The following is a 115343-nucleotide window of genomic DNA, read 5'->3' on the forward strand; positions in this document are numbered from 1 at the left end:
CAATAAATATATTGTATTTAAATATAATAAATTACGCAATTAATTTAATTCTTTCAAACATCAGAATTTTTATTTTTATAAATTTAATCTAGATCAAAAATTTTGGATTTATATAATAAAAAAATAGGCATAAATTTAGATATTTTAAAAAATAAAAAATCTATCTTTTAGTATTGTTAATATATTATTTAGTCATCATAAAAAAAGGAACTCATTTGAGTTCCTTTTTCTTTATAAACCTAGCGTTTTTTCAATATATTCTAGGTTCGGTATATGGTAGCGTCGATCTTGCATTCGCACATATTTAAATACTGTTGGGTGCTGTTCAGCTTCCTGATGCTCATCTATTTCATCGACAATTTCAGAAATACGTAGACGAACCGAGATCGGCATTGTTTTACACATTAATGCGAAACGTTGGCTGATATCTTCCCCTTCAATAACCAATGCTACAGCATATTGATCAGTTTCGTTATGGACTGAGTAGATAGGGAGCTTTACATCATGCCACTCAATATGTTTTACGCCATTTCTTACGTCCATAGCGGATAACACAATATTTTGGGGCAATAGCATAGGTACCTGATCATTACATTCAATGATATAGGCATCAATAAAACCAGTTGAAACCGTAATAAGATGCTGTAGCTCTTGTTGGTCCATATTACCGATCAAAGATGTATTTACACTACCTTTCATGATTTGACCTCGCTTTCAAAAGCTACAAGTAAAGCATCGATATTCTCTAGTAACTCTTCCTCTTGGAAAGGTTTACCCATATATTGACTTACACCTAACGAGAATGCTCGTTCACGATGTTTTTCACCTGTTCTGGATGTAATCATAATAATTGGCATGTATTGATGCATATCATGATGTCGTACAAGATTAAGTACTTCGAAACCATCCATACGAGGCATTTCAATATCAAGTAGCATTAGATCTGGCTTAATATTTTCTAGCTGCTCTATGGCATCCACACCATCTTTAGCCGTAACAACATCGTAGCCTTGGCGTTCAAGTAGTCGAGACGTTACTTTACGTACAGTTACCGAGTCATCGACAATCATAACGAGACGGTGTTCGTCTGATTCACGTTGTCTATATACTGCTTCATTAAGCTGCTTATGACGCGGCGTAGACTGAATTTGTCGCGCAATATTTTGTCCATCTAAAATTAAGCAAACCTGTCCATCACCTAAAATCGTGGCACCTGCAATTGCCCCAATGCTAGCGAACTGTTGACCAATTGGTTTCACTACAATTTGTGCTCGAGAACCAATTAACTGGTCAACAAGCAAAGCCACAGTTTGGCCATTGTTGGCTTTAATCATTAAGACAGGTAATGAATACATCATGCCATTTAGTCGTGGCATTGGTTGATTACCAACAAATTCTGAAAGATAACGTAATGGATAACGTTTATTTTCATATTCAAATAGTTCTTTAGGACTTTCAAAATACTGCTCTAAAGAAGCTGGCGAAACTCGAACAATTCGATCGATTTGAGCAAGTGGAATCGCAAATTGCTGATCTGCTACTTTCACCATTAAGGCATCACTTACAGCTACAGTGGTCGGTACACGAATAGTAAATGTGGTTCCCTTACCGTAAACAGAGTCAACGCTAACATGTCCACCTAAAGCCTTAATATCGCTTTGTACGACATCGAGTCCAACACCACGTCCAGAAATTTGAGTAATCTGTTCTGCAGTACTTAAACCTGGATGGAAGATCAGCTGTAGAATGTCTTGCTGTTCCAAGTCCTGTTCAGGCTTGATCAGACCCGCGAGTAGTGCTTTCTGGCGCACTTTTTCAACATCAATACCTTGTCCATCATCGCTAAAGACAACGACAACATCTGTACCTTGACGTTGAATGTTAAGTTCAATACGCCCTGCTTCCGGTTTATTTGCTTGTTGACGCTGTGCTCGGTCTTCTAAACCATGGTCAATTGCGTTTCTAAGCATATGCTCAAGCGGCGTCACTAAGCGTTCTAAAATGTTACGGTCTAACTCACCTTCTGTATTATTTACAAAAAGCTCAGCAGGTCTGTTCAATGCGGTAGATGTCTGACGCACAATTCGCTGCAAACGCGGTAACAAACGCGAAAATGGAACCAGTCGTGTTCGCATCAAACCTTCTTGAATTTCTGCCTGAATTCGTGACTGTTGTAAGAGCAGACTTTCTGTATCTCTGATCTTATGAGATAACGTATTTTTAAAGTCGACTAAGTCCGATGCAGATTCAGCAAGAGATTTCGATAACTGATTTAAAGATGAATATTGGTCCATCTCTAAAGGGTCAAAGTCGGTATAACGAGAGTGCTCAATACCATGTTTGGCAATAATTTGTGTTTCTAACTCGCCTTCCATTCGACGTAACTGATCGGCAAGTCGTTGAATAGCCAATTCCATTTCAACCAAGGTATGACCAAACTGGCTCAAGTCCATTTCAATTCGTGAACGGTTAATCGAGTTCTCACCAGACAAATCAATCATCTTCTCGATCAAGTCTGCTGAAACACGGATCATTTCATTGTTCTGATCCAGACGTTCTGTTTGCTCCCATACGCCCATCATTGGCGGCGGTTCTGTACCATCACCTTGTATAAAGGTCATCACAGGTTCTGAGCTAAACAAATCAGTTTTCGTTAACTTAGCCGGGATTTGGATATTCGTTTCAAAGAATTGAATATTTTCTAAACTTTGCTGTAATCCATCGAAATGCTGATAGTTGTGCTTGAAAATAGCATCTTTTAGCCATGCAACTGCACTTTCGAGCAAATGGTCATAAATATTTGAGTTGAAGTGATGCAGTGCAAATTGTTCAAATGTATTTTCGAGTTGATAGGCAATGGCGTAGACGGCTTCTAAACCGACCATTCGTGCGCCACCCTTCAAACTATGCACAGCTCTTTGTAATTGAAGCAAGATACTACGGTTTGTACGCTGCTCAAACCATTGTTTCAATAGCACATCAGCCATTTCTAACAATTCAGCAGCTTCTTCTAGGAATGTCTGCTCAACAACTGCAGTAATATCCTGTTCTTCAACTACAGCTTCATTTTCTTGCAATGATGTAACGGATGTTATTGCTTCAACTGGCGTAGCTAGCTCAGTAACAACAGTATCAAATACCTGGTCATGATGAGCTTCTAATTCTGCAAGAACAGGCTCAATTTCTGCTGGCACCTCATCTATTAATACTTCAGATATCAGCTCTTGTTCAGAGAATATCTCACTTTCAGTATCAAGTGCTTCAACCATTGGTACAGGTTGGAAGTTAGAGTTTTTACCCGCTTGTTTTAACGCGTTAATGGTGTAAGGAGCTGCATAATCTAGCTGTTGTTCACGCATGATTTGCAGACGGTCAGCCAAGTCATCTTGGACCAAACGAATAAAATCAATTAGAGGTGAAGTTGCAACTAACTGCTTTTGAATTAAACGCTCATATACACTTTCTAATTCATGGGTAATTGAACCAAGATAAGTCGCCTGAACCATATTTGCTCCCCCTTTCAAGGTATGCAAATAGCGCATTAGATTATTCAGGGCTGCAAAGTTTTCTTGCTCACCGACCCAAATATTGAGATCGGTATCAATTCCCTCAAGTAGCTCATCAGCTTCTTCAAGAAAGATATCTAAAAGGTCAGCATCAAAGTTTCGATTTACCTGTGTAGAGGAAATATACTGGCGATCTTGCTGTACACTCTGGCTTAATACAGTCCAATCAGCAGAGTCTGGTAGACTCTCTACAGTAACAACAGCTTCTAGCTCTGGTTCAATATTAAATAATGGCTCAACAGAAATCGAGTTTTGCTGAGACAGATCATTTTGAATGCTCGGAGTATGTAGCGTATAAAGTTTTAATTCTTCTAGAATACTTTGATGTTGCTTAACAATACCGACTCGCTGACCAGCAGCCAAGGCATCGAACAATTGAATAAGCTGTTGATGCGCTTTTTGATAAATTTCAAAAATATAGTCTGATTGCAATAACACAGGTTTATCAAGCAATACATCATAGCTTTCTTTCAGTTGGCTGGTATATTCATGCAAACCAAGCATGGCTTGAGAGTGTGTATGTTGTAGCAACAGGTCAGCCTGTTCACTTAGACGTTCAAGATAGCTTGGAAATTCATTGCGAATTCCCTTCTCAAAATCTAATTCTGCATCTAGTAGCTCAGAAACATCTAACAGCAATAATTGTGATACCAAACCATGAGACGGCGTTAATGGATCTGTACGATCACCATGTTGCTCAACGTAAGCATCCCATGATTGATTAAACTGCTGTAATCTCGCTTCAAGCTGTTCACTTGAACTACGGTTAGATAGTAGTTCTAAGCTATCTCTAATAAACTCACGATATTGTTGTAATAATAAAATTTCATCTGAGTTAGAAGAAAGCTCTTCTTGCAATAGTATTTTAAATAATTGCTCAACTTTGGTACTGGCGTCAAAAATTGTTTCGACCTGTGCCATTGCAGAACTACCACGTAAAGTATGCAGCGCGCGTATTAAAGCATTATAGCTCTCATACTGGTGTAGCTCTTGATCTAAGAACTGGTGAATTGTAGCTAAATGCTCCTCCGCCTCTTCCATAAACAAGGTCAAAGTTTCATCTAGATTTATTTCAATTCCAGTATGCGCATCTTGAGCGATTGACTCAACTAATGAATCTTGCTCAATATAATCTAGCTCAAGTCCAGTTACTGTTTCAGCAGTAAGCGTATTTGAAAGTTGTAAAAGCTCTTCTAAAGCAGGTTCTAAACTTTGCTGTTGTTGTAGTTGTTGGCCTAATAAAATAAGCGGTCTAAAATCTACTGCATGTGCTCTTTTTTGCTTAAAGTTATCTACTAATTTAAGGAAATAGAACTTAAACACTAACTGAACATAGCTCTGGATAGCTGGAGTCAACTTAATGCTTTGATTGATTACTCGATTGAGCGTATCTTCAACTGTCCAAGCAAGCTCAGCTGAAGATTTAGCACCAATCATTCTTCCAGAACCTTTTAAGGTATGAAAATGGCGGCGAATTTCAGTGAGCGTAGCAGTATTCTCAGACTGCATCCATTCATTTAGCAATGGTTGCAAATCAACAAAAATTTCTTCAATTTCTTCGACGAAAATGTCAAGAAACTCAGCATCTTGTTCAGAATAGCTATCTTCAGGTAGCGTCATTGCTTCAGTTAAAGTTTTTAATATTTCTTTCATAGCAAAGGCTTCTTTTGCTTACCCCCTGAGTGGGGAAAACTACAGAGTCAACACCAGAAAAATAGCTATTTCCCCAATATTTGTCTGGCGCTGCTCATACTTTTAAAAGAATAGCTATTATGAGAATAGCTATTCTCATCCCCCAATTTAGTCAGGTAATTTAAAGTCCGTTACTGACTCACGTAATGACTCCGACATGTTCGCCAATTCAGATACAGAACGAGCAGTATCGAAGGTTGCCGTTGTTGTTTGTGAAGTAATTTCTTGTACAACCGTCATGGTTGCAGCAATGTGACTCGCAGAAGCTGATTGAAGTTTTGCTGCATCAGAAATGCTCGCAATTAAGTTTGCCAAGTCACCCGATACTTTTTGAATTTCGTCGAGTGCAATACCCGCATCTTTCGCCAAGTTAGCACCACGTACAACCTCAGTTGTCGTTTGTTCCATTGAGATAACGGCTTCGTTAGTATCCGTTTGAATCGTTTTAACGAGCGTTTCAATCTGTTTAGTTGCTGAAGCAGAACGTTCCGCAAGACGCTGGACTTCGTCGGCAACCACGGCGAAACCACGACCCGCTTCACCGGCCATAGATGCTTGAATTGCTGCATTTAATGCAAGGATGTTTGTTTGGTCTGCAATATCGTTAATGAGCGATACGATGTTACCAATTTCTTGTGAAGACTCACCCAAACGTTTAATACGTTTTGAGGTTTCCTGAATCTGTTCACGAATGGTATCCATACCCTCAATAGAACGGTTTACGACTTGTGCACCATTAGATGCAATAGATACCGAACGTTGTGCTACGTGGGCAGATTCAGAAGCATTCGCAGATACTTGGTCAATAGACAATGCCATTTCGTTCATTGCTGTTGATGCACCTGCAATTTCTTGTGCTTGGTGCTCAGATGCCTCTGCTAACTGGTTGGTAATATTTTGAGTATCTTGCGTATAGCGAGCAACTTCTTGTGATGTTTCATGAATTCGAGATACCAAGTCTCGTAATTGGTCAATCGCAAAGTTAATCGAGTCGGCAATCGCACCAGTAAAGTCTTCCGATACTGTTGCATATGAACGTAAGTCACCATCTGCAAGATCGGCAATTTCGTCAAGTAAACGTAAAATCGCATTCTGGTTACGATCATATTCTTCTTGTAATGTAGCTACACGTTGTTTATCTGCTTGACTACGAAGAGATAAAAGCTTTAAGACAGCACCAATTAAGCCAAGAAGCGATAATGTAAGTAATGCAACTAACGCAAAAGCCTTCCAACCGTACTGGGTTTGATCTGAAAGATCACCTAATGCAGTTAACATTGCATCAGATTGAGAGAAGATCTCACCAGATGATTGACGTACGTTTACAATCTGGTTGGTATGTTTAAGAACTGAAGTCGCGGCAGATTTTAAAACTTTATCATACTCAGTTTTAATACCTTCTAAAGATTCACGCACTTCAGGGGATTCAACTTTAGCTACGCCTAATTCAGCATTTCCGTTTAGCTGTGCCTCTAAGTACACACCAAAAGTCTCAATATCGACACTAAAGTCATGCGCTGAGTTTTCAGAGTTCTCTGTACCAACGAAAACGGAGTTAATAGAACGCAAAATACGTTCCGCAATAAATACCTGGTTCTTAGCAATTACGACCTGATTACTTGATACTTTTTCGCGAACCATCTTATCAACCATCAAGTTATATTCAGCTTGAATCTCAGGAATAGAATCACTAATCGAGATATTCATATTATATAACTGGTTAATTACGTCCTGTTGCGATGAGATCAAGTCAATGTCATAAGACAAAGATTTCCACAGGCTAGCTACTTTTTTATATTCTTTTGAGGATGTGCCATAAATATTTTCGACATTTTTGATATTTTTGGCGAAAACTTGACGCGATTCAACTAAGTCTTTCATCGCTTGAGGCGAACCAGAAGCTGTTGCTTCCGTAGCCTGTCTAGAAATCGTTTGTGATAATAAACGTAACTCACCCATACTACGGGTTAATTCGTTATGTCGAGGTACACTATAAAATAAATAAGCGAGCGAAGTTGAAGCTAATACTAAACATACAGACGCTACATAAAGGATAGGCTTGGACTTTTTACTTTCCCCAAATAAACTGGCATATTGGTCAATTTGTGACTGGATTTTCGCAACAAAGTTGACATTCGATTTTTCGTTTACACCACGATTGCCACTTTTCTTTTTAAGTTTAAAGCCCATACAGCTTCTCCCCAGAAAAATACGCTGTTTATTAACAGCATAAAAATTAGTTTATAAATTTTGTCGATGCATTCATATAATGTGGGTTTTGCAATAATCGACTAAATAAAAAGACATGCCAGTGCTGATTGTGCTGGTGAAAATAACCTTGGCAATATTCTTTTAAATTTTCCTCCAAGTTTAAACTTTGAGAAAAAAAGCTTTTTTTATTAAAGTGTTGGATCCCCAAGACCTGATCAACAACCAACCCCACATATTGGTCGTGATGGCTAATACATAACACTTTTTGGGCAGCCGAAAATGAACTTCGTTGCCCTGAAATAAAATGTGCCAAGTCTGAAACTGAAAGTAATCTTCCCCGAATATTTGCCAATCCCTTTACCCAACTTTGGGTATTTGGAACAGGTGTATATTTTGGTGGATATATTACTTCTGACACTTCCCCAAGTGGTGCGACGAAGTATTGCCCTCTCATTTCAAAAGCAATTCCTGACCATCGCTCTGCTTCATTTTGGACTGAAGCGTAATTCTTGTTACCTCGTTTAGACAAACGAAGTAACTCGATAAATCCGTTCGCGGCCATACTCGATCCTATAAGACGGGTCTAGATCCCGCCATTTATGTTTTTATGAATGGATGAGTTAATTTAGAAATTGTTTAATTACATCGATCAATTGCTTTTCTTCAATTGGCTTAATCAAGTAATCAAGTGCACCCTGACGTTTGCCCCATACTCGGTCAGTTGCCTGATCTTTAGTACTCACAATAACCACTGGAATATGCTTAGTGTCTTCATCACGAGTAATCTGACGTGTTGCCTGAAAGCCATTTACACCAGGCATTACTACATCCATTAACACTAAGTCAGGCTGTTCTGCTTTTGCCAAAGTTACACCATCTGCACCATTCGATGCTTCAAGTACATCATAGCCATGCTTGGTTAGAATTTCTCTAAAACGATAAGTTTCTGTTGGTGAGTCATCAACAATAAGAATACGTGCCATTTCTTTGCCCTTAAATTACTTAATTATGAACTTACATGATTACGAATCGCATTTAGCAATTCATCTTTGCTAAATGGTTTCGTCAAGTATTCATCTGAACCTACCACACGCCCTTTTGCCTGATCAAATAGACCATCTTTACTAGAGAGCATGATAACGGGAATGTTCTGATAACTTTGAGAGTTCTTAATCAGAGCACAAGTTTGATAACCGTCTAAACGAGGCATCATGATATCTACAAAAACGATATCTGGATTAGCTTCAGCAATTTTAGATAAAGCTTCAAATCCATCGACAGCAGTAATCACTTCACAACCTTCACGTTGCAATAATGTTTCTGCTGTACGGCGAATAGTTTTTGAGTCATCAATAACCATTACTTTCAGATTTTGGAACGCATCTTCCATTTAATCTTCCATCCCCATAACATAAAATATAAATGCAATTTAACTTAAATTTGTTTTTACAGATTTATACGCATTTTTAACATATCTATACTTCTATTTTCAATGAAAGGTTTTTGTCTACTTTCTCATTTATAAACAATAACTTTTAACCTCATCACACTTTCGAAAAAATTATCATTTTTTTTATAATATTAATATTTTTATTCAGTTAAATAATAACTAATATATTTAAGATTAACTATTTAAAAATAAGTGGCTTAGCTTTCTTTTTTGGGGAATTTTATGAATAAGCGGGTGAAATACGCCTTTTATAGGAACTGCTTGTCTGTATTTATAGGCATTGCCTCCTGCGGGGCACTGTTTTTATCTTCCCCAACTTTAGCTGCAAATGATGCTCCTAAAGCTGTCTGGTATCGCTATTATGATCAACATGGCATTGCCAATATCAGCACATCTGTAACCCCAGCTCATATCCGCTATGGATATGAAGCACTCGATCAAAATATGCAGGTCATTAAAAGAAATCATCCCTATAATTCAGAGGCTGATTTAAACCAATCCTCTCAGCGTGCATTATCAGCTCGATACAGAGAAGAAGATAACAAGTTAAAAAAAGCATATAGCAATAGTAAAACTGCGGTGATTAAAAGAGACCAAGCTTTATTGGCCATAAAAAAACAAATGAATTATCAGCAAGAACAACTCAATCAGTTACAACAAGACAAAATTTTATTTAAACGACAGGAAATGGAATATTTTCGTAAAGGTGAAAAAGTTCCTGAAAGGCATAAAACTTTGATTGAAAATAATCTAGTTAACATTTTAAAAGTTAAACAAACACTTGAAATACTTTCAAAAAATTATAACCGCACTAACAAAGAGTATGAAAATATTATCGAACGTTTAAAAAAGCTTGAATAAGCGCACAGCTTTATCAAGAATAGGGGCAAAATAAAATTTGAATTACAGGATGATGCTGTATGCGCACAACGCATCTCACCCCTTCTACTTTTTTTAAATTAAGCTTGATCAGCCTGAGTTTGATTTTGGCTGCATGTCATCAGCAAGAAGCACCAAAAACAACAGCATCTGAACCTAAAAAAATTGAACTCATTCCTCAAGATTTAATTTCTGTAAAACAAGGTTCGCTTGCTGCTCAAACTGCTTTTACAGGAACTATTCGCGCAGTACAGCAAAGTTCTATTCAAGCTCAAGTCAGTGCGACAGCAACATCCGTTAATGCAAATGTAGGTCAAAAAGTACAAAAAGGCCAAGTATTAGTCAGGTTAAATAATCAAGACAATGCTGCACGTTTAGCTCAGGCAGAAGCTAATCTTGCTTCTGCTCAGGCACAAGCAGAGCTCGCACGTAATTTAATGAATCGAAAACAAAGATTACTCAATCAAGGCTTTATTGCCCGTGTGGATTTTGAACAGAGTCAAGTAGATTATAAGGGTCAACTTGAAAGTGTTAGAGCGCAACAAGCCAATGTTGATATTGCTAAAAAAGCTGATCGGGACGGTATCATTACGAGTCCTATTTCAGGTGTGATTACTAAACGACAAGTTGAACCGGGACAGACTGTATCTGTTGGGCAAACACTATTTGAAATCGTTAATCCTGATCAATTAGAAATACAGGCAAAGTTGCCTATTGAGCAACAATCTGCACTAAAAGTCGGTAGTTCTATTCAATATCAGATTCAGGGTAATTCAAAACAATTACATGCCATACTGACTCGAGTCTCACCTGTAGCAGACCAAGATAGTCGTCAAATTGAATTCTTTGCGGCTCCTAAAGAAGCGATTGATTCATTAAGTATCGGTGCATTCATTAATGGCATTATTTTGCAAAGTGATCGCAATCAAGGACAAACCATTCCTTTAGATAGTATTCAAAACCTGCAACAAGATCCTTTCGTATGGGTAATACGCAATCAGACTATTCAAAAGGTCAAGATTCGGGTAATTGAGCAACGTTACAATGAAAACATTGCTTTGGTACAAGGTTTACAAAATACAGATCAGGTAAGTCGTATCCAGTTTGAAGATACTGATATCTATAAAAAAGTGACGCTTACAGCCGAAAAAAATAAATAAGGTAGCAAATAGCTTATGTGGTTTACCCGAATCAGTGTGAAGTACCCCGTTTTTACCATTATGATGATGCTGTGCTTAATGGTACTCGGGTTAGCCTCTTGGAAACGCATGACGGTTGAAGAGTTTCCTAATGTAGATTTCCCATTTGTAGTGGTCACTACGCAATATGCCGGTGCTTCACCTGAAGCGGTTGAGTCTGATATTACCAAAAAACTCGAAGACCAAATCAATACGATTTCGGGCATTAAACAAATTACTTCACGTTCAAGTGAAGGGTCTTCGATGGTGATTGCCGAATTTAATCTTGATACCTCTTCCGCCATTGCTGCCCAAGATGTCCGCGACAAAATTGCTCCAGTTATCGCTCAATTTCGTGATGAAATTGATACGCCGATTGTGCAACGCTACGATCCTTCATCTAGCCCAATTATGTCGGTGGTATTTGAATCGAATACGATGAGTTTGGCTCAATTAAGTTCATATGTAGATAAAAAAATTGTACCTCAGCTTAAAACCGTTTCTGGTGTAGGTAATGTCAATTTACTAGGTGACGCTAAACGTCAAATTCGGATTAAAGTTCATCCTGAACAATTGCAAAGCTACGGTATTGGCATTGATCAGGTTATTAACACGCTAAAAAATGAAAACATAGAAGTCCCTGCGGGAACCTTACAGCAAAAAAATTCTGAACTCGTGGTACAGATTCAATCAAAAGTTATTCATCCTTTTGGCTTTGGTGATTTGGTCATTGCCAATAAAAATGGCTCCCCTATTTTTCTAAAACAAGTGGCAACTGTTGAAGATACTCAAGCCGAACTACAATCCAGTGCTTTTTATAATGGAAGAACAGCCGTCTCTATCGATATTTTGAAAAGTTCAGATGCCAATGTAATTCAAGTCGTCGATAAAACTTACCAAACTTTAGAGAAGCTAAAAGCTCAAATGCCTGCGGGATTAAATTATAAAGTCGTGGCAGACAGCTCCAAAGGGATTCGCGCTTCAATTAAAGATGTAGTTCGTACCATTCTTGAAGGGGCAGGCTTAGCAGTTTTAATTGTTTTACTCTTTTTAGGTTCTTTCCGTTCTACCGTCATTACAGGTTTAACTTTACCCATTACCCTGCTTGGAACATTAACGTTCATTTGGGCTTTTGGTTTTAGTATTAACATGATGACGCTGTTAGCCCTGTCACTGAGTATCGGCCTGTTAATTGATGACGCGATTGTAGTTCGAGAAAATATTGTTAGACATACAGAGCTCGGCAAAGATCATGTCACCGCAGCTTTAGAAGGCACCAAAGAAATTGGGCTAGCAGTACTTGCAACCACGCTTACCATTGTGGCGGTATTTTTACCTGTTGCTTTCATGGGTGGTTTAATTGGCCGTTTCTTCTACCAGTTTGGCGTAACTGTAAGTATAGCTGTTCTCATTTCCATGTTTATCAGTTTTACACTCGACCCAATGCTTTCAGCACACTGGAAAGACCCAGTAAAGAAAAAAGAAAGTCGACTACAACGTTTCTTTAATCATATTTCTAAATTATTAGATGGCCTTACCCATATTTATGAAAAGCTGTTGAAGCTTGCCCTACGCTTTCGTTTCATTACAGTCATTATCGCGATTGCTTCACTCATCGCTGCCTTAGGTTTATCTAAATTGATTGGAACCGAATTTGTACCAGTCCCAGATAAAGGCGAAATTCGTATTCAGTTCGAAACGCCCGTCGATGCTTCTTTAGAATATACCCAAGCCAAACTACATCAAGTCGACCAAATTATTAGGCAATTCCCCGATGTTGTTTCTACCTACGGGGTTGTAAATAGCACAATAGACGCTGGTAAAAACCATGCTGGTTTAGGGGTAACTTTAAAACCAAAACAAGAACGTAGTTCAGACTTAACAACACTCAACAATGAGTTCCGTGATCGTTTGCAAACAGTAGCAGGTATTCATGTTACCTCCGTTGCTGCTGCTCAAGATTCAGTTTCTGGTGGTCAAAAGCCAATCATGATTTCGATTAAAGGGACTGATCTAAATGAGCTACAGAAAATTTCAAATCGTTTTATTGCTGAAATGGGTAAAATTAAAGGTGTGGTCGATTTAGAAAGCTCATTAAAAGAACCGAAACCAACTTTAGGTGTTCATATTAATCGTGTACTGGCAAGTGACTTAGGCTTGTCTGTTTCTCAAGTTGCCAATGCGATTCGTCCATTAATCGCGGGTGATAATGTTACAACATGGGAAGATCGTGACGGCGAAACCTATGATGTTAATATTCGATTAAATGAAAACAAACGCATGCTTCCTCAAGACGTGCAAAACCTATATCTCAACTCAAACAAAACTGGTGCAAATGGACAACCGATATTAGTTCCATTGAGTGCGGTAGCAACAACTGAAGAAAAACTTGGTGCATCACAAATTAATCGACGTGATCTTGAACGAGAAGTACTCATTCAAGCCAATACGTCGGGACGCCCAAGCGGAGATATCGGCAAAGACATCGATAAAATGCAAAAAGCATTTAAGTTGCCTGCCGGTTATACCTTCAATACCCAAGGGGCTAATGCCGATATGGCCGAGTCTGCGGGTTATGCATTAACTGCTATTACGCTTTCCATTGTGTTTATTTATATTGTGTTGGGTTCTCAGTTTAATAGTTTTATTCACCCAGCTGCGATTATGGCATCTTTACCCTTGTCACTGATTGGGGTATTTCTTGCCCTCTTCTTGTTTAGAAGTACCCTAAATCTATTTTCAATTATTGGCATTATTATGCTCATGGGGCTGGTAACCAAAAACGCGATTTTACTTATCGACTTTATTAAAAAGTCTATGGAACATGGGGAAAGTCGTTATGATGCTATTTTACAAGCAGGTAAAACCCGTTTACGCCCAATCTTAATGACCACAAGTGCAATGGTCATGGGTATGGTTCCATTAGCTTTAGGTTTAGGTGAAGGCGGAGAACAAAGTGCACCAATGGCCCATGCTGTTATTGGTGGCGTAATAACCTCTACCCTGTTGACTCTTGTAGTAGTACCCGTCATTTTCACTTATCTGGATGACTTGAAAAACTTTATGCTGCGTCAAACTCGACGATTCATGTCATAATGCAGCAACTATCGTATAATCTGCGTTTTTATAACGCTTAACTTTTTAGGACTTTTTCCATGCGCGCAAGCCGCTTTTTATTTGCAACGTTGAGAGAAACCCCAAACGATGCTGAAGTGATTTCACATCAGCTCATGTTACGTGCGGGGATGATTCGTAAATTGGCATCTGGTTTATATACATGGCTGCCGATGGGAACACGTGTGCTTAAAAAAGTTGATGCGATTGTTCGTGAAGAAATGAATCGCTCAGGTGCTATGGAAGTGTTCATGCCCGTGACTCAACCCGCTAGCTTGTGGGAAGAATCAGGTCGTTATGAACAATACGGCCCTGAATTATTACGCTTCAAAGACCGTCACGACAACCCGTTTGTGCTTGGTCCTACACATGAAGAAGTAATCACGGATTTAGCACGTAACGAGCTAAAAAGTTATAAACAGCTTCCTGTAAATTTCTATCAAATTCAAACCAAATTCCGTGATGAAATTCGTCCACGTTTTGGTGTAATGCGTTCACGCGAGTTCATTATGAAAGATGCATATTCTTTCCATGCAACTCAAGAATCATTACAAGAAACTTATGACGTGATGTACGACACTTATAGCCGTATTTTTACTCGCTTAGGTTTAGATTTCCGCCCAGTACAAGCGGATACTGGCTCGATTGGTGGTTCAGCTTCACATGAGTTCCACGTATTGGCTTCAAGTGGTGAAGATGATATCGCATTTTCAACTGAATCTGATTATGCAGCAAACGTTGAAATGGCTGAGGCTGTTTTAGTAGGTGAACGCGCAGCGCCTACACAAGAATTTAAATTGGTTGAAACGCCAAACCAAAAAACAATTGATGATGTTTGCCAATTCCTAAATGCTGATCCGAAACAATCAGTAAAAGCGTTATTGGTTCAAGGCGTTGCGGATGAAAAAGGTAATGTTCCTGTTGTTGCCCTATTCTTACGTGGCGATCACGAACTGAATGAAATTAAAGCTGAGAAACATCCTTTAGTTGCCGCTCCTCTTACATTTGCAACTGAAGAGCAACTTCAAGCATTTGGTTTAACGGCTGGCTTTACAGGTCCACAAGGTTTAGTCGAAAAAGGTATCACTGTAATTGTTGACCGTGCTGCTTCTGTTCTTTCTGACTTTGTTGCTGGTGCAAATGAAGCTGACAAACACGCTGTCGGCGTAAACTGGGAACGTGATGCCCAAATTACTGAAGTTTTTGATTTGCGTAATGTGGTTGAAGGCGACCCATCTCCAGATGGTAAAGGTACACTACAAATTAAACGCGGTATTGAAGTTGGTCATATTTTCCAGCTTGGTACTAAGTACTCTGAAGCTTTAGGCTGTAAAGTTTTGGGTGAAGATGGCAAACCATTTACAGTAACAATGGGTTGTTACGGTATTGGTGTAACACGTGTAGTTGCAGCTGCAATTGAACAAAACTACGATGACAAAGGTATTATTTGGCCTCAAGCGATTGCACCTTTTGAAATCGCAATTGTTCCAATGAATGCACACAAATCACCTCGTACTCTTGAAGCAGCCGAAGCACTTTATGCTGAACTTCAAGCTCAAGGTTTTGACGTATTACTTGATGATCGTAACGAACGTCCGGGCGTTAAATTCTCTGACCTTGAGTTAATGGGTATTCCACACCGTATCGTGATTGGTGAAAAAGGTCTTGATGCTGGTACTTTTGAATATAAAGGTCGCCGCGATGCTGAAGCGAGCAATTTAACTAAAGAAGAACTTTTAGCTAAATTAGCGCGTTAATAAATACATAAATAAAAAAGCAGCTTTTAGAAGCTGCTTTTTTTACATTTAATTTTACGCCTCAACCGTTAAGTCTTTAATGGTTGCCGAAGATCCATTGGTTTTCACCGATTCAATTCCTTTATCACGTGATGCTTCACTGGCATAGAACTGACTCGTACCAATAATTTGATGATTTGCAGCTTTTAAATTGAAGTAAGGTTTCCCATTTTTTGCAGTTAAACGATCGTATCGCCCATCGTCACCACTATTTTTTTGAACTGACTCAATACCATTGACTGCCGATGCTTTCGCTTTATATAGCTCACTATTTAAAATAATTTCGCCATTACCAGCCTTGAGTACAAAGCGATATTGTCCATCACTCGCTTGTGAAATCTCGTACCATCCTGCCATAAGAACCTCGTTTTTTTGTTGGTGTGGGTATGACTTTCGTTATTATTCTGGACGAAAGTTATTTGTTATTGATGACAATATAAATGAGCTGTGCAACTTTGGGTAGTCTATTTTTTATACATTATCGTAATAAAATTATAAGGATGTTGAAAGTTAAAAAAGGTAGAGGTCTGATAGGCACCTCTACCGAAATGTAATTAAAATTAACAAATTAAGCTTTTTTTACAAATTCAGATTTTAATTTCATCTGACCAATACCATCAATTTTGCAATCAATATTATGGCCATCACTTGCATCTGGAACTAAACGAATTGTTTTTACTTTTGTTCCCACTTTAACAACCGAAGATGAACCTTTAATTTTTAAGTCTTTAATCACAGTGACACTATCGCCATCTGCCAAGACATTACCATTTGCATCTTTAATCACTTCTTGTTCATCAGCAATTGAAGTTTCCCCTTCCTTCCACTCATGTGAGCATTCAGGGCAAATTAATAAGTCGCCGTCTTGATAGGTATATTCTGATTGGCATTTTGGGCAATTTGGTAAAGACATAAAAAAATCTCAAAAAGTATATTATGCGAGATATGACTCATTTTTTAAAGTTTTAAATAAAAGACTTTTACCAAAAAAAAATTTATATATTCATTTCTTCTCTTTCTCTAATAAATAGTCTCTTAAAATAATCGCATGGTTATGCTCCACATCTTTTGCCGAATATAAAAGCGTGACTCTATGCTTGGACACAATGTCTTGTAACTCTTTAACTGCTGGGTTTGTTTCTAGTTCTTTTAAATAGCCCTGTTTGAACTCACTCCAATGCTCTAAGGACTCTGCATGAAACCACTTACGCAGTTCAGTTGAGGGGGCTATTTCTTTTAACCATAAATCTAAATGGGCATTTTCTTTACTTATCCCTCGACTCCATAGCCGATCAACTAATATTCGTTTTCCATCATTGGCACTTACATGTTCATAAATTCTTTTAATGTGTATTTCCATCTCTTTTTCTCACTAGATAGCCTTATTGTTTAGGCCTCATCAACACATTTAATATTTTGTTCTCTTTTAATCGTAATTAAAAAGAAAAAAGTGAGTAGTTCTCTACTCACTTTTTTCTTTAGGATGCCCAAATTTAAAAAGACGATTACTGATCTGGGATTTCGGCTTCTACTAACAGTGTTAATAACGACAAAGACTCCTGCCATCCTAAATAACACGCCTCTACAGGAATAACTTCCGGTATTCCTTCTTGGGTAATATGCACCTCTGTACCTACTAATACACTTTTTAAAGTAATAGTCACCTGCATAGTGCCAGGTAAATTTGAATCATCAAATTGGTCGTTATAACGAATTAATTCATTTGGAATGAGTTCGACATAAGTTCCCCCAAATGAATGTGTTGATCCTGTCGAAAAGTTGGTAAAACTCATTTTGTATGAGCCACCTACATTTGAATCAAAACTATGAACTTTCGCAGTAAAACCGTGGGGCGCCATCCACTTTACTAAAGCATCTGGGTCTAGAAAAGCACGATAAACCCGTTCAGCGGGTGCTTTAAATACACGATGTAATTTTACTGTACCTGTTGCCATTATGTTCTCCTTGTTTTAAGTCCATTTAGGTTATAAAAATTGTGCTTAATAGCTTAAACCGTAGAATTTCTTTTAACGTATATTTTTGGTGTTTTTCCATTTATACCATCAGTTTCTGACAAAACTAAATTACGAAAACTAAGGCTGATTTTTTGATAAAAATGGAGCAAAATAGTCAGCAATCATAAAGAAACATATTGAATTTGAGATTAATCATGAGTCTGCTCGCTTTCTCCTCATATGCATTAAACGGTGTAGATGCACAGAAGTTTTTACAAGGCCAAGTGACTGTAGATACTGAGCGTTTAGCTGAAAATGAAACACGCTATACAGCCATTTGTGATCTTAAAGGCCGTATTCACTTTGGCCTGTGGCTAAAAAAGATTAACGCTGAAAGTTTTGAGATTGTTGTTACTCAAGATCAAGCTGAAGAGTTCGCTAAGCATATTAAAAAATATGGTGCATTTTCAAAAATGACCTTGAATGAACAAGGCACTGTTTTTCCAAAAGTTGTAAATGGACACACTGAGTTCAGTTCTACAGAAACTGATGTTTCCGAATGGCAAAAACAAGCCATCATGACGGGGCAAGCATGGATTGCTCAAGCAACTGAACATGAGTTCCAACCACAAGAATTACGTTTACACCAACGTGAAGGCGTCAATTACGATAAAGGCTGTTATTTAGGTCAGGAAATTGTGGCGCGCCTTTGGTTTAAAGCAAAACCAAAACACTGGTTACATTTAATTCAAGGCACAGGTGAAGCACCTGCTCCAGCAACTCAATTAAATAACGATATTGAAGTGGTAAATAGTACTCAAACCACTGACGGATATATTGCATTGGTTGTTGCGAAACCAGCCGCTTTAGCAGAACTCGGCCTTCAAGTTCTCGATTTGCCGGAAGCTTTAAGTGGTGATGTTGCTAGACCACAATAATTATATTTAGCAAATAAAAAGCCCGTGGATACCCCTACGGGCTTTTTCATAGATACAAAATTCTAATAAATTCATTTAATTAGGGCATCAATTTTTTAATTTTTCTGTGCCATCATAATCGAGGTTGAAATCTAAGAGAAAAAATATGAAAACTAAACTTGCCACACTCATGTTAAGTTTGGCTTTTTTCGGTTCTGCTCATGCTGATGTGAAAACACTTGAACAAAATCTGAAGACAAATTATCCAGATTTACCTGTAAAGGGTGTTTATCAATCACCTGTGCAAGGTATTTATGAAGTATATACAAGCGGTCGTATTGTTTATACCAATCAAGATGCTAAATACTTCTTTGTAGGCAATTTAGTTGATATCAAACAACAAAAGAATATGACAGAAGAACGAATTGCCGAATTGGGTAAAATTGATGTTAAAAGCCTACCACTAAATCAGGCGATTAAATATGTAAAAGGTAAAGGGGAACGTACTCTTTATATTTTCAGTGATCCTGATTGCCCTTACTGCCAACGTCTAGAACAAAACATGGTTGGGGTAGATAACGTAACGGTATATGTATTCTTATACCCACTTACCAGTTTGCACCCAAATGCTGAAAAAGTTTCAAACCAAATCTGGTGTTCAAAGAACCCATCTGAAGCTTGGACCAATTATATGCTTAACCGCAAATTGCCGACTAATAGCAAAAGTTGCTCAAGCCCAATTCAAAAAAATATAGCTTTAGGTCAAAAATTAAATATCGATGGAACACCAACATTGTTCTTGCAAGATGGACAAAGAATCTCAGGTGTACCAAGTGATGCAAAACAAATTGAAGCATTACTTAAGTCAGTAAAATAAGTCTATATGCCACTCTCTTAGCCAGAGTGGCATATCATTTTTCTCCACAGTTTGCTTTATAGACATCGTTTTATATACAAATCGGCTGTTTACTTTCATCCACCACTATTTATGATGAGAAGTTGAGTTGATTCAATACATCGACGGAATGATGTAGCTACGAAGTAAAAGGTTAAAAAGAAATGAAAAAATTACTCATCGCCAGCCTAATCGCCATTTCAAGTTCATCAATCTTTGCGGTAGACAGTACGGCATCTGCGGCAAAAAATGATGTCTTTAAACAGGCAGAACAACTTTATGCAGCAAAAAATTATCCCGCTGCCTTTCAAGAAGTCCAACGCCTTGCACAGACAGGAAATGCTCAAGCGATCTATAACTTAGGCTATATGACGCAAATGGGACAAGGCACTGCCAAAGATAATGCCAAAGCTCTGAAATATTATGAAGATGCCTCGAACAAAGGCTATGCTCAGGCCAGTTATAGACTTGCGCAAATTTATGAAACTGGTGAATTAGGCCTCGCAAAAGATAGTAATAAATTTAGCCAATATGTGCAGAAGGCTTCGAACCAAGGCTCTGATGATGCAACGGTAAAAATTGCGACTATTTTATTTGCCCAGAAAAAGCCTCAGTCTCATCAAATTGCTTTACAAAAGCTAGCGCCTTTGATTAGAAAAGGAAACTACCCTGCTATTCAGGTCAAAGCACTTTATGATATTAGCCAAGGGGTTGAAAATAAAAACCCTCTCATGAAACGCCAAGGCATTGAAGCATTACAAGCGATCGCCCAAAAAGGTTATGCGCCAGCATCTATGGCTTTAGCGACCATGATGGCAAATGGGAATATCATTCCTCAGAACTTGCCTCAAGCAAAACAGATTTTTACTGAACTTGCTAACCAAAATGTTCCTAACGCTAGAGAGTCTTTAGCTTCGGTCGAAAAGATTATTGCTGAGAAGAATAAACAAGCTGCCGCTGCCCCTACACAGCCAGCACCTAAAAAATAGTAAAGAAACAATAGCCCCACATGGGGCTTTTCTTTTACCACCACAAAGCAATAAGCCCACTTACTCCAATAAAACCAATAATGGTGCTTATCATTAAAGGCGTTAATGCCCTTTCATTTAAACCGTATGCTTGCCCAAAAATACCAAAAGCAATTGGCATCGGCAGTGCCGCAATTAATGTTCCAGCATAGAGCATTTCTCGGCTCACATTTGGAGTCACTAAAAAAAGTGAAAATATTACAGTTGGCATGAAAACGACTTTAAACATGGCCAGCAATATACTTTGTAAATTCACGGCGGTAATACCTATACCAACCAAGCTGCCGCCAATAGCAAATAGTGCTAAAGGTGAGGCTGTCCTTCCTAAAAGTTCTAAAGCTTGCCCAAGTTTTGAAGGTAGATGAATGCTGAGCAAAATACAGCTCATTCCAACCAAAATTGCAATAATTACAGGGTTTTTAAGTAAGTTAATAAAAGTCTTTTTAAGAAGCGGTAAAAGTTTCTGTTGTTGATGCAACCCAGCTTCAGCCAAAATGAGCATTAAAGCGACGATTAACAAGTTTTCAATAATTAAAGTTAAAGATATATAGATTGCAGCGTGGCTACCAATGAGCATGGTCAAAATAGCCGTACCCATAAAGCCTGTATTCGACATAGAAGCCCCCATAGAAATGACGGCGCTATGGGTTAGGCTATTTTTAAAAAACTTTCGATAAATGATAAAAGCCAGAGTAAACAAGATTAAAGAGCCGCCACCATAAGCAATAAAATAAGCGGGGTGCCAAATCTCTTGTAAGTTTTTATTGGCTAAAGACTGAATTAAAAATGCAGGAAGAGCAATTTTAATAACAAATGCGCTCAGGGCCCTAATCTGCTCAGGTGTTACCAATTTAATGAGGACACTACAGTACCCCATCAACAACAAAAGTAAGATTGGTAAAATTACCTGAAAAACCACAGAATGTTCCCTCACTCATCTCAAAATAAAAAAACGGGCAAATCTTAATTTGCCCGCTGATAAACTAAAAAGAATCAAAAAGCTGTTTTAAGCCATGTGGCTGACAACGCAAGTACTGAGGGGCAATTTTAACTTTTGCTCCTAGTGTAGCGGCTGCATGCCACGGCCAACGCGGGTCATATAACATAGCACGAGCAAGGCCAATTGCATCCGCTTGCTGATTTTCTAAAATTTGTTCAGCATGTTCTGGCTCGGTAATCAGTCCTACTGCAATCACAGGAATAGACACATGCTTCTTAACCTGTTCTGCAAATGGAACTTGGTAGCCCGCTCCAATGGTAATATTTTGATGTTCATGTAAACCACCGCTAGACACATGAATATAAGCTGCTCCTAGCTGCTCTAAAGCTTTTGATAAACCAACCGTAGATTCAATATCCCACTGTTCGTTACCATCCATCCAGTCAGTTGCAGATAGACGTACTCCTACTGGATAGCCTTCAGGAACCGCGAGTTTAATTGCTTGAAGTACTTCAAGTGTCATACGCATACGGTTTTCTAAAGAACCGCCATATTCGTCAGTACGTTGATTCGCAATTGGCGATAAGAATTGATGTAGCAAGTAACCATGCGCTGCATGTACTTCGATTAGCTCAAAGCCCGCTTCAACTGCACGTTTTGCCGCAGCTGCAAAGTCTTGTTGAACTTGTTTAATTTCATCGATTGTTAATGCATGTGGCGCAGCATCGTGAACTGAAAAAGTACTTGTACTTGGGGCAACTGTTTGCCAACCATGTGGCTGATTTTTTGCAATTTGTCCTTTACCCAACCAAGGCTTTTCAGTCGATGCTTTACGACCAGCATGTGCTAACTGAATTCCAAATGGCATAGGAGAAAGTGTTTTAACTTTCCCCAATAAAGTTTTGATCTGGTCACGTTGCTGGTCATTCCAAAGTCCAAGATCTGCATAACTAATTCGACCTTCCGCTTGTACAGCAGTAGCTTCCACAATACATAGACCAGCTCCAGACAAAGCATAATTTGCCCATTGCTGCTCATGCCAATAAGTAATTTCGCCTTCATCCGTTGCCGAATATTGGCACATTGGGGCAATTACAATTCTATTGACCAGTTGTAGCGAATCAAAATTAACCGTTTCAAATAATTTTGCCATTTTAAATTCCTAGAATTGTTTAATTACACGTAAACCTGCGCTCCAGTTACGCCCATCAGCGGGTTCAAAGTAACGGTCATTACCGTCATTCACAATCACTGAACCTGCATAATTTTTATCAAACAAGTTATCTACACGAGCAAAGCTTTTGACTTTCCAATCGCCTAAATCCCATGCATAACCAATATTTGCTGAAGTTACACTGTAGCTCGGTGCTGCGTCACTGTTGGTATCATTCACGTATACTTTGTCCATATACTGTACTTCTACACCACCATATAGACCGTGCGATGGCTGCCATGCCAAAGAGGCATAAGCTTGGTTTTTAGCAATACCCGGAATCGCATTTCCTGATGGAATTTGAGCAATATTTCCTAAAGCTGGAATATCAGCATCAAAAGTTGCATCTAAATAGGCATAGCTTGCAGTCGCTATTAAATCTCGCCACAACTTTTTGTTCCACGCAAACTCTACCCCTTCACGTAAAGTTTTATCTGCGTTACGGAAGGTAGTACGTCCGTTTGAGCTTCCTGCTGAAACAATGTCATTTTTGGTTTTAGTTTGAAAAACTGCCAAAGTAAAATCACCTAATTGGTTTTGTGATTTTAAACCAGCTTCATAGGTATCACTGGTCGATGGTTTTAAGTCAAAATTAAAACTTGCTTTTGTCGTATCAGTTTGATAAGCCATTTCAGTAAAGGTCGGTGTTTCAAATCCTTTGGCATAACTTACATAGGCCATGAGTTCAGGTAAAATTTGCCAGCTTAAAGCAGCAGAAGGTAAAACTTTATCGTAATCGGTCTTCCCACTATCGTCGCCATTACTTAAATAGTTATCTTTAGATTTGTAATGCACATTGCTATAGCGGACACCCGTATCTAAACGCCATGTGGGTAAGAACTGCCACGAAGCTTGCAAATATGGGTCGATATTCCACAAAGTATTGTCTTCATCACGGCGTAATTTACCTTTGACGCCATAAGAAGGTTGACCATTTACTAAGTTAAAATTTTCATAACCTTTACGGTCTTCATCCATCGCATCGAGTGCAACACCAACACTTACAGTAGTATTTGGAAGTAACTCTTTACCCGTCCAACGGAAATCAGCACCATAATAATTACGTTCGAAATCAATCACGCCACCAGCATGATTAATACTGGCATCTTGTGTCGATTTAGGTATAGATTGATACTGAGTGACTTGTCGATTACCTAAATATGCCATGGCATAGAGTTCATTTTTATCATTAATTGGCTTAGACCATGTCACCCCTGTTTGGGTTTGCTCAATGTCTTTACGGACATTAAATTGCTTTAAAAAAGGCACTTGTTGCTTTGGGTTCGCATTCCACTGGTCATGTGTTAAACCCTGTGGATCATCTGCATTGATTTTGACATAGTTAGTCACCCAGTTGATTTTGCTACCATCATCAAGGTTCCAACTGAGCTTGGCGTTATTTAAGATTTTATCTGCACCGCTATGTTCCCGATAACCATCAGTATCGAAGTAAGATGAACTAATAATATAACTTGGTTCATTCGCACCCTTTGCACCACCTTGTAGTACTAACCCTGCTCGGCTTTTATTGTGGCTACCTCCCGAATAGCTCAGCTCAATTGAGTCTTTGCCTTGTCCTTCTTTAGTAGAAGTTAAAATTGTCCCACCTGATGAGTTTCCATAAAGTGAAGAAAAAGGTCCCGTTAGAACTTCAACATGGTCTAGACTACTTAAATCAATATTAGAGGTTTGGCCTTGCCCATCTGGCATTGTTGCGGGAATACCATCCACATATAGACGAATACCTCGGACACCAAAAGTAGAACGTGCACCAAAACCACGCATAGATAGCTGCAAATCTTGCGCATAATTTTCACGATTACGAATCTGTAAGCTCGGTATACCTTTCACAACTTCAGTTAAATTGACTTGCGAAGAAGTATCAGCTTGAGGTGCATCTATTCGAAAAACCGAAGCAGGTGTTTGTAAGTAAGTCGTATCGGTACGCGTTGCTTCCACATGTAAAGTAGGCAATTTGGCAACGTCTTGGGTTAAGTCTTCTGCCCAAACGAGTGGACTCGAAATGCAGCCCATACTCATCAAAATACAGTAATGAAGTCGGTCTAAGCGTAATAAGGACATGCTTATTTCCTTTATTTATATTGTAGTTATCATAACAAAAAGCGGTGTCTTGTCTGGATATTGAATTTGACCCACATAGTTGTAAATTTAGAACACTATTTCGTTATTTAAAAATTAATTTCTAAATTTTAATTATCGACTTAACGAAGGATGATCTTTCCAGCAATATCGTTCAGGCCAGTCTTTTGCTTCTTCAGCGTAATCAATTCCAATGCGTGGCGTTAAAACAACTTCTGGTTGTGTAGTGGCCGCTTCAATCCATAGCCCAGATTCTTCACCTAGAGTCTGGCCTTTTAAACTACGGTCAATACCCAAATAACGTGTCAGTTTGCCCGGTCCAGCTAAAAGCTTATATTCTTTTTTTGTTGAAGCATTACTTAAAAATACAGACCGAATCATCACTCCTTCAGGCACACCCTCTGTTTGAGTAATAATATTAAGCATTTCATACATGCCATAAATTAAGTAGACGTAAATCGTACCACCATGGCTATACATTACCTCAGTTCGAGCTGTGCGTTTATCATTGTAACTATGGCAAGCTTTATCTTGAATGCCCAAATAAGCTTCTGTTTCACTAATTGTGCAGCGGATGACTTGACCATCAGGCTGTCGCTTACACAATACGCAGCCGATTAAATCATATGCTACTTCCGAAGTTTCTCGTTGAAACCAGCTTAATGGTAAAATATCTGACATAGTATTCTCTGAAATATTACATACCACACGTTATACTTGATTAATCCAGTATATCTGTTAATTCTGCGAGTTGGCATGCCTGAGTTACCCGAAGTCGAAACCACCAAAACCAGTTTATTTCCTCTATTGAATCAAAAAGTTCTAAGTGTTGAAGTACGTAATCCGAGCTTACGCTGGCCTATACCAGACAACATTCAAAAACTTGTTGGGCAACGTCTCATTGGTTTAAATCGACGTTCAAAATATATTTTGGCAGAGTTTGAACAAGATCAAATGCTCTGGCATTTAGGCATGTCAGGAAGCTTTCGTCTGACTGAGCCAAATGATGAACTAAGAAAACATGACCACCTGATTATTCAATTTGAAGATCAGCAGTTACGTTACCATGACCCACGTCGTTTCGGTTGCATCCTTTGGCTTAATCCTGAGACTCAAGGCAAACTCATAGATACTTTGGGGCCTGAACCTCTAAGTACTGACTTTCATGCAGAATATTTAGCTTCTAAGCTCAAGAACAAGTCTGTCGGCATAAAAATTGCACTTATGGATAATCATGTAGTGGTCGGTGTAGGCAATATTTATGCAACTGAAAGCTTATTTAATGTTGGCATTCACCCAGCACAGCCTGCTGGCGATTTAACCATGCAACAAATTGAAAAACTCGTTGTCGAGATTAAACGCATTTTGAAATCGGCAATTGATTTAGGTGGCTCAACGTTACGCGATTACAGTAATGCTATGGGTGAAAATGGTTATTTCCAGCAAACACTTCTTGCTTATGGTCGTGCTGGAGAAATGTGTGTTAACTGTGAAACCACATTAGAAAACTTAAAACTCGGTCAGCGTGCCAGTGTATTTTGCCCACAGTGCCAACCACTTAAAAAGCTGAGAAAGCCTTAATTTTTTGGAGGAAGACAACATGCAAACAGCAATTGTCCGACATATTTTAGTCAAAGATAAAGACTTAGCTGAACAGCTAAAAAAGAAGCTACAAAGTGGTGCAGACTTTGCCAAACTAGCCAAGCAATATTCCACCTGCAATTCAGCTAAACGTGGCGGTGAACTTGGCGAAGTTAAAAAAGGTCAATTAGTACCCGTCATCGACAAAGTTGTCTTTACAGCTGCTGAATGCGTGTTGCAAGGTCCTATTAAAAGCCAGTTTGGCTATCATCTTTTAGAAGTTAAATTCCGAATGGGCAGCTTACGCTGATTCCATTAATTTAATTATGGTTTTCAGAAGCTTGAGCCTGTTCATTCATTTGATATGTCCAGGCTTTAATATATTCACCCGACTCTAGTTTTACATCTGCGATGACACGCTGGTATTGAAAACCTTCGAAGTCATCCAGCATCTGCCAGTTTTCAGCAAGTTTTTCTGTGCTAAACACATAACCATCTATCCAATCGGCTTGCGAATCTAACTCAAGTGCTTTTAAACCCTTGTCTGGACCCCAATCTAGAATATGAATCACGCCTCGTACGCTGGCTTTTATCCAGTGACCATCGATTTGTTCTAAAATATGAGCATTAGCTTGATTCGGACATAAAGTGCCATATACAAATAGCTGATTCATTAATTCTCACCCCTTTAACAATATGCCCAGTTAAAACGAATTGTAAGTTTATCAATATATAGGGCCATACTTAAAATTAAAAAAAAATAATTGATCAATAAAAAACGGCACTCTAGGTACCGTTTTTTATTTCAAATCTGATTAAGCTTGCTTTTTCAACTCATCACGAATTTCACGCAATAGTTGCACGTCTTCAGGAGTTGCAGCTGGAGCTTCTGGCTCATTCTTATCACGGCGAAGTCTATTTAATAATTTCACCATTAAGAACACAACCCAAGCCAAAATAAGGAAGTTAATTAAAATGGTTAGGAAGTTACCGTAGGTCAATACGTTGATACCTGCTTTTTGTAAGGCATCCAAAGATTGTAAATTATTAGGGTTTGCACCTAACACAATAAACTTTTGAGAGAAATCAACACCACCACCAGTAATTACAGTGATAAGCGGCATGATGATATCTTTTACTAAAGAGTCTACGATTTTGCCAAAAGCACCACCAATAATTACACCAATGGCTAAATCCATCATATTGCCTTTAATGGCAAATTCTTTAAATTCTTGAATAATACTCATCTAAACATCTCCAGATGTTGGGGGGAGGAACACATCATATTTTTCTTTTTCAATGGCCTCTTATCCATTTAGATAGTACTCGCCATGATATTGATAATTTAATATTTTTTTCAGAAAAAGAAAGCTATTTCACACTTTGACAACATATTTGTTTACAAGAAAAATATGAATTTAAGCTTATTTTCAGCTTTGTTTGATTTCAATAAAAAACCGCTAAAATTAATTTAGCGGTTTTTCTTTTCATTTAAGAAAAATTATTTATCACGGTTACGTTTACGTTCGTTTTCAGTCAGGTAACGCTTACGGATACGGATTGATTTTGGAGTAACTTCTACTAACTCGTCATCTTCAATGAATTCAAGCGCTTGTTCAAGCGTATATTCAATTGCAGGTACTAAAGTTAAAGCATCATCTGTACCAGATGCACGAACGTTAGTTAATTGTTTCGCTTTAGTTGGGTTTACAACCATATCATCTGAACGAGAGTTAATACCCACGATCATACCTTCGTAAACTTCTAACTGTGGTTTAGCAAACAAACGACCACGGTCTTGTAAGCTGAACAATGCATAGCCCAAGCAAGTACCTTGAACCATAGAAATCAACACACCGTTTTGACGTTTCGCAACAGTACCTTGTTTAACAGGGCCATAATGCGAGAAGCTTGAAGTCATGATCCCTGTACCAGAAGTCATGGTCAAGAATTCAGAACGGAAACCGATAAGACCACGTGAAGGAACAGTCGCTTCAATACGGATACGGCCTTTACCGTCAACTTCCATATTAGTCATTTCGCCTTTACGGTGACCCATTTGTTCCATTACAGCACCTTGATGCTGTTCTTCAACGTCAAACGTTACGTTTTCGTAAGGTTCTTGTCTTTCACCATCAATTTCTTTGATGATTACTTGTGGACGTGATACGCCCATTTCAAAACCTTCACGACGCATGTTTTCAATTAAAACTGAAAGATGAAGTTCACCACGGCCAGATACTTTGAAACGGTCTGGACTGTCAGTATCTTCAACACGTAAAGCTACGTTATGAATTAATTCGCGATCAAGACGTTCACGGATGTTACGTGAAGTTACGAATTTACCTTCTTTACCAGCAAACGGAGAGTTGTTTACTTGGAAAGTCATAGATACTGTAGGTTCATCTACAGATAAAGCTGGTAATGCTTCAACATTTTTCGGATCACAAATCGTGTCAGAAATGTTAAGTGCATCAATACCAGTAATACATACGATGTCACCAGCAGATGCTGAATCTACATCAATACGCTCTAAACCATGGTAACCCATGATTTTTAAAATACGACCGTTACGTGTATTGCCATCTTTGTCAATTACAGTAACAGGAGTGTTTAATTTTACTGAACCACGTTGAATACGACCAACACCGATAACACCTACGAAGCTATTATAGTCAAGTGATGAAATCTGCATTTGGAATGGACCATCAACGTCAACTGCTGGTGGCTCAACGATGTCTACAATCGTTTCGAACAACGGAGTCATGTCTTCTGCAAGTTCTTCAGGAGCTGGACCCGCTACACCACGTAAACCTGATGCATAAACGATTGGGAAATCTAATTGCTCATCAGTTGCACCAAGGTTATCAAACAAATCAAATACTTGATCGATTACCCAGTCTGGACGCGCACTTGGTTTATCAACTTTGTTGATAATAACGATTGGTTTTAAACCACGAGCAAAGGCTTTTTGTGTCACAAAACGAGTTTGTGGCATTGGGCCTTCTTGAGAGTCAACAAGAAGCAATACGCAGTCAACCATCGACATAACACGTTCTACTTCACCACCGAAGTCGGCGTGTCCCGGGGTGTCCACGATGTTGATACGGTAAGTTGTATCAGTACGCTTATCCAACCAAGTAATAGAAGTGTTTTTCGCTAAGATGGTAATACCACGTTCACTTTCAAGCGCATTCGAGTCCATGACACGCTCAATCTCGCCTGCTCGGTCACCGAGAGCACCTGATTGCTGAAGTAGTTTATCGACAAGTGTGGTTTTCCCGTGGTCGACGTGCGCAATAATTGCGATATTACGGAGATTTTTGATATCTGACATGAAAATTAGAAACGCCTGAAATTTGAGGGCAAATTATACAGAAAAACACTACTCTTGAGTAGTGACAGTTTATTGACATTGACAAAAAAATTTCCCAATAGCCTGTATTTCGTTTTGTAAAGATAGGTATCTCGATTAGAATAGCGCCAATTTGCGAAATTGCGGCGTACTTACCCCCATGTCCAATCAACCATCACAAGACCATCTTGACCTCGTTTATGGACTAGATGACCGACCAAAACCCTTCGTGGCTTTTTTGGCAGCTTTTCAACATTTGCTTGCAATTATTGTCCCGATTGTTACACCTGGACTTCTCATTTGTTTAGCTTTAGGCGTTTCACGTACTGAAACTAACATGATTTTATCGATGTCTTTGGTCATTTCAGGAATTGCAACTTTCTTACAATGTAAAAAAGTTGGTCCTTTTGGTGCTGGTCTACTGATTGTCCAAGGTACTAGTTTTAACTTTATTGGTCCGATTATTGGTATTGGTAGTGCAATGGTTGCCGCAGGTACGCCAGTAAATCAGGTTATGGCTGCTATTTTTGGTGTGGTGATTGCAGGTTCATTTATTGAAATGGGTGTTTCACAAATCCTGCCATGGGTAAAAAGACTTATTACTCCCCTCGTGACTGGTATTGTTGTACTTCTGATTGGTTTAACACTTATTAAGGAAGGTCTTATTAGCATGGGTGGTGGTTATCAAGCCATGCATGATCATACTTTTGCAAGTGCAGACAACCTTATTATGTCATGTACCGTACTTGCGATTATTATCGTTCTAAACCGTATTCGTGTAGTTTGGATTAAAAGCTCGGCTATTTTGATTGCTTTGGTTATTGGCTACATTCTTGCTGGTTTCATGGGGTACCTAGATTTTTCTGGTCTAAAAGACGCACCTGTTATTCAAATTCCGACACCAATGCACTTTGGCTTAAGCTTCTCATGGGGCTTATTTATTCCAATGGCATTCATTTATTTGGTGACTTCATTAGAAGCAATTGGTGATGTCACAGCAACCAGTAAACTTTCAAACCAACCTGTAGATGGTCCTCAGTGGATGCAACGCATCAAAGGTGGTGTGTTAGTGAATGGTGCAAACTCTTTACTTGCAGGATTATTTAACACTTTCCCTAGTTCTGTTTTTGCTCAAAATAATGGCGTTATTCAACTCACTGGTGTGGCGAGTCGTTACGTGGGGATCTGGATTGCTGCTTTACTCATTATATTAGGTCTATTCCCTGCTGTAGCTGGTGTTATACAAGCTGTACCACAAGCAGTATTAGGCGGAGCAGTTATGGTGATGTTTGGTGCGGTTGCTGCCTCAGGCATTAACATTCTTTCATCTATTCACTTAGACCGTCGTGCCCTTTTAATTATCGCGATTTCACTTGCACTAGGTTTAGGTGTTGCTCAAGTTCCACAAATTTTGGAACACTTACCAGAATTATTTAAAAATATTTTTAGTTCTGGTGTAGCAACAGGCGGTATTGCGGCATTAATTTTAAATGTTGTACTTCCTGAAACACATAAATAACCCATTTTTAATTTTTTGATTACTGCCCAGTTTCCACTGGGCATTCTTCTTCATGAGAGATGTACATGGATCCTAGAAGTGAAGTGGTATTAAGACAGCAAGACTATTTAAAAGGTAGACTCTTGTTAATTAATGCTCCCAATGATGCTTTGGTAAGTCAATTACCTACTGAGATTGATGCATCAGTCTGGACATGGAATTATTCAGATTACCAAGGTTTTATTAATACAGGCACGACAGCACATTTCTCGGTTGAGTTTCCATCACAAGAATTCGATCAGGCTTTAATTTTTGTTCCAAAATCAAAAGAACTTTTAAACTATATATTACATGTGGTGATGAGCCATCTAAAAACTGACCAATCAGTTTTTTTAGTAGGTGAAAAGAAAGGTGGTATTGAAAGAGCTGCTAAACAACTACAAAGCTTTGGCAAAATACTTAAACTTGATAGCGCTCGACATTGTCAATTATGGCATTTAAAAATTGAGAAAACTGAAAAGATCAAACCTCTTGAGAGTTGGTTAAAAACCTATACAGTTCAAGCAAATGAACAAGAGCTTACCATTTGTGCCCTTCCTGGCGTTTTCAGTCAAAATCACTTAGATATCGGAACCGCTGTTTTACTCCCTTATCTAAATCAAGTGAAATCAGGTAGAATTGCCGACTTCGGGTGTGGCGCGGGAATTATCAGTTGCTATTTGGCAAAAGTAAATTCAAGTAATATTATCCATGCCCTAGATATTGATGCCTTCGCTTTACGGTCAACGGAAATGACTTTTAGTCGAAATGGAATAGGTTCAGACCAGTTGAGATTGCAGCCCGTTACAGGAATTGCAGACGCCCCAACAGAACTTGATGCCATTGTCAGTAACCCTCCCTTTCATCAAGGTATTCATACCAATTACGATGCAAGTGAAGGACTCTGCCAGAACGCTAAAAAACATTTAAAGGCATCAGGTGAGCTATGGATTGTAGCAAACCGTTTTTTAAACTATCCGATCTTAATTGAGAAGCACTTTGGTCAGTGTGAGATTAAAACTGATCTACAAGGCTTTAAGGTGTTATATGCCTGTGCATAACAAACTATGTAAGGAATCTCCATGAGCGAAACACATGCTCCTGAAAAACTCCAGCGAAAGCTTGGGGCTCGTCATCTGAATATGATCGCCATTGGTGGTTCCATTGGTACAGGTCTCTTCCTTGCTTCTGGGTCGACCATTGCAAATGCAGGTCCAGGCGGGGCGTTACTCGCCTACTCTCTCATTGGTATTATGATTTACTTCTTAATGACCAGCTTGGGTGAACTTGCAACTCATACACCGACATCTGGCGCATTCTTCACCTACGGCAGTCGCTATGTGGAAGATGGCTTTGGTTTCGCACTAGGTTGGAACTATTGGTACAACTGGGCAATCACGGTTGCGTTTGAGCTCGTTGCAGTACAGTTTATTATGAAATTCTGGTTTCCAGATATTCCTGGATTTTACTGGAGTGCGCTCTTCCTCGTCATTATTTTTATGATTAATGCGATGAGTGTAAAAGGATTTGGTGAAAGCGAATTCTGGTTCTCAATGGTTAAAGTTATCGCTATTGTTGCCTTCATTATCATTGGTATTGCCATGATTATTAAGGTAATGTTGACACCAGGAGTGGCGACATTCGGCAACTGGACCTACAAAGATGCACCATTTGTAGGTGGTTTACAGGCCATGATTGGGGTTGCCATGATTGCAGGATTCTCATTTCAAGGAACTGAAATGGTGGGTGTTGCTGCGGGTGAATCAAAAGATCCCAAGAAAACAATTCCACTGGCAATTAAACAGATTTTCTGGCGAATTTTATTATTCTATGTGTTGTGTATTTTCATTATCGGCACACTCATTGCCTATGATGATCCAAACCTATTGCAAGCCGCAACAACAGAAAATGTTGCCCTTTCTCCTTTTACCTTACTTTATGAAAAGGTAGGCTTTGCTTTCGCTGCGAGCTTAATGAATGCAGTTATTTTGACTGCTATTTTGTCGGCAGGTAACTCGGGCATGTATTCTTCTACCCGTATGTTATTTGATATGGCTCAGCAAGGTCGTGCACCGAAATGGTTTGCTAAACTCGACAATCGTGGTGTTCCAATGAATGCCTTATATGCGACCACATTTATTGCTGCATTCTGCTTCTTAACAACTTTTATTGGTGAAAAACAAGTCTTTAACTGGCTACTCAATATGTCAGGGATGTGTGGCTTTATTGTCTGGTTAGGTATTGCAATTTCACATTATCGTTTCCGTAAAGGCTATATTGCTCAAGGCTATAAATTAGAAGATTTAGCTTACCGCGCTAAGTTTTTCCCATTTGCACCTTGGTTTGCCTTTATTCTCTGTTCTATCATTATTCTTGGACAAAACTATCAAGCTGTTTTGGGCGGAAAAATTGACTGGATGGGCTTACTTTCCACCTATATCAGCATACCGTTATTCTTAGTAATTTGGCTCGGATATAAATGGAAAAATAAAACTAAATTAATCCCTTACGATCAAATGGATGTAAAACCAGAGCAAGATTAATAGTAAGTTTAAAGAGTCAATTAAAACTATCTAAACGTCAAAAACTTGATCTTTAGTTAAAAACAGGTAAAATGCCGTTCAGATTTTCAACGGCACTTTTTAAAAAAGGAGGACATCATGCCAACACTACAAGGTAAAACACAGTAACGATTTGGCACGATGTCAGCTCACGGACAAGTGTACAAATTTAATTCACTTGTCCGAATGCTCGAATTTAAGACCTAGCATTCGCTAGGTTTTTTTATGCCTATTCGGACAGAAAAATAAGAGAAAAATTATGGGCATACAAAAAATATTAAACGAAGAGGCACTCTATGGTGTCCCTGTTAAAATTTTCACTCAAGATATAGATAGTGAAAGTATCGAACAACTCAAGAACATGGCACAGCTGCAATTTATATATTCACATATTGCTGTTATGCCAGATGTTCACGTAGGAAAAGGTGCGACTGTAGGAAGTGTTATCCCGACTAAACATGCCATTATTCCAGCTGCAGTCGGTGTAGATATTGGCTGTGGAATGAATGCAATTCGTTTGAGCCTAAAAGCTTCACAACTTCCTGATAACTTAAGTCGATTACGTGATGCAATCGAACGAAAAGTACCTGTCGGTTTTGCTTTGCATAAACAGGTCAAAGCTAAAGCGTCGAGTATTATTCCGCTCGAAAAGCGTTTACAACCGATTGTAAAAAAACATCCAGGTCTAGTTCGCATGCTTCGGCAGTTTGATGCAACTTGGCAAAAACAATTAGGCACATTAGGAGGTGGTAATCACTTTATAGAGTTATGTATTGATGAAAATCAAGATGTCTGGATTATGCTGCATTCAGGTAGCCGAGGTCTGGGTAACGTCATTGGTACTTATTTTATTGAGCTCGCCAAGAAAGAAGCACAACATCGCTTTGGACATGTACCTGATAAAGACTTAAGTTATTTTGCTGAAGGCTCAAACAGTTTTAATGATTATGTAGAAGCGGTGGAATGGGCACAAGAATATGCTTTTGAAAATCGCAAAGAAATGATGCGATTAGTTTTAGAGGCAATTCGACCTCTTCTACCTTCGTTTCAAATGACAAAAGAAGCAATTAATTGTCATCATAATTATGTGAGTCGAGAAACCCATTTTGGTGAAAATCTTTTAGTTACCAGAAAAGGAGCGATTAGAGCAGGTTTAGATGAGTTAGGAATTATTCCAGGTTCTATGGGAGCACGTTCTTATATTGTTAGAGGAAAAGCTAACCCTGAATCTTTTTGCTCTTGTTCTCACGGCGCTGGACGTAAAATGAGCCGAAGCAAAGCTAAGATTCTGTTTAACCAACAAGACTTAATTGAGCAAACGCAAGGTATTGAATGTCGCAAAGACAGTGGCGTTGTCGATGAGATCCCAAGTGCTTATAAAGACATAGATGAGGTTATGGCAAATCAATCAGATCTTATTGAAGTCGTCCATACACTTAAACAAGTTTTATGTATTAAAGGTTAAAACATGAAAATTAAAGAAATGCCAAAAATTAAGGTTCGTAATCACGTAGCCCTGTCACCTTTACTTCAAAAAGGTGGTATGCATGAGACAGAAAAGCCTCGTGCACAACATCGTAGAGAACGACAAGACACCAAACAACAGTTAAGAAAAGGTGTTTGGTAAAAACTTATCTATAAATAATTAACTGAATAAATGTCATCAAGGAGATATACAAATGAAAAAATATTTTAAAAATCCCAATAAAAAAAGCGACTCTAACGAGTCGCTTTTTTACTGTTCAGAAACTCAAATTATTGAGCTTGTTGACCAGGTTGAACTACTACAGTACGGCTACCAGTGATTGTCGCAAATACACGACGGTTCATAGCACGACCTTCTTTAGTTTTGTTGTCAGCAATCGGTTGATCCCAAGCGAAACCTTGAGTAGACAAACGAGAAGCGTCAACGTTGTATTCGTTTACAAGAGCTGATTTAACAGAGTTAGCACGAGCTAAAGATAAACGTTCGTTCAACTTACGTGGACCAGTGTTATCTGTGTGACCTTCAATACGTGCAGTAGCGTTAGGGTATTCAGTTAACTTCTCAGCAACTTTAGCGATTTCTGGCTTGTATTGGTCTTTGATGTTTGACTTGTTAGTATCAAAGAACACACGAAGTTCCATGTTAAGGTCTTCAGTTAACTCTTGTGGTTGTGGAGCAACTGGAGTTGGTTCAACTGGAGCAACTTCTACTACAGGAGCAGCAGGCTTCAAGTGACCACCAAGAACTACGTTTAAACCAGCAAGAGCTGTATAGTTCCAGAATTGTTCGTCAAAGTTATAAGTACCACGAGCTTCTGTACGAAGAGATAAAGCATCGTTTAAGCGATAGAAAGCACCGATACCAGCGTTACCTAAAGTACCTTCTTCACTAGTATGGTAACCAAGATCAGGAATATCGTATTTGTAGTGACCAGCACCTAACAATACGTATGGCTTGAATTTGCTGTCATAGTTTTTAGTAATTAAATCAGAAGTAACATAGAAGTTACCATTGATTTGTTTTTGTTTGTATTCAGCATTTGGAGCACCAGCAATACCGTTTACATCACCTTTAACTTGGTTATATTCAGCTTCAAAACCTAACCATGGTGTTAACTCAATACCTAAAGCTGCTCCAACGAATAAATCGTCTTGTAGCTCAGGACTGTTTGTTAAACTACCTTTGTCACCACCGTTATTGTGTTGGCTGTCTTGGAAAGTGTAACCAAGCAATAATGGAGTAACAGTTACGCCAGCATTAGCAGCAGCTAATGGAGCAGCAACCAGCATAGTAGCAAGTGCAATACGACTCAATTTCATGGATATCCTCCAGAGATAACAATTGTTGTTCAAGCTCAGCCTAAATTTATTGGCCCCTGAGATATTTTTACCCCAGTATTATTTTTAAGCTATTCACATTTGAATCATACAAACACTTGATAAACTTTCCAAGTGCTTGATAATTTTAATCAAGTAAATTATTGACAAAATTACTTACAATTTCCGTTGTAATTCGGTAATTTTTTACTCAACTAGCAAATATGAACGACTTCTTTGTTTCGCTTGCGGTGATTTTACCAGTATTCTAGTCAACTGATAACCCTTATTTAATTTTGTGTTTCCTTATTATAAAAAATAATATAAATCATTGTCAGAAAACATAAAATTGCTCTATTTATACATATATTAAGGTTTCTTAATGTTTAGATCTCCTGGTTTTACTATAGTTGAGCTCTCTATAACCCTCGTAATTCTTGTGATTATGTCAGTTATAGCCATTCCTTTATACCATCAATTTATGGCATCTGCAGAATTAAAAAATACGCCGCGTGTACTCACAATTCACATACAAAAAGCCAAGTCTGACGCAATTACTAAGCATAAGAACATTGTTATTTGCCCAAGTTCCGATCAATTGGTTTGTAATACGAACTGGAATAACCGCCTAATCAGCTTTGTAGATAACAACCGCAACCTACAACATGATTTAAATGAAGAATTATTAACTTCTATAGATCTTAACCATACTTATGGCTCTATGAAATTACAACGTTTTGGTAAAAAACAAAATAGTATTGTTTTTCAAGGTAGCTCGGGACTACCAATCGAGTCTAATGGTAGTTTTATTTATTGTTCTTATGATCAGCTTAAAAATTTTAAATTAGTTCTTAGCAAAATGGGACATGTACGCTTAGAAGAACTTCAAAATTGTTAGAACTCTACAGTCTAATACAGAATCCAAGCCATCCCCCATTTTGCAATATACTGCTTAAGTTTTAATGTTTTCTTAATTTGAGATAAAGAACAATCGGAGATTACAACAATGACTGACATCGTAATTGTTAATGGTGCTCGTACTGCTATGGGTGGTTTTCAAGGATCACTATCTGGTCTCACTGCTCCAGAATTAGGTGCAGTAACAATTAAAGAAGCAATCGCACGAGCAGGTTTGCAGCCTACTGATGTCGAAGAAGTCATTATGGGTTGTGTACTACCTGCTGGTCTAAAGCAAGGTCCAGCACGTCAAGCGATGCGTAAAGCCGGCTTACCAGATTCTACAGGTGCAGTAACAATTAATAAGCTTTGTGGTTCAGGCATGAAAGCTGTTATGCAAGCCGCTGATATGATCAAAGCAGGTAGTGCTGAAGTTGTCGTTGCTGGCGGTATGGAGTCAATGACAAACGCACCTTATGTTTTACCAAAAGCACGTGCCGGATACCGTATGGGTCATGGCGAAATTAAAGACCATATGTTTTTTGATGGTTTGGAAGATGCTGAAACCGGTCGTTTAATGGGTTCTTTTGCTCAAGATATGGCAAATACTCGTGGCTATACTCGTGAGCAAATGGATGACTTTGCAATTCGCTCTTTAAAACGTGCTCAAACTGCAATTACTGAAGGCTATTTCAAAGATGAAATCGTCCCAGTTACCGTGTCTACACGTAAAGGTGATGTCATTGTTGACCAAGATGAACAACCTTTAAACGCAAAAATTGATAAGATTCCTTCGCTTAAACCAGCCTTTGCAAAAGATGGAACAATCACCGCAGCAAATGCGAGTTCTATTTCTGACGGTGCTTCTGCACTGGTGTTAACATCAAGTGAAGTTGCAGCGCAACGTGGCTTACAACCACTTGCTAAAATTGTCGCGACAGCTTCAAACTCTCAGCACCCTTCAGAATTTACCATCGCTCCTGTTGGCGCTATTGAAAAAGTACTTAAAAAAGCTGGATGGAATGCTCAGGACGTTGACCTTTGGGAAATTAATGAAGCATTTGCTATGGTTACCATGTGCCCAATTGATGATTTCAAACTTGATGCAGAGAAAGTCAATATTCACGGTGGTGCATGTGCACTTGGCCATCCAGTAGGTTCTACGGGTTCACGTATTATTCTTACGCTTATTCATGCACTCAAACGTACTGGCGGTAAAAAAGGTGTTGCTGCACTTTGTATTGGTGGCGGTGAAGCAACAGCTGTTGCCATTGAACTTATTTAATTCAATTGCCCTATTTAGGAATCCCACTTCGGTGGGATTTTTTATGAAAAATTTACAAAAAAAGACCCACAAAATCACTTTTAAGTTTTAACTTATTCCTTTAAACGAAAACAACAATGGACAATAACAATGCAACTCAATCACTATCTCAATTTCCAAGGTCAGGCAGAGCAAGCCTTTAATTTTTATAAATCGGTCTTTGGTGGTGAATTTGCTATGCTGAGCCGTTATAGCGATATGCCACCTAACGAGGGTGTGACCTTATCGGAAGCCGAAAAAAATTTAGTGCTGCATGTTTCTTTACCGATTAATGAATACACAGTACTCATGGCATCAGATACTATCGATCAGTTCTGCACGCCAAATAGTGTATTTACTAAAGGTAATAATCATTACATCGCAATCAACCTTGAAAAAGATGAGCAAGAAAAAGCGAAACAGCTGTTTGATGCTCTATCTGTAAATGGTCAAATCGAAATGCCGTTAGAAAAAACGTTCTGGGGCGCATTGTACGGTGCATTTACTGATCAATTTGGCATAAAGTGGATGGTTAACTGCCAGCTTGATACATAATATTTTTAATATCTGGCCCTTATAGAGATACTTATTATTTCTATAAGGGTTTTAAACATTAATATTAGAATATTTCGTAATAATCATTAAACCAACTGTAATAAAACCTATCCCTACCCATCCAGCCACATCAATATTCTGCCCAAGAAAAATCTTTGCTAGAAAGGCAGTCGCCAACACGCCCACTCCGGACCACAATACATATAAAATTCCCGCCTGCATATATTTCAAAGCAATAGCAGCACATGCAAAAGACACAATATATAAAATCAGCGCAATCGCCTGAGCAGTTTTATTAACTAATCCATTGCCTTTAGCAGAATAAAATGTTGAGAGCACATCTGTCGCAATAGCAAATATTAACCACCAAGCACCGGGATTTATTTTTGAAATTAAGCCTAACATTCTTATTCTTCATTTATTAAAAGGTATTTATAAAAAAAGCTGAACCTGAGTTCAGCCTTTATATTTAAAACGATTTAAGCACCAGTTTGATAACTTGCTTGCGGTACAGCTGTTGAAGCTTGATACGGGTTGGTAAAATCTTGCAAACCTGCCGCAGCTTCTTGTACATCTTTGCCTTCTTTCACGACAAAACTGTCAAAACCAGAACGTTTTAAGTAGTTTAAAACATCCTTAAACACATCACCTGTTGCACGTAGTTCACCTTGGAAACCTTGACGGCGTAATAGTGCAGCGAATGAATAACCACGACCATCACCAAAGCCTGCAAACTCAATGAAGATTGCATCAAGTTCATTTAATGGAAATGTATGATCTTCAGGTGAATCATTTACAGTTACATACAAAGCTTTTTTGCCTTGAACGTTAGCTAACTGGTCTAGTTGAGCTGTTGTTACCACAACATCACCTTGGGGAACCACACCATCTTCAGCAATGATTTGATAAGTATTGTCTGCAATCGTGCCGTCTTTATAAAGCACAGGTAGAGCTGTATTAAGCATATGCACGCTCCTTAAATGGTTGAATTCCTACACGGCGATATGTATCTACAAAACGCTCACCTTCTGTACGTAAATCAAGATAAGTATTCAATACTTCTTCGATAACATCTGGCACAGCATCTGCTGCAAATGATGGCCCTAAGATGTCACCGATCGATGCATCATGGTCTGAATTACCACCTAATGTAATTTGGTAGAACTCAGCGCCTTTTTTATCTACACCTAAAATACCGATGTTACCTACATGGTGGTGACCACAAGCATTCATACAACCAGAAATATTTAGATCTAAATGACCAAGATCATAAACTTTGTCTAAATCATCAAAACGACGTGTAATCGCTTCAGCAATAGGAATTGATTTCGCATTTGCAAGTGAGCAGAAATCACCGCCCGGGCAACTAATGATATCGGTAATAAAACCAATATGTGCACGCGCCATATTTTGTTGTTCAAGCGCTTGCCACACATCAAACAAATCTTTTTGAGGCACATCTGCCAAGGCAATGTTTTGTTCGTGAGTGGTACGAAGTTCACCGAATGTATATTTATCTGCAAGATCTGCAATAAAGTTCATTTCTTCAGTGGTCATATCACCTGGTGCAATACCTGCACGTTTTAGAGAAATCGTAACAATCCGATAGCCCTTCACTTTATGCGCATGCGTGTTGATATTGAACCATTGTTTGAATTTTGGATGCTCAGCAAATAAAGCGGTAAAGTCTTCATCTGCCAAATCTTGATAATCAAATGGAGTGAACTCTTCATCCAGTTTTTTCAAGATTTCTGGCTGAATTTTCAATGCTTCACGTGTATGTTCAAATTCAGCTTCAACTTTCTGAGCAAATACTTCAGGTGTTAATGCTTTAACTAGAATTTTAATACGCGCTTTGTATTTATTGTCACGACGGCCATGCAAGTTATAAACACGTAAAACCGCTTCTAAGTAAGCAATTAAATCTTCACGTGGTAAAAACTCACGAATAACGCTACCAATGATTGGGGTACGGCCTAAACCACCACCAGCCATAATTTTATAGCCAATTTCACCCGCTTCATTACGCACGATATAAACACCAATATCGTGGAATGCAGTTGCTGCACGGTCTTTTTCTTCAAGCGCAGAAACTGCGATTTTGAATTTACGTGGCAAGAATGCAAATTCAGGGTGGAATGTACTCCACTGACGAATCAATTCACATGTTGGGCGTGGGTCTGCAATTTCACCAGCAACCACACCCGCATATTGGTCAGTTGTCGTGTTACGAATACAGTTACCACTGGTTTGAATAGCATGCATTTGTACAGTTGCAAGTTCTGCCAAAATATCTGGCACATCTTCAAGTGCAGGCCAGTTCAACTGGATGTTTTGACGTGTAGATACGTGTGCATAACCACGGTCATACTTTGTTGAAACTTCAGCAACTTTACGTAATTGTTTAGAATTCATTAAGCCATACGGCACGGCAATACGCAGCATAGGCGCATAACGTTGCACATATAAACCATTTTGCAAACGTAATGGACGATATTCATCTTCAGAAAGTTTGCCAGCTAAATAGCGTTCAGTCTGATCACGGAACTGAGCAACTCGTTCATTAACCAGCTGCTGGTCGAAATCGGTATATAAATACATGGCGTATGGCTAGTAGATTCATTATTAAGGCGGATAGCATAGCGAGCTTTTATTCATCAATAAAATGCTTTTTTTGCATATTTAATAACGATTTTATTGATAAGCTTATATAAATCGACATAAAAAAAGCCCAGATCAATCTGGGCTTTTTTTATAGCAAAAGTTTATTTGTTATCTGGCAATGCATAAGCCACTAAATAGTCGCCCATTTTTGTACCAAATGAACCATGACCACCGGCCATGATCACAACATATTGCTTACCATTGATTTCATAAGTCATTGGTGTTGCTTGTCCACCTGCTGGTAAACGCGCTTCCCAAAGTTTCTTACCATTCGTAACGTTAAAGGCACGGATGTAGTTATCTTGAGTTGCGCCAACAAACATGACATTACCTGCGGTTGAAATTGAACCACCTAAACCAGGAACACCAATTTTCACAGCTGGTAATTGGAACAGTTTTGGCAAGCTATCACGGATAGTACCAATACGTTTTTTCCATACAACCTGATGCGTTTTCAAATCTACGCCAGCAACATAACCCCAAGCTGGTTGTTTACAAGGTAAACCAAGCGGAGATAAGAATGCGCTGATTTCGACACCATAAGGTACACCATACATTGGTTGTACACCCTGCTCAGTTCCCGCACCTTTTGCAGTTTCTGCACGGTTTGGATCAGCAGGAATTAAACGGCTTACGAATGGCAGACCAATCGGGTTCATTACAGCAACTTGACGGTCAGGGTTAACCGACATGCCGCCCCATTCAAACACACCTAAGTTACCAGGGAAAACTAAAGTACCGTTTTCAGATGGTGGTGTATAAATACCATCGTAATTTAGACGTTTGAAAGATACACGACACATGAGCTGATCAAGCATTGTGGCACCCCACATGTCTTTATCAGTCAATTTGTCTTGTGGCGCCAAGTTCAAGTCAGAGAATGGCTGAGTTTTTGAATAATGCTCGCCTTTGGTTTGTGGTCCGCGTTTCACTGTTTGTGGAACTGGTTTTTCAGTTACAGGAACAATTGGCTGACCATTACGACGGTCAAGAACAAAGGCATTACCTGTTTTAGTCAATACATAGATTGCCGGAACAGTTTTACCTGTTTTGTCTTTAATATCTGCCAAAGATGGTTGAGAGGGTACGTCCATATCCCACAAATCGTGATGAGTGGTCTGGAAGTTCCATATTAATTTACCAGTTGAAGCATTAATCGCTAACATTGAGTTCGCATAACGTTCTTTCAACTCAGTACGGTCACCACCCCAGATATCTGGAGTACCTACACCTGTTGGAACATAAACAATATCAAGTTTGGCATCGTATGCTAAAGGTGCCCAAGCATTTGGCGAGTTATGAACAAAGGTCGTACCTTCGCCTGGCATTGCATTTGGATCTGCTGCACCCGTATCGAATGCCCAAAGAAGCTTACCAGTGTTAACATCGTAGCCACGAATTACACCTGATGGCTCTTTACTTGAATAGTTGTCTGTTACAGAACCTGCAATTACGACAGTTGAACCTGTCACAACACCAGGAGATGTTGGGTTATAACCACCTGGATAAGCATATGGCATGAATTTTTGTAAATTCACCTCACCATTTTCACCAAAGTCAGTACATGCTTTACCAGTATCAGCATTCACAGCAACTAAACGTCCATCGTTGACTGGTACAAATACCTTACGTGGACATTGTGTAGAGCTAGATTTCTTGCTTTGAAGACTCGTTGCAAACTCAGTTGTATTGTTTGCATCGTAGTACATTACACCACGACAAGTTAAATGCTGGAACGATTTATCCGTCTTAAGCTTCGGATCAAAACGCCATTTTTCTTTACCAGTCGCTGGATCAATCGCAATTAACTGTTGATGAGCCGTACAGATAAACATGTTATTACCAATTTTAATTGGCGTAACCTGATTGGTTGTTTCACCCGAATCATTATCTGTTTTGAAATCACCAGTACGTAATGTCCAAGCCACTTTCAAGTCTTTGACGTTTTTGTCATTAATCTGTTTGAGTGGAGAATAACGCTCACCAGCTTGAGTACGACCATAAGCCGGCCAGTCACTCTCTGCTACACCAGGAACGGCTTGAGCAGTTTCTGGTTGAGGTGTTTTGATCTCACCATTAATTTCTTGCGGATCGTTGAAGATAGAATAAACCATCAACACGATTGCAATCGCTAAAGTTGAAGATAAGGCAACTTTACTTGATCCAAGGTTGTTGATTCCACGAGTCACAGCCGGAACCAATAACCATAAACCAAGAATACCTAAAATATCTAAACGTGGTGCAAGCGCCCAAAAGTCTGTTCCAACTTCCCAGACACTCCAGATAATGGTACCTAGCATTAATGCGGCATACACCCACAAAGCAGTTGAAGCGCGCTTGTAGAGTTGCCATGTAACAATGAGAAGCAAGACTCCAGCTACAATGTAGTAAATTGAACCGCCTAGTGTAGCGAGCCAAATACCTCCAATTAGCAGGAATAACGCCAATAACCCAATAATGATTACGGTAAAAGTCGTTAAACCTGATCTTGAAGAAGGTTGATTCATAAACCACCTCTTATCAATCATCATTTTTATCGGAAAGATGTGCCAAAAACCTTATAGAGAAATGGCATCACCAATACATCTAAAACAAAATTCAGGCATAAAGAAAAAAACGGAAGGTCTGGATACTTCAATCAATGATTTAGCCCTCGACAATCCGTTTTTCGGAATAATTACTTAGAATACGGTTGAGAATTTAATACCGCCTACCCAAGTGTTATCACCATTTTTTAATGCACCAACATGACGAACATATTGCACATTTGGACGAATAGTTAGCCAGTTAGTGGCATGAATACCGTAGTAAAGCTCGGTATTGTATTCAGTGTCATATTCTTTGGCTTGAATATCGCTCCAGTCATCATTGATATGAATACGAGCAACGCCAAGTGCCAACTCATCTTGAGGACGTTGATTGAGCAAACCTTTATAGACCAAGCCTACATTTTGCATGTTGTCGACTTTGTTGGTATCTGAGTCATGGAAAGTCAGGTTCACAAAACCTGTTAAACCACGATCAGTTTGATCAGCTGGCTGGAATAATTTTTGTTTTGCAGTTACCCAAACACCCTGCTTATGAGATGTTTTGGTTGGATTAGTAATTTCTTCTGCATCAGCGGTGCTGTAGTAATAACCTAGACGGTATTCACCAGCCATGCTTTGCGCACCCAATTTAGGTGACCAAACTACTTCTGCTGGAATAATTGCACCGTGAGAACCGTCTGTGCTTAGGTTAAAACCTTTGCCTCGTTCCAAGTTTTCTGGGTTATATTCATATACACCCACTTGCGTATATAAATCAGGTTGCAAGTTATATTTAACACGCATTGCCCATTGGCTAACTGGCCAGTTATACCATTGGTCACCAACCCAGTTACCCACTTGTGAACCACAAAGCGCCAAGTTCTGGAAATCACAGTCAAAACTATTAAAGTCTTCACCTTCACCAAAACGACCAACTTTAACGTCTAACTTCTGATCAAGGAATTTTTTCTTAATCCACAAGTCTGTTAAACGCCAAGTTTGCTCACGCCCCCACACTTCTTGCACAGAACTAATGTGCCCAGCTAAAGCTGGAGAATGTTCAGAAAGCGATTGCCCATCACGATAAGTTAATGTGATTTGAGCTTCTGTATCTTGCCACCCTAAAATTTTACCTAGGTCCAAATGCGAACCTAAAGCGAGTTGCCCTGTATAAGCACTACCATGCGAAGATGTATTCTTTGAATCTAAAATACCGGCATATTCACCGGTATATCCAAAAGAAAAATCATAACCTTGTGCTTGCAACGCTGTGCGTTGCCCGTTCCAATCACCCAACATCCAAGAACTATTTGGGTCAAATGCAGCAGCAGCTTGTGCATGCTGAACAAAAAGAGTAATTGATAAAACGGATAAACAGGAAACCATCAAAGATTTATGCGTTTTCATGTTTACGTACCTTTTATGTCTTTGTTTATAAAGGTTACGCTAATTTTATGTAAAGAAATTATTCAAAATGTTAATCAATTGATTAATCAGATAATAATCTTAATACACACTGTATAAGAAATAGCCCCAAGACATTACCACTGTCCCTCGCCAAGCTTTTGACCTACAAAGGAATATCGCATTTGTGAACGTGAAAACTTTATTGGGCATGCTATCTGCGGTTCTGTATCAGCCGTATTATTTTGCAAAGGAACATTCACAATCCATCCACGTTGTTGTGCTAACGGCGAGTTTAAAGCCTCACTCAAACTCAATACTGGCTCTACACAAACATCGAGATTTGCAAAAATTTCATGCCATTCTTTAAATGTTTTGCTTTTAATTTTTTCTTGAATAGCTTGCTTAACTTCTTGTCGATCTTCGGCATCTAATGACGCGCCTTTTTGCAACAGCACGGGTAAATCTAATGCAGCAGACAACCCAGCCATAAATTGTGGCTCAAGACTACCAATAGAAAGATAACGACCATCTTGAGTCATATAATAGTCATAGAAAATACCGCCATTGAGCATACCCTGCTCTGGTGCCTGTTCAACTTGACCTGCAAGTGTGGCTGATGCTGCCATGCTATTTAGACTTGCAACGCAGTCGGTCATGGAAATATCAATGTACTGCCCCATTCCGCTACGCCCGCGTTCGACCACTGCAGCTAAAATCGAAATGACCGCATGAAGTGAACCACCTGCGATATCGGCAACCTGAATGCCAAGCGGTGGTGGACCACTATCTTGTCGGCCACTATATCCAGCAATACCCGCTAAAGCTAAATAGTTAATGTCGTGTCCTGCTCGATCTTTATAGTTTCCAGTTTGTCCATAACCAGTAATTGAGCAATAAATTAAACGTGGGTTAATTTCTGCAAGCGTTGCATAGTCCAATCCTAAACGGCGCATAACATCTGGCCGAAACTGTTCTATGACAATATCAAACTCGGAAATCTTAGCTTTAATCAGATCAATACTTGCAGCATCTTTTAAGTCGAGAACAATCGACTGTTTATTTCGATTTAGATAACTATGTGCAGTTGCTTGTCCATTGGCATAGGGCGGCATAATCCGGATGAGATCTGGACGTGATGAAGATTCGATATGGATCACTTCTGCTCCCATATCAGCTAAGTACATTGTGGCAAAAGGTCCAGGTAAGAGTGTCGAGAAATCGAGAACTTTAAGTCCATTTAATGCTGTCATCATCGTATTTTTAACCACTATTATTCGAATTTTCTTTTATATTAGTTAAGCAAATATTCTAAAACAATGTCATGTTCAGCCATTTACCTTGATCATTTCGGCAATTTAACATGTAAAAAGTGCTTTTACACTGTTGTAAATCGCCAATTTATTTTTTTAGACGGTCATTTAGGTCAATTTAAAGTGAACATCAAAGAGACTGAAGGATTCAATATGAGTCGCGATACGATTAGCATCCACTTCGTGAATGCGGCTTTGACAGGCGTAAAACGCCTTGGCATGGATGTCGAGACGTTACTTTCACATGTGGGTATCGAAGCGGAACTATTACGTCAACCTAAAGCTCGAATCTCACCAGAACAATATACCCGTTTTATAAAAATGCTATGGATGGTCACCCAAGACGAACACGTCGGTTTTGATGTGCAACCACGCCGTTTGGGCACTTTTGCCATTATGTGTCAGTTGATTATTCATGCAAAAACTTTGGGACAAGCCCTCGAACTTTCATCTCAATTTTACAAGTTATTTGGTGATGAATGGTCGGTAACTCTAGAACGTGACAAACACGAAGCGCGTTTGGTTCCTCTCATTCCAAAAACATTAGATCCAGATCATTTCATTACTGAAAGTATGCTCATGATTTGGCACGGTTTGGCGTCGTGGCTTATTGAACGTCGTTTACCGTTAGAACGTGTTCATTTTAGCTATCCGCGTCCTGCTCATGCAGATGAATATGATGCATTATTTTTTGCACCAGTCATGCAGTTTGATGCACCTCGCACCGAAATAACTTTTGCAGCTGATTATCTTGACTTACCAATCCGCCAAGATGAAAAAACGCTTGAAGAGTTCCTAAAAGCAGCGCCTGCTCAACTTTTAGTAAAATTCAAAAACACCAACTCATTGACTTCTCGTATTCGTGACGTGCTTAAGAGTCAAATTGGTGAAGAAATGCCAACGCTTAATGACGTTGCATCAATGCTGTATTTATCTCCGCAAACCTTACGTCGCCGTTTGGCTGCTGAAGGTAAAAGTTATCAAGGCGTAAAAGACGCTTTACGTCGAGATGCTGCAATTCACTTGTTGCTCAACCCTGAATTAACACTTGAAGATGTTGCTCAACAAGTAGGCTTTAGCGAAACGAGTACCTTCCACCGTGCATTTAAAAAGTGGACTGGTGTAACTCCAGGTTTATATCGTCAGCTACACGGTTACCACTAATTCTTAAATCTCTTTAGTTTCACATTTAGCCCAAGTTCAACTTGGGCTTTTTTGTATCTCTATTGGCAAAAATCATCACCTGACTGGTGTGCTTATCGTCATTGCACTCGCTCTTAAAACTAGTACACTCAAAACACAAATAAATTTTAAGTAATAAAAAAGGAACTGTTATGAGCGAGGCTTATATTATTGATGCCATTCGCACACCACGCGGAAAAGGAAAAAAAGACGGCTCTCTTTACGAAGTAAAACCAATCACATTGCTCACCACCCTATTAAATGAATTACAGCAACGCCATCAGCTTGATACATCTAAAGTGGACGACATTGTTCTAGGTTGCGTAACACCAATTGGCGATCAAGGTGGTGACATTGCCAAAACCGCAGCAATTGCAGCAGGTTGGAATGATGATGTTGCTGGTGTACAAATTAACCGCTTTTGTGCATCAGGTTTAGAAGCAGTCAACATGGCAGCCATGAAAGTCCGCTCTGGTTGGGAAGATTTAGTGGTTGCTGGCGGTGTTGAATCAATGTCGCGCATTCCAATGGGTTCTGATGGCGGACCATGGGCTTTAGACCCAGAAACAAACCTTAAATCATCATTTGTTCCGCAAGGTATTGGGGCTGACCTTATTGCAACTTTAGATGGCTATAGCCGTGAAGATGTCGATAACTTTGCAGTGAAGTCACAACAAAAAGCAGCAGCAGCTCAAGCAAATGGTTATTTTGACCAATCAGTTGTGCCAATCAAAGATCATTCAGGTGTGGTGATTTTAGAGAAAGATGAATTCATCAAAGGCAATACCACACTAGAAGGTCTTGCAAAGCTCAACCCAAGTTTTGAAATGATGGGGCAAATGGGCTTTGATGCAGTTGCTTTACAAAAATATCCAGAAGCACAAAAAATCAATCATGTTCATCACGCAGGTAACTCATCAGGTATTGTCGATGGAGCAGCGGTAGTTTTATTAGCTTCAGAAAAAGCAGTAAAAGAACAAAATTTAAAACCACGCGCTAAAGTTTTGGCGACTGCATTAGTTGGTACTGACCCAACCATTATGCTGACTGGCCCTGCGCCAGCCGCACGTAAAGCCTTGGAAAAAGCTGGTCTAACAATTGATGATATTGACCTATTTGAAGTCAATGAAGCATTCGCGGCAGTTGTTATGCGTTTTATTAATGAGCTCAACGTCCCCGCTGAAAAAGTCAACGTAAATGGCGGTGCGATTGCTTTAGGCCATCCGTTAGGAGCAACAGGTGCCATGATTTTAGGCACACTACTTGATGAGCTTGAACGACAAGATAAAAAGCGCGGTTTAGCGACGCTCTGTGTTGGCGGTGGGATGGGTATTGCCACCATTATTGAACGCGTATAAAAATTAGGGATATAAAAGATGAGTGCAATTCAATACGAAAAAAATGCCGACAATATTGTCATTTTAACGCTTGATTCAACAGGTCAATCTGCGAACACCATGAATGCCGAGTTTCGTGACTCGCTCGATGAGACAACTCAGAAACTTAAAGCAGAAACAGAACTTTCAGGTGTTATTTTCCGCTCGGCTAAAAAAACTTTCTTTGCAGGCGGTGATCTAGATGAACTAATTCAAGTTCAACCTGAGCATGCAACTGACTTTTTCAATATGGTTGAGAAGTTAAAAGGTCATTTACGTACAATTGAAACGCTTGGTGTTCCAGTTGTTGCAGCATTGAATGGAACGGCACTGGGCGGTGGATGGGAAATTGCATTAAGTTGCCATCACCGTATTGCAATCAATGACTCGAAAAGTAAATTTGGCCTACCAGAAGTTACTTTAGGTTTATTACCGGGCGGCGGTGGAATTGTACGTATGGTACGTCTGCTAGGGCTTCAAAATGCATTTCCTTTCTTAATGGAAGGCAAACAGTTCGGTGTTGATAAAGCAAAATCTTTAGGCTTAATTCACGATACTGCTGAAAATGAACAAGAGCTTTTAGATAAAGCAATTTCTTGGATCAAAGCAAATCCAAAATCTCAGCAGCCTTTTGATGTGAAGGGTTATAAAATTCCGGGTGGCGATCCAAAAACTCCAGCAGTTGCACAAGTTCTTGCCATTGCGCCAGCCATGTTAAGAGACAAAACCAAAGGTTGCTACCCTGCTCCTGAAGCGATTATGGCTGCCGCAGTTGAAGGCGCTCAAGTCGATGTAGATACTGCTTTACGTATTGAGTCTCGCTACTTTACTCAGCTTACAACAGGCCAAATTTCTAAAAATATGATCGGCACTTTCTGGCATGGCCTAAATGCAATTAAGTCTGGTGCGAGCCGCCCTGCCGACGTTGCAAAATGGCAAGCCACTAAAGTGGGTGTGTTGGGTGCAGGCATGATGGGTGCGGGCATTGCCTATTCAACAGCCATTAAAGGCATTCCTGTTATCCTTAAAGATGTATCTGTTGAAAATGCTGAGAAAGGTAAAGCCTATTCACAAAAACTCCTAGACAAGCGTGTTTCACAAGGCCGCATGACGGCAGAAAAACGTGATCAGGTTTTATCGCTCATTACAGCTACAGCTTCAGCTCAAGACTTACAAGGCTGTGATTTAATTATTGAGGCAGTGTTTGAAAACCAAGAACTCAAAGCGAAAGTCACTCAAGAAGCCGAGCAATATCTAGCGTCTAATGGCGTAATGGCATCGAATACATCGACCCTGCCAATTACAGGCTTAGCGCAAGCAAGTAAAGATGATAAAGCGTTTATTGGTCTGCATTTCTTTAGCCCTGTCGACAAAATGCAGTTGGTTGAGATTATTAAAGGTAAAAACACCTCCGCAGAGACACTTGCTAAAGCCTACGACTTTGTACAGCAAATTGGAAAAACACCAATTGTTGTCAATGATAGCCGTGGCTTCTTTACCAGTCGTGTATTTGGTACTTTTATTCAAGAAGGTATGCGCTTGCTTGCCGAAGGCGTCCACCCAGCACGTATTGAAATGGCAGCACTGAAAGCTGGCATGCCTGTGGGACCACTTGCGATTCAAGATGAAGTGTCTTTAACTTTAACCGAGCATGTTGCTAGCGAAGCACGTAAAGCCCTACTAGCCGAAGGCAAAGAGCTACCGAAAACACCAGTAGATGAAGTGATTCATACCATGATTCATGAATTAAACCGTAAAGGTAAAGCTGCTGGCGCAGGTTTCTATGACTATCCTGAAAATGGTAAAAAACACCTATGGGAAGGCTTAAACCGCTGGCAGAAAGATCACGATATTTCCGAGCAAGATATGATTGATCGTATTTTGTTTGTACAAGCCTTAGATACCTTACGTTGTTACGAAGAAGGTGTATTGGAATCGGTTATTGATGCCAATGTCGGTTCTATTTTTGGAATTGGTTATGCCCCTTGGACTGGTGGAGCGATTCAATTCCTCAATCAATATGGTATTGAGAAAGCAGAAAAACGCGCAGAAGAGTTAGCTACCAAATATGGTGAGAGATTCACACCACCAGCATTACTAAAAACCAAAGCTGAGCAGAAGCAAAATATTCAATAACTTAGACGTAACGAATATTTAAAAACTGCATAAACCTTACCCATATAAATATATTTTATTTATATGGGTTTTTCTTTATGTTCTTTATGCCTTTTAAGATTTCTGCCTACAGCCTAAATATGCTATAAATAGACTTCATTTTTGTGCTTCTACAGCACATTCGAGAAATCCTTATGTCCGATAAAAATTCTTCCGAATCAGCAGTTTTAGGCTGGAAATTTGTTCTGATCGTTGGTGTTTTAAGTGCGATTTTCCTTGGCTTTTTCTATTTAGCAATGAGTAATGAACCTGACTATATGCCAGGTGCTCAGCGCAAAGCTCAACAGCACGAAATGCAACAAAAAGCTGAAAAATCGACAGATCAACAAAGTCAGCATGACAACATGCCTGGAATGGACATGCAAGAACATCAGCATTCACATCAGTAATCAGATATTTTTCAAATGACAGATTTTTCCCGCAATGCACTGGTTGTAGAAGGTGGAGGCATGCGTGGTGCCTTTACCAGTGGTGTACTTGATGCTTTTCTACAACAGCAGTTCAATCCTTTTGACTTATATGTTGGTGTATCTTCTGGTTCGACCAATGTAGCTAACTACTTAGCAGGTCAACAAGGCCGAACTTTAACATTCTATGTTGACCATTCATTACGTCCTGAATTTATCGATTATAAGCGCTTCTTTAAAGGTGGCGATTTACTCGATTTAAAATGGATGTGGGAAATTGGTGAAAAAGAACATCCTCTTGATCAACAGAGCCTTTTTGCCAAAAATCCAGATTTTTATATGGTGTTGACGCATGCTAAAACAGGTCATGCTGAATACCTTCGTGCTGGTAAAGATAATCTGTTAAATGCACTGCGTGCTTCTAGCTCAATTCCGGTTTTAACGCGTCATCCCGTCGATATTATGGGTGAACCATACTTTGATGGCGGCGTTGCAGATGCCCTACCCGTTCGCTGGACAGCACAGCAAAGTGGCGTTAAAAAGCTGTTAGTTTTACGTACTCGTCCTAAAAATTACTTTAAGGGTAGTAGCCGAGGGGATCAATTCCTCGCAAAATACGCGTTTAAACACCACTATGGTTTTGCAAGCAGTTTACGAAACCGTTGTGCCCGTTATAACGCTTCGGTAGATTTTGTTCGTAGCAGTAACCCAGAACAGCAAATTTTAGAAGTATGTCCACCACCTCTTAAAAATATGGCAGGGCGTTTAACAACAAATCCGAAAAAGCTTCGTTACAGTTATGAAGTTGGTTTAGAAACAGGCTTACAAGCCATCGAAAACTGGAATGCGATGAAGTAATTCAAAGTTGAGATTTCTAAAAAGGAATCTCAACTTAATGCTAAAGTCATATCGATATGGGGAATACCACAATCTTGGTAAACCTCACCCTGCACTTTAAAACCTAAAGCTTCGTAAAAAGCCGTCACATAAGTTTGTGCCGAAAGCTTTAAATAAGGCAGTTTTTGGTTACGCGCATATTCAATAATATGCTGCATTAAAATTTTACCTATACCCTGCTTTCGATAAGGCATTAAAACAGCAACACGCCCTACGCTATGCTGCGGTAACAAACGTGCTGTAGCGATAGGCTGCTCTTTGTCATACACCATAAAGTGCACAGCAGTAGCATCAAAATCATCCCATTCATCTTCGGATGCAATGCCTTGCTCTTGAATAAAGACTTGCTCACGGATGTATTTCGCATCTTTCTCAAGTTGTTCCCAACCACCCGCTATAATTTTATACATCCACTCACCGTCCTAGCACTTACAGCCAATATTTTCGATCGGCAACTGATCTTGTAACAACAATTCTAAGGTCTGTTTTTTAATTCCGTACATTTCTTTCAATGCTTGAATTTGAGCCATAATTTTCGCATCAGGTTGAGAAATGTTTTTGCGTTTTGTTGCCAAAATCATTTTATTTTTGCTGGTATGTTCAAGCGATACAAATTCAAAAACTTTGGTTTCATAACCATATGCTTTTAAAAGTAACGCACGCAAAGTATCGGTCAACATCTCAGCTTGTTGCCCCGCATGAATACCAAACTGTAGCATCGGTTGTAAAACTTCAGGGCTATGTAGCTGTGGACGTAATTCTTTGTGACAGCACGGCGCGCACATAATCATTGAAGCGTTTAAACGAATTCCCGTATGAATAGCGAAATCAGTCGCAATATCACACGCATGCAAAGCAATCATAACGTCCAGTTTTTCTGGCTGATAACTACGTACATCGCCTTCAAAAAAGTCTAAATGATTAAAATGCACTTTGTCTGCCACTTTCTGGCAAAATTCCACTAAGTTACATCGCAGCTCTACACCTGTAATTAAAGGAATTTTCTGTTGTTCTTGTAAATAATCATACAAAGCAAAAGTTAAATAACCTTTTCCTGAACCAAAGTCGACAATGCGTAACTCTTTTTGCTCTGCATCAATCTGCTCATACGCACTCGCAAAAATTTCGATAAATTTATTAATCTGCTTCCATTTACGAGCCATACTTGGAATGATTTGAGCTTTCTCATCGGTAATGCCAAGCTCTTTTAAAAATGCACTACTCTGGTGTACATAACGCTGTTTCTCACGATCATGCGCTTGTACAGTTGGAGCTGTATTCGTACTTTGTTTTTTACCCATATTAAGCATGGCTTTTTTCTTATTTTTTTTAAGCTGAATTTCTTGAAGAGTTGAAAATAAATTTGCTTGTTTACATTGAACAATCAACGTTGCAATCTGTTCCAAACCCTCTTCAAAGGTATAGTTTTTGGTCACATCTTGAGTAGTGTAATGATATAAAGCTGAAAGCTGCTTTTTCCCATTTAGCTCTACAATGCGGAAAGTGATTTTTTCTAGCTGTGCCAACTCTCCTTTATATTGGCTCAAAATCAAACGCTCAAAACTTTGCTCATCAAGCATTTGTTTGATTTCATGAAAGAATTGCTGTTCTTGCTCAAAGGAGAAAACCGACACAGATATACCTAAAGAATGGTGACTCATATAAACTGAAAGTTTAAAGGGTATAGGATTAAAAATAAAATAACTTTACGACTGTTTTGCATTTCTATACATTTGTATTTTTAATCAAAAAATAAACTTATGAGCAAATCGGTGTTAGAAACTTACGATCCTAAAGAAGAACTTTTTAATGCCTACAGCCATGGTGCTGGCGTTGTTATGGCCGTGGTTGCCTCTATCCTTTTAATTATGAAAGGATCTTATCTTTCCACCGGGCAGTGGATCGGTTTATGGGTATACTCATTTAGTCTGATTCTCGTTTTTACCAGCTCGACTCTGTATCATTTTGCGCAGACCCAAAACTTACGTTACTGGTATAAGAAACTCGACCACACCGCTATTTATTATTTAATTGCCGGTACATATACCCCATTCTTAAGCATTGCGATACCTACACAAAAAGCCCATGTTTTACTTATTGCTCTCTGGAGCATTGCTGCAATTGGTACACTTTTCAAGTTAGTTTTTATTCACCGTTTTCAGAAAATTTCATTACTTGCTTATGTTCTTATGGGGTGGCTTGCCGTTTTTGTAATGGATGATATGCGTACCTATTTAAGTAAAGACGCTTTGATGTTATTGATTACTGGAGGTTTAGCTTACACTGTTGGAGCATTGTTTTACGCGTTAAAAAAGGTAAGATATACCCATGCGATATGGCATATTTTTGTACTTTTAGGTGCAGGTGCACACTTTCTTGCAATCTATTGGTACGTTGTTTAATCCATTTTTCACTCATATTCAGTGATCCTGAAAGAGTCATGGATGATGTTCTTTCACACTATTCTTTTGAGAAAAATATGCCTTTAAAGAGAATAGTAAACTAAAAATAAATTTTAACTTATATAAGGACTTATATGGAGTCAACCTCTGCGACAGCTGCTCCTGTAGTAGCCACCAATTCGAAAACACGAGTTTTATTTGCAAGCTTAGTCGGTACAACCATTGAGTTCTTCGACTTTTACATCTATGCAACTGCTGCCGTGATTATTTTTCCTCACCTATTTTTCCCTGCCAGCAGTGGCAGTGCTGCCGTTTTACAATCACTCGCAACATTCGCAATTGCCTTTATTGCCCGCCCTATTGGTGCAGCACTATTTGGTCACTTAGGGGATCGAATCGGTCGTAAAGCAACACTAGTGGCAGCTTTGCTGACTATGGGTATATCAACGGTATGTATTGGCTTACTTCCGACTTATGCTCAAATCGGGATTGTGGCTCCATTATTATTAGCAGCCTGCCGTCTAGGACAAGGCTTAGGTCTAGGGGGTGAATGGAGTGGCGCTGTACTACTTGCAACTGAAAATGCACCAGAAGGTAAGCGTGCATGGTATGGCATGTTCCCACAGCTTGGTGCGCCTATTGGTTTTATTTTAGCAACGGGTTCATTCTTACTTTTAAGTGCAGCTATTCCTGAACAAGCATTCATGCAATGGGGCTGGCGCATTCCTTTTATCGCAAGTGCGATTTTAGTTATTGTGGGTCTATATATCCGTTTAAAACTCCATGAAACTCCAGCGTTCCAAAAAGTTTTAGATAAACAAAAAGAAGTTAATATTCCATTTAAAGAAGTCGTTACCAAACATACAGGTAAACTTATTCTCGGCACGATTGCCGCAATCTGTACCTTCGTTGTGTTTTATCTAACTACAGTGTTTGCGCTTAACTGGGGAACGACAAAACTGGGTTATGCACGTGGTGAGTTTTTAGAACTTCAACTTTTTGCGACACTTTGTTTTGCAGCTTTCATTCCTTTATCTGCTATTTTTGCAGAGAAATTTGGACGTAAAGCAACTTCAGTTGGCGTATGTATCGCTGCTGCGATCTTCGGATTATTCTTCTCTAGCATGTTAGAGTCTGGAAATACGCTCATCGTCTTTCTTTTCTTATGTACTGGCCTATCAATTATGGGTTTGACCTATGGCCCGATTGGTACAGTTCTTTCTGAAATTTTCCCAACTTCAGTTCGTTATACAGGTTCAGCATTAACCTTTAACTTGGCTGGTATTTTTGGCGCATCGTTTGCCCCACTCATTGCTACAAAACTTGCTGAAACTTATGGTTTATATGCGGTTGGATATTATCTGACAGCAGCATCACTTTTATCATTAGTCGCATTTTTATTGATACGTGAAACAAAGAACGTAGATGTGAATAATCAGATTTAAGTATTTTCAAACATCCTCATATAAAAAAAGCCGGTTCAAAATTGACCGGCTTTTTTTATATATGAAAATTAATTCATTGAAGCAGGGTTTGCTGGCGCAACACTGTTTGTTGGTGCTGGAGCCGTTACATTACTTGCTGCTACAGCTGCTGCACCCGCAACTGCTGCTTCACCAATTAAAGCAATTTTTGCTTTTTCTTGGCTTTTTGCAGATAAGGCTGGGTTAGTTGCCACAATACGATTAATGTTTGCAGAGTTTGCTGGAGCAATCGCAGCAGTTTGTAAAATGATTGGGCGATTACCTGTATTACCCAATGTATAACGAATACCTGTACGAGGGCTAATTACCGTCGTATTCTCTTGTTTCACTACAGCCTGAGCCGAAGTTGGGCCTTTTGCGGCAAGAACCTTATCAACCGTTGTGGTTTGAGGGGCTGAAGCTGTTTCTGCTGCGAAAACAAAACTTGGTACAGCAAGAACAGTTAAAAATAAAGGTTGTAATACTTTTTTCATTGTCTTTCCAACATACACTCTGGATGAGAAGTAAATAGCATTTAATACTTAAAACTGCAAACATTATTCACAGGCTTACTACAAACATAAAAAAAGCAGAACAATTGTTCTGCTTTTTTTATCAAGCAAATTAAATTTTGCCGTGACACTGCTTATATTTTAAACCAGAACCACATGGACATGGTGCATTACGGCTTTCTGGTACTGGGAACATTTGTTGTTCATCAGTCGACTCGTTGAGTGCTTCTTGAGAAGCAGTCACTGCACCTGTTAAGCCATCCACATCATCATGTTCAAAAGAAAGCTTCATCGACTCAGCTTGCTGCTGCTGTTGAGCTTCCATTTCTGCAAGTTCTTCTGGTGTTGGAATATGTACACGAGACAAATCAGTCACAACATCAGTTTTAATGACGCCTAACATGTTCACAAACAAGTTAAATGCTTCTTTTTTGTATTCCTGTTCTGGGTTCTTTTGCGCATAGCCACGTAAGTGGATACCTTGACGCAAATAATCCATTGCAGCCAAATGATCTTTCCAGTGGCGATCAAGAGAGTTTAGAACGAAATGACGTTCAAGCATTGCTGCTGACTCATCACCCATTTGCGCACGGCGTTGACGATAACGTTCAAGCACTTCGTCACTAATACGCTCAACCAGACCTTCTTCATCAAGACGACGATCTTGTTCTAACCATTCTTGAACTGGAAGCTCAATACCTAAATCAATACGTAAAGCATTTTCCAAACCTTCAATATCCCATTGGTCATGAATTGACTCAGGTGGAATAAAGTTGGCAATCATGGCTTGCATGACTTCACGATGCATTTCTTCGACGTAATCTTGTAAAGTATTTTCAGCTAACACTTCATCACGTTGTGAATAAATGATCTTACGTTGTTCATTATTCACGTCATCGTATTTCAATAAGTTCTTACGAATATCGAAGTTACGTGCTTCAACTTTACGCTGAGCATTTTCGATAGAACGACTTACCATTTTGTGTTCAATCGCTTCATTTTCTTGTAAGCCCATTGCACGCATCATGGCAACAACACGGTCACCTGCGAAAATACGCATGAGGTCATCTTCAAGAGATAAATAGAAACGAGAAACACCAGGGTCACCTTGACGGCCCGCACGACCACGTAACTGGTTGTCAATACGGCGTGATTCATGGCGTTCAGAACCAATAATGTGCAAACCACCTGCTTGCAATACATCTTCGTGGTCCTGTTCCCACTGTGCTTTCAGACGTGCTTCATCTTCTGCTGTCGGGTTTTCAAGCTTGGCAAGTTTCGCTTTCCAGTTACCACCCAAGATAATATCTGTACCACGACCAGCCATGTTGGTTGCAATTGTTACTGCATTCGGGCTACCCGCCTGAGCAATAATGTCTGCTTCACGCTCGTGCTGTTTAGCGTTCAACACTTCATGGTGAATACCAGCTTGCATCAACTTAGAAGATAGAATTTCACTGGCTTCAATGGTTGCCGTACCAATTAGAATCGGCGCAACACCTTGTTCGCGAATATTCATAATTTCTTGAATAATCGCATTATATTTGCCATTACGGTTTAAATAGATTAAATCGTTTTGGTCGTTACGAATCATTGGACGGTGAGTTGGAATAATCACAACATCAAGACCGTAAATTTCTTTCATTTCCGCTGCTTCAGTATCAGCAGTACCTGTCATACCTGAAAGCTTTTTATAAAGACGGAAATAGTTCTGGAATGTAGTCGTTGCTAAAGTCTGGTTTTCAGGCTGAATTTCCAAACCTTCTTTTGCTTCAACTGCTTGGTGTAAACCTTCTGACCAACGACGACCCGGCATTGTACGGCCAGTATGCTCATCAACAATGATGACTTCACCATCATGAATAATATAATGAACGTCACGTTGGAATAAGAAGTGCGCACGAATAGCGGCAGATACATGGTGAACAAGGTTTAGGTTTGTTGCTGAATATAAGCTTTCGCCTTCAGCCAACAAGCCCATTTGAATGAGTTCTTGTTCTACAGTTTCATAACCGATTTCAGTCATTTCAACTGAACGCTGCTTTTCATCAATCCAGAAATGACCACCATCAGCAACTTTTTCTTCTTTTTGCGGACGTAATTTTGGTGGAATCGTATTGATTGCAGTATAGAGGTGTGAAGAGTCTTCACTTTGGCCAGAAATAATTAATGGCGTACGCGCCTCATCAATTAAGATTGAGTCAACTTCATCGATAATGGCATAGTGCAAACCACGTTGTTTCTTTTCTGCTAAAGAAAACACCATGTTGTCACGTAAATAGTCAAAACCAAATTCGTTGTTGGTACCATAGGTAATGTCAGCCAGGTAAGCCGCTGCTTTTTCTGACGGTTCTTGCATTGAATAAATTGTACCAATGCTTAAACCTAAAAACTCAAATAATGGACGGTTTAACTCGGCGTCACGCTGTGCCAAGTAATCGTTCACGGTAATCACATGAACGCCTTCACCACTTAATGCATTTAGGTAACACGCCAAAGTACCCATAAGGGTTTTACCTTCACCAGTACGCATTTCGGCAATTTTGCCTTCGTGAAGAGTAATACCACCAATCAATTGCACATCATAATGACGCATGCCCATTACACGTTTTGCTGCCTCACGACAAACCGCAAACGCTTCTGGGAGTAACTTATCTAAACTTTCGCCATTGTTATAACGTTGTTTGAATTCTGGAGTTTTTGCAGATAAGTCTGCATCGCTTAAAGCTGATATCGTCGGCTCGAGCGCATTGATTTGCTCAACAATTTTGCGCATGCGTTTGAGTTCACGCTCATTTTTTGTACCGAAGATACCTCCGATCAGACTTGCCAACATGGATAAACTCTCTAAATCTTGCTTGGTCAAATGAATAAATTTTTTCTCAGTCGTTTATTATGGTGTCAGAAATTTGAAGTACAAGGGGTTTGCACAAAACCCATAAAAAAAATCTGATAGTTAGATAAACGGTTTTACCGTTTATCTAAGCCCATTTAATGCATCTGGCACCCAAAACTCAACATTAACGCTTATCTATTGAACACAACTTCCGAGAAATCTAATTTAGCAAATTTATCTTAAAGTTACATTGATTCAGTCCATAAATTAACGAGTTTTAGTCATATATATTTACACTTATATAAAAAGTTCATAATAAAATACAAAAACAATAATTTTAATAATAAATAAATTGCGGCATAGTCATTTCAACATATAACAAATTTTAAGCAACTGAGGACAGATCATGACATTACGATTAGGAGACACTGCCCCTGATTTTCAACAAGAATCAAGCGAAGGCACAATTAGTTTTTATGATTTTCTAGGTGATAGTTGGGGCATTTTATTTTCTCATCCCGCTGACTATACACCTGTATGTACAACAGAATTAGGCTATACAGCGAAATTAAAAGATGAATTTGAAAAACGTAATGTTAAAGCGATTGCCTTATCTGTAGATGACGTAGAATCGCATAAAGGCTGGATTAACGACATTAACGAAACTCAAAATACTACGGTTAATTTTCCAATTATTGCTGACAAAGACCGTAAAGTATCTGAGCTCTATGGCTTTATTCATCCAAATGCCAGTGAAACACTTACCGTTCGTTCTTTGGTCATTATTGATCCGAACAAAAAAGTTCGTTTAATTATTACCTACCCTGCTTCAACTGGTCGTAACTTCAACGAAGTCTTACGTGTCGTGGATTCATTACAATTAACCGATAAGCATAAAGTGGCTACTCCAGCGAACTGGCAGCAAGGTGAAGATGTTGTGATTGTTCCTTCTTTAAAAGATGAGGAAGAAATTAAACAACGTTTCCCTAAAGGTTATACCGCAGTAAAACCTTACTTGCGCCTCACACCACAGCCTGAAAGTAATAAAGCCGACTAAAGGCTTTATTACTTGCAAGACAAACGCAGTGCGTAGGCAAACATCCGAATTTTCCTAATAGAATGACAAAATGCGGTGATTTTAAAGCCCTTTAAAAAGGCTTTAATCAAAGCGCAAGACAAACGTAGTGCGTAGGTAAACATTTGAAAATTGACTACAAGACAAGCGAAGCGCGTAGGCAAACATTTGAAAATTTGACTACAAGACAAACGCAGTGTGTAGGCAAACACTTGAAAAGTTGACTACAAGATAAAAGCGTAGGCAGGTATCTGAGAGATTCCCTGTAAGACACAATGATTAGAAAAAACGCAAAGAAAAATAACTAAAGCACATACACGAATGTTTCCATCTCCAAGCCATCTCACCCGATGGCTTTTTTTTTCATTATTGAATACACATGGTTTTTACTGTCGAGATCAGTTATAACTCCCAAGGAGTTTGTGCAAAAAACAACAATCATGATCCATAAAATTCATCATTTAAAATGCGGCAGTATGTGCCCTGTCTGCGCGCCTTTATTTGGGCAGAAAGGCTGGAAAGCCGAAGTTGTATGTCATTGTCTTTTAGTAGAGACGGACCGCGGGCTTGTACTGATTGATACAGGATTTGGTCTGCAAGACTATTTACACATGCAACAGCGCCTTGGCTCTTTAGTCAAACGTTTGGGGAAAATTGAGGCGAATCTTGAATTCAGTGCAATCCAGCAAATACAAAAATTGGGATTCCATCCTAAAGATGTACAACACATCTTTGTAACTCACCTCGACTTTGACCATGCAGGAGGCATTTCAGACTTTCCTCATGCCACAGTTCATGTCTTAGCCACTGAATATAATGCTGCACAATTACCTAATTTTAAAGGTAAGCTTCGGTATAGAACCAATCAATATAATCAGCATCGATACTGGAATTTCGTTGAATATCAGCAAGGTGAAAAATGGTTTAATCTTGAAAAAGTAAAAGGTTTCCCGTTATTCCAAGATGAAATTTTAATGGTGCCATTATTAGGCCATTCCGCTGGACATTGTGGTATTGCCATCAAACAACAAAATCAGTGGTTATTGTTTTGCGGAGATGCTTACTACTCACATCTAGAGTTAAATCCTGCAAATAAATTAAGATCACTTAGCCTTCTGGAAAAAACATTTGCAGAAGATAATGAAAAGCGTCTTATTAACCTTAAAAAATTACAGCATTTGGCTCAACATGAGCCAACGATTGAAATTATTTGTGCCCATGATCCTCATGAGCTTCGACGGTATCAAACATGAAAAAATTCTCACTCATTGCCCTAGTTCTGTGTTTAAACCTACAGGGATGTATGCAACATGAAAGCATTGCACATGAGCATAGACCCAAAGATTGGGGAACTTTAGTTTCGCAAACACATAATTTCTATCAAGTGAGCAATGATGTTTTTCGTAGCGAACAACCAAATGCTGCAATGATTCCCGAATTAAAACGCTATCAAATCGGAACTATTATTAATTTAAGAGCTAAAGATTCAGATGAATTAGTATTTAAAAATGAGAATTTTAATCTTGTTCACGTTCCTATCGACACGTGGGCAATTAATAGACAAGACCTGTTAGAAGTCATGCAGCAAATTAAAATTGCCAAGCAAAATAACCAACGTGTTTTATTACATTGTTACCATGGTTCAGACCGTACTGGTGCCAGCGTTGCGATGTATCGAATTATTTTTGAACACTGGGCAATTGATGATGCAGTTAAAGAAATGAAGGAAGGCGGATATGGTTATCATATTATTTGGAAAAATATTGACCGTTTATTCACCCCTGAAAATGTAAAATGGATTCAACAACAATTGTCGAATCCATCTTAACTAGATCTTGAATAAACCTTAGATCAGATTAGCGTTGATCTAATGGTACCCAATCAATGACCCAAGCTGACTTCATGTTTAAACTAGAGTCAGACGTAATTTTCTTACGAGCTGCATCTGCTGTATCACGGTCTTTTGCTGGTCCAACCATAATACGAATACCTTTACTGGTTGGACTTGTCGTGACCTTATAACCTTTAGCGCGTAGTTTAGAAACAACAGCATCTGCATTTGCCTGATTAGCAGCCAATGCAACCTGTACCATCCACTTTTTATCGCCATTTTCAAGCAGCTCACGCGCTTTTTCAGCTTCAGCTTTTTTCTCAGCCTCGGCTTTATGCTTAGCTTCAGCTTTCTTTTCTGCTTCAGCATGTTTCTTTGCTTCAGCTTTCTTTTCAGCCTCAGCCTGATGTTTAGCTTCTTCAGCCTTTTTATCAGCTTCAGCCTTATGCTTTTTAGCTTCAGCAGCTTTCTTTTCTGCCTCGGCTTGTTTCTTAGCTTCGGCTGCTTTTTTATCAGCTTCAGCCTGACGTTTTGCCTCAGCCGCTTTTTTGTCGGCTTCAGCTTGTTTCTTTGCTTCAGCAGCTTTTTTATCTGCATCTGCTTTAGCTGTATCTACTGGCTTTTTTGTATCAGTCTGCTGTCCTTTTGCCTTACCTTCCCCACCTGCAACCTCAGGAGGGATATTATCCGAACTTTCTTGTGCAGCAGCACGACGAGCGTTAATCGCAGCATATTCTGCAGCAGCTTTACGCGCTGCGTCTGCCTCTGCCTGTTGTTGCATTGCCAAGAATTCGGCAGCACGAGCTTCTTGTTCCGCTACAGCTTTTTCACGGGAACGACGTTGCTCTTCAAGAAGACGTTTTTCTGTTTCCACATCCACTGCAAGCGGCTGTAGCTGTACCATCTGCCCTTCTTGTGCTGATTGCTTTGGTTTAGCTTGTGGCTTCGGTGATGTAGAGGTTTGTGGTTCAGCACCCACATGTTTTATTTCTTCATTTCCTTTTAGAAGTAATGCTGCCAATAAAACACCACCACCTAATAAAACAACGCCACCCATCCAGCGTTGTTTGTTATTCATTGACATTCTTCCAAATACTCCCAAATCGCTTCTAAAGTATGAAACGAACCACAGGCTAAAATCAGCTGATTGTTATTTGTTTGCTCAAGCGCTGATTTAAAAGCCTCTTTGATATTGCCAAATTGTTGTATTGTCTGGCCTTGTAAGGCGTCATTCAATTGCTGAATCGGTGCAGCACGCGGCACATTCAACTCAGCAATTTTCCAATGTAAAACAGTAGGTTTCAATAAATCGACTACTGATTTTATATCTTTATCTGCCAGCATTGAAAATACTGCGACAACTTCTGTGTACTGTTTATTGTATTCTAAGAAATTTCGCAATTGCTTTAACAAAAATTCAACACCATGTGGATTGTGTCCGGCATCAAAAATTATGGTTTTTCCATTGACTTGACGCACTTCAAAGCGTCCTGCCAAGCGTGCATTTTCAATACCCTGCTCTAGTGCCGATTGTGAGATTTCAAGGCCACTATTTAATACAGCAGCAACCGCTCCTGCAATATTTTCAATTGCAAGTGACCCTAGTGGTAGTTTTAAAGTAGTTCCTTCACTTGCAAAATACCAGTGTTTTCCATCACTGGCGAGTTTATAAAAATAGTCTCTATTAATTGCGTATAGCGTCGCTTGTGAACTATTGGCTTTATCTTGAATAGCTTGAGGTAAAACTTGCTCGCCTGCAAAAATTACAGGAATATCAGGGCGAATAATGCCTGCTTTTTCAAAAGCAATTTTCTCTATGGTATCGCCTAACCAGTCAGTGTGATCAAGACCGATATTGGTGATTACAGCAATATTAGGATCGATGACGTTGACAACATCAAGACGTCCGCCTAAACCGACTTCAAGCACCCATACGTCGCATTGGTGCTGCTTAAAAATGACAAAAGCAGCCAAAGTGGTTGCTTCAAAAAAAGATAGGCTTAAATCGCAATCGCGACGAGCCTGATCAACTTGCACAAAAGCGTCAATCAGGCTTTGATCATCAACCTCGACTCCACCTAACTTGACCCGTTCGTTAAAACGATAGATATGCGGTGATTGATACAACCCAACTTTATAGCCTTGCGCTTTTAATATAGACGCAAGTGTAGTTGTGGTTGAACCTTTCCCGTTTGTTCCGGCAACAGTAAAAACTTTAGCAGCGGGTTTAGTCACGCCTAATTTTTCAGCTACGGGAATAACACGTTCCAGACCAAGATCGATCCCTGTAACGTGAACATGGCTCCAATAATTGAGCCATGTATCTAAAGAGTCTGTTGAAAGTGGAGCTTGTTGTTTCAAGGTAAGTTCATCAATTTCGATACAAGTCGAGATACAGTATCACGTAAAGCATGACGATGAACAATCTGATCGATTACACCATGATCAAGCAAATATTCAGCACGTTGGAACGGTTCTTCCAATGTTTCACGTACAGTTTGCTCAATTACACGTTTACCAGCAAAGCCGATCATTGCTTTAGGTTCTGCAATATGGATATCACCCAACATTGCTAAAGAAGCTGTTACACCACCATATACTGGATGTGTTAACACCACGATATAAGGTAAACCCGCATCTTTTAATTTTTGAATTGCAGCAGAAGTACGCGCCATTTGCATAAGCGACAACATACCTTCTTGCATGCGTGCACCACCAGAAGCTGCAAAGCAGATTAATGGTTGGCGTTTTTCAATTGCAAGCTCAGCCGCCTGAACAAAACGGTCACCTACTACAGTACCCATTGAGCCGCCCATAAAGTCGAACTCAAAAGCACATGCAATCATGTCTACGCCATTTAAGTTACCTTGCATGGCAATTAATGCTTCCGTTTCACCAGTTTTAGTTTGCGCTTCACGCATACGTTCTGGATACGGTTTGCTATCAACAAATTTTAGTGGATCTTTCGCGCTAAACTCTTGACCTAATTCAGTCACAACATTGTCGAAGAACCAGTTTAAGCGATCGCGAGCTTTCATTTTTAAGTGTTCGTCACACTGTGGACATACATACGCGTTGAAAGATATAGCGGTACGTGTCACTAAAGCATGACATTCAGGGCACTCAATAGTCGGCTCAGTAAATGTTGCTTTGAGAGTCTGTTGCTCATCTGCAACTTCAATACCTGGAACTGGACGCTGTGTCCATGGCGTCGAAGGGCTAAGAACTTTCCCTGATTTCACTTCTTGATTCATACTAACTCATCGAGCGCTGCTCGAAGCTCCTTGACTTTATTCACCGTCTGTTCAACAGCTTCATCAGCTGTTAACGTTGCAAAAGATTTAACGAAAGCACTACCTACAATCACGGCATCTGCAACGCTACCCATCGCTTTCGCTGAAGCAGCATCACTAATTCCGAAACCAACGCCAACTGGAACGTTAGTTACACTTTTGATTTTTTCAATACGCGCAGCCGCTTCAGAAGTATCTAAAGTCGCTGCACCTGTTACACCCTTAAGTGAAACATAGTAGATAAAACCGCTTGCCTGATTTGCTACGTGTTGAATACGTTGATCAGTTGAAGTTGGTGCAAGTAAGAAGATTTGGTCCATATCATGCTGTTTTAAGATCGCACCAAATTCTTTTGACTCTTCTGGTGGTAAGTCCACAAGTAATAAGCCATCTACACCACATTGTTTCGCATAAGAAACAAACTTCTCATAACCAATCACTTCAACAGGATTGAGATAACCCATTAAAACTACAGGTGTTTCCTGATCCTGTTCACGAAACTCTTTTACCATGTTCAATGCATCTAATGTGTTAGTCCCTGCCGCAAGTGCGCGTTCCGCTGCAAGCGCAATAACAGGACCATCAGCCATTGGATCTGAAAATGGTAAACCAAGCTCAAGAACGTCTACTCCTGCCGCAACCATTTTATGAAGTAACGGAACAGTTACTTGTGGCTGTGGATCACCCGCCATAACATAAGATACAAGCGCTTTACGTTGTTGGGACTTAAGCTTTTCAAAACGGGTGGCAAGACGTGACATAGGGTTGTGCTTTCCTTGAATTATTTAAAATTGAGGAGTTGTTTGTAGAAATACAAGAACACCGCATTTTAACGCTATTTTTTGTTCATTGAACAGGTCTAACGTTATGGCGATATTCGATTGTATGATTCATACAACCCATGGCGTACATTTATCAATATTTTGAAACTTTTCTCAATGATCAAAGCTTCCTATTTTTGAGCCATTATTCGTTTGCAAATTGAATAAAAAAACATCAAAAACTCTATTTCTCTGTATTTTTATGGATGAGTTGCAATTGCTTTTTACGGGTTAATAAAGTTTGCCCTGTTAAATTTTTATGTGCCCTTGCAAGTGCAGACTGATCGGAATAACCCAACTGGTCAGCAATTGCAGTAAGACTTTCATTTTGACTTAACAATATCTCGCAGCGCTTCATACGTTCAGTATCTAAAATTAATTTAAATGAAGTGTTTAAGACCTGTAGTTGACGCTGCAAGCTTCGTACTGAAACATTAAGTTCGATGGCAATATCTTCTATTTTTGGAGCCTGCTGCTTATGCTTCAAATATTCTTGTACGATCCAATGTATTTGCTGAACTAAATCGGTATGTATTTTTCGTTGAACCAAAGCTTCTTCAGCTTGTTTCACTAAAAGCTGCACTAAAGTCGGATCTGCATGCTGGGGACGAACATTTAAGCTTTCACTTGCAAAAGTTAATGCATAGTACGGTCGGTCAAATGACAATTTGCACTGAAAGAAGCGTTGATAATGAACCAATGGCCCCCGAGGTCGGTGTACAAATTCGACATGCTGTAAAAGAAAATCATGTAAGGGAGCAATCTCCTTAGCAAGCTGTACCATTGCGGCTAAGGTTAACTCACTAAGTACAATATTACTGTCATCAACCAAAGGCCAATACAAGCGAATTTTGGAAGCATCTTGCTCAATTTGTATAGGTACAACTTGCTCTCCATCAATGACTAGACGGTGGAATTTAGCAATATACTTAACCACTTGACCTAAGGTATCACTTCTAGATGCCATGTAACCCAGCACGCCAAAGTTGGCAGGTGTAATACAAGCTGCCATTTCTAAAGCCAAATTAGTCACTTGTAATTGAGATTCAGTCAGTTCTAAAAGCTCAATAAAAAGATGTAAGGAGGACTGAGCATCAATAGAGGCAGATAAAATATTTTGTATTTGCCGAGTTTGAGTGTCATTTAAATTGAGTGACTGCCAAGCGATTCCCTTTTCTTTTAAATACGTATTCCAAAGATAAAAGTATCCATTTGAGATCGTAAACTCTTGCATGGCGTTTCCTTTTTTTACTGCCATCTTGTCGCAAACTGTATAAAAATTGGCGATAACTGTCAAAACAAAGCCGACCATTCACGACATACTAATGAAAAGCTTAGTTGCGAGAAATACAAAGATGAACGCACATGTTTCTTATCAGGTCGAGCCAGTGGTTCGCAAAGATCTAGATTTCCATTTAAACGAAGCGCCACGCTTTTGGTTTAATAACGATCCTTTTTTGACTCGCATGTTTGATGCACTCAGCTTAACCTTTCCCGATGGAGAGCGTTATTTCATTGAATGTGTGCGGATGTTCCGTGACAAAATTGATGACCCGGAACTACAAAAGCGAGTTGCCGATTTTATTAAACAAGAAGCTCAACATGGCATTGCCCATGACAAAATGAATCAGCTCATGAAAGAACAAGGTATGCCTGTGGATGAGTTCACAAGCACACTTAAAAGGATTTTCCGTTTTGAGCTCACCAAACGTTCACCACAATACAATATTGCCATGACAGCCGCAGCTGAACATTTAACAGCATTAATGGCAGAAACCTTTTATAGCAATAAAAAGACCTTGGAAAATGCTCATCCTTATGTACGCGCGCTGTTCGCATGGCATGCCATTGAAGAAATGGAGCATCGCGATGTAGCATTTGATGTCATGAGACAAGTAGGTGAAGTTCCAGAGTCAACACGTCGCTTTGTACTCGTTTTAACAACTGTACTCATGTTTGGTTTTACACTTTATAGAACCAACATCATGTTGAAATGTGATGGCTTCAGCCCTAAAGAAAGGTTATCGATGACACTCAAAGGTTTACCTTGGTTCTTTGGGAAAAATGGCACATTAACAGCTATGAAAAAACAATATCTGGACTGGTTTAAAAAAGATTTTCACCCAAGCCAACATCCTGTTATTCGTCAGTATCCTGTTTGGATTGAAACTTTAGAAAAAACAAATGACCCAATCGCAGCGGGTGAAGCATTTTGGCAAGCAGGTTTATAACCTGCTTGTTACCATTTTGCATAATGCTGTTCTAATAGCCCGTATTGCTCATTGCAAGTAATTGTATCAATTGCCTCATGCTCAATAGTGCCATTAATTTTGGCTTGCCACTGATTGAACTGGCTTCCAATCATTCTTAAATTTATATTTTCATATCGGCACCAGCCAATATGGACATGCAGATTAAGCTTTTGATCTAAAGAGCTAATTTTCCATGTCTCATCATTTATTTTTTCAAATAAGACATCTGTAAGTGGAAATAAAACCCCATTCACCCATAAACAGTTTTCATTGCCAAAGCTTTCATTAACCCCAGAAGCCAAATTTAGCCCAATACGTCGCCCCTGCTCATCCCAAAAATTACATGAAAGCCAGAACCAGGCTGTCTCAGGACGTAAAAAACCACAAGTATCATCTAATGATACAAATGTCTTTTCATTAAATTGTATAAGTTGATTCTGTTTATTAATGAACATTCCCTCTACAGCCAAAGTGGTCTGCTTTTGGGTATACGTCCAACCATTAATACCTGTTGGGGTACACAAACTTAAAATATCTGTCCCCGCACAGAAAATACGGGCACTCAGGCAAATTTCACCATATTTAGTCACCCGAATGTATCGCACACCATTGGCATGCTGAATATCTATTTGATAAGGCGATTTAGAAAAATAGCTTTGATTAAACAATGGCTGCTCATCAAGATGAGTTTTATGACCTAAAGGTTGAATGGCATTCCATTCAATGACTTGCCCTGTTTCATGATCATAAATATAGAAAAAACCATGCCCAACCCAACCAATATCTGCAATTGCGAGTCCAATACTGTAGTGCTTATGCTGAATGCCACAGAATTTAAATTTTTTATATTTTAATTGCTTACGCCAGCCGGTTAAGACCTTGCCATAAGGCGTTTTATAGATATAACTTTGTACATGAATGGTCGACGGTACAGATTCAAAACGCCCATAACGAGGCTGTCCATTTTCTTGAATTAAATCCATTATTTATTATCCGTTGATTTCCTGCTCATCTATTGACTAATAATAGACTGATCACTGACCAATTGGCTACTCATCTATTTTGATCTTCAAATGACTTTTATTTAGTCATAAAAAAAGAGCATATTGATATGCTCTTTTTTCTGTTATTCACTTAAATCGATATACGGTAACTTAAACTCTTCGAGGGCCTATTTCAGTAGCTATGACCCAATTCATCAACAAAATCAAATTCAACTCATGATTTAAGTGTAATTCAATTTTTAAAAGTTAAGCGTCATCATCACTTGCTTGTTCTGGCTCTGACTCTTGCTCGTTACTGTCCTGATTTTCCAATTTTTTCTCAGCGATTTTTGCTGCTTCATAGCCAGCAAAGGCACCTGCTGCTTTTTCTAGAAAACCTGCATCTGGATCTAATTTATCGACGCCTTGTTCCGCGATAATTGCACCAGCAATTTTACCTACTTCATCTAGAAGACCCATTTTGATTACTCCAAAGAGCTTATGTTGAGCTTCTAGTCTAGGCAGATAGATTGTAAATAGTGCTACAAAAAAGTTGCGATTTGAGAGGGCTATACATGAGATCAGCAACTTTTTATATTTTATTTTTGCCTTTAAGCTTTTTTTAAGAACAGTTAAAGAAGTAAATAAGTATTTTCCCAACGCGTTGGATTGAACTCACCTTGTACTAATTGGATATAACGGCCTGCAATATGGTCAATCGGAATGCAATCATCAATATCTACTACACGGTCGGTATGTGGTTTATGCCATTCCTGATCAATAAACTGTTTACCTAATTGTTTGGCACTTACCGCATCTGATGCCACGACCAAATGGTAACTATGTAACTCACCAAAGGCATTAGGTGTATATCCACCCAGATTAATCAAATACAACTTTTGATCTGAAGCTGACGGCGCTGCATCAGAAAACTGGATTTGATAGTTCTGCCCTTGAGAGTTAACACCAGAGAGCTTGGCCCAAGCATCGATATGCAACCCTTGAGCCTCACCAAACCAAGCCTGTTTAAGTTGAGGATAAACTTCTTCCAAAGTATCCCCTACAGCCATAACAATATCATGGACTTCTGTATTGGCACGTGCATGGCGTCCACCCAACATTACCATAAACAAACTTGGCATTTTTTCCTCTTACATCTCAACCATTTCTACGCCATCAATGCGTGCAACTGTCATTAAATCTTTATCGCCACGGCCTGAAACGGTCGCAATAATAATCTGATCTTTAGACATGGTTGGTGCAAGCTTAGAGACGTATGCCATTGCATGCGAGCTTTCAAGCGCAGGAATAATTCCTTCGATTTTGGTTAAGTCACGGAAACCTTGAAGAGCTTCTGTATCGTTAATTGGCACGTACTGTACGCGCTTCATATCTTTCAAGAAGCTATGTTCAGGACCAACGCCCGGATAATCAAGACCCGCCGAGATACTATGTGTCTCGATAATTTGGCCTTGTTCATCACTCATTAGGTAAGTACGGTTACCATGTAATACACCCACATGGCCTGCATTTAATGGCGCAGAGTGTTTACCAGTTTCAATACCAAAGCCAGCTGCTTCAACACCATACATTTTTACATTGGCATCATTTAAGAATGGATAGAACAAGCCCATTGCATTTGAACCACCACCTACACAAGCAACTAATGCATCTGGTAAGCGACCTGCTTGCTCCAAAATCTGTTTACGAGCTTCACGGCCAATAATTGACTGGAAGTCACGAACAAGTTGAGGGTAAGGATGCGGACCTGCAACTGTACCAATTACATAGTAAGTCGTATCAACGTTGGTTACCCAGTCACGCATTGCTTCGTTCATGGCATCTTTCAGCGTTTTAGAACCACTTTGTACAGGAACAACTGTTGCACCCAACAAACGCATACGATAAACATTCATGGCTTGACGTTTAACGTCTTCTGCACCCATATACACAACACACTCAAGACCTAAACGTGCTGCAATTGTTGCCGTTGCCACGCCATGCTGGCCTGCGCCAGTTTCAGCAATAATACGTTTTTTACCAGAAAGCTTTGCAAGTAGTGCTTGACCAATCGTGTTGTTTACCTTGTGTGAGCCTGTATGGTTCAAGTCTTCACGTTTAAGGTAGATTTGCGCACCACCTAACTCTTTTGACCATCGCTCAGCATAATAAAGTGGACTAGGACGACCTACATAGTAGGCGAGGTCACGGTCGAATTCTGCCAAAAACTGTTCATCATTTTTCATGCGGGAATAGAGATTTTCTAAATCTTCTAATGCCGCCATGAGTGTTTCTGACACAAAACGTCCGCCATGGATACCGAAATGCCCATTTGCGTCTGGGAATTGGGTATAGTCAATCACATTATTTTGCTGATCCACGTTGGACTCCTTGCATAAATCGTTCAATGAGTTGTTGGTCTTTTATACCTTTTGCGGACTCTACGCCTCCGCTCACATCTACTGCAAAAGCACCGGTAGTATGAATAGCGTCAATGACATTGTCAGGGGTTAAACCACCTGCCAAAATTAATGGAATATCAAGTTTCGGGAATTTAGACCAGTCAAACTGATGTCCTGTGCCCCCTTTAAGCTCAGGATGCCATGCATCGAGCAATACAGCACTGGCACCAGCTGCCTGATATTTTTGAATTTCAGCAACTACGTCCAGATCAGGTTTGACCTGAATCGCTTTATACCAGCGACGCTTACAATGGCGAGCAATATCTTGGCATTGTTCTGGAGTTTCATCGCCATGTAGTTGTAATACATCTAGGGGAACACAATCAAGTACATCCTGCATTTCAGCAGCACTCGCATTTACAAATAAACCTACCATTTGTACATAAGGCGGAACGTGTTTTGCTAATTCTTGTGCTTGTTCAACTGTTACATTTCTTGGACTTGGCGGGAAAAAAACAAAACCTATCGCATCTGCTCCAGCTGTGACTACTGCTTGAACATCCTGCTTACGAGTAATTCCACAGATTTTTGCTCGTGTACGTTTTTGGTTTGATGGGCTCATGATCTGCCTAAACTACAACCATTTTTTAAAATAAACGCCATTGTAATGCAATTTTTGCCCCTTGCGTAAAAGTTCTCTGGGAATTGCTCGAAATGACATTGTAGGAAGTAATTCGGCACTTTATACTGCGTTCAAATGGAAGCAAGTGTAAGCAATTGATGCTTTAGGGAAGCTGGTGAAAGTCCGGCACTGCCCCCGCAACGGTAACAATGTAAAGCATATTTTTTAAGTCGAGATCGACTTACACCACTGCAGTGATGTGGGAAGGTGAATATGTCCATAAATGAATTATGGCGCTGAAGTCCGGAGACCTGCTTGTTTCATCTATCTACCCGATCATTCACGTGGGGTGAATGTATGGAGCATGTTATGTCTAAGTCTTTTCAACCTACTCGTCTGGTAGGGGCTATCGCTATTGCGATGGGGTGTTCACCTGTTATTTTTGCTGAAGATACAACTACAGCAACTCAGCTTGATCCAATTGTAGTGACTGCTTCAAAAAGTGCTGAAAAAGCAAGCGAAGTTCCGGCTCGTATTTCAGTGATTGATGAAAAAACCATTGAGCAGAATCCATTATTAAACGTTTCAGATATTATTCAACGAGACCCATCCATCTACGTAAAACAAAGCGGTGGTCTAGGTCAGATTTCTGAAATTTCTCTTCGTGGTACTAAATCAGTTCATACATTGGTTCTTAAAGATGGCGCTCGTTTAAATAGTCAAAATGAACTTGGTCCTTTATATCCAGCATTTTTAGATACAACAGATGTTCAACAAATTGAAATCTTAAAAGGCCCAGCATCAGTTCAATATGGAAGCGATGCTATTGGCGGTGTAGTTCAGTTAATTTCTAAAAAACCTGAGAAAACAAGTGCTGAGCTAACAGGTATTTATGGTGAAAATAATACCTATAAGACTATTGTTAATGCCAATCTTGTAAGTGATCAAGGTTTCTATGCTCAAATAGGTGGACAACGCTTAGAAAGTGATGGAACACGTATTTTTGAAAGCCAACCAGAAAATGAAAAGGCTGGATATGATCAAAAAGGTTATCACGCTAAAGTAGGCTTCTTTCAAGAAAACTTAATAGATGCTTCTGCTTCAATTAGTGAAAATAAAGGCACTAATGTTTTCAGTAATGATTACATAACCAACACAGCACAGCGCCTATTCGAAAATCGAGTTATCAACACGAAAGTTGCTTATAATATTTTGCCTGATCTCATCATCAATGCACACTATGCAAATGTTCAGGATAAACAAAATGTTCCTGCTTACGACTCATATTACAATACTGAAAACAATGAAAGCGATCTAAACCTGAAATGGAAATTTACTCCAAATCAGAACATTTTGGTTGGTGCAACATATAACGATGCAAATTATAAAAGTAATACCATTCTTAACTCAGATAAAAGTGTAAATAGCACGGGATATTATTTACAGCATCAACTCAAAAATGATCTTTTTGACACCCAAGTTGGCGTTCGCTTAGAAGACAACCAACGCTTTGGTACTCATACTGTTGGACAAGGTGCTATCCGCTATCATTTCTTACCTAATGCTAGTGTATATGCAAATATCGGCAGTGCTTTCAGAGCTCCAACCTTGAATGAACTATATTCACAATGGGGAGGTAATGAAAACTTAGCGCCAGAAAAAAGCACTTCTTATGAAATGGGTGTGAACTATGATCTTACCTCTAATGTGAGTACTAATTTTTCTGTTTATCATACAAAAATTAAAGATCTTATTGCCTACAATGCAGGCACTAATACAAATATAGCTAAGGCGAATTTTACTGGTGGCGAAGCTGGAGTAAAGTGGCATCAAGATGATCTGTTCTTATCTACTGAATATGCTTACGTAAAAACAGAAAATGAAAAAGACAATACAGAAATTGCTTATCGCCCTCGCCAGACTCTCACTGTAAGCACAGGTTTAGAGAATGCAGTGTATGGAATTAGTGCCTCGTTAATCGCTAGAGCTAAATCTTATGCAGATTCTGCAAACTCTATGCGAGTACCAGGTTACGCAACAGTAGACTTAAATGCTTATTGGAACGTTATTCCTAACGTAAAATTATTTACCAATATTCAAAACGTAGGTGATGTTCAATATCGTGAAGTATTAAATACATATCCTTCAAATGACTGGTATGTTAATTCAGGTCGTCAAGCTTCTGTTGGCGTAACTTTCCGTTATTAATTTCTCAATCTGATTATAAAAATATTTTATTAACTCCAGTTTCGGGGTAATGTTTTGACCGACATTATCCCCTTTTTTATGTTCAGGATATCCATCATGGGACACCGTTTAAGCAAAATCTATACACGCACAGGCGACTCAGGCACAACAGGTTTAGGCGATGGCTCTCGTGTTGCCAAAGATGATTTACGAATTGCGGCACTTGGTGATGTTGATGAACTGAACTCAATTATTGGTGTACTCCGTGCACAAATCACTGCCAGCCAAGTGACTAATAAAGCAGATTGGGACAAAAGCCTGAGCTTGATTCAACATTGGCTTTTCGATTTAGGCGGTGAAGTCTGTATTCCAAATTACAATCTGCTTCAGCCCATTTGTATTGAATTTCTTGAAAAAGAAATTGACCGTATGAATGAAGATTTGCCTATGCTGAAAGAGTTTATTTTGCCATCTGGCTCTTTATCTTGCAGTTATGCACATCAAGCACGAGCTGTTTGCCGTCGTGCAGAACGATCTTTGCTATCGGTACAAACTCGTGATCAAAATATTCAAGCCACGGCGCTCCAACTTTTAAACCGCCTGTCTGACTGGTTATTTGTCGCATCTCGTGCTCTACAGCGTGCCGAAGGTGGACAAGAAGTCCTTTGGCAAAAAAATATTAATGAGATTATTTAAAAATAGACTAATTTAAGTATGGTCTCTACTTTTGAAGAGACCATAACCAACAATAACTGAATAGAAGAAAATTATGCGCATTATTGGTCATCGTGGTGCACGCCGAGAAGCTCCTGAAAATACATTAGGTGGTTTTCAGCACATAAAAGACTTAGGTATTCGTGGTGTCGAATTCGATATTCGCCAGCTTCAGGACCAAGAACTGGTCGTTATTCATGACGATAATTTTTTACGTACAGCTGGAGTCGACCAAATTGTTGAGCAATCCACTTTAGCTCAAGCTTTAACATTTGATCATCGCCAAAACTGGCCCAACTGGCCAAATTCAGAGCCAACACCAACTCTTACAGGTGTTTTAAACCTGCTTGATAACTTCGATCATATTGAAGTTGAGGTTAAAGCTGTCAGAGATATGGCATTTGCAGAAAAGTTAGTTCAAAAGCTTGAGTCTGAATTACAGGGTTATGAAAAAGTCGTAACTATCACAAGTTTCGATCTTCAAATTCTAACTGCCTTACGTGACATCAACTCACAATTTAAACGCGGTTTGTTAGTTGAAATTCCAGTTGGAGCCACAGCAATTGAACTCGCTCATCAATTTGGTTGCTGTCATATTGGTTGGTATGACCAACTTGCTACAGATGAAATGATTCAATTGTCTCATCAAGCAGGTTTAAACATTAGTGTCTGGACAGTAAATGATGTAGAAAGAGCAAAAAAGCTCCGTGATTTAGATATTCAGGGTTTAATTACAGATATTCCCACAACAATGCTCGAAGCACTTTAAATATAAAAAAGGTGGTATTAACCACCTTTTATTTTTTCTCTGCCTGAATCAGGCGTTGTCCGCTCTGATCAAGTAAATACAAGGTATTACCTATCAACTGGAAGCGTTGAATACGTTGTAAGGAATCAACTAGTTCTGCTTCTTGAGCCAAAGCCCCATCACAACTTGAATGACCCGCATTCACTTCCATATCGAGTTTCTTTTGGTTGAAGTCGAAAGTATATCGACCAAAAACACGGTTACATCCAGTATGACCAGACACAGTTTTGACTGCTGAGTTCAATGAAAGAGTCGGCCATTGGTTAAAGAATTTGGCTTTATGACCGTTGATTTGAGTAATTTGCCAATCAATATCTTGAACACCTTCTGGGCTCACTTTCTTCTTGACTACTGGTGTTTGTACATGGTGTGTGGGTTTTACATGGCCTTTTTGAATATTTTGTTGCGGCGCGCTTTGACATGCTGCCAATACAAGGCTGATTGCGATGAAAAGACATTTCAATGGCAATTTTCCTGCAATATCAATGCTATTCTTTTTTCTCAATCGCTGTATTTTCATTACACAACTTCTCCTATCTGAAATGTTGCCAAGCATGGTTTAATTCTGTTACGGTTCTTTCAATACATCTGTACAATAATGTTAGTGATTCTCACTATGCACGTGCTAATATGATGTGCAAAATAGCAATAAATCTTGATGATTGGTTTTGCTATGTCGTTTTGTCTTTTTACCTTGTATGACAAGGTTTCTAGGAGCGCTGCCGGATATGACTTCCGCCCCACTCAAGGCCCCAATTAACTGGACCGCTAGCATTACCTTAATTGGTTTACCAATTCTTGCTGCAATCATAATCCCGATTTATGCGTATTATTATGATTTTAGTGTAAGCGCATGGGTAAGCTTATTTTTTCTTTTAGCTTTAAGTAGCATGGGGATTACTGCTGGTTACCATCGTCTTTGGGCACACCGTGCTTATGAAGCGTCATTACCACTTAAAATTCTTTTAATGATTGGCGGCACATTTGCTGTACAAAACAGTATTCTGTTTTGGGCCTCTGGTCACCGTACTCACCACCGCCATGTTGACCATGTTGATGAAGATCCGTACTCAATTGAACGTGGTTTCTGGTATGCCCATATGGGTTGGATGATCCGCGATCATTCTCCATCTAAACCAGACTTTAAAAACGCCCCTGATTTGCTCAATGACAAACTGGTGATGTTCCAGCATAAATACTATGCTTTGCTGGTTGTAGCAGTTCATGTCGGCATTTTAGGTTTAGTTGGTTGGGCAACTGGCGATTTATGGGGAGTTGTTCTTCTCGGTGGCTTATTACGTTTAATTATTAGCCATCAAGTAACATTCTTCATTAACTCACTTTGCCACATGTTTGGTAAACGTCCTTATACCGATGAAAACTCAGCACGCGATAACTTCTGGTTAGCGATTGCAACATGGGGCGAGGGTTACCATAACTATCACCATATTTTCCAATACGATTATCGTAATGGTGTGAAATGGTGGCAGTATGACCCGACTAAATGGTTAATCTGGACATGTTCTAAAGTTGGTTTAGCAAAGAACTTACGTCGTATTCCAAGCTTTAATATTAAAAAAGCAGAATTGGCAATGAAGTTTAAATATGCTGAACAAGACCTTGCTATTTATGGACATGATGTAAATGCCGATATGAGTCAAATGAAGCAACGTATTGCTCAAGAATATGAAGCATTTACCCATACTTTAAATGACTGGGCGAAACTCAAAGAACAAGAGTTACAAGCGAAGAAAGCAGCTATGGCTGAAAAGATTCATAAAATGGATCATAAGTTAAAAGTTGATTTCCAATTGCTTGAACATCGCTTGAGCCATCACCGTGAGTGTTTAGAAACTTTAATGCGCAACATTAAAAAGAACACAAACGTCGTACCAGACTAATACGACTCTAGTTCGAAATAGCGCCTGTAAAGCCATGCTTTGCAGGCGCTATTTTTTTGGCTCGTTTTTAACTATGGTATAGTGAAGTTCGCCTCAAATATTTAGTCCAGCCTATGCAATTCAATCCGCTTTATTCATCACTCAATCCTAAGCTTTTTCATATACAGCAGCCCACTCCTCTTCGTGGTGCGAAAGCTGGACATTTCAATTTGGCTTTAGCCGAAGAGCTACAATGGACGGATGAAGAAAAAGAAGCATGGGTAGAAATTTGCAGTGGTCAGCGGACTTTCCCAGAGTTTCCACCTTTGGCAATGGTTTATGCAGGCCATCAGTTTGGACAATGGGCAGGTCAGCTAGGCGACGGACGTGGTTTACTTATTGGCCAAATTCTTAATAAAAAAGGCCAAACCATCGATTTGCATTTGAAGGGCGCAGGCCCTACTCCCTATTCGCGTATGGGAGATGGTCGAGCAGTTCTACGCTCTGTTATTCGTGAATATTTAGCAGGTCATGCCTTAAATGCGCTAGGAGTCGCATCGAGTCATGCAGTGGGTTTTACAAGCTCTGCTCAAGGTGTACAGCGTGAAAAACTAGAACCGGGTGCGATGCTACTTAGAACCTCTGAATGTCATATCCGTTTAGGTCATTTTGAATGGATCAATCAATATGCACCTGAGTTACTGGGCGAGTTCACACAAAAATGTATTGAATGGCACTATCCAGAATGCCAAAAAGAGGAACAACCTATTTTAGCTTTTGCTAAAGCTGTGATTAAAAATACAGCCATCATGATTGCGAAATGGCAGCTAGTCGGTTTTGCTCACGGTGTGATGAATACTGATAACTTGAATATTACCGGCTCTACACTCGATTTTGGTCCATATGGTTTTATGGAACGTTTCCGTCCAAACTGGATTAACAACCATTCCGATTATCAAGGGCGTTACACCTATCAAAACCAGCCAAGTATTGCGCATTGGAACTTATGGACTTGGTTAAATAATCTTATTCCACTTGCTAAACCTGAGCAAAAAGAGCAATTCAAAGAGGAATTAGCTGCTTGCTTAGAAGAGTTTGAACCCACCTTTATTGAGCACTACACCACTGGATTGTGTAAAAAAATGGGACTTCCTCATTTCCACAAAGACAGTACTGAATGCGGCTTAAGCTTTTTGCGTATTTTGCAAACGGAGCAGCTTGATTACACTCAAAGCTTTATTCGACTACAAAATAAAGAATACAAAGCACTACGAGATGATTGTCTTGATATTCGACAGTTTGATGAGTTTCTTACCCAATATGAAAGCATTCGTGAGCACCAAGATACAGATGAACTTGATGCAAACATGCAACAAGCAAATCCAATTTATATTTTACGTAATCACATGGCACAACGAGCGATTGAAGCAGCGGAGCGAGATGATTTTAGTGAGGTAGACCGTTTGTTTAAGCTACTCAATCATCCTTATACAAGACAGCCAGACTTGGAAAAACCAGAAGATTTAGGACCATTACCAAGCGATGTACCTGATGTAGCGGTGAGTTGTTCGTCTTAATATAAAAAACTAAAACTCTCTTAAGTGGCTTAGCTTAAGAGAGTTTCTTAATCATCAAAGAATAATATATGAAAATTAGACCTATCATTATTTGTACACTTCTATTCATTCCACTCGGAATTGCTTTTTATAAGTATGAAAAATATTTACCTACTTTTTCAGGCTCTCATGAAGCACTTACAAGTAATGAGATATCCCATCTTATAAAGACAAAACCTGTAACCTCAATTGAAGTGTTTAAAAATCAACGCATACTTCTACTCAAAAGTAATCAGGAAGTAATTCGTCGTTATCCTATTCGCTTAGGCTTTAACCCTGAAGGACACAAAAACTTTGAAAATGACGGTAAAACACCTGAAGGTGTTTATTCTATAGATTGGCGCAATCCACAAAGTGCTTTCTATAAATCATTGCATATTTCCTATCCCGATGCGGAAGATATTGCTTATGCCAAACAGCATAACCAGCCAACTGGCGGAAACATCATGATCCATGGTTCAGTTCCAAAATCCTTACTCTCGATGCCTTTTAGTTCAACCTATATGCCACACAAAGATTGGACTTTAGGTTGTATCGCAGTTAGAAATGTAGATATAGATGAAATTTGGCAGTTAGTTCCCAATCACACCAAGATTATAATTTATCCATAATCTTTGAAAACTATCCACATTTTCTGTGGATAACATTGTGGTTATCCACAGAATAACTTTTCCAAGCAATTATTCTTCAGGATATTCGAAGCGATATCCTACACCGTAAACAGCTTGAATCCACTCATGACGGTTACCAGTTTCGGCCACTTCCGTGATTTTTCGTCGCAAGTTTTTAATATGGCTATCAATAACTCGGTCAGCAACATCAAAGCTATCCGGATTGATATGGTCTAATAATTGTGCACGTGAATAAACTTGCCCTACATGTTCTAAAAATAGCTCAAGTAGGCGAAATTCTGTCGGCGTTAAACTTAAAGATTTTTGTTGATACCAAATTCTTTGTTGAGCTTTATCGATGCGGAACGAATCATTTTGCTCTGGCTCGGCCTTACGTTCCAAACGACGTAAAACTGCTTGTACACGGGCAACTAACTCTTTTGGACTAAAAGGTTTGCACACATAATCGTCTGCTCCCATATTTAGACCTAAAACACGGTCAATTTCTTCAGTACGCGCAGTCACCATAATAATCGGTAAATCTGACTGTTCACGTACCTTACGGCAAATCGTTAAACCATCCATTCTTGGAACCATTAAGTCCAGAATCATTAAATTAGGTTTGCGTTGTTGAAAGCTCGTATAAGCATCTTGACCATCATGAAACATGCTAACTTCGAAACCAGCAGCCTCAAGATAATCACGCACCAGCTGCGCTAACTCGACTTCATCTTCAACCAACATTACATGTTTCATGGGCCATTTTTCCTTTTATTTAACTCTGCTTTTCAAAGGTCAGTACACAACGTAGACCACCTAATGGTGAGTGTTCAAAACTTAGTGTACCACCAAGCGCTTGCGCAATTTTACAAGATAAAGCTAAGCCTAGTCCTGTTCCACCTGTACTACGCGTGCGTGAATCATCTACACGATAAAAACGTTCACCTAAACGAGACAATTGTTCATCATTTAAACCAAATGGGCTGTCATCGACATATAAAGTCCAATCTTGGGCGGTTTGACGTGTATGAATATGAATCTTTCCACCTGTTTCGGTATAACGAATACTATTACTAATCAAATTCACGATAATTTGTTTAAAACGGTCACGGTCTAATAATAATGGAACGCCCTCACCTTCAACCTCAATTTCTAAACCTGCCTGTTCGAGTTTAGGTCTAAAATTTTCGACCTCTTGAAGTACAACGTCCCATGGATTGACCGAACTAACATAACATTTAAGTTGCTGAGCATCGGCCTGAGCCAAGTCTGCAAGATCTTGAGTGAGTTTCTTTAAACTCGAAACTTGTCGCATCATGGCATCTAGGTGTTCAGGGGTCGCCTTTCGAATACCATCTTGCATTGCTTCAATTTGCGCCTGCAAAACAGCTAATGGTGTTTTCAATTCATGAGATGTATCTGCAACCCATTGACGGCGTGATTCTTCATGTTGATGTAGAATCTCGGCCAAATGGTTCAATTGAGTCGATAAATCACCAAGTTCATCATTACGTTTAATGACCACTTGATGTTGATAATTACCTTTAGTTAACTCCTTTGTCGCATTTAATAAACGTTGAATTGGCTTTTTAAAATAAGTTGCCATTAAAAGTGCTGCAACTAAACTCGATAGTAAAGTTAAGGCATAAATTAAAAGTAAATAACGCTTTTGATTACTAAAGAAATTAATACTTAAAGCATCTTCTTTATCTAGAACTGGTTTTAGGCCTAAATAACCGACCACCTGATTATTAACGATGATGGGACGGTAAGACATTTGATCTGAAGATGGAGGTTCACCAACTACAAATTGATGTTTGGCATCATATAAAGATAAACGAGAACTTAAGCCCAAACGGTCTGGTAAAGCAATAAAGCGCTTCTTACCATTTTGAGTCTCAATGTCTTTGAGACTTCCTCTTTTTGACTTATTTTTACTGTCATCACGTGGACGAAACTGGTTGGCACTTAATGGGAATTTTAAACCTTCAAATGGTTGATACTCAGAAGGCAAATTCTTTTCCAATGTGCGTAGCTCTTCATCACTAAAAATAGAGTTTTTATTTGCAGTCGCACCATCTGGAGAAACATTAATGAGAGTGTGCTCATCGAACGAATGCTGCTGGATGGCAATATCATATTGGCGTCTTAACCACCACTGCGAAAGACGGTCATAATCATCTGGAGCTGCCGTTCCTTCAATTTGTAAGATTTGCGCCTGAATCGCATTTCCCCAATCATGATAAACGGTATAGACATTTCCAAGATTGGTCATGAGCCGATCTAGCTTTTGCATTTCAACATCGGCCACATATTTGGCAAAGTTCTTTTGCATCGTCCAGTGCAGAACACTCAAACTTGCGGTTGCAATTAACAGCGTAGTAAGCAAGACCGTTAAAAATAGCCGCAATGCAATGGGAACACGTAGTACGTTCAAAAGCACTCTCTCATTTTTACCTTATATTTGGCATTGTAACTAACAACGAAAAGAAAAACTCTCCATTGTTTCTTCATCTTTATTATCTAATCTTTAAGCCATCTGAAAACAAACATTAAAGGGCTTTAAACATGAAAATGACGGCAAAAATCGCATTATTCAGTGCAGCAATTGTAACTATGGGCAGTTTGGCTGCGTGTCAATCAAACCCGCAAACGCCTAATTCAGAACATCACATGATGCAAGATGGTCCACGAGATGGCCACCACCGTATGAAACACCGTGAATTTACCCCTGAGCAAAAAGCAGCGTGGGAACAGCATCGTGCAGAACGTCAAGCTCGTTTTGAACAGATTCAAAAAGCATGTGAAGGCAAAGCAAATGGTCAAGCTGTAAATGTTCAAGTTGGAGATAGAACACTTGAAGGTACATGTAACCTTCGTTTTGAGCCAAAGCGCCCTCAACCTCCAATAAATGCCCCGGCTCCAGTAGCACCTCAAGCAAAATAATTCTAAAAATATTCAAATAAAAGGCGCCTATAGGTGCCTTTTTTTGTGTACATAACTACTTACGATTTTGACTATTTGTCTCATCTAAATTTCACTAAAAGTGTTTACACTCAAAGCACTTACATAGTTCAAGTATTTTTTTCTTGACTTTGCAGTCACAAAGTAAAGGCCCTGAGGTGCTTGTACAGTTATGCAAGTTGTTGCACGATGTAATGGTTCAAGGTGCCTCTTATGGCACATTATCGTAGATTAGGATTATAACTCTGGTTTCACCAGTATTGAGGAACCCGATATGCCACAATACAAAGCGCCCTTACGTGATATGCAATTCGTTTTGCATGAATTATTAAATGCTGAAGAACACTATGCAAAATTACCTGATTTCCAAGGTAACGTAAGCCGTGAATTGGTTGATCAATATTTAGAAGCTGCGGCAGACTTCTGTGAAAATGAACTTTCTCCTTTAAACCAAGTTGGCGACCGCGAAGGTTGTACTTGGAATGATGGTGTTGTAACTACACCAACAGGCTTTAAAGAAGCTTATCAAAAATATATTGAACTTGGCTTCCCATCTTTATCAGCAGAAGAACAATACGGCGGTCAAGGCTTACCTAACTCTTTAGGTATCGCAATTTCTGAAATGGTGGGTAGCTCTAACTGGGCATGGGGTATGTACCCTGGCTTGTCTCACGGAGCAGTACGTACATTAGAACATCATGGTTCTGATGAGCAAAAAAATACGTACTTACCAAACCTTGTTTCAGGTGTTTGGACAGGTACGATGTGCTTAACTGAATCTCACGCAGGTTCAGACTTAGGTATTATCCGCACTAAAGCAGAACCAAATGCAGATGGTAGCTATGCAATCTCTGGCGAGAAAATCTTTATCTCTGCTGGTGAACACGACATGGCTGAAAACATCATCCATATCGTTCTTGCTCGCCTTCCGGGTGCACCTAAAGGTACTAAAGGTATTTCGTTATTCATCGTTCCTAAATTCCATGTAAATGCAGATGGAACTGTGGGCGAGCGTAATGCGGTACGTTGTGGTTCTATCGAACACAAAATGGGTATCCATGGTAACGCGACTTGTGTCATCAACTTTGACCAAGCTAAAGGTTATTTAATTGGACCTGAAAACCGTGGTTTGAACTGTATGTTCACCTTCATGAACACAGCACGTATTGGTACTGCTGTTCAAGGTTTAGCAGCATCTGAGTCATCTTTCCAAGGTGCCTTAACTTACGCGAAAGAGCGTTTAGCAATGCGTTCACTTTCTGGTCCTAAAGCTCCAGAAAAAGAAGCAGATCCTATTATTGTTCACCCTGCTGTTCGTAACATGCTTTTAACTCAAAAAGCGTTTGCTGAAGGTGGTCGTGCACTTGTTTACTTACTTGGTCAATATGCAGATATCGTTGAGAAAGGCGAATCTGAAGAAGAGCGCAAGTTTGCTGACAACATCTTGTCTTTATTGACTCCAATTGCAAAAGCATTCTTAACTGAAACAGGTTCTGAGTCTGCTAAGCACGGTGTTCAAGTCTTCGGTGGTCATGGCTTTATTTCTGAGCATGGTATGGAGCAAATCGTACGTGATACACGTATTGCTTGCTTGTATGAAGGTACAACTGAAATTCAAGCACTAGACTTGTTAGGCCGTAAAGTTTTACAAACTCAAGGTGCAATGCTTCGTGATTTCACCAAGATTGTTCACAAGTTTGTAGAAGCAAATAAAGACAATGCTGCCATGAAAGAATTTGTTGAGCCACTTGCTGCGCTAAACAAAGAATGGGGCGACCTCACTATGCAAATCGGTATGCGTGCAATGCAAAATCCGGATGAAGTGGGTGCAGCAGCTGTAGATTACCTCTACTTCGCTGGTTACGTAACTTTAGCGTATCTATGGGCTCGTATGGCACTTGTAGCACAAGAGAAATTGGCAGAAGGTACAACTGACGTTGATTTCTATAACGCGAAAGTTACAACTGCTCGCTTCTACTTCAAGAAAATCTTGCCACGCGTACGTTCTCATGTAGACGTGATTGCTGGTGGTCTAGATCCATTGATGTCATTAGATGCTGAACATTTCGCTTTCTAACCATAGTTAGTTGCGATATGCAATGTTAAAAACCAAAAAAGGACTGCTCAGTTTTGACGGTCCTTTTTTTATAAAATCAGTGATAAATTTAGACTTTAAATTCAATATCCATTTCGTTTTACAGGATATCTAGCACAGGTCGATGTGCATAAAAAAGGTGAACGATTATGCCAATTTACAATGCTCCTTTAGCTGATATGAAATTCATCTTAAATGATGTATTTAAAGCAGAACAATTTTGGCAGTCTAATGAGAAACTCGCTCATGTAGATGCTGCAACTGCTGAAGCAATTTTAGAAGAAATGGCTAAATTTGCTCAGAACGTGACTCATCCATTAAACCGTACTGGTGATGAAGAAGGTGCTCGTTACGAAAATGGCGAAGTCTTTACTCCTGCTGGCTTTAAAGATGCATTTCGTCAATATGCAGAAGGTGGTTGGATTGGCTTAGGCGCAGATGAAGAATGGGGCGGTCAAGGCATGCCAAAAATGCTTACCGTTCTTGCCGATGAAATGTTATTTGCGACAAACCCATCTTTCATGCTCTACCCGCTTCTTTCAGTGGGTGCAGGTATGGCTTTAAGCAGCTATGCTTCTCAAGAGCAAAAAGAAACGTATTTACCTAAAATCTATTCAGGTGAATGGTCAGGTACTATGTGCTTGACTGAACCACACGCAGGTACTGATTTAGGTATTATCAAAACTAAAGCAGAGCGTAATGAAGACGGTACATATAACATTACTGGTACTAAAATCTTCATTACTGGTGGTGATAACGATTTAGCAGAAAACATCATTCACTTAGTGCTTGCTAAAACTCCTGATGCTCCTGCTGGTTCACGTGGAATCTCGCTATTTATCGTACCGAAATACCTTGTAAATGAAGATGGTTCTGTAGGCGACCGTAACCATGTTGGTCCAGGTTCTATTGAACATAAAATGGGTATCAAAGCATCTGCTACTTGTGTGATGAACTTTGACGGAGCAAAAGGTTACCTCGTTGGTAAAGAAAACGAAGGCCTTGCTGCAATGTTCGTGATGATGAACTACGAACGTTTATCAATGGGTATTCAAGGCTTAGGTGCTTCTGAGTTTGCGTATCAAAATGCTGCTCAATACGCGACGGATCGTCTACAAGGTCGTAGTGCTGCGGGCGTTCAATCACCAAGCAAACCTGCTGACAGTATTTTAGTTCATGGTGATGTACGTCGTATGTTACTTAACGTACGTGCGAACAACGAAGCTTCTCGTGCATTTGCAGTTTATGTAGGTCAGCAGCTCGATATCACTAAGTTCTCAACTGATGTCGAAGCAGTGAAAAAAGCCAATAATCGCGTTGCGCTTTTAACACCAATCGCAAAAGCTTACCTTACAGATACAGCATTCCAAGCAACTTTAGATGCCCAAATGGTATTTGGTGGTCACGGTTATATTCGTGAATGGGGTATGGAACAATGTATCCGTGATCTTCGTATTGCTCAAATCTACGAAGGTACCAACGGCGTTCAATCTCAAGATTTAATTGGTCGTAAAACTATTAAATGTGGCGGCGCATTCATTGCTGAATACATTACTGAGATTCGTGACTTTGCAAATGACCTAGACACAGATTTGAACTTCATTAAAGATGCAACATTAGATGCTGCAACTGAAATTGAAGCGATTACTCAGTTTATTATTGAGCAAGCTGCTGAAAACGTAGACTTCCCAAATGCTGCTGCTGTTGATTATTTACATGCAGTGGGCTTACTCAGCTTCGCTTATATGTTTGCAAAAATTTCTGCCGCAGCTAAAGACAAATCTGGTGACTTCTACCAAAACAAACTTGCTTTAGCTCAATACTTTGTTGAACGTATTTTGCCAGATATTGATGCACGTATTGCTAAAATTAAAGCGGGTGCTGACTTAATTATGGGCTTTAGTGAAGACTACTTTACGAACCAAGCATAATTAAGTGTTTCATAAAAACGCCTGAGTAATCAGGCGTTTTTTATTTTGTATTTACTATTTCTATTGGCATAAAATTTGTTTATTTTCTAGGCATACTCATATCAAAAAAGATCTTACTATGCCTGATCCTAAAAAGTTTGAAAGAACGCTCGACCGGTTTGGACACTATGCCGTTGAAGCTTTTCATTATTTAGCTTTATTCATTATCGGCTGTATGGTGGCTTGGTCAGCTGCACATACCGTTTTTGAAATTTTAACTGTCAAAAAGTATGCTTCAATTGATGATATTTTATTATTATTTATCTACTTAGAACTTGGTGCAATGGTCGGTATTTATTTTAAAACCAATCATATGCCAGTTCGATTTCTTATTTATGTGGCAATTACAGCCTTAACACGTTTGCTGATTTCAGATATCCAACATGACCATAAAGCAGATATCGATCAAGTCATTATTACTGGTTCAATTTTAATTTTAGCGATTTCAATTTTAGTGGTTCGTTTTGCATCATGGAATTATCCATCGGTCATGAAAGAAAAGCACTCAAAGACTCCAGCATCTCTAAAAACTCCTCAACCACAAGATGATGAGTTAGCATAAAAAAGGCCTCAATATTGAGGCCTTTTCATTTCTATATTTTACTTTTAACGAACACGATAAACTTGATGATGTGAATCAACTAATAAATATTGATTCGGTGTTTTCACCCAGTGATATCCACGTGGTGGTTCATATAAACGATGGGCACGCCAGTCCGAAACAAAATAACGGTTATCACGGTATTCTACAGGAATACGCTCCCCTCGCTTGAACACAACATATTCATGGCCACGGTTTGCATTTGACCAAACTGGTGGTCTATGGTCATCGCGTCGATCATAACGATGATCGTGACGTTGTTCATAATGTCGATAGTCTTTACCGTGATAGTTATCCCAGCGATTATTTGAATCCGCCATCGCAGTAGCAGACATACCCAACATTAAAGTTGAAAGTACAAGAACGATTGGCTTTTTCATGGTGCATCCCTTTTGTCTTGATATAGAGCTAGATTAAAAGAGAGTCTAGGAGAAACCATGAATAAAACAGGCTTGATTGATATTGTTTGTAATGACTATAAAGAAAATATGAAGAATCTGTATCTGTGCTACCATTAGCATTTTCCAAGCTAGGTCAATTGCTGTGTCTGAAATCAGTTTTGAACGTCTTCATCAATTTTTCTGCAAAGTTCCAAGTGTACAAGAAGCCCGTATCATGGCACATGGAGCAGATGGCGAACACGCTTGGTGGTTTAAGTTCAGTATTGATGTAGAACACCCACTTGCATGGCAAACCGTACAAGAACTCGGTCACGTTTTAAATTATCTCTCGACAAATGAGCGTCTACCAACACTATTTTTTCCGGTGTCACCACCACCTTATATGAATGGTGAAGCAAAAGACTTTTTATCGTGGATCATTCAGTGTAATCACCCTGAGTTTAATCCAGATATCGTTTGTGATTGGCTTGAGGCACGTTTACCTAATCCTGTAGATGATGAATCTCAGTGGAAAATTAAGACTGATTTGAGTGAAATAGAAAAGTTAGATGATAAAGCTTTGGATCAATTGATTCCGCCTGCACCTTAAAATATTCAAAGTTTTATTCTCTATTTTTAATTAGCACGACGGGGTCTTATCGCTTTAAGTTCTAATTGTAGTAGCTAATTCGTTACTTTGGTTTCGCCCAAAGTAACCAAAAGCATTTGTCATCCACAAAACCTGTTCACTGTTTTCGTTTATCTAATTTTATTGCAAAAACAATTTAATCGCAGATTTTGGGCAGGTTGTGGATGACTCTAGGCACAAGCCATTTTTGGAAAACTCCAAAGATAGTGATTAAAAAGTCGACAACCCTGACCATTCCATAAAGCGATAAATCCAATACTTCACTTTAGACTCATCTGCATACTTCGCATAGTCCACGCTCATCTGTCTACCTTGTAGGTTTGACCATGAAGTATTGAAGTAACCCTGAGCATCTTTAAAAACTTGATCTTGAACTTTGCCGATAACCAGCATATCCGTTTCAAGGTTGTAATTTTTTAAATTACGAGCAGTGAAATTGGCAGAACCTACAATCAACTCAGCTTGCTGGTCGTTATATTTCAAAATCATTTTGCTATGGTTCTGCTCACCATGCGTATCACACCAGCGAATAGGTATACCCGCAGCATGTAACTCTGAGGCAACCTGACGGTTTGGAATACCATTCTTTTGTCTTCCAAATGCATCTTTATTTGGATCAAGTAAAACACGAACAATCACACCTCGTGCTTGAGCATTTTTTAGAGCTTCAATAATCTTGCGTTCAGATAAATAAAACATACTCAAATCGAGGTGTTCTTTAGGTTTAGCCGAGTTAATTAGTTTCAGCACAGATTCATAAATCGCGCCTTCAGTTAACACTTGAACTTGAGGCTTAGTTATATCTTTTTCAAAGTCACCTAAAATCAGTGATGGAGAGCTACTTCCAGACATTTGTGCAACAGCAGCTTCTGTTTGGAGAATATCAGTAGCTGTGGCTCCTGTTACAACCAACGCCACATTAGAGTGTCCCGAACTACCATCGTGTGGATTTGCTGAAGTGACCAATGATTTCCAGCCAGCATCGGTATCAACGACCAATGTCTTACGGTGATTGGCCTTAAAATTAAATAAGTTCAGATAACTTCGTAGTGTAATTTTTTCATTACCAAATGGGTTTGGAAGCCAGCCTTTGTCTGGATTATTTCCGACATTCTGACAGCAGATATACCAAAAACCTGACCAAAGTGGATTAGACGCTCGTAAAGGCGCCAGATTTGTTTCGATAACATCGACACCAGCTTGACGTAACTGACGATAATGCTCAGGCCTTAGACCACCATAAACTGAGTTAATCGGGTCAGTAATCAATACAATCTGAATTTGATGGTTTTGTCTTTTTTTATTGAGTAATGCATCAGTCAGCTCTTGCATCAATGGTCTTTGTTTTATTTTTGAATCACCGACTTCTGAATTAAACAAGAACATATCAACCACTATCGTAGTCTTTGCCTCATCAATTATTTTTAAGATTTCATCAAAAATCTGCTGATCAAGCTTCTGCTGACCATTGGCATCGATATAAGTTTTATCTGCTAAAAATTTGACATCGGCATGTCTAAGCTTGCCACTAAAGTTAATGCCCTGTGGTAATGGTTTTACTGTGTGGTAAATCGCTGATGCAACATATGCAATAGCAACAACGCAAAGTAATACCACCATATAACGACGCCCTGACCAATTTATTTTTTGATGAATTCGCTGAAAAATACGCATAAAAAAGACCTAACTTGATCATTTCAAATTAGGTCTTTTAGCTTGATTTTTCAAGTTTAGTTTCGTGTTAGGCCTTAGAAACTAAAGTTTACACCTACAGTAAAATTACGTCCGACTTGTGGAACATTTGCAAGGAAAGACTCATGTTGATAAATTTTGCTATCTAACAAGTTATTGGCATTCAAGAACACTCGATAATCACCAATATTGCTATATTTCCCATTATAACCAACGCCTAAATTCAGCATGTTATAGCTCTGACCTTTGGTTTCATAATTAGCAATATCATCTTGTTTAAACACATGATAATACTCGGCAGAACCATCCCAACCATCACCAAAATCTGCTTTGACTTTAGTACCTAAACGTCCACCAGGAATACGTGGTGCATTTTCATTATCAATTTTACCGCGAACATAATCGCCAAATAACCCTAAATTATATACAGGTGAAATTTGGTAGCTTAGGTCAGCATCGACGCCATAGAACTTCGCTGCATCTTGACTATATTGGATAAGACGGAAGCCTTGGAACTCATCCAAAGTATTGGCATAAATGAAATTATCAAAACGGTTATGGAACACGCTTACGTTGTATTTTAAAAGGTCATTATTAAAGTGCAAACCTAACTCAACATTATTTGAGCGTTCTTTCTTAATGTCATCATTACCCAACTCATAGGTATTGGTCGCCATATGAATACCGTCCGAATACAACTCTTGAGCAAATGGCAAACGCTCTTGGTGTGATGTTGTGAGGGACAATTTGTATTGCGGAATAAATTCCCAGCTTGCTGTACCAGCAACCGAATATCCTGTACCCGTATAATTCTTTTGATCTGACTCAATGTCGATAGTTTGATGGTCAATACGTGATGAAACAGCAAGATTGACGTTATTGATTTGTTTTTGTTGCAAACCAAATACGCTATAACGCTGAGTTTTGCTTGGGTCCATAATGGACTCATCACCAACAATATTTAGTTTTTGTTGGGTATATTGCGCACCAATTTGTCCTGTCCAACCAGCCCAAGCATTATTTTCTAATGTAACTCTGCTATCAATCCCTTTGCTTTTAAAGGTTGTTCCGACATCAGTATTATGCATTTCTTCATGTTGATAATCGGTATAGCTTGCTTGCGCTGCAACTTTAGCAAAACCCGCAAATGGGTCTTTTAACTCACCTTTTAAGTCATAACGCTTTTCTTTGAGATTAATCCATGAAGCATCATGTTCGTGATCATGCTCATGATCGGTTGAATCACCTGCTCCACACACCAGATGCAAGCCATCACGTTCACATGAACCAAAAAGCTCATTATCAGCAGGAATACCATATTGATCGTGGCGCTGGCTAAATGATGCACCGATAAACCCACGGTCACCAATCCAAGACAGTCCAGCATTATAGTTTTTAGAGTCGGCAAAAGTGCTGTCCTGACGACGCTCATCTGTTTGTAAATCTTTAGGCAAGATATAGTCATTGGCATCACGCTTTAAACCACCAACACGTAACGCAACATGATCACCTAAACCGACTGTCGCTTGCCCTGAATAAAGTAGCTCATCACTACCTGAGTTATAGCGAACACCGGCTTTTCCTTGATAGTCCTTATCTGGCATGCTGGTTGGAATTTTTTCATCAACAACATTCACCAGTCCGCCGACTGAGCCTGCACCATATAGTAATGCTTCAGCACCATTTAATATCTGAATATCTTGGGCAGAGTTTGGATCAACCGTAACGGCATGGTCTGGCGATACGGATGAAACATCCATCACATCGCCACCATTTTGTACAATCTTGACACGTGTGCCATCTTGACCACGAATCACAGGACGACTCGCCCCTCCCGTATATTGAGCTGAATAAACCCCTGCCTGTCCATTTAAGGCATTACCAATACTGGTTGCCCCTTCTGCCAAAGACGTATTGTTAGGTGGTGCTGTAGGTTCTGCTTTAACCGTAATTGTTGCCAATTCGGCAGGTTTCTCTTCCTTAATATTTGTCTCATCTGCTGCCATCACTTGCTGAATAGAAAATGATAATAATGAGAGAACAAAAAGCTGTGTTTTGAGCTGCATAGTCAATGACCCATATTTTTTTGTTATATTATAACATTCCAAACGTTTTGCAATAAAAAACATTAGTCGTAGGTATGTTTCGTTAGACTCATTGTTTTGATGATGTGAGAAGCTTCCTTTTCCAATGCCTTTTACAATCTCTCATGCTGTTATCGCTCCACCGATTGCTAAACTAAGTCGAAACACACTGCCTATTGCTGCACTCGCTATTGGTAGTATGACACCTGACCTTTACCGCTTATTTACAGTTCAGTCCAGTATGCTGACTCATCAATGGAAAGGTTTGCTCTACCCAAACCTTGCATTAGGTTTATTGTTCTGTGCTATTTGGTATTTACTTTATCGGCCTGTGGTTTACCGTTTTTTTGGTATTCAGCATGATTTGAAATTAGGCTCTTTTAAACGTTTTATCCAGTTTTTTATTGGAATTATATTTGCGCTTATTATCGGGATAGCCACTCATCTCATTTGGGATGGTCTTACCCACTCTGACTTTAGAACATTCATCTTCCAAGATCTTTTATCCCAAACGGTTCATTTCTTTGGTCGCCCATATCCTTTGCACCGTCTACTTCAACTCGGTTCTTCTGCACTAGCATTATCTTTTTTAGGTTGGATGAGTATTCATTACTATCAAAAACATAAACAGCACTGGAAAATAAGCCGTAAAATTAAAATTTTTGCTTGGTTCCTGTTTACTTTATCTACACTTTTAGGCTTATTTTCTCTTTGGGATTATGCCCGTTACATTCCACACGAAGTTTGGCACACAGACACCTATTATTTTACAGGTCGATCTATTAATGAGTTCATGCAAGGTTGGTTAAGTACTTTTAGTTTGGGGTGCTTATTATTCCTGTTTTTAGATCGGCAACAAAGAATGGGCTAATCAGTAAACTTGCTGCCAAATTGCTCATTTTTAGCTAAATTATAGCTGTTTTTTGATCTAGTTCTTGTCGCATGCCATTCAACAGGGCATAATCGAAAACTTACTTTTTTGACGGTGCGCGGTTTACGCATCCGTCTTTTCAGCCAATATAGTTTGGATAATCTTCATCATGATGCGAACTCATTACTGCGGCTCTTTAACTGAAGCCCAAATCGACCAAACCGTTACATTATGCGGTTGGGTACATCGTCGCCGTGACCATGGCGGTGTTATTTTCCTTGATATGCGTGACCGTGATGGTCTCGTTCAAGTGGTTATTGACCCAGATACTCCAGAAGCATTTGCAACTGCAGATAAAGCACGTTCTGAATATGTATTAAAAATTACAGGTCGTGTTCGTCGCCGTTATGAAGGTACTGAAAACCCAAATATGGTGAGTGGTCAAATCGAAGTGTTAGGCAAAGAAATCGAAGTTCTTGCTGCTTCTGAAACTCCGCCATTCCCGTTAAATGATGACACGATTAACGTGTCAGAAGAACACCGTTTAAAATATCGTTTCTTGGACATCCGTCGTCCAGAAATGCTAGATCGTTTACGTTTCCGTTCTAAAGTAACTAACTTGATCCGTAACTATTTAGACGATCACGGTTTCTTAGACGTTGAAACTCCGATTTTAACTCGTGCAACTCCTGAAGGTGCACGTGACTATTTAGTACCAAGTCGTGTACAAAATGGTAGCTTCTACGCACTTCCACAATCACCACAATTGTTTAAACAATTATTGATGGTGGGTGGTATCGATCGTTACTACCAAATCGCGAAATGCTTCCGTGATGAAGACTTACGTGCTGACCGTCAGCCAGAATTCACTCAAATCGACATTGAAACATCGTTCTTAAATGACGATGAAATCATGGATTTGATGGAAGGCATGACTGTTAAACTATTTAACGACTTGCTTGGCGTAAAATTTGAAAAATTCCGCCGTATGCCATATAGCGAAGCTATGCGTGACTATGCATCTGACAAACCAGATTTGCGTATTCCGTTGAAACTCGTTGACGTTGCAGACTTAATGCAAGAAGTTGAGTTCAAAGTATTTGCTGGTCCTGCAAAAGATCCTAAAGGTCGTATTGTTGCCTTACGTGTTCCAGGTGCAGCATCATTGCCACGTAGTGCAATTGATGAATACACCAAATTCGTTGGCATCTATGGTGCAAAAGGTTTGGCTTACATCAAAGTTAATGAACTCGCTAAAGGAATTGAAGGTCTTCAATCTCCAATCGTGAAATTCATTGAACCGATTGTACTTGAGCTGTTAGAACGTGTTGGCGCGCAAGATGGCGATATCGTATTCTTCGGTGCTGATAAAGCTAAAGTTGTAAATGATGCAATGGGTGCGCTTCGTGTCAAGATTGGTCATGACTTGAACCTTTCAACTTGTGAGTGGGCTCCACTTTGGGTTGTTGACTTCCCAATGTTTGAAGAAACTGACGATGGCAAATGGACTTCTGTTCACCACCCATTCACGCTACCTAAATCTAGCGTAGAAGATGTGAAGAGCAATCCAGGCGAAGCACTTTCTGTTGCTTACGACATGGTATTGAACGGTACTGAAGTTGGTGGTGGTTCTCTTCGTATTTACACATTAGAAATGCAAAAAGCAATTTTTGAAGCTCTTGGTATTTCTGATGAAGAAGCAGAAGAGAAATTCAGCTTCTTACTTAACGCACTTCGTTATGGCGCTCCTCCTCACGGTGGTTTGGCATTTGGTCTTGACCGTTTAGTAATGCTTATGACTGGCGCGACTTCAATTCGTGACGTTATTGCATTCCCTAAAACGAAAACTGCTGAATGTCCACTTACTCAAGCACCTGCTCCTGTTGAAGCGAACCAACTTCGCGACTTGGGCATCCGCTTACGTGAAAAGCCAAAAGCTGAAGAATCTAAATAATTTTTAGATTTTGAAATTAAAAAACCCTGCTTATGCAGGGTTTTTTAATGAGCGAATTTTAATGAGACATTTCTTTTTCAAAGCTTGAAACCGTATCAAATTTCTGTTCAAAAATCTGAATAATTTCTTTTTTTAGTTTTTCAAAATCAACCACTTGCTCATCATCATTTAAACAAATCTGTGGAAGCTGCTCATTTTTAATAACATGATCAATTTCAGGAAGATTTTGTATTCTTAAGTTAAAGTTTTGGCCCCGCTCAAATATATTTACGGGGTAAAATCGGTCTGAACACAGCTGCCATAACCTGAACAAATATTGATTAACATCTAAAGGCTGCCTAAATTTATGACTGGATACTTCCTTCAAATAAGCTTCTTCATTTTTCCACACTTCTTCAAATACCGATTTCAAAAATGGTTGAGGTAAATGAGTACTATAAAAACTTGAGTATTTTCGATTATTTAAACTTAAGAAATTACCCCAATTATTACTTATCGAATATCGAGGATTAAAAAGTGCATAAGGATTTTTTCGAAATAATTTTCTCTTATCAAAATATTTATTAATAATCGCAACATCAGTCAAGGCAACTGCGCCTAAAAAATTTTCCTCACCCACCACCATCAAAGGCTGTAGCCGAATACCATCACAAGGTAAGCCATTTTTAAAGAAAAACTCAGGTTCTAAAGGTCTATTAATAAAAGTATCATCATTGAAATATACAAAATGCTCTGCAAGCCCTTTTATTTTATGAATATTAATTTCAATAGCATGAGAGTTAAACGTAGGTAAACAGTTTGATTCTATAATTTGATCATGGGTAACCAAGTTTAATTTAGGATGATTTTCAACTAAAAATTCAGGGAAGTGACCACAAGTTACAAGGTGAATTTTTCGTACCCAAGGGCAGAATTTCTCAACAGATCTGAACCAATATTGCAGATTATCCCAATCGCGATAACGGCACTCATCAACAAGTTCAGTCACCTGTATATTTGTTTCTTTAGATTTATAATATATATAATCTTGCTGCCATTCAGTATCAGTTGAGTCGACCCAAATCATTACAAAATCAATAGGCTGCATTATTCTCCCCTGGCTAAATTCAACAAGATAATAAAAGTTTTAGCAAATAAGAGGGATATTACTATTTATTAATGTTAATAAAAGTTCACAATTCATTCATATTTTTATTTTTTCTAAACAATTTCGTTAATTCATAGTCTATTGAGGTGACAGTGGGCAAATGGCATAATAGCTGCTCTTTTCTCCCGCATGGTAATTGATTATGGCAATGCGTCCTGACGTTCGTCGACATGCTTTAGTCGTGATTGTATTCTCTTTAGCACAATGGTTTTTCATGCGCTATATCCTTGCTCATGAGTTATTCAATTTAACAACCAACCAACGTATTCTCTATTTTTGCGTAAGTAGCCTTGTAGGTGCATTACTTATTTTTGTAGCACTCATTTATATGGTGCTGAAAGGAAATGCGGATAAGCAGTAATTTCTATTTATTTAATTTAATGGATCTCTGATTTTAATATAATGAACATGAACCATAATTTGCTGAAACAAACCGAGTTCCATTCATTTCATTGGGATAACTTTAGCCCTGAAATTTTACAGGCTCATAAAAGTGTTATGTCCCATTTAGGACTAAATGTTCAATATACTCAAAAGAATATTCCACATGGCCAATGGCTTGATGAAGTTATGGCAACAGCTCAAGCTGAAGTTATTGCAATTATTGAACCTGATCTTATTCCATTGAACATCGATATTGTTTTGAGTGCAATTGAATATGTCATTAAAAATGATACATTTTTAGGATGTGCTCAAGTCTCTAATCATATAGGCACTGCTACCCATATTTTTGCATCCCCTGCTTTTTTCTTTATCACCAAAACTTGCTATGAAAAACTTGGCCGTCCTTCTTTTATGCCCAATAAGCATGGAGATGTTGCTGAAGCTCTCGCATTTGCTGCCGAAGAAAAAAGAATACCCTATCGTACGTTGTTTCCGACACGCTATGAAAAAGCACCAAGCGAAGGCTGTTGGGCTCTGGCAAGTTATGGTTATTATGGCATAGGTACAGTCTTTGCAGATCAGGTTTACCATTTATTCCAAAGTCGCACTGCTGAAAATATAGAACTGTTTGTCAAACGCTGTGATGAGCTCATTAATAATACACTTGATATTTCAGTTTTTAATAACTGTATGAGCCTAGAAAAGCCACCTTATATTTACGAACCAAAGAAAAAGCGTAAATGGTATACGAAAATCTTTTCATAAAAATTTGTTTAAGAGCTTAGCAATTAGAATTATTGTAAGCTCTTAAATACATTTAACATCGGGGATGTTTTCCTTTTATAAATGTTTGAATAACAAGTTTTAAATCACGGAATTCAAAATGGCTTAACTTACGATACATCAATCGTATAAACTTCAATTTAGCCATTAAATTATTACCACTATAATATTTTACTTTAAGTGTATTCTCATAAATAAACTCTTTTTTTCTCCAATCTGTTAACTTCTCTTCAGTCAGCGACAAACCATGTTTCAAATACGTTCTACATGAAAACTTAAACTTTTCACCTTGTTTTAATAGATTATTTAATCGAATAAAAAAGGTTGAATCAACGCCATAAAAAGCAAAGTGTGGATCAAAGACAGTGCCGAATTTTTCGATGAAAATATTTTTTATATTTTTTGATAAAATCAGACCTGAACCAACTGAAAAAATAGATTCAACATTTTCAAGCTCATCACTATTTGTCAATAATTTATTATTTACCATAGGAAAATGTTGAATATGTTCTACTCTTGCATATATTTTAGGAAATTCAATATCACTATCATTTAGTGTTTCAAATAAATGCTTTTCATATTCTGAATTTATTATTGTGTCATCATCGAACAATACATAATAATCAGCGTCATTTCCTTCTATAAGATCATTATAAATCCAACTTAAAGGTTTGTTTTGTAAATGATTTTCTAAAGTAACTTTTAAATTTTTATCTCTTAAATTTTCAAAGAAATCATCTAAAATAATGTTTTTTGGTCCATTATTTACAATAACTAAATGATCTAAAGAATGAGTAAAGGAAAGTAAACTCTGTAAAGTTGAAGATTCTTTTAACGTTTTATTATACAACACAACAACCATTACAACTTTTGGCATAACAACCCCCAATAAACTACTAAATAAAAAAATATAAAATTAAGCTTTAATTCAAGAAAAAATCTTCATAGATTCATTTAGATATTACTTATTTGAATAAAGTTGGCTAAATAACTTAGCTAGATTACGTCGAATGCCTGTTCCATATTTACTTTTCTTTAAACTAGTGGCATCGACCCGTTCAGCTTCAATGGCACTTAACTCTTGATTTTCTTCACCCTTTTGAATGATTGGATGATCAACAATATATGTCATTAAAAGATGAACATGGCTATCAAAATCAAAGAGGTAACTCCAATCATCAGCACGACGTAAAGGCTGATGATAAGCTAAAAGTACTTCCGCCATATCACGATCAACAATATAAGCCATCGCATAATTTACACGATGAAAATAGTCAGGAATAACCTCAAGAATCCTTTTCCCCAGAAAATTCTCCTCTTTAAAATTTCCTCGTACTTTCCGTGACTCTTTCATTTGTATCCCACCCAAGCTTAATAATGTTTTGCGTGGTAAATCAGCACTTTCTATTTGTTTTTCTAATACTTCATAAGTAAGATCACTTGGGAAAATAGCATCATCTTCTAAAATTAGAGCATACTGGTCATCAGTATCCAAAAAGAGTTGAAGTGCTTGTAGATGGGATAAAGTACAGCCTAGTTCACCTGGAGTTAAGGGAATTTCACGGCCCTTCACAGCTTTTTCAAAATATTCTTTTGCTGAAAGGTTGCCTCCTTTAATACCTACTCTCGTTATAGGTAAATTTCCTTGCTCAAAAAAATTTTGACTGAAGAATTTACTTAATCGAGGTGACTTTTCCTCTTCAATACTCACAACATAAATCTTCATTAAGCAACTTCCCCCTTTTAAACAGCAAATATGATATCTAATGTAAAATAGAGTTAATATATCTTTTTTATTTCTTGTATAGTCATGATTCGTTCAATCCAAAAAAAATGGTACAAATACCAACAAGCAAAAAAAGCAAAATCTTATGATTCTCACTGGTATATGCGTTTTGGCTGGTTAGAACAACCCTTTACAGCACTTGAACAATTAAATTCTCTATTTGAGATTCACTCTCCTAAAAAGTTTACATTTGCAGATAGCTTTTATGCTTATGAAAATGGCCGTCATTTCATTTTTTTTGAAGAAGTTAACGATGAACATCCTGTAGGCTTTCTTTCTGTTTTAGAAGTCTTTAAAGATGGTACATACACATCGCCTGAAGCTATTTTAAAGCTCGACTATCACCTATCTTATCCTTGTGTATTTAAAATAGATAACACTTGGTACATGGTGCCAGAAACTTTTAGCAACAAAACCATCGAACTGTGGAAATGTACTGATTTTCCGCTGAAATGGGAAAAGCATTCGAACCTTATTGAAAATATTGAAGCAGTCGATAGCACACCTTTTTACCACGAAGGTTTATGGTACCTATTTACCTCAACACGTCGCGATTGTAAGAAATTTGGTGACCGTTTAGATCTATTCTTTACTGAAGATATTTTAAATCCAAACTGGCAAGAACACCCAATGAACCCAGTGTGTAAAGGAAAAATTCAATATAGGATGGCTGGAAAACCTTTTTTCTATCAGAATAAACTGGTTCGCCCAAGTCAAGATTCTCTAAAGCGTTATGGTGGACATATTGAGCTTAAAGAAATCATAAAATTAAGTCCGAAGGAATATGAGGAAAGACTGTACGAAACAATCTATCCTGAATGGAACAAAGAGGATGATGGATGTCACACTATTGATGTACATTCAAACTTCATTGTTGTTGATGCAATCCGTTTGTCAAAAAAAGATAATTAGCGTTGTTGTCTCAACGCTAATTTATAAATATCTAGTGTTTTATTAACCATTGCATTTAAAGATAATTCAGCTTCAGCTTTATCAAATGCAGGCTTAAACTCATACTGAATATGCCCAAAATTTTCACTAGCAACTTTAATTAACTTTTTAAGTTCCAATACAGTATTATCTTTTGCAATATATTTTTCTGGAATAAATTCTCTTACCATACCCACATCAGTGGCAATTACAGGTTTATGTACCAATAATGCTTCCGCAACAATTAATGGACCTCCTTCTCTCAAGGAAGATACCACCACTAGATCACTTGCTGCCAAATACGGATAAATGTCTTGCTGATAACCAATTAATTTAATTTTATCCTGTAAATGCAGATCTTTAATTAACTGACTTAAACGTTCATGCTCTAGCCCCTCACCCAATATTTCTAGCTGAGCCTCAAAGCCCTGCCATGCTTCTATGAGTCGATCAAAACCTTTTACTGGATCTAATCGGCCAATTGCGATGGCTTTTTTTAGACTTGTTCTAGGTATATCGGCAGTCAATCTTTTTTCCTGAGCAACACCATTATAAACAACATGAACTGATCGATATTCACTAACTTTATCTGCAACAGCCTGACTTACAGTAATTACCTCTTTAAAATGACGATAACTACGCATGTTATTTTTCATACCATGAATGGTTGCCACACTTGGTACTTTTAAAAAAGGCAGAAGAAAACTCAACATTTTTGATGCTTTTCCGCCTTGAGCATGAATAATATCAGGAGCAATTTTTTTAATTTCTTTAAAAAGTGAATAAAGAAGACTGATATTCATTCTTCCTTTAGAAAAATCAAAATAATGACAATGAAGATGTTCTAATTGAGGTATTGCATTTCCATAGTTTAAGTCTAAAAACAAATGGACTTCTTGCTTTTGTGATAATTCTGCGCAGAGTTGAAAAGTATGCTTTTCTAATCCACCGATTTTTCCACCATCCGTTGCCATAATCTGAACAATCTTCATCGCTTGTCTACTTATTTTTTATCTTTATTCATGGTCTGTTCAAACAGTTTAGCTTCTTTTAGAAAAGCATAAAACGCGTTAATCATACTATTTACGAAACCACGCCAACCATTTAAGAAACTACGGCGAATAAAGTAAGACTTTAGAAAAGTCACTGGCATTACCAGAACCAATTTAGCAACACTTGGAGACTTTCCTTTTTGGTATTTCTCTAGTGCTTTGAGGTTGGAATATTGGTTATTTTTTTCGACTTTAACAAAAATGCTCGACTCGCCATAATGATAAATATCATGTTGAGCACGCTGAGATTCACCATCTACAATCACATTTTCATGGACCTTATTGGCAAGGTCGTAATGCCCTTTAGACTTACGAAAAAAACGCACTTTTGCATGTTTTTTAGTATGTTTGCTGTTTGGAACACCTAAAAACACATCATTAATCGGTGTGATTAAAGCATCAAGTTTATTTTGCTGAATGGTCTCAACAATCTCTTGTTTTAACTCATTGGATAAGACTTCGTCACCATCTAGATTGAGTACCCAATCATTGCGGCATTTTGCTAAAGCCAAACTTTTTTGACCAGCATAACCTTGCCAGTCCTGATGGGAAATTTGCGTATTTTCAAAGCGCTCTGCAATTTCATAAGTATTATCAGTACTGCCAGAGTCTAAAATAATGACTTCATCAAACTCACTGACACTTTGTAATGTTCGCTCTAACCAAGCTCCACAATTTAAAGTAACAATATAGACACTACATGGAATTTTATTCATAACTTATAACGTCCTTTAGCAAGGGCGATACGCATCTGTAAAGCATTCATGGCACCATGCGTGCTGACACGTGGAATATTAAATTGATTAACTGCTTCGTAAGCTTCGATTTTTTTACGAGTCGATACTGCGTTTTTAAAGCCAATCTCTTCAGCCATTTTCTGATGCTTTTCGTTAAATCGACCAAATGGATAGGCAAAGCTCGGACACTTCCCAACTAATGCTTCAACGTCACGTTTAGACTGAAGCATCTCATCATAAGCAGTTTGATCATCAAGCTTAAGTAAGTTCACATGATGTTGAGTATGCGCACCGAACTCAATTAAGTCAGAATTCGCCATTTCATGAATTTGCTCATGAGTTAGCTTTTCAATTCCTTCAATTTTCGTCGCCAAATAAATGGTTGCTTTCGCATTATATTTTTTCAGTAATGGATAGGCATAAAGATAATTATCCATAAAGCCATCATCAAAACTTAAAGCAACGACATTCTTTTGATTACGGTATTGTTCAAGCTCAGAGACAAAACAGAAGATAGCCCCTTTACGTGTCAACAACTGTAAGAGTTGTTCAAACTTTTCAGGGGGCATGTTCATACCAGAGGCTGCATCTTTAGGAGTAACCTGATGCAACATGACAATGCGTGGTAGTTTGTTCGAACGAAACGGAAGCCAGAAAGTATAATTACCCAGCACATATAACAGTGCAGCAAGTACTAATAGGCCTACCGCAACGTACAAAAACCACATCATGCATAAACCTCATGTGACCATTCATAATCTTCTGAAAAGGGCTGCTTAAATGTCACTTCAACCATAAACTGGGTGATGCGTTTAGCATTGAAAGACCTACGCGTTTTCTCCCAGCCCTCTTTCGCTATTTTTTCAGCCTGCTCTGGATTTTGATCAAAGAATTGGATCTTCTTAGCCAAGTCAAACTGATCATCAAAGTAAACCACTTCCTGCTCAGTATAGAGCTTTTCAAAGCCAGGAATTCTTGGGCTAAAAGTGAGTAAACCATTACCAGTCAGCTGTACAATACGGTCAGAACTATACAAGGTTACATCATTACGGCGTGAGTAATTAAGTCCCATTTTTGTTTCAGACAAAACCTTATAATAAGCTTTACCGTAAACGCCAGGTTGCTCAAAACAACCATAATATTGATAGTTTACATGACCTTGTTGCAGAGCATCTGCCAAATCTTTTAAGAATTTTTCACGCTCAGGTTCTTTATAGACCACACCGCAGAAGATAAATGTCTTGTCAGTCTTAGAATTGGAAAACTGCTGTAGTGTTTCAACATTACGATGCCCCACATTAGGTAGATAGGCTACGCTTAAATGAGGCTGCTTTAATTTCTGTAGATACTCACCACCAGTTGTACAGAAAATAGCATCTAAATACGGAGAGAATGCTTTTACAAAGCCAAGTTTGCTCTCTAAATAAAGCGGATCAACATACCAAAATGCAATTTTAGTATTTGGATAAACTTCTTTAATTTGTCTTAGAACATCTGGACTCATCAAGTCACTATGACCAATAAGTACCAGATCAGGCTCAATGTTATTGACGACTTTTAATACTTCTTTGTTGGCCCAATTAGCACCCAATTTTTTTGTTTTAAAAATGGTGCCCATTCGAGCCATATCACGAAAACTAAAATCATAAACGAAATGGCCATTTTCAATTAATCCGGCAGAAATTTTACGGTCTGTGCAGTAAAAATGTGCGCCTTGTTTATTAAAGCCAAAATTTGCGATATGCAATATTTTCATTCTTAACTCTATAATTCCATCAATTCTGGAGATGAACTAAAATATTATATCATGCCTGAAATTATGTAGACCCTGTTATCAAAATATAGGATGATATCGCGCTTTTACACTTGGAACAGCTTGGCGTGATTTTTCGTCTCAAAACAGGAAAGTTATGGTTCTTTATTTATTGCTTTATGCTGCTTGTTCCATCATGCATTATTTCCAGTGATGGTTTTTTCAAAGCCTTATATCCGCTTATTTTTTTCGTTTTTTTAATTTATCATTACCGCCGTTTTTTTTGGCTTAGCTTACCTATTTATCTTTTAAGTCCTTTTGCACTGTACTACGAAATTACCTATAACGCCCCAACTGAAATTTCAGTATGGCTCACAATTTTGGGTAGCTCTACAACTGAAGGTAAAGTTTATTTATCAACATTAGATCTTCCTTTAGCACTTGGTTTGATTATCGCTTATATCATTCCCTTAGTTTTCTTTTATTATTTTATTCCAAATCAAAGATTAAACACTCCTATATGGCTACGTATTTTAGCATTATGTCTTATTTTTTCACCCATTCAACGCTACTTCAAAGCACCTGATCATCAGCAAGGATTTCTAAATGTATATCGCCATTTTAAACAGTCTTATCCTTTAAATTTAGTTCTTGGTTTACCAGCAGCAAGTCTTGAAGTAAATCGTGTAAAAGACTTCATAGCCACACAGAACGAAATTGAATGCACACAAGTTAAGGAAACTCGCCCTACCATTACGGTATTAGTTATTGGGGAAAGTGCTCGACGCGACCGTTTAAGTTTATTTGGCTATACCAAAAATAATACGACGCCTTATCTAGAAAAATATAAGAAAGATTTATGGTTATTTGATAATACGATTTCAGGCTCTTATATGACCAGTAAGTCTGTACCCACCTTATTAACAGGAAAGCTCAACGGAACTGATAATTTAAGCCCTTCTATTGTGAATGCGTTCAATGCAGCAGGCTACAAAACTTACTGGTTTAGCGCACAAGCTCAATATGGAGAATATGATTCTCTTGTTTCAGCCTATGCATCTTCTGCTCAAGAAACCCAATTTTTGACGCAACATTCATATTCAGCATCACTAGAAACGCATTACGATGAAGAGCTACTCAAATCATTTGATCGAGCATTAGCAGAAAAAACGCACCATAAATTCATTGTGTTACACCTTTATGGTTCACATGCAGATTTTGCAAAACGCTATCCACCACAATTTAATAAATTTAAAGATACCTATGACAATACGGTACTTTATACAGACTATCTACTCAATGAAGTTATTCAAAAATTAAAAGCAACCAATGTGGACGCCAACTTAATTTACACATCTGACCATGGACTGAACCTTGGAGAATGTAAAGAAAATAGCTCACTGCATTTAGATATGAAAAATAACTTCGATGTTCCGTTAATTATGTGGAGCTCAAACTCATGGAAGCAACATCATCCAGAGATGGCGAGTACCCTTTTTAAAGAACAAAGTAGTGCTATTAGTTCAATTAATATATTACCTACACTCTTAGATATGAGAGGTATTCACTGTAAAAACATTTCTCAAGAGAGATCGTTATTTAATTCGAAATACAAAACATATCCAAGAGAAATTTTAGCAACATCAGAAACGGTCAACTATGATAAAGGCCATGATGACAGCCAATGTCATTTAGTGATTTGATGCACAACCCGATCCGCTTCCTGCAGGACCTGTCCTTCAGGAAGCAAATTTATATCAAATACATTTGCGATTAACTTTTCCTCTAGCAGCCTATCAACCGAATTTGTAATACGATCTTGTTTGAGTCTGTCCATTGCAATCACACCGACTCGGCAACCTGCGGTAAGCGCCTCATAAATCATAGAAACACTATCTTCTGTTACCCACACCGCTTCTGCCTTTTGCATTTCCTCAAAAATCCAACCTTGAGGTGTTTGCTCAACTGGACATATCTGTAATTTTTTGGCTGAACTTTGTTGTTTTAAAATGTCTATAAAACCAGCGGGAGTCCGACGTGAAGTCGTCAGAATAATTTCAGAATCTGGATTATGCTCAACAATTTTTTGAACACTGCTTAATACTTTGTTTTGGTTCCATTGGTGACGTTTAGATGAACCACCCAAAGCAATTAAAATTCTGGCTGCTTGATGGCGGTTTTCATTACAAATTGGATTGAGTGCACCACATGTAACAATAACGTGACTATTTGCTGGAATACCGTCGTGCTCTGGAATCACAGCATAGTCGAACCAAGCAATAGGTAAATTTGGCTTCATTAAGATAACAGTCTTCGCCTTTTTAAAAATTTTACCCAGTAACCAGACACGAAAGTGCGTATGGCTCCCGACTCCAAATATAAAATCGGGTGCTTGTTCAAATAGAGTATTTTTTGAAGAGAAAAATGCTTTGATTAAAGAGCCAATGGGCAAGTTATGAATAGAGACTTCTTCAAAAGTTGCATTTGCCTGCTGTCTTTGCATCGCCTGAAATAAACCTAAAGCCTGTGAACGATGCCCTGCTTTACCATCAGAGACATAGACAATATGCATAAAAACTCCCTAACCAAAAAATAAAAAGGCGAAACCAATGTTCGCCTTTTCATGTTAACGGATTAACTTATTTTACGTAAGTTAACCAGTGTTCATATTTCGGATTTCTACCTTGAACTGCATCAAAGTAAGTTTTCTGGATTTCAGTGGTAATTGGGCCACGGCTACCCGAACCGATTGGACGGTCATCGTATTCACGAATTGGTGTTACTTCAGCAGCAGTACCTGTGAAGAATGCTTCGTCTGCAATATAGAATTCGTCACGTGTAATACGGCGCTCAACAACTTGATACCCAAGATCTCTAGCAATTGTCATCACAGTTTGACGTGTAATACCGTCAAGTGCACCCCCAGCGATATCTGGAGTGTGTAAAACACCATCTTTAATTAAGAATACGTTTTCACCTGAACCTTGGCATACATAACCTTGTGGGTCCATGAGCATTGCTTCATCGTAACCAGAGTGAGCAACTTCTTGGTGAGCAAGAATTGACAACGTGTAGTTACCAGATGCTTTTGCTTTACACATGGTCACGTTTGGATGATGGTGAGTAAATGATGAAGTTTTAACGCGGATACCCTTCGCCATTGCTTCATCACCAAGGTATGCACCCCACGCCCATGCTGCAACAGCGGCATGAATAGTGTTATTTGTTGCAGCAATACCTAGTTTTTCTGAACCGATCCAAATAAGCGGACGTAAATAGCAAGAAGCTAATTTATTTTCACGTACAACATCGATTTGTGCTTGCTCAAGCGTTGCTTGATCATACGGCACTTTCATTTGATAAATTTTTGCTGAATTTAACAAACGTTTTGTGTGGTCTTGGAGACGGAAAATTGCAGTACCTTTAGGCGTTTCATAAGCACGAACACCCTCAAATACGCCCATACTGTAGTGTAATGTATGGGTTAAAACGTGAATCTTTGCATCACGCCAATCAATTAATTTTCCATCTTGCCAAATAAAACCATCACGATCAGCCAAATTCATGGAACACTCCAAATTGTTATAAAATCATTCACTATCCAACTCAACCGAGGCGGTTGGGTCTATTAATCTTTGCCATAAATTGCAAACGACCGCACGGGTACTACGCCAGTCCGCTGCGCTTACTTGCATGGATTGATTCGCAAGGGCTAAGCGGTGGCTTTCGGCACGTTCACTAAGATAGGCTCGAATTAATGCTGTGGCATCTTCACTGGATAAGCAGTCTGCTTTAGCAGCATCTTCTAATATTCTTACATTATCAGAATAATGGGCGAGATCTGGTTTCGTCCCGCTCCATGCAAGTACAGCATACTGTGCCATAAATTCGATATCTACGATACCACCTGCGTCCTGTTTTAAATGAAAAATACCATGTTTTTTTTGTTCAGAAGACGAACCTAAGTGGTCTTTCATTTTCTGACGCATTTTCAACACTTCTTCACGAACATAAGCCTCATCTCTAGATTGAGTCAATATCTCGCGGCGAAATATTTCAAATTTTTGGCAAAGCGTTTCATCACCTGCTATAGAGCGTGCTCGAACGAGTGCCTGATGCTCCCAAAGCCATGCACTTTTCAACTGATAGTGTTCATAGGCTTTCAGACTGGTCACTAATAAACCAGCTTCACCTGAGGGTCTTAAGCGTGTATCAATTTCATAGACGCGGCCATCAAGCGTTTGAGTGGTCATGAGTGACATAAACTTTTGAGCAACACGCATAGCAAACTCAAAGCCAGTAATCGCCTTGGTTCCATCAGTGTCGGCTTGTTCATCAAGATAGTGAATAAAGACAAGATCCAAGTCAGAACCATAGCCCAGTTCAATGCCACCCACTTTGCCATAACCAATGACAGCAAAGGCTTTATAGTCAAGAGAGCAACGTTTTCCCTCAACATCCTTTGGGTAACCATGACGTTTTGCTACGGTCTGATAAGCTAAATGGAGAGTTGCATTAACACTCACTTCAGCAATATCTGTTAATGCATCGGACACCTTCATGAGAGGACTTTCAGCTAATACATCACTTGCAGCGACCGTGAGCACATTACTCTTTTTAAACAAGCGAAGTACCCGCATTTGGTCTTCAACTTGATCAATTTCGATGCGAAGCAATTGCTGACGTAATGAGTCTTCCAAGTCCTTACGTTTTGGTAACTCAAAGTCCATCGATAAGAACTCATCCAGCAGTACCGGATACTGTGTCAGTTCTTCACAAATCCACGGGCTCACCGTCGCCATTTTCACTAAGCGTTGTAATGCCCCCTTACTTTCAATCAGCATCACCAAATACACGGTTCGACGCATGACTGATTCAATCAGCGGCATTAAACGTAATAATGCAGTTTGTGGTTGTTCGGACTGCAAGATCGCTTCAATCAAATGAGGCCAAAACGTTTTTAAACGCTGCACAGCATTTGAAGGAAGTTTTTTAAGTGCATGGCCATGCCAGAACTCATGAATCAGATTTTTCGCATTGTCATCTAGCACTTCATCTAGCTGCTGCTCTAACTGTCCAAAGTTCTCGGTTGCTGCATTAGAACTGGTATCTTCAATCAGCTGTTTAAATTGAACTTTTACTTTTTGGCGTTTCTCGTTAAGAACATCAAAAAACTCATTCCAGCTAGCGAAACCTAAGGTATCTATAATGCGTTGTCTTAACTCAACTTCTTCTGGCAATAGCTGTGTTTGCTGATCATTAAGTGCTTGAATCGCATGTTCAACACGGCGTAAAAACAGGTAAGCATCTTCAAGCTCTAAAACGGCTTGTTTTTCTAACAAACCCGCCTCACCAATATGCTCAAGACTGACTAAGCACTGACGGTCTTGTAACTCACGTTTAGATCCGCCGTAAATAAGCTGGAAGACCTGAACAATAAACTCAATTTCGCGAATGCCACCCGCCCCGAGTTTAATGTCATCTTCAATATGTCGGCGCAGGACTTCGCGCTCAATCATCGCTTTCATGTCACGCATAGCAGCAAAAGCAGTGTAGTCCACATAACGACGGAACACAAAAGGACGTGTCATTTCCAACAAGTCTTGCCCTTCTTTACCGCCAGTCACAACACGCGCTTTAATCCATGCATAACGTTCCCATTCACGACCATGCTGACTTAAATATTTTTCTAAAGCTGCATGACTAATCGCTAATGCTGAGCCATCTCCCCAAGGGCGTAAGCGCATGTCTACTCGAAACACAAAACCATCTGCGGTGATATGTTCAAGTAAATAAATAAGTTTTTGTCCCCATAAAATACAGAACTGCTGTACATCAATGCATTTGCGGCCGTTGGTTTCACCTTGTTCATCAAAGGCAAAAATCAGGTCGATATCACTCGATAAATTAAGCTCTTGTGCACCAAGCTTACCCATGGCAACCACAATCAAATCTTGAACTTTGCCTGAATAACTTAACGGTTCACCGTGTTTAGCAACTAGTGCTACACGAGCAAAAGCTTTTGCTGCACAAATGCTGGCATCAGCAAAATCAGAAAGTTCGCGCGTGAGTGTGACAACATCGGTCAGCTGATTGGCATCCTGCCAAATCCAACGAAACATTAAACGACTGCGTAAAATACGAAGTACACGCATCCAAGTTGTTTCATCGGCAATGTCATCGAGTGTGGTGTCTACAAATTGATAAATCTGATCAGTTGAGAGCGGCGCAGCAAATTGATCTAATTGATAATCTTGTTCTAAAACAGCCTGATGTAACCCCAAAACTTGTTCCGCGTATTGACTAGCACGCAATGTTTTTTGTAACTGCTCCGCATTCATATAAAAAAGCTCTTTTCCTCAGACTCTCTTTTTAGTTATAGCAGTTCATGTAGTAATAGGAAAAGGGATTAAACTAATTTTGCTTCCGATGTGTTTTGTTCTTCTACATGAAGCTCGGGAACTTCTTGGGCAGAAGGTAATAAAACTTTAAATGTCGTTCCAATACCTTTTTGCGAATTCACGCTAATCTTACCCTGATTAATCTCGATAAACCGCTTACATAAACTTAAACCTAATCCCGCGCCTTTTTCACCTGCTGTTCCCTTAAAGCTCGCTGTAATACGCGGATGGAATAAATTTGCCATTTGTTGTTCGCTCATACCAAGACCAGTATCACGTACAGTGATTTCGACATTTGTGCCTACCTGCTTCGCTTCAATGAACACTTTGCCAGAGCCATCAACATCGGTAAATTTCAATGCATTTGACACCAAGTTTTGGATCACGGAAGTCATCATATTGATATCGGCATAGATTTTTAAATCTTCGGAAACCGCATTTACCAATTCAATATTTTTCTTTAAAGCCAACGTATGCAACACATCGCAAACAATATTGCTGACTTGTCTAAGCTTAAAATTAATTGGGTGATAAACAAAACGTCCACCCTCTGCCATCGCCCATGTCAGCAAACTTTCAAGTAAATTATAGGTCGATTGAGAAGTGTCGTATAAATAGTCAGCAATATTTTGAATACTCGATTCATCCAGTGTTTCACGCTCTTTAGCTAACACTTCGGAGAAACCTAACAAGCCATGAAATGGCGCCCGCAAGTCATGCGAAATAATAGAAAAGAACTTTGTTTTACTCGAGTTAAGCGCAACTTGCTGCTCATAGAGTTCATTTAACTCTTCATAATTAAATTTCAACTCGACTTGTTGCATAAAACTAGAACAATAATCGAGCAACAACTGAATTTGATCATCTTCAAAACAAGTTTCATCGTCATCGAAGAAAACTGCAAATCCCATAGATGTCTGGTCGGGTTGCACCAAATGGACAGCTAAAGCACGACTACAGTCAATATTAAGCTCTTTTAAATAGTTGATTAAATTTTGATAAGAAGGATGATCGTGATGAATCACCTGTTGTTTAGCAAAACATTGTTTTAAGTGTCTTGAAGGTTTAAATGAAATGGCAGTCATGCCTTCAGGACAATGATGCCAAAAGTAAGGTTCCTGATTAAAGGTAAGCAAAGCTTTTTGACACTTCAACAGGCGAACACTAAACCGGAAAAATTGCTCAATGTAGTTCTGCTCGGCATTTAATCCAAGTAATAGTGAAATTCTACAAGCACTTAATTGCTCGACCTGATGTAGTTCTAATCGCTGTGTCATGCCCGCCTCACAGATTTTGTCGTTGTTAGTCGGAACCGCTCTTTGAGAAATGTACTTATAATCATTATGATCTAATACAAACTTTAACACAGTACATTAAAAGAGCAACTTTCTTTTCGAAATAGAAATGTGAAGTTTCAATTAAAGGTTTTCAGATACATAAAATGGGTATGCTTTAGAAAAATACAACAATTATTTGAAGGTGATGAGTTGTAAGATGTTAGAAATGCGAGTTTATAAATAGTAGAAAGATGGTCAAAAAACATTATTTAAATTAGAGCTTAGAATTTCTCTTGATTCGTCCTTAATATATTTTATTTTCAATCTACCTCAGTCCATTTTTGAACTTTCCGTCTCTTTAAAAAGCCCAACAACAGCAGCAATGTTAGCTATCTAATCTTTTAAATTTTCCATATGATCTTATTCCTTCACTAACACACTTGGAATAACAGGCATTCCACACCACTCCGCAATACTGTTATAACTTCTTCCTAGACTTTTAATCAGATCTAAAGCCTTCCCCCCTTTTTCGGCAAAACCATTTGCTTCAGTTTCTACTTCATTAGCATCTTTCAAAAATTTAGATAATTTTTTCATTCCATTGGAATTTTTAATGTGCTCTGGTTTATCTGAATTTCTATGAAGTTCCAAAGCATTCTGAATTATTGCAAGTTTATTTTTTAAAGCTTCGCTATTAGTAAGATCAATCAATTCTTCAAGATAATCAATCGTTTTACTGAACTCAGCTTTATGATTGATCACATTAGATTGCGTATTATGTAACTGATTAATAATGGTAATAGGTGGAGGAGAAATTGGCGAAAGCGCTTTGTCTATTATTGCTTCCAAACTCAATATTCGTCCTTGTTGCAATGCAATAATCTCTTTTTGAGACTCAATCTGAAATTTAAATAGATTAAGCTGATTTTTTAGCTCTAAGGCTTTCAATGGAGAAATAGCAAACTCTTCTACACTTCGTTGTCCTTTCAGTACTTGCTTATACTCATATAAAGCTTTTTCAATCGTTTCGATATTTCCATCTTCTGATTGAATAATCATACGCACAGTCAAATCATGTTGTTCAATTTTGACTGTTGCATTCTGATCCGGATATTTATCTCTCAAGACTGTCCCAAAATAATTGAGAATACTTAAGCCAGCTTGATAATATGCGGATTCAAACTGAATACATCTATCAATTTTGATACTTTCATTTCTTCGTACATCAATTTCAATTACCTTAAGCTCATTATGAACATTTTCAATTCCGAATATTAAAAATTGATGATCAAAATCATTAGGTAATAAATCGGTTAAGTCATCATAAGCACTTTCAAAAGTACCAATGAAACTACTTCCAATATGATCATTAACTTTTAATTCGTCTTTAATCACAGAATTCTTTAAGGTAATTAAGATAGGCAAACTAACCTCTTCTATATTTTTATTATTTATTTTTTTAAATATAAACGCAGAAATAGCATCTAGGTTATTCTCCATCTTTAAGGACAATCCGTTTTTAATCACCCCTAAAGAATTTCTTGTTGTATTTAAATGAGCTCTAGCTATAGAAAATCTCCACCCATTCTCTAAAAATAATTTTTCAACTCTCTCAGGCATATGTATGAACTGATCAATAGGAGAATCCGGTCGGAACCAATCGGCAGGATCATGAATATTTGAAGAGAACTTTTCTAGAATATTTTTTATTTCACAAAAAGTATCATTATTTTCTTTCAGTAGCGTTTCCCACGCCCCGTTATAGCTCACAACTTTTGTAATATACATTTTTAAACTCTTATTAAATTTAAATTTTTAAGCCAATGTTTTTTAACATTTTTATTATCCTCGAACACTATTTTGTCGATTACTAATTTATTCATAAAATTAGCCTAACAAAAAACCCCTAAGCCGTTAGCTTAGGGGTCTTCGTAGAATCATAAGATTCTGAATCTGGTCCCGAGGGTCGGACTCGAACCGACACGTCATCTCTGACAGCGGATTTTGAGTCCGCCGCGTCTACCAATTTCACCACCTCGGGAGAGGAAGTATGT

The 115343-nt window shown here is 38.8% G+C and carries 101 protein-coding genes, 1 tRNA gene and 1 riboswitch; of the genes, 45 read left to right on the forward strand and 57 right to left on the reverse strand.

The window, feature by feature from the left end; translation table 11 throughout:
• Positions 1-231: 231 nt before the first annotated feature.
• The 6 genes from ACIF8R_RS11915 to pilG form a co-directional block, all read right to left on the reverse strand.
• A complete protein-coding gene (locus ACIF8R_RS11915) occupies positions 232-699 on the reverse strand; it encodes a hypothetical protein (protein WP_396480936.1) in 468 nt (155 codons plus the stop codon).
• The gene (locus ACIF8R_RS11920) at positions 696-5219 is read right to left on the reverse strand and encodes an Hpt domain-containing protein (RefSeq protein ID WP_396480938.1); all 4524 of its coding nucleotides are present in this window, start codon (positions 5217-5219) and stop codon (positions 696-698) included. The genes ACIF8R_RS11915 and ACIF8R_RS11920 overlap by 4 nt, the downstream gene beginning before the upstream one ends.
• A gap of 147 nt (positions 5220-5366) precedes the next feature.
• A complete protein-coding gene (locus ACIF8R_RS11925) occupies positions 5367-7448 on the reverse strand; it encodes a methyl-accepting chemotaxis protein (RefSeq protein ID WP_396480940.1) in 2082 nt (693 codons plus the stop codon).
• A gap of 46 nt (positions 7449-7494) precedes the next feature.
• Positions 7495-8031, reverse strand: coding sequence for a chemotaxis protein CheW (locus ACIF8R_RS11930; protein WP_263614516.1), 537 nt, complete (start codon positions 8029-8031; stop codon positions 7495-7497).
• A gap of 58 nt (positions 8032-8089) precedes the next feature.
• Positions 8090-8452, reverse strand: a complete 363-nt coding sequence (locus ACIF8R_RS11935) for a PleD family two-component system response regulator (RefSeq protein WP_004705774.1) — start codon at positions 8450-8452, stop codon at positions 8090-8092.
• Positions 8453-8475: 23 nt separating this feature from the next.
• Positions 8476-8859 (reverse strand): twitching motility response regulator PilG, encoded by a 384-nt coding sequence (pilG, locus tag ACIF8R_RS11940; protein ID WP_263614517.1) that lies wholly within the window; start codon positions 8857-8859, stop codon positions 8476-8478.
• A gap of 282 nt (positions 8860-9141) precedes the next feature.
• Between pilG and ACIF8R_RS11945 the strand changes: the two genes are divergently transcribed.
• Genes ACIF8R_RS11945 through ACIF8R_RS11960 form a run of 4 tightly spaced genes read left to right on the forward strand, consistent with a single transcriptional unit; the run spans position 9142 to position 15847 of the window.
• On the forward strand, positions 9142-9780 hold the full coding sequence (locus tag ACIF8R_RS11945) for a hypothetical protein (protein ID WP_396462758.1): 639 nt from the start codon (positions 9142-9144) through the stop codon (positions 9778-9780).
• 59 nt (positions 9781-9839) lie between these two features.
• Complete coding sequence (locus ACIF8R_RS11950; RefSeq protein WP_396480942.1) at positions 9840-10958, forward strand: efflux RND transporter periplasmic adaptor subunit; 1119 nt, start codon at positions 9840-9842, stop codon at positions 10956-10958.
• A 15-nt stretch (positions 10959-10973) separates the two neighbouring features.
• The gene (locus ACIF8R_RS11955; protein ID WP_396480944.1) at positions 10974-14072 is read left to right on the forward strand and encodes an efflux RND transporter permease subunit; all 3099 of its coding nucleotides are present in this window, start codon (positions 10974-10976) and stop codon (positions 14070-14072) included.
• Between the two features lie 59 nt (positions 14073-14131).
• Positions 14132-15847, forward strand: a complete 1716-nt coding sequence (locus tag ACIF8R_RS11960) for a proline--tRNA ligase (RefSeq protein WP_396480946.1) — start codon at positions 14132-14134, stop codon at positions 15845-15847.
• A gap of 54 nt (positions 15848-15901) precedes the next feature.
• On the opposite strand, the gene ACIF8R_RS11965 is transcribed toward ACIF8R_RS11960, so the two are convergent.
• From ACIF8R_RS11965 to ACIF8R_RS11980, 4 genes are all read right to left on the reverse strand, one after another.
• Positions 15902-16243 (reverse strand): YegP family protein, encoded by a 342-nt coding sequence (locus ACIF8R_RS11965; RefSeq protein ID WP_068936816.1) that lies wholly within the window; start codon positions 16241-16243, stop codon positions 15902-15904.
• Between the two features lie 211 nt (positions 16244-16454).
• Positions 16455-16799 (reverse strand): zinc ribbon domain-containing protein YjdM, encoded by a 345-nt coding sequence (locus tag ACIF8R_RS11970; protein ID WP_396480948.1) that lies wholly within the window; start codon positions 16797-16799, stop codon positions 16455-16457.
• 90 nt (positions 16800-16889) lie between these two features.
• Positions 16890-17246, reverse strand: coding sequence for a DUF488 domain-containing protein (locus ACIF8R_RS11975; protein WP_396480950.1), 357 nt, complete (start codon positions 17244-17246; stop codon positions 16890-16892).
• 145 nt (positions 17247-17391) lie between these two features.
• Positions 17392-17844, reverse strand: coding sequence for an SRPBCC family protein (locus ACIF8R_RS11980; RefSeq protein ID WP_081404819.1), 453 nt, complete (start codon positions 17842-17844; stop codon positions 17392-17394).
• 212 nt (positions 17845-18056) lie between these two features.
• Between ACIF8R_RS11980 and ACIF8R_RS11985 the strand changes: the two genes are divergently transcribed.
• The 3 genes from ACIF8R_RS11985 (at position 18057) to ACIF8R_RS11995 (ending at position 20642) form a co-directional block, all read left to right on the forward strand.
• Positions 18057-18779, forward strand: a complete 723-nt coding sequence (locus tag ACIF8R_RS11985; RefSeq protein ID WP_396480952.1) for a YgfZ/GcvT domain-containing protein — start codon at positions 18057-18059, stop codon at positions 18777-18779.
• A gap of 145 nt (positions 18780-18924) precedes the next feature.
• Positions 18925-19635 carry a DsbC family protein gene (locus tag ACIF8R_RS11990; RefSeq protein WP_031981656.1) on the forward strand — a complete coding sequence of 237 codons (711 nt, stop codon included), beginning with the start codon at positions 18925-18927 and terminating at the stop codon, positions 19633-19635.
• A 182-nt stretch (positions 19636-19817) separates the two neighbouring features.
• Positions 19818-20642, forward strand: a complete 825-nt coding sequence (locus ACIF8R_RS11995; RefSeq protein WP_396480954.1) for a tetratricopeptide repeat protein — start codon at positions 19818-19820, stop codon at positions 20640-20642.
• A 34-nt stretch (positions 20643-20676) separates the two neighbouring features.
• On the opposite strand, the gene ACIF8R_RS12000 is transcribed toward ACIF8R_RS11995, so the two are convergent.
• From ACIF8R_RS12000 to ACIF8R_RS12015, 4 genes are all read right to left on the reverse strand, one after another.
• Complete coding sequence (locus ACIF8R_RS12000) at positions 20677-21600, reverse strand: AEC family transporter (RefSeq protein WP_396480956.1); 924 nt, start codon at positions 21598-21600, stop codon at positions 20677-20679.
• 64 nt (positions 21601-21664) lie between these two features.
• On the reverse strand, positions 21665-22774 hold the full coding sequence (locus tag ACIF8R_RS12005) for an NADH:flavin oxidoreductase/NADH oxidase (protein ID WP_019457539.1): 1110 nt from the start codon (positions 22772-22774) through the stop codon (positions 21665-21667).
• Between the two features lie 9 nt (positions 22775-22783).
• A complete protein-coding gene (locus ACIF8R_RS12010) occupies positions 22784-24916 on the reverse strand; it encodes a TonB-dependent receptor family protein (protein ID WP_396480959.1) in 2133 nt (710 codons plus the stop codon).
• A 132-nt stretch (positions 24917-25048) separates the two neighbouring features.
• The gene (locus tag ACIF8R_RS12015) at positions 25049-25615 is read right to left on the reverse strand and encodes a DNA-3-methyladenine glycosylase (RefSeq protein WP_396480961.1); all 567 of its coding nucleotides are present in this window, start codon (positions 25613-25615) and stop codon (positions 25049-25051) included.
• Positions 25616-25690: 75 nt separating this feature from the next.
• Between ACIF8R_RS12015 and mutM the strand changes: the two genes are divergently transcribed.
• Positions 25691-26515, forward strand: coding sequence for a bifunctional DNA-formamidopyrimidine glycosylase/DNA-(apurinic or apyrimidinic site) lyase (gene mutM / locus ACIF8R_RS12020; protein ID WP_396480963.1), 825 nt, complete (start codon positions 25691-25693; stop codon positions 26513-26515).
• Positions 26516-26534: 19 nt separating this feature from the next.
• Entirely contained in the window at positions 26535-26825 is a 291-nt protein-coding gene (locus tag ACIF8R_RS12025) for a peptidylprolyl isomerase (RefSeq protein ID WP_396480965.1), read from the forward strand.
• A gap of 10 nt (positions 26826-26835) precedes the next feature.
• Here ACIF8R_RS12025 and ACIF8R_RS12030 read toward each other — a convergent pair whose 3' ends face one another.
• The 3 genes from ACIF8R_RS12030 to typA all read right to left on the reverse strand — a co-directional run bounded on the left by ACIF8R_RS12030 (position 26836) and on the right by typA (position 29852).
• On the reverse strand, positions 26836-27189 hold the full coding sequence (locus tag ACIF8R_RS12030; protein ID WP_396480967.1) for a gamma-glutamylcyclotransferase family protein: 354 nt from the start codon (positions 27187-27189) through the stop codon (positions 26836-26838).
• A 141-nt stretch (positions 27190-27330) separates the two neighbouring features.
• The gene (gene mscL, locus ACIF8R_RS12035) at positions 27331-27762 is read right to left on the reverse strand and encodes a large conductance mechanosensitive channel protein MscL (protein WP_032055316.1); all 432 of its coding nucleotides are present in this window, start codon (positions 27760-27762) and stop codon (positions 27331-27333) included.
• A 254-nt stretch (positions 27763-28016) separates the two neighbouring features.
• On the reverse strand, positions 28017-29852 hold the full coding sequence (gene typA / locus ACIF8R_RS12040; protein ID WP_004705742.1) for a translational GTPase TypA: 1836 nt from the start codon (positions 29850-29852) through the stop codon (positions 28017-28019).
• Between the two features lie 178 nt (positions 29853-30030).
• On the opposite strand from typA, the gene ACIF8R_RS12045 reads away from it, so the two are divergent.
• The 5 genes from ACIF8R_RS12045 to ACIF8R_RS12065 all read left to right on the forward strand — a co-directional run bounded on the left by ACIF8R_RS12045 (position 30031) and on the right by ACIF8R_RS12065 (position 35595).
• The gene (locus ACIF8R_RS12045) at positions 30031-31389 is read left to right on the forward strand and encodes a uracil-xanthine permease family protein (RefSeq protein ID WP_396480969.1); all 1359 of its coding nucleotides are present in this window, start codon (positions 30031-30033) and stop codon (positions 31387-31389) included.
• A gap of 65 nt (positions 31390-31454) precedes the next feature.
• A complete protein-coding gene (locus tag ACIF8R_RS12050; RefSeq protein ID WP_396480971.1) occupies positions 31455-32468 on the forward strand; it encodes a methyltransferase in 1014 nt (337 codons plus the stop codon).
• 21 nt (positions 32469-32489) lie between these two features.
• Positions 32490-33950, forward strand: coding sequence for an amino acid permease (locus ACIF8R_RS12055; protein WP_019457532.1), 1461 nt, complete (start codon positions 32490-32492; stop codon positions 33948-33950).
• A gap of 277 nt (positions 33951-34227) precedes the next feature.
• Positions 34228-35433: an RtcB family protein gene (locus tag ACIF8R_RS12060; protein WP_396480974.1), complete on the forward strand. Its 1206-nt coding sequence runs from the start codon at positions 34228-34230 to the stop codon at positions 35431-35433.
• 18 nt (positions 35434-35451) lie between these two features.
• Positions 35452-35595: a hypothetical protein gene (locus ACIF8R_RS12065; protein WP_396481094.1), complete on the forward strand. Its 144-nt coding sequence runs from the start codon at positions 35452-35454 to the stop codon at positions 35593-35595.
• Between the two features lie 128 nt (positions 35596-35723).
• Here the strand turns inward: ACIF8R_RS12065 and omp38 are convergent, their stop codons facing one another.
• Positions 35724-36773 carry an outer membrane protein Omp38 gene (gene omp38 / locus ACIF8R_RS12070; RefSeq protein WP_396480976.1) on the reverse strand — a complete coding sequence of 350 codons (1050 nt, stop codon included), beginning with the start codon at positions 36771-36773 and terminating at the stop codon, positions 35724-35726.
• A gap of 379 nt (positions 36774-37152) precedes the next feature.
• Between omp38 and ACIF8R_RS12075 the strand changes: the two genes are divergently transcribed.
• The 3 genes from ACIF8R_RS12075 to ACIF8R_RS12085 all read left to right on the forward strand — a co-directional run bounded on the left by ACIF8R_RS12075 (position 37153) and on the right by ACIF8R_RS12085 (position 39525).
• Positions 37153-37668 carry a GspH/FimT family pseudopilin gene (locus tag ACIF8R_RS12075; RefSeq protein ID WP_396480978.1) on the forward strand — a complete coding sequence of 172 codons (516 nt, stop codon included), beginning with the start codon at positions 37153-37155 and terminating at the stop codon, positions 37666-37668.
• A gap of 108 nt (positions 37669-37776) precedes the next feature.
• Positions 37777-38952: a thiolase family protein gene (locus ACIF8R_RS12080; protein ID WP_396480980.1), complete on the forward strand. Its 1176-nt coding sequence runs from the start codon at positions 37777-37779 to the stop codon at positions 38950-38952.
• A 129-nt stretch (positions 38953-39081) separates the two neighbouring features.
• The gene (locus tag ACIF8R_RS12085; RefSeq protein WP_240288015.1) at positions 39082-39525 is read left to right on the forward strand and encodes a VOC family protein; all 444 of its coding nucleotides are present in this window, start codon (positions 39082-39084) and stop codon (positions 39523-39525) included.
• 51 nt (positions 39526-39576) lie between these two features.
• Here the strand turns inward: ACIF8R_RS12085 and ACIF8R_RS12090 are convergent, their stop codons facing one another.
• The 6 genes from ACIF8R_RS12090 to ACIF8R_RS12115 all read right to left on the reverse strand — a co-directional run bounded on the left by ACIF8R_RS12090 (position 39577) and on the right by ACIF8R_RS12115 (position 47377).
• Positions 39577-39930: a DMT family transporter gene (locus ACIF8R_RS12090; RefSeq protein WP_396480982.1), complete on the reverse strand. Its 354-nt coding sequence runs from the start codon at positions 39928-39930 to the stop codon at positions 39577-39579.
• Between the two features lie 74 nt (positions 39931-40004).
• Positions 40005-40490: a DUF934 domain-containing protein gene (locus ACIF8R_RS12095; RefSeq protein WP_240288019.1), complete on the reverse strand. Its 486-nt coding sequence runs from the start codon at positions 40488-40490 to the stop codon at positions 40005-40007.
• Entirely contained in the window at positions 40483-42126 is a 1644-nt protein-coding gene (locus ACIF8R_RS12100; protein ID WP_100191803.1) for a nitrite/sulfite reductase, read from the reverse strand. Before ACIF8R_RS12100 ends, ACIF8R_RS12095 begins: the two co-directional genes overlap by 8 nt.
• Positions 42127-42290: 164 nt before the next feature.
• Entirely contained in the window at positions 42291-44696 is a 2406-nt protein-coding gene (locus ACIF8R_RS12105; RefSeq protein WP_396480984.1) for a glucose/quinate/shikimate family membrane-bound PQQ-dependent dehydrogenase, read from the reverse strand.
• Between the two features lie 174 nt (positions 44697-44870).
• Entirely contained in the window at positions 44871-46103 is a 1233-nt protein-coding gene (locus ACIF8R_RS12110) for a carbohydrate porin (RefSeq protein WP_396481090.1), read from the reverse strand.
• Positions 46104-46258: 155 nt separating this feature from the next.
• Positions 46259-47377, reverse strand: coding sequence for a CaiB/BaiF CoA transferase family protein (locus ACIF8R_RS12115; RefSeq protein WP_396480986.1), 1119 nt, complete (start codon positions 47375-47377; stop codon positions 46259-46261).
• 210 nt (positions 47378-47587) lie between these two features.
• Between ACIF8R_RS12115 and ACIF8R_RS12120 the strand changes: the two genes are divergently transcribed.
• From ACIF8R_RS12120 to ACIF8R_RS12140, 5 genes are all read left to right on the forward strand, one after another.
• Complete coding sequence (locus ACIF8R_RS12120; RefSeq protein WP_002051267.1) at positions 47588-48598, forward strand: AraC family transcriptional regulator; 1011 nt, start codon at positions 47588-47590, stop codon at positions 48596-48598.
• A gap of 170 nt (positions 48599-48768) precedes the next feature.
• Entirely contained in the window at positions 48769-49974 is a 1206-nt protein-coding gene (locus ACIF8R_RS12125; protein ID WP_396480988.1) for an acetyl-CoA C-acetyltransferase, read from the forward strand.
• 18 nt (positions 49975-49992) lie between these two features.
• Positions 49993-52128, forward strand: a complete 2136-nt coding sequence (locus ACIF8R_RS12130) for a 3-hydroxyacyl-CoA dehydrogenase NAD-binding domain-containing protein (protein WP_396480990.1) — start codon at positions 49993-49995, stop codon at positions 52126-52128.
• Between the two features lie 173 nt (positions 52129-52301).
• Entirely contained in the window at positions 52302-52556 is a 255-nt protein-coding gene (locus ACIF8R_RS12135; protein WP_019457519.1) for a hypothetical protein, read from the forward strand.
• A 15-nt stretch (positions 52557-52571) separates the two neighbouring features.
• Entirely contained in the window at positions 52572-53432 is an 861-nt protein-coding gene (locus ACIF8R_RS12140) for a patatin family protein (protein ID WP_396480992.1), read from the forward strand.
• Positions 53433-53461: 29 nt separating this feature from the next.
• On the opposite strand, the gene ACIF8R_RS12145 is transcribed toward ACIF8R_RS12140, so the two are convergent.
• Together ACIF8R_RS12145 and ACIF8R_RS12150 are read right to left on the reverse strand one after the other, a co-directional pair.
• Entirely contained in the window at positions 53462-53881 is a 420-nt protein-coding gene (locus ACIF8R_RS12145) for a GNAT family N-acetyltransferase (RefSeq protein ID WP_396480994.1), read from the reverse strand.
• 12 nt (positions 53882-53893) lie between these two features.
• Entirely contained in the window at positions 53894-55105 is a 1212-nt protein-coding gene (locus tag ACIF8R_RS12150; RefSeq protein ID WP_396480996.1) for a class I SAM-dependent methyltransferase, read from the reverse strand.
• Between the two features lie 126 nt (positions 55106-55231).
• Here ACIF8R_RS12150 and ACIF8R_RS12155 point away from each other — a divergent pair, with 126 nt between their 5' ends.
• Complete coding sequence (locus tag ACIF8R_RS12155; RefSeq protein ID WP_263614548.1) at positions 55232-55873, forward strand: hemolysin III family protein; 642 nt, start codon at positions 55232-55234, stop codon at positions 55871-55873.
• A gap of 134 nt (positions 55874-56007) precedes the next feature.
• Entirely contained in the window at positions 56008-57318 is a 1311-nt protein-coding gene (locus ACIF8R_RS12160) for an MFS transporter (protein ID WP_263614549.1), read from the forward strand.
• Positions 57319-57386: 68 nt separating this feature from the next.
• Here ACIF8R_RS12160 and ACIF8R_RS12165 read toward each other — a convergent pair whose 3' ends face one another.
• Positions 57387-57830, reverse strand: coding sequence for a hypothetical protein (locus tag ACIF8R_RS12165; RefSeq protein WP_039246416.1), 444 nt, complete (start codon positions 57828-57830; stop codon positions 57387-57389).
• A gap of 130 nt (positions 57831-57960) precedes the next feature.
• On the reverse strand, positions 57961-60684 hold the full coding sequence (gene secA, locus ACIF8R_RS12170) for a preprotein translocase subunit SecA (protein WP_396480999.1): 2724 nt from the start codon (positions 60682-60684) through the stop codon (positions 57961-57963).
• Between the two features lie 406 nt (positions 60685-61090).
• Here secA and ACIF8R_RS12175 point away from each other — a divergent pair, with 406 nt between their 5' ends.
• From ACIF8R_RS12175 to ACIF8R_RS12185, 3 genes are all read left to right on the forward strand, one after another.
• Positions 61091-61741, forward strand: coding sequence for a peroxiredoxin (locus ACIF8R_RS12175; RefSeq protein ID WP_396481001.1), 651 nt, complete (start codon positions 61091-61093; stop codon positions 61739-61741).
• Positions 61742-62199: 458 nt separating this feature from the next.
• A complete protein-coding gene (locus tag ACIF8R_RS12180; RefSeq protein ID WP_396481092.1) occupies positions 62200-63012 on the forward strand; it encodes an MBL fold metallo-hydrolase in 813 nt (270 codons plus the stop codon).
• Positions 63009-63587 carry a dual specificity protein phosphatase family protein gene (locus tag ACIF8R_RS12185; RefSeq protein WP_311069862.1) on the forward strand — a complete coding sequence of 193 codons (579 nt, stop codon included), beginning with the start codon at positions 63009-63011 and terminating at the stop codon, positions 63585-63587. The genes ACIF8R_RS12180 and ACIF8R_RS12185 overlap by 4 nt, the downstream gene beginning before the upstream one ends.
• 28 nt (positions 63588-63615) lie before the next feature.
• On the opposite strand, the gene ACIF8R_RS12190 is transcribed toward ACIF8R_RS12185, so the two are convergent.
• The 5 genes from ACIF8R_RS12190 to ACIF8R_RS12210 all read right to left on the reverse strand — a co-directional run bounded on the left by ACIF8R_RS12190 (position 63616) and on the right by ACIF8R_RS12210 (position 68938).
• Entirely contained in the window at positions 63616-64674 is a 1059-nt protein-coding gene (locus ACIF8R_RS12190) for an SPOR domain-containing protein (protein WP_396481003.1), read from the reverse strand.
• The gene (gene folC / locus ACIF8R_RS12195; RefSeq protein WP_396481005.1) at positions 64665-65951 is read right to left on the reverse strand and encodes a bifunctional tetrahydrofolate synthase/dihydrofolate synthase; all 1287 of its coding nucleotides are present in this window, start codon (positions 65949-65951) and stop codon (positions 64665-64667) included. The genes ACIF8R_RS12190 and folC overlap by 10 nt, the downstream gene beginning before the upstream one ends.
• Positions 65948-66844 (reverse strand): acetyl-CoA carboxylase, carboxyltransferase subunit beta, encoded by an 897-nt coding sequence (accD, locus tag ACIF8R_RS12200; RefSeq protein ID WP_004705709.1) that lies wholly within the window; start codon positions 66842-66844, stop codon positions 65948-65950. The genes folC and accD overlap by 4 nt, the downstream gene beginning before the upstream one ends.
• A complete protein-coding gene (gene trpA, locus ACIF8R_RS12205) occupies positions 66841-67644 on the reverse strand; it encodes a tryptophan synthase subunit alpha (protein ID WP_016804527.1) in 804 nt (267 codons plus the stop codon). The genes accD and trpA overlap by 4 nt, the downstream gene beginning before the upstream one ends.
• A 244-nt stretch (positions 67645-67888) precedes the next feature.
• On the reverse strand, positions 67889-68938 hold the full coding sequence (locus ACIF8R_RS12210; RefSeq protein ID WP_396481007.1) for an AraC family transcriptional regulator ligand-binding domain-containing protein: 1050 nt from the start codon (positions 68936-68938) through the stop codon (positions 67889-67891).
• A gap of 121 nt (positions 68939-69059) precedes the next feature.
• Between ACIF8R_RS12210 and ACIF8R_RS12215 the strand changes: the two genes are divergently transcribed.
• Positions 69060-69935 carry a metal-dependent hydrolase gene (locus tag ACIF8R_RS12215; protein WP_016804529.1) on the forward strand — a complete coding sequence of 292 codons (876 nt, stop codon included), beginning with the start codon at positions 69060-69062 and terminating at the stop codon, positions 69933-69935.
• Between the two features lie 8 nt (positions 69936-69943).
• Here ACIF8R_RS12215 and ACIF8R_RS12220 read toward each other — a convergent pair whose 3' ends face one another.
• The 5 genes from ACIF8R_RS12220 to ACIF8R_RS12240 all read right to left on the reverse strand — a co-directional run bounded on the left by ACIF8R_RS12220 (position 69944) and on the right by ACIF8R_RS12240 (position 73963).
• Entirely contained in the window at positions 69944-70939 is a 996-nt protein-coding gene (locus ACIF8R_RS12220; RefSeq protein ID WP_396481009.1) for a DUF2804 domain-containing protein, read from the reverse strand.
• A 267-nt stretch (positions 70940-71206) separates the two neighbouring features.
• The gene (locus tag ACIF8R_RS12225; protein ID WP_002051387.1) at positions 71207-71419 is read right to left on the reverse strand and encodes a hypothetical protein; all 213 of its coding nucleotides are present in this window, start codon (positions 71417-71419) and stop codon (positions 71207-71209) included.
• 152 nt (positions 71420-71571) lie between these two features.
• The gene (locus ACIF8R_RS12230) at positions 71572-72081 is read right to left on the reverse strand and encodes a DUF1543 domain-containing protein (RefSeq protein ID WP_396481011.1); all 510 of its coding nucleotides are present in this window, start codon (positions 72079-72081) and stop codon (positions 71572-71574) included.
• 9 nt (positions 72082-72090) lie between these two features.
• Positions 72091-73320, reverse strand: coding sequence for a tryptophan synthase subunit beta (gene trpB / locus ACIF8R_RS12235; RefSeq protein WP_049065708.1), 1230 nt, complete (start codon positions 73318-73320; stop codon positions 72091-72093).
• A complete protein-coding gene (locus ACIF8R_RS12240; protein WP_396481013.1) occupies positions 73304-73963 on the reverse strand; it encodes a phosphoribosylanthranilate isomerase in 660 nt (219 codons plus the stop codon). The genes trpB and ACIF8R_RS12240 overlap by 17 nt, the downstream gene beginning before the upstream one ends.
• 126 nt (positions 73964-74089) lie before the next feature.
• Positions 74090-74297: riboswitch (cobalamin riboswitch) on the forward strand.
• A 23-nt stretch (positions 74298-74320) separates the two neighbouring features.
• Here ACIF8R_RS12240 and ACIF8R_RS12245 point away from each other — a divergent pair.
• The 3 genes from ACIF8R_RS12245 (at position 74321) to ACIF8R_RS12255 (ending at position 77633) form a co-directional block, all read left to right on the forward strand.
• Complete coding sequence (locus tag ACIF8R_RS12245; protein WP_080746755.1) at positions 74321-76171, forward strand: TonB-dependent siderophore receptor; 1851 nt, start codon at positions 74321-74323, stop codon at positions 76169-76171.
• Between the two features lie 96 nt (positions 76172-76267).
• Positions 76268-76846, forward strand: coding sequence for a cob(I)yrinic acid a,c-diamide adenosyltransferase (locus ACIF8R_RS12250; protein WP_396481015.1), 579 nt, complete (start codon positions 76268-76270; stop codon positions 76844-76846).
• A 73-nt stretch (positions 76847-76919) separates the two neighbouring features.
• On the forward strand, positions 76920-77633 hold the full coding sequence (locus ACIF8R_RS12255) for a glycerophosphodiester phosphodiesterase (protein ID WP_396481017.1): 714 nt from the start codon (positions 76920-76922) through the stop codon (positions 77631-77633).
• A 28-nt stretch (positions 77634-77661) separates the two neighbouring features.
• Here ACIF8R_RS12255 and ACIF8R_RS12260 read toward each other — a convergent pair whose 3' ends face one another.
• Complete coding sequence (locus ACIF8R_RS12260) at positions 77662-78192, reverse strand: META domain-containing protein (protein ID WP_396481019.1); 531 nt, start codon at positions 78190-78192, stop codon at positions 77662-77664.
• 208 nt (positions 78193-78400) lie between these two features.
• Between ACIF8R_RS12260 and ACIF8R_RS12265 the strand changes: the two genes are divergently transcribed.
• The 3 genes from ACIF8R_RS12265 (at position 78401) to ACIF8R_RS12275 (ending at position 81779) form a co-directional block, all read left to right on the forward strand.
• Positions 78401-79573 (forward strand): acyl-CoA desaturase, encoded by a 1173-nt coding sequence (locus ACIF8R_RS12265; protein ID WP_263614561.1) that lies wholly within the window; start codon positions 78401-78403, stop codon positions 79571-79573.
• 113 nt (positions 79574-79686) lie between these two features.
• Entirely contained in the window at positions 79687-81129 is a 1443-nt protein-coding gene (locus tag ACIF8R_RS12270; protein WP_396481021.1) for a YdiU family protein, read from the forward strand.
• A 68-nt stretch (positions 81130-81197) separates the two neighbouring features.
• Entirely contained in the window at positions 81198-81779 is a 582-nt protein-coding gene (locus ACIF8R_RS12275) for a murein L,D-transpeptidase family protein (protein ID WP_396481023.1), read from the forward strand.
• A gap of 69 nt (positions 81780-81848) precedes the next feature.
• On the opposite strand, the gene ACIF8R_RS12280 is transcribed toward ACIF8R_RS12275, so the two are convergent.
• Both ACIF8R_RS12280 and baeS read right to left on the reverse strand, forming a co-directional pair.
• Entirely contained in the window at positions 81849-82535 is a 687-nt protein-coding gene (locus ACIF8R_RS12280; RefSeq protein ID WP_263614564.1) for a response regulator, read from the reverse strand.
• 19 nt (positions 82536-82554) lie between these two features.
• Positions 82555-84216: a sensor histidine kinase efflux regulator BaeS gene (baeS, locus tag ACIF8R_RS12285; RefSeq protein WP_311069852.1), complete on the reverse strand. Its 1662-nt coding sequence runs from the start codon at positions 84214-84216 to the stop codon at positions 82555-82557.
• Positions 84217-84347: 131 nt separating this feature from the next.
• Between baeS and ACIF8R_RS12290 the strand changes: the two genes are divergently transcribed.
• The 4 genes from ACIF8R_RS12290 to ACIF8R_RS12305 all read left to right on the forward strand — a co-directional run bounded on the left by ACIF8R_RS12290 (position 84348) and on the right by ACIF8R_RS12305 (position 89370).
• On the forward strand, positions 84348-84725 hold the full coding sequence (locus ACIF8R_RS12290; protein ID WP_263614566.1) for a hypothetical protein: 378 nt from the start codon (positions 84348-84350) through the stop codon (positions 84723-84725).
• A 292-nt stretch (positions 84726-85017) separates the two neighbouring features.
• On the forward strand, positions 85018-86820 hold the full coding sequence (locus ACIF8R_RS12295) for an acyl-CoA dehydrogenase C-terminal domain-containing protein (protein ID WP_396481025.1): 1803 nt from the start codon (positions 85018-85020) through the stop codon (positions 86818-86820).
• A gap of 167 nt (positions 86821-86987) precedes the next feature.
• Positions 86988-88769: an acyl-CoA dehydrogenase C-terminal domain-containing protein gene (locus tag ACIF8R_RS12300; protein ID WP_396481027.1), complete on the forward strand. Its 1782-nt coding sequence runs from the start codon at positions 86988-86990 to the stop codon at positions 88767-88769.
• Between the two features lie 118 nt (positions 88770-88887).
• Positions 88888-89370 carry a phosphate-starvation-inducible protein PsiE gene (locus ACIF8R_RS12305; RefSeq protein ID WP_068936731.1) on the forward strand — a complete coding sequence of 161 codons (483 nt, stop codon included), beginning with the start codon at positions 88888-88890 and terminating at the stop codon, positions 89368-89370.
• 44 nt (positions 89371-89414) lie between these two features.
• Here ACIF8R_RS12305 and ACIF8R_RS12310 read toward each other — a convergent pair whose 3' ends face one another.
• On the reverse strand, positions 89415-89789 hold the full coding sequence (locus ACIF8R_RS12310; protein WP_396481029.1) for an RcnB family protein: 375 nt from the start codon (positions 89787-89789) through the stop codon (positions 89415-89417).
• A 163-nt stretch (positions 89790-89952) separates the two neighbouring features.
• Here ACIF8R_RS12310 and ACIF8R_RS12315 point away from each other — a divergent pair, with 163 nt between their 5' ends.
• Positions 89953-90399: a hypothetical protein gene (locus tag ACIF8R_RS12315; RefSeq protein WP_396481031.1), complete on the forward strand. Its 447-nt coding sequence runs from the start codon at positions 89953-89955 to the stop codon at positions 90397-90399.
• 249 nt (positions 90400-90648) lie between these two features.
• Here ACIF8R_RS12315 and ACIF8R_RS12320 read toward each other — a convergent pair whose 3' ends face one another.
• Positions 90649-92112 (reverse strand): phospholipase D family protein, encoded by a 1464-nt coding sequence (locus tag ACIF8R_RS12320; RefSeq protein WP_396481033.1) that lies wholly within the window; start codon positions 92110-92112, stop codon positions 90649-90651.
• A gap of 74 nt (positions 92113-92186) precedes the next feature.
• Positions 92187-94196 carry a zinc piracy TonB-dependent receptor ZnuD gene (gene znuD, locus ACIF8R_RS12325; protein ID WP_396481035.1) on the reverse strand — a complete coding sequence of 670 codons (2010 nt, stop codon included), beginning with the start codon at positions 94194-94196 and terminating at the stop codon, positions 92187-92189.
• Between the two features lie 124 nt (positions 94197-94320).
• On the opposite strand from znuD, the gene ACIF8R_RS12330 reads away from it, so the two are divergent.
• Positions 94321-95085, forward strand: a complete 765-nt coding sequence (locus ACIF8R_RS12330) for a DUF4184 family protein (protein ID WP_396481037.1) — start codon at positions 94321-94323, stop codon at positions 95083-95085.
• 169 nt (positions 95086-95254) lie between these two features.
• Positions 95255-97039, forward strand: a complete 1785-nt coding sequence (gene aspS / locus ACIF8R_RS12335; RefSeq protein WP_263614574.1) for an aspartate--tRNA ligase — start codon at positions 95255-95257, stop codon at positions 97037-97039.
• Between the two features lie 58 nt (positions 97040-97097).
• Here the strand turns inward: aspS and ACIF8R_RS12340 are convergent, their stop codons facing one another.
• The gene (locus ACIF8R_RS12340; RefSeq protein ID WP_396481038.1) at positions 97098-98126 is read right to left on the reverse strand and encodes a stealth conserved region 3 domain-containing protein; all 1029 of its coding nucleotides are present in this window, start codon (positions 98124-98126) and stop codon (positions 97098-97100) included.
• A 202-nt stretch (positions 98127-98328) separates the two neighbouring features.
• On the opposite strand from ACIF8R_RS12340, the gene ACIF8R_RS12345 reads away from it, so the two are divergent.
• A complete protein-coding gene (locus ACIF8R_RS12345; protein ID WP_396481040.1) occupies positions 98329-98547 on the forward strand; it encodes a hypothetical protein in 219 nt (72 codons plus the stop codon).
• Between the two features lie 59 nt (positions 98548-98606).
• Positions 98607-99335 (forward strand): hypothetical protein, encoded by a 729-nt coding sequence (locus ACIF8R_RS12350; protein WP_396481042.1) that lies wholly within the window; start codon positions 98607-98609, stop codon positions 99333-99335.
• Between the two features lie 52 nt (positions 99336-99387).
• Here the strand turns inward: ACIF8R_RS12350 and ACIF8R_RS12355 are convergent, their stop codons facing one another.
• Together ACIF8R_RS12355 and ACIF8R_RS12360 are read right to left on the reverse strand one after the other, a co-directional pair.
• Positions 99388-100230, reverse strand: a complete 843-nt coding sequence (locus tag ACIF8R_RS12355) for a glycosyltransferase family 2 protein (RefSeq protein WP_396481044.1) — start codon at positions 100228-100230, stop codon at positions 99388-99390.
• Positions 100231-100314: 84 nt separating this feature from the next.
• Positions 100315-101079, reverse strand: a complete 765-nt coding sequence (locus tag ACIF8R_RS12360) for a glycosyltransferase family 25 protein (protein WP_396481046.1) — start codon at positions 101077-101079, stop codon at positions 100315-100317.
• 84 nt (positions 101080-101163) lie between these two features.
• Here ACIF8R_RS12360 and ACIF8R_RS12365 point away from each other — a divergent pair, with 84 nt between their 5' ends.
• Positions 101164-102051 (forward strand): hypothetical protein, encoded by an 888-nt coding sequence (locus tag ACIF8R_RS12365; RefSeq protein ID WP_396481048.1) that lies wholly within the window; start codon positions 101164-101166, stop codon positions 102049-102051.
• Here the strand turns inward: ACIF8R_RS12365 and ACIF8R_RS12370 are convergent.
• Genes ACIF8R_RS12370 through ACIF8R_RS12385 form a run of 4 tightly spaced genes read right to left on the reverse strand, consistent with a single transcriptional unit; the run spans position 102048 to position 105614 of the window.
• Positions 102048-103061 (reverse strand): glycosyltransferase, encoded by a 1014-nt coding sequence (locus ACIF8R_RS12370; RefSeq protein WP_396481050.1) that lies wholly within the window; start codon positions 103059-103061, stop codon positions 102048-102050. The genes ACIF8R_RS12365 and ACIF8R_RS12370 overlap by 4 nt on opposite strands.
• Before the next feature lie 11 nt (positions 103062-103072).
• Positions 103073-103837 (reverse strand): glycosyltransferase family 2 protein, encoded by a 765-nt coding sequence (locus ACIF8R_RS12375; RefSeq protein ID WP_396481052.1) that lies wholly within the window; start codon positions 103835-103837, stop codon positions 103073-103075.
• On the reverse strand, positions 103834-104589 hold the full coding sequence (locus tag ACIF8R_RS12380) for a polysaccharide deacetylase family protein (protein WP_396481054.1): 756 nt from the start codon (positions 104587-104589) through the stop codon (positions 103834-103836). Before ACIF8R_RS12380 ends, ACIF8R_RS12375 begins: the two co-directional genes overlap by 4 nt.
• On the reverse strand, positions 104586-105614 hold the full coding sequence (locus ACIF8R_RS12385) for a glycosyltransferase (RefSeq protein ID WP_396481056.1): 1029 nt from the start codon (positions 105612-105614) through the stop codon (positions 104586-104588). Before ACIF8R_RS12385 ends, ACIF8R_RS12380 begins: the two co-directional genes overlap by 4 nt.
• Before the next feature lie 125 nt (positions 105615-105739).
• Between ACIF8R_RS12385 and ACIF8R_RS12390 the strand changes: the two genes are divergently transcribed.
• Positions 105740-107314 (forward strand): phosphoethanolamine transferase, encoded by a 1575-nt coding sequence (locus ACIF8R_RS12390; protein ID WP_396481058.1) that lies wholly within the window; start codon positions 105740-105742, stop codon positions 107312-107314.
• Here ACIF8R_RS12390 and ACIF8R_RS12395 read toward each other — a convergent pair.
• The 6 genes from ACIF8R_RS12395 to ACIF8R_RS12420 form a co-directional block, all read right to left on the reverse strand.
• Positions 107299-108183, reverse strand: coding sequence for a mitochondrial fission ELM1 family protein (locus ACIF8R_RS12395; RefSeq protein WP_396481060.1), 885 nt, complete (start codon positions 108181-108183; stop codon positions 107299-107301). The two genes, ACIF8R_RS12390 and ACIF8R_RS12395, sit on opposite strands and share 16 nt — an antisense overlap.
• Before the next feature lie 67 nt (positions 108184-108250).
• On the reverse strand, positions 108251-109177 hold the full coding sequence (locus ACIF8R_RS12400) for a branched-chain amino acid transaminase (protein ID WP_077168766.1): 927 nt from the start codon (positions 109175-109177) through the stop codon (positions 108251-108253).
• 24 nt (positions 109178-109201) lie between these two features.
• Positions 109202-111952 (reverse strand): bifunctional [glutamate--ammonia ligase]-adenylyl-L-tyrosine phosphorylase/[glutamate--ammonia-ligase] adenylyltransferase, encoded by a 2751-nt coding sequence (gene glnE / locus ACIF8R_RS12405; RefSeq protein ID WP_396481062.1) that lies wholly within the window; start codon positions 111950-111952, stop codon positions 109202-109204.
• Between the two features lie 68 nt (positions 111953-112020).
• Positions 112021-113289 (reverse strand): sensor histidine kinase, encoded by a 1269-nt coding sequence (locus tag ACIF8R_RS12410; RefSeq protein ID WP_396481064.1) that lies wholly within the window; start codon positions 113287-113289, stop codon positions 112021-112023.
• Between the two features lie 420 nt (positions 113290-113709).
• On the reverse strand, positions 113710-115077 hold the full coding sequence (locus ACIF8R_RS12415) for a hypothetical protein (RefSeq protein WP_396481066.1): 1368 nt from the start codon (positions 115075-115077) through the stop codon (positions 113710-113712).
• A gap of 166 nt (positions 115078-115243) precedes the next feature.
• Positions 115244-115330 (reverse strand) — tRNA-Leu (locus ACIF8R_RS12420).
• Positions 115331-115343 lie beyond the last annotated feature (13 nt).

This window comes from Acinetobacter sp. ABJ_C4_1 (assembly GCF_044538495.1).
Classification (GTDB): Bacteria; Pseudomonadota; Gammaproteobacteria; order Pseudomonadales; family Moraxellaceae; genus Acinetobacter; species Acinetobacter nosocomialis_A.

What these genes read in the sequence shown, in the direction of transcription:
- ACIF8R_RS11915 (WP_396480936.1), bottom strand. Translation starts at nt 699, where the DNA reads ATGAAAGGTAGTGTAAATACATCTTTGATCGGTAATATGGACCAACAA.
- ACIF8R_RS11920 (WP_396480938.1), bottom strand. Translation starts at nt 5,219, where the DNA reads ATGAAAGAAATATTAAAAACTTTAACTGAAGCAATGACGCTACCTGAA.
- ACIF8R_RS11925 (WP_396480940.1), bottom strand. Translation starts at nt 7,448, where the DNA reads ATGGGCTTTAAACTTAAAAAGAAAAGTGGCAATCGTGGTGTAAACGAA.
- ACIF8R_RS11930 (WP_263614516.1), bottom strand. Translation starts at nt 8,031, where the DNA reads ATGGCCGCGAACGGATTTATCGAGTTACTTCGTTTGTCTAAACGAGGT.
- ACIF8R_RS11935 (WP_004705774.1), bottom strand. Translation starts at nt 8,452, where the DNA reads ATGGCACGTATTCTTATTGTTGATGACTCACCAACAGAAACTTATCGT.
- pilG (WP_263614517.1), bottom strand. Translation starts at nt 8,859, where the DNA reads ATGGAAGATGCGTTCCAAAATCTGAAAGTAATGGTTATTGATGACTCA.
- ACIF8R_RS11945 (WP_396462758.1), top strand. Translation starts at nt 9,142, where the DNA reads ATGAATAAGCGGGTGAAATACGCCTTTTATAGGAACTGCTTGTCTGTA.
- ACIF8R_RS11950 (WP_396480942.1), top strand. Translation starts at nt 9,840, where the DNA reads ATGCGCACAACGCATCTCACCCCTTCTACTTTTTTTAAATTAAGCTTG.
- ACIF8R_RS11955 (WP_396480944.1), top strand. Translation starts at nt 10,974, where the DNA reads ATGTGGTTTACCCGAATCAGTGTGAAGTACCCCGTTTTTACCATTATG.
- ACIF8R_RS11960 (WP_396480946.1), top strand. Translation starts at nt 14,132, where the DNA reads ATGCGCGCAAGCCGCTTTTTATTTGCAACGTTGAGAGAAACCCCAAAC.
- ACIF8R_RS11965 (WP_068936816.1), bottom strand. Translation starts at nt 16,243, where the DNA reads ATGGCAGGATGGTACGAGATTTCACAAGCGAGTGATGGACAATATCGC.
- ACIF8R_RS11970 (WP_396480948.1), bottom strand. Translation starts at nt 16,799, where the DNA reads ATGTCTTTACCAAATTGCCCAAAATGCCAATCAGAATATACCTATCAA.
- ACIF8R_RS11975 (WP_396480950.1), bottom strand. Translation starts at nt 17,246, where the DNA reads ATGGAAATACACATTAAAAGAATTTATGAACATGTAAGTGCCAATGAT.
- ACIF8R_RS11985 (WP_396480952.1), top strand. Translation starts at nt 18,057, where the DNA reads ATGAGTCTGCTCGCTTTCTCCTCATATGCATTAAACGGTGTAGATGCA.
- ACIF8R_RS11990 (WP_031981656.1), top strand. Translation starts at nt 18,925, where the DNA reads ATGAAAACTAAACTTGCCACACTCATGTTAAGTTTGGCTTTTTTCGGT.
- ACIF8R_RS11995 (WP_396480954.1), top strand. Translation starts at nt 19,818, where the DNA reads ATGAAAAAATTACTCATCGCCAGCCTAATCGCCATTTCAAGTTCATCA.
- ACIF8R_RS12005 (WP_019457539.1), bottom strand. Translation starts at nt 22,774, where the DNA reads ATGGCAAAATTATTTGAAACGGTTAATTTTGATTCGCTACAACTGGTC.
- ACIF8R_RS12010 (WP_396480959.1), bottom strand. Translation starts at nt 24,916, where the DNA reads ATGTCCTTATTACGCTTAGACCGACTTCATTACTGTATTTTGATGAGT.
- ACIF8R_RS12015 (WP_396480961.1), bottom strand. Translation starts at nt 25,615, where the DNA reads ATGTCAGATATTTTACCATTAAGCTGGTTTCAACGAGAAACTTCGGAA.
- mutM (WP_396480963.1), top strand. Translation starts at nt 25,691, where the DNA reads ATGCCTGAGTTACCCGAAGTCGAAACCACCAAAACCAGTTTATTTCCT.
- ACIF8R_RS12025 (WP_396480965.1), top strand. Translation starts at nt 26,535, where the DNA reads ATGCAAACAGCAATTGTCCGACATATTTTAGTCAAAGATAAAGACTTA.
- ACIF8R_RS12030 (WP_396480967.1), bottom strand. Translation starts at nt 27,189, where the DNA reads ATGAATCAGCTATTTGTATATGGCACTTTATGTCCGAATCAAGCTAAT.
- mscL (WP_032055316.1), bottom strand. Translation starts at nt 27,762, where the DNA reads ATGAGTATTATTCAAGAATTTAAAGAATTTGCCATTAAAGGCAATATG.
- typA (WP_004705742.1), bottom strand. Translation starts at nt 29,852, where the DNA reads ATGTCAGATATCAAAAATCTCCGTAATATCGCAATTATTGCGCACGTC.
- ACIF8R_RS12045 (WP_396480969.1), top strand. Translation starts at nt 30,031, where the DNA reads ATGTCCAATCAACCATCACAAGACCATCTTGACCTCGTTTATGGACTA.
- ACIF8R_RS12050 (WP_396480971.1), top strand. Translation starts at nt 31,455, where the DNA reads ATGGATCCTAGAAGTGAAGTGGTATTAAGACAGCAAGACTATTTAAAA.
- ACIF8R_RS12055 (WP_019457532.1), top strand. Translation starts at nt 32,490, where the DNA reads ATGAGCGAAACACATGCTCCTGAAAAACTCCAGCGAAAGCTTGGGGCT.
- ACIF8R_RS12060 (WP_396480974.1), top strand. Translation starts at nt 34,228, where the DNA reads ATGGGCATACAAAAAATATTAAACGAAGAGGCACTCTATGGTGTCCCT.
- ACIF8R_RS12065 (WP_396481094.1), top strand. Translation starts at nt 35,452, where the DNA reads ATGCCAAAAATTAAGGTTCGTAATCACGTAGCCCTGTCACCTTTACTT.
- omp38 (WP_396480976.1), bottom strand. Translation starts at nt 36,773, where the DNA reads ATGAAATTGAGTCGTATTGCACTTGCTACTATGCTGGTTGCTGCTCCA.
- ACIF8R_RS12075 (WP_396480978.1), top strand. Translation starts at nt 37,153, where the DNA reads ATGTTTAGATCTCCTGGTTTTACTATAGTTGAGCTCTCTATAACCCTC.
- ACIF8R_RS12080 (WP_396480980.1), top strand. Translation starts at nt 37,777, where the DNA reads ATGACTGACATCGTAATTGTTAATGGTGCTCGTACTGCTATGGGTGGT.
- ACIF8R_RS12085 (WP_240288015.1), top strand. Translation starts at nt 39,082, where the DNA reads ATGCAACTCAATCACTATCTCAATTTCCAAGGTCAGGCAGAGCAAGCC.
- ACIF8R_RS12090 (WP_396480982.1), bottom strand. Translation starts at nt 39,930, where the DNA reads ATGTTAGGCTTAATTTCAAAAATAAATCCCGGTGCTTGGTGGTTAATA.
- ACIF8R_RS12095 (WP_240288019.1), bottom strand. Translation starts at nt 40,490, where the DNA reads ATGCTTAATACAGCTCTACCTGTGCTTTATAAAGACGGCACGATTGCA.
- ACIF8R_RS12100 (WP_100191803.1), bottom strand. Translation starts at nt 42,126, where the DNA reads ATGTATTTATATACCGATTTCGACCAGCAGCTGGTTAATGAACGAGTT.
- ACIF8R_RS12105 (WP_396480984.1), bottom strand. Translation starts at nt 44,696, where the DNA reads ATGAATCAACCTTCTTCAAGATCAGGTTTAACGACTTTTACCGTAATC.
- ACIF8R_RS12110 (WP_396481090.1), bottom strand. Translation starts at nt 46,103, where the DNA reads ATGGTTTCCTGTTTATCCGTTTTATCAATTACTCTTTTTGTTCAGCAT.
- ACIF8R_RS12115 (WP_396480986.1), bottom strand. Translation starts at nt 47,377, where the DNA reads ATGATGACAGCATTAAATGGACTTAAAGTTCTCGATTTCTCGACACTC.
- ACIF8R_RS12120 (WP_002051267.1), top strand. Translation starts at nt 47,588, where the DNA reads ATGAGTCGCGATACGATTAGCATCCACTTCGTGAATGCGGCTTTGACA.
- ACIF8R_RS12125 (WP_396480988.1), top strand. Translation starts at nt 48,769, where the DNA reads ATGAGCGAGGCTTATATTATTGATGCCATTCGCACACCACGCGGAAAA.
- ACIF8R_RS12130 (WP_396480990.1), top strand. Translation starts at nt 49,993, where the DNA reads ATGAGTGCAATTCAATACGAAAAAAATGCCGACAATATTGTCATTTTA.
- ACIF8R_RS12135 (WP_019457519.1), top strand. Translation starts at nt 52,302, where the DNA reads ATGTCCGATAAAAATTCTTCCGAATCAGCAGTTTTAGGCTGGAAATTT.
- ACIF8R_RS12140 (WP_396480992.1), top strand. Translation starts at nt 52,572, where the DNA reads ATGACAGATTTTTCCCGCAATGCACTGGTTGTAGAAGGTGGAGGCATG.
- ACIF8R_RS12145 (WP_396480994.1), bottom strand. Translation starts at nt 53,881, where the DNA reads ATGTATAAAATTATAGCGGGTGGTTGGGAACAACTTGAGAAAGATGCG.
- ACIF8R_RS12155 (WP_263614548.1), top strand. Translation starts at nt 55,232, where the DNA reads ATGAGCAAATCGGTGTTAGAAACTTACGATCCTAAAGAAGAACTTTTT.
- ACIF8R_RS12160 (WP_263614549.1), top strand. Translation starts at nt 56,008, where the DNA reads ATGGAGTCAACCTCTGCGACAGCTGCTCCTGTAGTAGCCACCAATTCG.
- ACIF8R_RS12165 (WP_039246416.1), bottom strand. Translation starts at nt 57,830, where the DNA reads ATGAAAAAAGTATTACAACCTTTATTTTTAACTGTTCTTGCTGTACCA.
- secA (WP_396480999.1), bottom strand. Translation starts at nt 60,684, where the DNA reads ATGTTGGCAAGTCTGATCGGAGGTATCTTCGGTACAAAAAATGAGCGT.
- ACIF8R_RS12175 (WP_396481001.1), top strand. Translation starts at nt 61,091, where the DNA reads ATGACATTACGATTAGGAGACACTGCCCCTGATTTTCAACAAGAATCA.
- ACIF8R_RS12180 (WP_396481092.1), top strand. Translation starts at nt 62,200, where the DNA reads ATGATCCATAAAATTCATCATTTAAAATGCGGCAGTATGTGCCCTGTC.
- ACIF8R_RS12185 (WP_311069862.1), top strand. Translation starts at nt 63,009, where the DNA reads ATGAAAAAATTCTCACTCATTGCCCTAGTTCTGTGTTTAAACCTACAG.
- ACIF8R_RS12190 (WP_396481003.1), bottom strand. Translation starts at nt 64,674, where the DNA reads ATGTCAATGAATAACAAACAACGCTGGATGGGTGGCGTTGTTTTATTA.
- accD (WP_004705709.1), bottom strand. Translation starts at nt 66,844, where the DNA reads ATGAATCAAGAAGTGAAATCAGGGAAAGTTCTTAGCCCTTCGACGCCA.
- trpA (WP_016804527.1), bottom strand. Translation starts at nt 67,644, where the DNA reads ATGTCACGTCTTGCCACCCGTTTTGAAAAGCTTAAGTCCCAACAACGT.
- ACIF8R_RS12210 (WP_396481007.1), bottom strand. Translation starts at nt 68,938, where the DNA reads ATGCAAGAGTTTACGATCTCAAATGGATACTTTTATCTTTGGAATACG.
- ACIF8R_RS12215 (WP_016804529.1), top strand. Translation starts at nt 69,060, where the DNA reads ATGAACGCACATGTTTCTTATCAGGTCGAGCCAGTGGTTCGCAAAGAT.
- ACIF8R_RS12220 (WP_396481009.1), bottom strand. Translation starts at nt 70,939, where the DNA reads ATGGATTTAATTCAAGAAAATGGACAGCCTCGTTATGGGCGTTTTGAA.
- ACIF8R_RS12225 (WP_002051387.1), bottom strand. Translation starts at nt 71,419, where the DNA reads ATGGGTCTTCTAGATGAAGTAGGTAAAATTGCTGGTGCAATTATCGCG.
- ACIF8R_RS12230 (WP_396481011.1), bottom strand. Translation starts at nt 72,081, where the DNA reads ATGCCAAGTTTGTTTATGGTAATGTTGGGTGGACGCCATGCACGTGCC.
- ACIF8R_RS12240 (WP_396481013.1), bottom strand. Translation starts at nt 73,963, where the DNA reads ATGAGCCCATCAAACCAAAAACGTACACGAGCAAAAATCTGTGGAATT.
- ACIF8R_RS12245 (WP_080746755.1), top strand. Translation starts at nt 74,321, where the DNA reads ATGGAGCATGTTATGTCTAAGTCTTTTCAACCTACTCGTCTGGTAGGG.
- ACIF8R_RS12250 (WP_396481015.1), top strand. Translation starts at nt 76,268, where the DNA reads ATGGGACACCGTTTAAGCAAAATCTATACACGCACAGGCGACTCAGGC.
- ACIF8R_RS12255 (WP_396481017.1), top strand. Translation starts at nt 76,920, where the DNA reads ATGCGCATTATTGGTCATCGTGGTGCACGCCGAGAAGCTCCTGAAAAT.
- ACIF8R_RS12260 (WP_396481019.1), bottom strand. Translation starts at nt 78,192, where the DNA reads ATGAAAATACAGCGATTGAGAAAAAAGAATAGCATTGATATTGCAGGA.
- ACIF8R_RS12265 (WP_263614561.1), top strand. Translation starts at nt 78,401, where the DNA reads ATGACTTCCGCCCCACTCAAGGCCCCAATTAACTGGACCGCTAGCATT.
- ACIF8R_RS12270 (WP_396481021.1), top strand. Translation starts at nt 79,687, where the DNA reads ATGCAATTCAATCCGCTTTATTCATCACTCAATCCTAAGCTTTTTCAT.
- ACIF8R_RS12275 (WP_396481023.1), top strand. Translation starts at nt 81,198, where the DNA reads ATGAAAATTAGACCTATCATTATTTGTACACTTCTATTCATTCCACTC.
- ACIF8R_RS12280 (WP_263614564.1), bottom strand. Translation starts at nt 82,535, where the DNA reads ATGAAACATGTAATGTTGGTTGAAGATGAAGTCGAGTTAGCGCAGCTG.
- ACIF8R_RS12290 (WP_263614566.1), top strand. Translation starts at nt 84,348, where the DNA reads ATGAAAATGACGGCAAAAATCGCATTATTCAGTGCAGCAATTGTAACT.
- ACIF8R_RS12295 (WP_396481025.1), top strand. Translation starts at nt 85,018, where the DNA reads ATGCCACAATACAAAGCGCCCTTACGTGATATGCAATTCGTTTTGCAT.
- ACIF8R_RS12300 (WP_396481027.1), top strand. Translation starts at nt 86,988, where the DNA reads ATGCCAATTTACAATGCTCCTTTAGCTGATATGAAATTCATCTTAAAT.
- ACIF8R_RS12305 (WP_068936731.1), top strand. Translation starts at nt 88,888, where the DNA reads ATGCCTGATCCTAAAAAGTTTGAAAGAACGCTCGACCGGTTTGGACAC.
- ACIF8R_RS12310 (WP_396481029.1), bottom strand. Translation starts at nt 89,789, where the DNA reads ATGAAAAAGCCAATCGTTCTTGTACTTTCAACTTTAATGTTGGGTATG.
- ACIF8R_RS12320 (WP_396481033.1), bottom strand. Translation starts at nt 92,112, where the DNA reads ATGCGTATTTTTCAGCGAATTCATCAAAAAATAAATTGGTCAGGGCGT.
- znuD (WP_396481035.1), bottom strand. Translation starts at nt 94,196, where the DNA reads ATGCAGCTCAAAACACAGCTTTTTGTTCTCTCATTATTATCATTTTCT.
- ACIF8R_RS12330 (WP_396481037.1), top strand. Translation starts at nt 94,321, where the DNA reads ATGCCTTTTACAATCTCTCATGCTGTTATCGCTCCACCGATTGCTAAA.
- aspS (WP_263614574.1), top strand. Translation starts at nt 95,255, where the DNA reads ATGATGCGAACTCATTACTGCGGCTCTTTAACTGAAGCCCAAATCGAC.
- ACIF8R_RS12340 (WP_396481038.1), bottom strand. Translation starts at nt 98,126, where the DNA reads ATGCAGCCTATTGATTTTGTAATGATTTGGGTCGACTCAACTGATACT.
- ACIF8R_RS12345 (WP_396481040.1), top strand. Translation starts at nt 98,329, where the DNA reads ATGGCAATGCGTCCTGACGTTCGTCGACATGCTTTAGTCGTGATTGTA.
- ACIF8R_RS12355 (WP_396481044.1), bottom strand. Translation starts at nt 100,230, where the DNA reads ATGCCAAAAGTTGTAATGGTTGTTGTGTTGTATAATAAAACGTTAAAA.
- ACIF8R_RS12360 (WP_396481046.1), bottom strand. Translation starts at nt 101,079, where the DNA reads ATGAAGATTTATGTTGTGAGTATTGAAGAGGAAAAGTCACCTCGATTA.
- ACIF8R_RS12365 (WP_396481048.1), top strand. Translation starts at nt 101,164, where the DNA reads ATGATTCGTTCAATCCAAAAAAAATGGTACAAATACCAACAAGCAAAA.
- ACIF8R_RS12370 (WP_396481050.1), bottom strand. Translation starts at nt 103,061, where the DNA reads ATGAAGATTGTTCAGATTATGGCAACGGATGGTGGAAAAATCGGTGGA.
- ACIF8R_RS12375 (WP_396481052.1), bottom strand. Translation starts at nt 103,837, where the DNA reads ATGAATAAAATTCCATGTAGTGTCTATATTGTTACTTTAAATTGTGGA.
- ACIF8R_RS12380 (WP_396481054.1), bottom strand. Translation starts at nt 104,589, where the DNA reads ATGATGTGGTTTTTGTACGTTGCGGTAGGCCTATTAGTACTTGCTGCA.
- ACIF8R_RS12385 (WP_396481056.1), bottom strand. Translation starts at nt 105,614, where the DNA reads ATGAAAATATTGCATATCGCAAATTTTGGCTTTAATAAACAAGGCGCA.
- ACIF8R_RS12395 (WP_396481060.1), bottom strand. Translation starts at nt 108,183, where the DNA reads ATGCATATTGTCTATGTCTCTGATGGTAAAGCAGGGCATCGTTCACAG.
- ACIF8R_RS12400 (WP_077168766.1), bottom strand. Translation starts at nt 109,177, where the DNA reads ATGAATTTGGCTGATCGTGATGGTTTTATTTGGCAAGATGGAAAATTA.
- glnE (WP_396481062.1), bottom strand. Translation starts at nt 111,952, where the DNA reads ATGAATGCGGAGCAGTTACAAAAAACATTGCGTGCTAGTCAATACGCG.
- ACIF8R_RS12410 (WP_396481064.1), bottom strand. Translation starts at nt 113,289, where the DNA reads ATGACACAGCGATTAGAACTACATCAGGTCGAGCAATTAAGTGCTTGT.
- ACIF8R_RS12415 (WP_396481066.1), bottom strand. Translation starts at nt 115,077, where the DNA reads ATGTATATTACAAAAGTTGTGAGCTATAACGGGGCGTGGGAAACGCTA.